The organism is Mesocryomonas lacus, assembly GCF_055730135.2.
On the sequence record NZ_JBUZWE020000016.1, the window covers coordinates 55,545 to 153,750 of the forward strand.

Annotated in this window: 88 protein-coding genes, 1 tRNA gene, 2 pseudogenes and 1 riboswitch (1 of these 92 running past the window's edge); of the genes and pseudogenes, 42 read left to right on the forward strand and 49 right to left on the reverse strand. The window is 66.1% G+C overall.

What is annotated here, in order from left to right; all coding sequences use genetic code 11:
• On the reverse strand, window positions 1-623 hold the start of the coding sequence (locus ACZLZY_RS21645) for an NAD(P)-dependent oxidoreductase (RefSeq protein WP_472936131.1). Its footprint begins 787 nt before the window's first position; 623 of the gene's 1,410 nt are visible here — the first part of the coding sequence; it begins with the start codon at window positions 621-623; the stop codon falls past the left edge of the window.
• Window positions 624-881: 258 nt separating this feature from the next.
• On the opposite strand from ACZLZY_RS21645, the gene ACZLZY_RS21650 reads away from it, so the two are divergent.
• The 3 genes from ACZLZY_RS21650 to ACZLZY_RS21660 all read left to right on the forward strand — a co-directional run bounded on the left by ACZLZY_RS21650 (window position 882) and on the right by ACZLZY_RS21660 (window position 3,647).
• Window positions 882-1,925: an aldo/keto reductase gene (locus ACZLZY_RS21650; RefSeq protein WP_472936132.1), complete on the forward strand. Its 1,044-nt coding sequence runs from the start codon at window positions 882-884 to the stop codon at window positions 1,923-1,925.
• Between the two features lie 149 nt (window positions 1,926-2,074).
• A complete protein-coding gene (locus ACZLZY_RS21655) occupies window positions 2,075-3,073 on the forward strand; it encodes a L,D-transpeptidase family protein (RefSeq protein ID WP_472936133.1) in 999 nt (332 codons plus the stop codon).
• Between the two features lie 238 nt (window positions 3,074-3,311).
• Window positions 3,312-3,647: a DUF2147 domain-containing protein gene (locus ACZLZY_RS21660; protein ID WP_472936134.1), complete on the forward strand. Its 336-nt coding sequence runs from the start codon at window positions 3,312-3,314 to the stop codon at window positions 3,645-3,647.
• 176 nt (window positions 3,648-3,823) lie between these two features.
• On the opposite strand, the gene ACZLZY_RS21665 is transcribed toward ACZLZY_RS21660, so the two are convergent.
• The 3 genes from ACZLZY_RS21665 to ACZLZY_RS21675 all read right to left on the reverse strand — a co-directional run bounded on the left by ACZLZY_RS21665 (window position 3,824) and on the right by ACZLZY_RS21675 (window position 7,708).
• Entirely contained in the window at window positions 3,824-5,056 is a 1,233-nt protein-coding gene (locus ACZLZY_RS21665; RefSeq protein WP_472936135.1) for an NAD(P)/FAD-dependent oxidoreductase, read from the reverse strand.
• 178 nt (window positions 5,057-5,234) lie between these two features.
• Window positions 5,235-7,157 carry a putative bifunctional diguanylate cyclase/phosphodiesterase gene (locus tag ACZLZY_RS21670; RefSeq protein ID WP_472936136.1) on the reverse strand — a complete coding sequence of 641 codons (1,923 nt, stop codon included), beginning with the start codon at window positions 7,155-7,157 and terminating at the stop codon, window positions 5,235-5,237.
• Window positions 7,158-7,183: 26 nt separating this feature from the next.
• Complete coding sequence (locus ACZLZY_RS21675) at window positions 7,184-7,708, reverse strand: putative pterin-binding protein (protein ID WP_472936137.1); 525 nt, start codon at window positions 7,706-7,708, stop codon at window positions 7,184-7,186.
• A gap of 531 nt (window positions 7,709-8,239) precedes the next feature.
• Between ACZLZY_RS21675 and ACZLZY_RS21680 the strand changes: the two genes are divergently transcribed.
• On the forward strand, window positions 8,240-8,584 hold the full coding sequence (locus tag ACZLZY_RS21680) for a RidA family protein (protein WP_472936138.1): 345 nt from the start codon (window positions 8,240-8,242) through the stop codon (window positions 8,582-8,584).
• 60 nt (window positions 8,585-8,644) lie between these two features.
• On the opposite strand, the gene ACZLZY_RS21685 is transcribed toward ACZLZY_RS21680, so the two are convergent.
• Both ACZLZY_RS21685 and ACZLZY_RS21690 read right to left on the reverse strand, forming a co-directional pair.
• Entirely contained in the window at window positions 8,645-9,424 is a 780-nt protein-coding gene (locus ACZLZY_RS21685) for an SDR family NAD(P)-dependent oxidoreductase (RefSeq protein WP_472936139.1), read from the reverse strand.
• On the reverse strand, window positions 9,411-9,821 hold the full coding sequence (locus ACZLZY_RS21690) for a DUF423 domain-containing protein (protein ID WP_472936140.1): 411 nt from the start codon (window positions 9,819-9,821) through the stop codon (window positions 9,411-9,413). The genes ACZLZY_RS21685 and ACZLZY_RS21690 overlap by 14 nt, the downstream gene beginning before the upstream one ends.
• 136 nt (window positions 9,822-9,957) lie before the next feature.
• Between ACZLZY_RS21690 and cysQ the strand changes: the two genes are divergently transcribed.
• Together cysQ and ACZLZY_RS21700 are read left to right on the forward strand one after the other, a co-directional pair.
• A complete protein-coding gene (gene cysQ / locus ACZLZY_RS21695) occupies window positions 9,958-10,779 on the forward strand; it encodes a 3'(2'),5'-bisphosphate nucleotidase CysQ (protein WP_472936141.1) in 822 nt (273 codons plus the stop codon).
• Between the two features lie 219 nt (window positions 10,780-10,998).
• On the forward strand, window positions 10,999-13,077 hold the full coding sequence (locus tag ACZLZY_RS21700; protein WP_472936216.1) for a S9 family peptidase: 2,079 nt from the start codon (window positions 10,999-11,001) through the stop codon (window positions 13,075-13,077).
• 392 nt (window positions 13,078-13,469) lie between these two features.
• Here ACZLZY_RS21700 and ACZLZY_RS21705 read toward each other — a convergent pair whose 3' ends face one another.
• The 4 genes from ACZLZY_RS21705 to ACZLZY_RS21720 form a co-directional block, all read right to left on the reverse strand.
• Window positions 13,470-14,384 carry a cytochrome c gene (locus tag ACZLZY_RS21705; RefSeq protein WP_472936142.1) on the reverse strand — a complete coding sequence of 305 codons (915 nt, stop codon included), beginning with the start codon at window positions 14,382-14,384 and terminating at the stop codon, window positions 13,470-13,472.
• Between the two features lie 192 nt (window positions 14,385-14,576).
• On the reverse strand, window positions 14,577-15,032 hold the full coding sequence (locus ACZLZY_RS21710) for a c-type cytochrome (protein ID WP_472936143.1): 456 nt from the start codon (window positions 15,030-15,032) through the stop codon (window positions 14,577-14,579).
• A 185-nt stretch (window positions 15,033-15,217) separates the two neighbouring features.
• On the reverse strand, window positions 15,218-15,820 hold the full coding sequence (locus ACZLZY_RS21715) for a superoxide dismutase (protein WP_472936144.1): 603 nt from the start codon (window positions 15,818-15,820) through the stop codon (window positions 15,218-15,220).
• A 140-nt stretch (window positions 15,821-15,960) separates the two neighbouring features.
• Window positions 15,961-16,836, reverse strand: coding sequence for a branched-chain amino acid aminotransferase (locus ACZLZY_RS21720; RefSeq protein ID WP_472936145.1), 876 nt, complete (start codon window positions 16,834-16,836; stop codon window positions 15,961-15,963).
• A 156-nt stretch (window positions 16,837-16,992) separates the two neighbouring features.
• Here ACZLZY_RS21720 and ACZLZY_RS21725 point away from each other — a divergent pair, with 156 nt between their 5' ends.
• The gene (locus ACZLZY_RS21725) at window positions 16,993-17,658 is read left to right on the forward strand and encodes a haloacid dehalogenase type II (RefSeq protein ID WP_472936217.1); all 666 of its coding nucleotides are present in this window, start codon (window positions 16,993-16,995) and stop codon (window positions 17,656-17,658) included.
• A gap of 154 nt (window positions 17,659-17,812) precedes the next feature.
• Window positions 17,813-18,520: a L,D-transpeptidase gene (locus ACZLZY_RS21730; RefSeq protein ID WP_472936146.1), complete on the forward strand. Its 708-nt coding sequence runs from the start codon at window positions 17,813-17,815 to the stop codon at window positions 18,518-18,520.
• A 110-nt stretch (window positions 18,521-18,630) separates the two neighbouring features.
• Here the strand turns inward: ACZLZY_RS21730 and ACZLZY_RS21735 are convergent, their stop codons facing one another.
• Together ACZLZY_RS21735 and ACZLZY_RS21740 are read right to left on the reverse strand one after the other, a co-directional pair.
• Complete coding sequence (locus ACZLZY_RS21735) at window positions 18,631-18,861, reverse strand: NINE protein (protein ID WP_472936147.1); 231 nt, start codon at window positions 18,859-18,861, stop codon at window positions 18,631-18,633.
• Between the two features lie 81 nt (window positions 18,862-18,942).
• The gene (locus ACZLZY_RS21740; RefSeq protein WP_472936148.1) at window positions 18,943-20,649 is read right to left on the reverse strand and encodes a helicase HerA-like domain-containing protein; all 1,707 of its coding nucleotides are present in this window, start codon (window positions 20,647-20,649) and stop codon (window positions 18,943-18,945) included.
• A 184-nt stretch (window positions 20,650-20,833) separates the two neighbouring features.
• Here ACZLZY_RS21740 and ACZLZY_RS21745 point away from each other — a divergent pair, with 184 nt between their 5' ends.
• Window positions 20,834-21,214, forward strand: a complete 381-nt coding sequence (locus tag ACZLZY_RS21745) for a hypothetical protein (RefSeq protein ID WP_472936149.1) — start codon at window positions 20,834-20,836, stop codon at window positions 21,212-21,214.
• A 213-nt stretch (window positions 21,215-21,427) separates the two neighbouring features.
• A complete protein-coding gene (locus tag ACZLZY_RS21750) occupies window positions 21,428-23,107 on the forward strand; it encodes a sensor histidine kinase (protein WP_472936150.1) in 1,680 nt (559 codons plus the stop codon).
• A gap of 120 nt (window positions 23,108-23,227) precedes the next feature.
• Here the strand turns inward: ACZLZY_RS21750 and ACZLZY_RS21755 are convergent, their stop codons facing one another.
• Window positions 23,228-24,529, reverse strand: coding sequence for a PQQ-dependent sugar dehydrogenase (locus ACZLZY_RS21755; RefSeq protein WP_472936151.1), 1,302 nt, complete (start codon window positions 24,527-24,529; stop codon window positions 23,228-23,230).
• A gap of 262 nt (window positions 24,530-24,791) precedes the next feature.
• Here ACZLZY_RS21755 and ACZLZY_RS21760 point away from each other — a divergent pair, with 262 nt between their 5' ends.
• From ACZLZY_RS21760 to ACZLZY_RS21780, 5 genes are all read left to right on the forward strand, one after another.
• The gene (locus tag ACZLZY_RS21760; RefSeq protein WP_472936152.1) at window positions 24,792-26,201 is read left to right on the forward strand and encodes a methylmalonyl-CoA mutase family protein; all 1,410 of its coding nucleotides are present in this window, start codon (window positions 24,792-24,794) and stop codon (window positions 26,199-26,201) included.
• Window positions 26,198-28,354 carry a methylmalonyl-CoA mutase gene (gene scpA, locus ACZLZY_RS21765; protein ID WP_472936153.1) on the forward strand — a complete coding sequence of 719 codons (2,157 nt, stop codon included), beginning with the start codon at window positions 26,198-26,200 and terminating at the stop codon, window positions 28,352-28,354. Before ACZLZY_RS21760 ends, scpA begins: the two co-directional genes overlap by 4 nt.
• A 107-nt stretch (window positions 28,355-28,461) precedes the next feature.
• A complete protein-coding gene (locus tag ACZLZY_RS21770) occupies window positions 28,462-29,514 on the forward strand; it encodes a magnesium transporter CorA family protein (protein WP_472936154.1) in 1,053 nt (350 codons plus the stop codon).
• A 210-nt stretch (window positions 29,515-29,724) separates the two neighbouring features.
• The gene (locus ACZLZY_RS21775; RefSeq protein WP_472936155.1) at window positions 29,725-31,587 is read left to right on the forward strand and encodes a putative bifunctional diguanylate cyclase/phosphodiesterase; all 1,863 of its coding nucleotides are present in this window, start codon (window positions 29,725-29,727) and stop codon (window positions 31,585-31,587) included.
• 122 nt (window positions 31,588-31,709) lie between these two features.
• Entirely contained in the window at window positions 31,710-32,447 is a 738-nt protein-coding gene (locus tag ACZLZY_RS21780) for an N-acyl amino acid synthase FeeM domain-containing protein (protein ID WP_472936156.1), read from the forward strand.
• 22 nt (window positions 32,448-32,469) lie between these two features.
• On the opposite strand, the gene pqqE is transcribed toward ACZLZY_RS21780, so the two are convergent.
• From pqqE to pqqA, 4 genes and pseudogenes are all read right to left on the reverse strand, one after another.
• Window positions 32,470-33,609, reverse strand: coding sequence for a pyrroloquinoline quinone biosynthesis protein PqqE (gene pqqE / locus ACZLZY_RS21785; protein WP_472936157.1), 1,140 nt, complete (start codon window positions 33,607-33,609; stop codon window positions 32,470-32,472).
• Window positions 33,606-34,621: pseudogene (gene pqqC, locus ACZLZY_RS21790) on the reverse strand (pyrroloquinoline-quinone synthase PqqC). The gene pqqE and the pseudogene pqqC overlap by 4 nt, the downstream one beginning before the upstream one ends.
• A gap of 2 nt (window positions 34,622-34,623) precedes the next feature.
• A complete protein-coding gene (gene pqqB / locus ACZLZY_RS21795; protein WP_472936218.1) occupies window positions 34,624-35,538 on the reverse strand; it encodes a pyrroloquinoline quinone biosynthesis protein PqqB in 915 nt (304 codons plus the stop codon).
• Window positions 35,539-35,581: 43 nt separating this feature from the next.
• A complete protein-coding gene (gene pqqA / locus ACZLZY_RS21800; protein ID WP_156381978.1) occupies window positions 35,582-35,659 on the reverse strand; it encodes a pyrroloquinoline quinone precursor peptide PqqA in 78 nt (25 codons plus the stop codon).
• A gap of 220 nt (window positions 35,660-35,879) precedes the next feature.
• On the opposite strand from pqqA, the gene meaB reads away from it, so the two are divergent.
• From meaB to ACZLZY_RS21815, 3 genes and pseudogenes are all read left to right on the forward strand, one after another.
• Window positions 35,880-36,863, forward strand: coding sequence for a methylmalonyl Co-A mutase-associated GTPase MeaB (gene meaB, locus ACZLZY_RS21805; protein WP_472936158.1), 984 nt, complete (start codon window positions 35,880-35,882; stop codon window positions 36,861-36,863).
• Between the two features lie 84 nt (window positions 36,864-36,947).
• Window positions 36,948-38,306: a TIGR03808 family TAT-translocated repetitive protein gene (locus ACZLZY_RS21810; protein ID WP_472936159.1), complete on the forward strand. Its 1,359-nt coding sequence runs from the start codon at window positions 36,948-36,950 to the stop codon at window positions 38,304-38,306.
• 107 nt (window positions 38,307-38,413) lie between these two features.
• A pseudogene (locus ACZLZY_RS21815) lies at window positions 38,414-39,139 on the forward strand (NYN domain-containing protein); the annotation flags it as partial.
• A gap of 662 nt (window positions 39,140-39,801) precedes the next feature.
• On the opposite strand, the gene ACZLZY_RS21820 reads toward ACZLZY_RS21815, so the two are convergent.
• Window positions 39,802-40,803, reverse strand: coding sequence for an asparaginase (locus ACZLZY_RS21820; protein ID WP_472936160.1), 1,002 nt, complete (start codon window positions 40,801-40,803; stop codon window positions 39,802-39,804).
• 96 nt (window positions 40,804-40,899) lie between these two features.
• On the opposite strand from ACZLZY_RS21820, the gene ACZLZY_RS21825 reads away from it, so the two are divergent.
• Window positions 40,900-41,652 (forward strand): DUF3750 domain-containing protein, encoded by a 753-nt coding sequence (locus ACZLZY_RS21825; RefSeq protein ID WP_472936161.1) that lies wholly within the window; start codon window positions 40,900-40,902, stop codon window positions 41,650-41,652.
• Between the two features lie 89 nt (window positions 41,653-41,741).
• Window positions 41,742-42,692: a carbohydrate kinase family protein gene (locus tag ACZLZY_RS21830; RefSeq protein WP_472936162.1), complete on the forward strand. Its 951-nt coding sequence runs from the start codon at window positions 41,742-41,744 to the stop codon at window positions 42,690-42,692.
• A 91-nt stretch (window positions 42,693-42,783) separates the two neighbouring features.
• On the opposite strand, the gene ACZLZY_RS21835 is transcribed toward ACZLZY_RS21830, so the two are convergent.
• Both ACZLZY_RS21835 and ACZLZY_RS21840 read right to left on the reverse strand, forming a co-directional pair.
• Complete coding sequence (locus ACZLZY_RS21835; protein ID WP_472936163.1) at window positions 42,784-43,566, reverse strand: outer membrane protein; 783 nt, start codon at window positions 43,564-43,566, stop codon at window positions 42,784-42,786.
• Between the two features lie 318 nt (window positions 43,567-43,884).
• The gene (locus ACZLZY_RS21840; RefSeq protein WP_472936164.1) at window positions 43,885-44,685 is read right to left on the reverse strand and encodes an outer membrane protein; all 801 of its coding nucleotides are present in this window, start codon (window positions 44,683-44,685) and stop codon (window positions 43,885-43,887) included.
• Window positions 44,686-45,184: 499 nt separating this feature from the next.
• Between ACZLZY_RS21840 and ACZLZY_RS21845 the strand changes: the two genes are divergently transcribed.
• Window positions 45,185-45,601, forward strand: a complete 417-nt coding sequence (locus ACZLZY_RS21845; protein ID WP_472936165.1) for a c-type cytochrome — start codon at window positions 45,185-45,187, stop codon at window positions 45,599-45,601.
• Between the two features lie 33 nt (window positions 45,602-45,634).
• Here ACZLZY_RS21845 and ACZLZY_RS21850 read toward each other — a convergent pair whose 3' ends face one another.
• A complete protein-coding gene (locus ACZLZY_RS21850; protein WP_472936166.1) occupies window positions 45,635-45,919 on the reverse strand; it encodes a thioredoxin family protein in 285 nt (94 codons plus the stop codon).
• Between the two features lie 231 nt (window positions 45,920-46,150).
• Window positions 46,151-47,062: a class I fructose-bisphosphate aldolase gene (locus tag ACZLZY_RS21855; RefSeq protein ID WP_472936167.1), complete on the reverse strand. Its 912-nt coding sequence runs from the start codon at window positions 47,060-47,062 to the stop codon at window positions 46,151-46,153.
• 525 nt (window positions 47,063-47,587) lie between these two features.
• On the opposite strand from ACZLZY_RS21855, the gene ACZLZY_RS21860 reads away from it, so the two are divergent.
• From ACZLZY_RS21860 to ACZLZY_RS21880, 5 genes are all read left to right on the forward strand, one after another.
• A complete protein-coding gene (locus ACZLZY_RS21860; protein WP_472936168.1) occupies window positions 47,588-48,880 on the forward strand; it encodes an imelysin family protein in 1,293 nt (430 codons plus the stop codon).
• A 116-nt stretch (window positions 48,881-48,996) separates the two neighbouring features.
• Window positions 48,997-50,526, forward strand: coding sequence for a di-heme oxidoreductase family protein (locus ACZLZY_RS21865; RefSeq protein ID WP_472936169.1), 1,530 nt, complete (start codon window positions 48,997-48,999; stop codon window positions 50,524-50,526).
• A complete protein-coding gene (locus ACZLZY_RS21870) occupies window positions 50,526-51,626 on the forward strand; it encodes an imelysin family protein (protein ID WP_472936170.1) in 1,101 nt (366 codons plus the stop codon). Before ACZLZY_RS21865 ends, ACZLZY_RS21870 begins: the two co-directional genes overlap by 1 nt.
• A 1-nt stretch (window position 51,627) precedes the next feature.
• Window positions 51,628-52,734: a DUF1513 domain-containing protein gene (locus ACZLZY_RS21875; RefSeq protein ID WP_472936171.1), complete on the forward strand. Its 1,107-nt coding sequence runs from the start codon at window positions 51,628-51,630 to the stop codon at window positions 52,732-52,734.
• Window positions 52,735-52,860: 126 nt separating this feature from the next.
• The gene (locus tag ACZLZY_RS21880) at window positions 52,861-53,784 is read left to right on the forward strand and encodes a cyclase family protein (RefSeq protein WP_472936172.1); all 924 of its coding nucleotides are present in this window, start codon (window positions 52,861-52,863) and stop codon (window positions 53,782-53,784) included.
• 476 nt (window positions 53,785-54,260) lie between these two features.
• Here ACZLZY_RS21880 and ACZLZY_RS21885 read toward each other — a convergent pair whose 3' ends face one another.
• The 5 genes from ACZLZY_RS21885 to ACZLZY_RS21905 form a co-directional block, all read right to left on the reverse strand.
• Complete coding sequence (locus tag ACZLZY_RS21885) at window positions 54,261-54,842, reverse strand: sarcosine oxidase subunit gamma (RefSeq protein ID WP_472936173.1); 582 nt, start codon at window positions 54,840-54,842, stop codon at window positions 54,261-54,263.
• On the reverse strand, window positions 54,835-57,816 hold the full coding sequence (locus ACZLZY_RS21890; RefSeq protein WP_472936174.1) for a sarcosine oxidase subunit alpha family protein: 2,982 nt from the start codon (window positions 57,814-57,816) through the stop codon (window positions 54,835-54,837). The genes ACZLZY_RS21885 and ACZLZY_RS21890 overlap by 8 nt, the downstream gene beginning before the upstream one ends.
• A complete protein-coding gene (locus ACZLZY_RS21895) occupies window positions 57,813-58,199 on the reverse strand; it encodes a sarcosine oxidase subunit delta (protein WP_472936175.1) in 387 nt (128 codons plus the stop codon). The genes ACZLZY_RS21890 and ACZLZY_RS21895 overlap by 4 nt, the downstream gene beginning before the upstream one ends.
• A gap of 10 nt (window positions 58,200-58,209) precedes the next feature.
• Window positions 58,210-59,463 carry a sarcosine oxidase subunit beta family protein gene (locus ACZLZY_RS21900; protein WP_472936176.1) on the reverse strand — a complete coding sequence of 418 codons (1,254 nt, stop codon included), beginning with the start codon at window positions 59,461-59,463 and terminating at the stop codon, window positions 58,210-58,212.
• A 218-nt stretch (window positions 59,464-59,681) separates the two neighbouring features.
• A complete protein-coding gene (locus tag ACZLZY_RS21905; RefSeq protein WP_472936177.1) occupies window positions 59,682-60,602 on the reverse strand; it encodes a hypothetical protein in 921 nt (306 codons plus the stop codon).
• A gap of 230 nt (window positions 60,603-60,832) precedes the next feature.
• Here ACZLZY_RS21905 and ACZLZY_RS21910 point away from each other — a divergent pair, with 230 nt between their 5' ends.
• The 4 genes from ACZLZY_RS21910 to ACZLZY_RS21925 all read left to right on the forward strand — a co-directional run bounded on the left by ACZLZY_RS21910 (window position 60,833) and on the right by ACZLZY_RS21925 (window position 65,392).
• Window positions 60,833-62,962 carry an FUSC family protein gene (locus ACZLZY_RS21910; protein WP_472936178.1) on the forward strand — a complete coding sequence of 710 codons (2,130 nt, stop codon included), beginning with the start codon at window positions 60,833-60,835 and terminating at the stop codon, window positions 62,960-62,962.
• 221 nt (window positions 62,963-63,183) lie between these two features.
• Window positions 63,184-64,044, forward strand: a complete 861-nt coding sequence (locus tag ACZLZY_RS21915) for a tetratricopeptide repeat protein (RefSeq protein WP_472936179.1) — start codon at window positions 63,184-63,186, stop codon at window positions 64,042-64,044.
• Window positions 64,045-64,226: 182 nt separating this feature from the next.
• Window positions 64,227-64,733 (forward strand): DUF992 domain-containing protein, encoded by a 507-nt coding sequence (locus ACZLZY_RS21920; protein WP_472936180.1) that lies wholly within the window; start codon window positions 64,227-64,229, stop codon window positions 64,731-64,733.
• A 155-nt stretch (window positions 64,734-64,888) separates the two neighbouring features.
• Window positions 64,889-65,392, forward strand: a complete 504-nt coding sequence (locus tag ACZLZY_RS21925; RefSeq protein ID WP_472936181.1) for a DUF992 domain-containing protein — start codon at window positions 64,889-64,891, stop codon at window positions 65,390-65,392.
• A gap of 326 nt (window positions 65,393-65,718) precedes the next feature.
• On the opposite strand, the gene ACZLZY_RS21930 is transcribed toward ACZLZY_RS21925, so the two are convergent.
• The 7 genes from ACZLZY_RS21930 to ACZLZY_RS21960 form a co-directional block, all read right to left on the reverse strand.
• A complete protein-coding gene (locus ACZLZY_RS21930) occupies window positions 65,719-67,119 on the reverse strand; it encodes an NAD(P)(+) transhydrogenase (Re/Si-specific) subunit beta (RefSeq protein ID WP_472936182.1) in 1,401 nt (466 codons plus the stop codon).
• 11 nt (window positions 67,120-67,130) lie between these two features.
• Window positions 67,131-67,541: an NAD(P) transhydrogenase subunit alpha part 2 gene (locus tag ACZLZY_RS21935; RefSeq protein ID WP_472936183.1), complete on the reverse strand. Its 411-nt coding sequence runs from the start codon at window positions 67,539-67,541 to the stop codon at window positions 67,131-67,133.
• Window positions 67,541-68,767 (reverse strand): Re/Si-specific NAD(P)(+) transhydrogenase subunit alpha, encoded by a 1,227-nt coding sequence (locus ACZLZY_RS21940; protein ID WP_472936184.1) that lies wholly within the window; start codon window positions 68,765-68,767, stop codon window positions 67,541-67,543. Before ACZLZY_RS21940 ends, ACZLZY_RS21935 begins: the two co-directional genes overlap by 1 nt.
• Window positions 68,768-68,838: 71 nt before the next feature.
• A complete protein-coding gene (locus tag ACZLZY_RS21945) occupies window positions 68,839-69,066 on the reverse strand; it encodes an aa3-type cytochrome c oxidase subunit IV (RefSeq protein ID WP_472936185.1) in 228 nt (75 codons plus the stop codon).
• Between the two features lie 244 nt (window positions 69,067-69,310).
• Entirely contained in the window at window positions 69,311-69,904 is a 594-nt protein-coding gene (locus tag ACZLZY_RS21950; protein ID WP_472936186.1) for a regulatory protein RecX, read from the reverse strand.
• 93 nt (window positions 69,905-69,997) lie between these two features.
• Window positions 69,998-70,699, reverse strand: a complete 702-nt coding sequence (locus ACZLZY_RS21955; protein WP_472936187.1) for a P-loop NTPase family protein — start codon at window positions 70,697-70,699, stop codon at window positions 69,998-70,000.
• Window positions 70,700-71,034: 335 nt separating this feature from the next.
• Window positions 71,035-72,162: a TRAP transporter substrate-binding protein gene (locus ACZLZY_RS21960; RefSeq protein WP_472936188.1), complete on the reverse strand. Its 1,128-nt coding sequence runs from the start codon at window positions 72,160-72,162 to the stop codon at window positions 71,035-71,037.
• 211 nt (window positions 72,163-72,373) lie between these two features.
• On the opposite strand from ACZLZY_RS21960, the gene ACZLZY_RS21965 reads away from it, so the two are divergent.
• The gene (locus ACZLZY_RS21965) at window positions 72,374-73,141 is read left to right on the forward strand and encodes a gamma-glutamyl-gamma-aminobutyrate hydrolase family protein (protein WP_472936189.1); all 768 of its coding nucleotides are present in this window, start codon (window positions 72,374-72,376) and stop codon (window positions 73,139-73,141) included.
• A 51-nt stretch (window positions 73,142-73,192) separates the two neighbouring features.
• On the opposite strand, the gene ACZLZY_RS21970 is transcribed toward ACZLZY_RS21965, so the two are convergent.
• Both ACZLZY_RS21970 and ACZLZY_RS21975 read right to left on the reverse strand, forming a co-directional pair.
• Window positions 73,193-74,347: a nickel/cobalt transporter gene (locus tag ACZLZY_RS21970; protein WP_472936190.1), complete on the reverse strand. Its 1,155-nt coding sequence runs from the start codon at window positions 74,345-74,347 to the stop codon at window positions 73,193-73,195.
• Between the two features lie 5 nt (window positions 74,348-74,352).
• Window positions 74,353-75,021: a DUF1007 family protein gene (locus ACZLZY_RS21975; RefSeq protein ID WP_472936191.1), complete on the reverse strand. Its 669-nt coding sequence runs from the start codon at window positions 75,019-75,021 to the stop codon at window positions 74,353-74,355.
• A gap of 276 nt (window positions 75,022-75,297) precedes the next feature.
• Here ACZLZY_RS21975 and ACZLZY_RS21980 point away from each other — a divergent pair, with 276 nt between their 5' ends.
• The gene (locus ACZLZY_RS21980; protein ID WP_472936192.1) at window positions 75,298-75,585 is read left to right on the forward strand and encodes an ElaB/YgaM/YqjD family protein; all 288 of its coding nucleotides are present in this window, start codon (window positions 75,298-75,300) and stop codon (window positions 75,583-75,585) included.
• Window positions 75,586-75,631: 46 nt separating this feature from the next.
• Here the strand turns inward: ACZLZY_RS21980 and ACZLZY_RS21985 are convergent, their stop codons facing one another.
• Entirely contained in the window at window positions 75,632-76,546 is a 915-nt protein-coding gene (locus tag ACZLZY_RS21985) for a LysR family transcriptional regulator (RefSeq protein ID WP_472936193.1), read from the reverse strand.
• Window positions 76,547-77,057: 511 nt separating this feature from the next.
• Between ACZLZY_RS21985 and ACZLZY_RS21990 the strand changes: the two genes are divergently transcribed.
• Together ACZLZY_RS21990 and ACZLZY_RS21995 are read left to right on the forward strand one after the other, a co-directional pair.
• A complete protein-coding gene (locus ACZLZY_RS21990) occupies window positions 77,058-78,191 on the forward strand; it encodes a type III PLP-dependent enzyme (protein ID WP_472936194.1) in 1,134 nt (377 codons plus the stop codon).
• A gap of 97 nt (window positions 78,192-78,288) precedes the next feature.
• Window positions 78,289-78,912, forward strand: a complete 624-nt coding sequence (locus tag ACZLZY_RS21995) for a GNAT family N-acetyltransferase (RefSeq protein ID WP_472936195.1) — start codon at window positions 78,289-78,291, stop codon at window positions 78,910-78,912.
• Window positions 78,913-78,999: 87 nt separating this feature from the next.
• Here ACZLZY_RS21995 and ACZLZY_RS22000 read toward each other — a convergent pair whose 3' ends face one another.
• Window positions 79,000-79,977, reverse strand: a complete 978-nt coding sequence (locus ACZLZY_RS22000) for a WD40 repeat domain-containing protein (protein ID WP_472936196.1) — start codon at window positions 79,975-79,977, stop codon at window positions 79,000-79,002.
• A complete protein-coding gene (locus ACZLZY_RS22005) occupies window positions 79,977-81,104 on the reverse strand; it encodes a CobW family GTP-binding protein (RefSeq protein ID WP_472936197.1) in 1,128 nt (375 codons plus the stop codon). Before ACZLZY_RS22005 ends, ACZLZY_RS22000 begins: the two co-directional genes overlap by 1 nt.
• Window positions 81,105-81,257: 153 nt before the next feature.
• On the opposite strand from ACZLZY_RS22005, the gene ACZLZY_RS22010 reads away from it, so the two are divergent.
• Both ACZLZY_RS22010 and ACZLZY_RS22015 read left to right on the forward strand, forming a co-directional pair.
• Entirely contained in the window at window positions 81,258-81,536 is a 279-nt protein-coding gene (locus ACZLZY_RS22010; protein WP_472936198.1) for a BrnT family toxin, read from the forward strand.
• Between the two features lie 10 nt (window positions 81,537-81,546).
• Window positions 81,547-81,783, forward strand: a complete 237-nt coding sequence (locus tag ACZLZY_RS22015) for a hypothetical protein (RefSeq protein WP_472936199.1) — start codon at window positions 81,547-81,549, stop codon at window positions 81,781-81,783.
• A gap of 3 nt (window positions 81,784-81,786) precedes the next feature.
• Here the strand turns inward: ACZLZY_RS22015 and ACZLZY_RS22020 are convergent, their stop codons facing one another.
• The gene (locus ACZLZY_RS22020; protein ID WP_472936200.1) at window positions 81,787-82,575 is read right to left on the reverse strand and encodes a creatininase family protein; all 789 of its coding nucleotides are present in this window, start codon (window positions 82,573-82,575) and stop codon (window positions 81,787-81,789) included.
• Between the two features lie 165 nt (window positions 82,576-82,740).
• Here ACZLZY_RS22020 and ACZLZY_RS22025 point away from each other — a divergent pair, with 165 nt between their 5' ends.
• From ACZLZY_RS22025 to ACZLZY_RS22040, 4 genes are all read left to right on the forward strand, one after another.
• Window positions 82,741-83,175 carry a MarR family winged helix-turn-helix transcriptional regulator gene (locus ACZLZY_RS22025; RefSeq protein WP_472936201.1) on the forward strand — a complete coding sequence of 145 codons (435 nt, stop codon included), beginning with the start codon at window positions 82,741-82,743 and terminating at the stop codon, window positions 83,173-83,175.
• Window positions 83,176-83,290: 115 nt separating this feature from the next.
• Window positions 83,291-84,319, forward strand: coding sequence for a LacI family DNA-binding transcriptional regulator (locus ACZLZY_RS22030; RefSeq protein WP_472936202.1), 1,029 nt, complete (start codon window positions 83,291-83,293; stop codon window positions 84,317-84,319).
• A gap of 9 nt (window positions 84,320-84,328) precedes the next feature.
• Complete coding sequence (locus ACZLZY_RS22035) at window positions 84,329-85,309, forward strand: 2-hydroxyacid dehydrogenase (protein ID WP_472936203.1); 981 nt, start codon at window positions 84,329-84,331, stop codon at window positions 85,307-85,309.
• A 181-nt stretch (window positions 85,310-85,490) separates the two neighbouring features.
• Window positions 85,491-85,934 carry a hypothetical protein gene (locus ACZLZY_RS22040; protein ID WP_472936204.1) on the forward strand — a complete coding sequence of 148 codons (444 nt, stop codon included), beginning with the start codon at window positions 85,491-85,493 and terminating at the stop codon, window positions 85,932-85,934.
• A gap of 62 nt (window positions 85,935-85,996) precedes the next feature.
• Here the strand turns inward: ACZLZY_RS22040 and ACZLZY_RS22045 are convergent, their stop codons facing one another.
• From ACZLZY_RS22045 to otsB, 5 genes are all read right to left on the reverse strand, one after another.
• Window positions 85,997-86,683: a GNAT family N-acetyltransferase gene (locus tag ACZLZY_RS22045; protein ID WP_472936205.1), complete on the reverse strand. Its 687-nt coding sequence runs from the start codon at window positions 86,681-86,683 to the stop codon at window positions 85,997-85,999.
• Window positions 86,680-87,552, reverse strand: a complete 873-nt coding sequence (locus tag ACZLZY_RS22050) for an alpha/beta hydrolase (RefSeq protein ID WP_472936206.1) — start codon at window positions 87,550-87,552, stop codon at window positions 86,680-86,682. The genes ACZLZY_RS22045 and ACZLZY_RS22050 overlap by 4 nt, the downstream gene beginning before the upstream one ends.
• Window positions 87,553-87,703: 151 nt before the next feature.
• Window positions 87,704-88,342: a 2-dehydro-3-deoxy-phosphogluconate aldolase gene (locus ACZLZY_RS22055; RefSeq protein ID WP_472936207.1), complete on the reverse strand. Its 639-nt coding sequence runs from the start codon at window positions 88,340-88,342 to the stop codon at window positions 87,704-87,706.
• Window positions 88,343-88,435: 93 nt separating this feature from the next.
• Window positions 88,436-89,872: an alpha,alpha-trehalose-phosphate synthase (UDP-forming) gene (locus ACZLZY_RS22060; protein ID WP_472936208.1), complete on the reverse strand. Its 1,437-nt coding sequence runs from the start codon at window positions 89,870-89,872 to the stop codon at window positions 88,436-88,438.
• A 25-nt stretch (window positions 89,873-89,897) separates the two neighbouring features.
• Entirely contained in the window at window positions 89,898-90,626 is a 729-nt protein-coding gene (otsB, locus tag ACZLZY_RS22065; protein ID WP_472936209.1) for a trehalose-phosphatase, read from the reverse strand.
• A gap of 179 nt (window positions 90,627-90,805) precedes the next feature.
• On the opposite strand from otsB, the gene ACZLZY_RS22070 reads away from it, so the two are divergent.
• Window positions 90,806-91,528: an NlpC/P60 family protein gene (locus ACZLZY_RS22070; protein ID WP_472936210.1), complete on the forward strand. Its 723-nt coding sequence runs from the start codon at window positions 90,806-90,808 to the stop codon at window positions 91,526-91,528.
• A gap of 25 nt (window positions 91,529-91,553) precedes the next feature.
• On the opposite strand, the gene ACZLZY_RS22075 is transcribed toward ACZLZY_RS22070, so the two are convergent.
• On the reverse strand, window positions 91,554-92,831 hold the full coding sequence (locus tag ACZLZY_RS22075) for a D-amino acid dehydrogenase (protein ID WP_472936211.1): 1,278 nt from the start codon (window positions 92,829-92,831) through the stop codon (window positions 91,554-91,556).
• Window positions 92,832-92,981: 150 nt separating this feature from the next.
• A riboswitch (glycine riboswitch) is annotated at window positions 92,982-93,070 on the reverse strand.
• A gap of 85 nt (window positions 93,071-93,155) precedes the next feature.
• The gene (betC, locus tag ACZLZY_RS22080) at window positions 93,156-94,667 is read right to left on the reverse strand and encodes a choline-sulfatase (RefSeq protein ID WP_472936212.1); all 1,512 of its coding nucleotides are present in this window, start codon (window positions 94,665-94,667) and stop codon (window positions 93,156-93,158) included.
• Window positions 94,668-95,010: 343 nt separating this feature from the next.
• On the opposite strand from betC, the gene ACZLZY_RS22085 reads away from it, so the two are divergent.
• Window positions 95,011-95,904 (forward strand): dihydrodipicolinate synthase family protein, encoded by an 894-nt coding sequence (locus ACZLZY_RS22085; RefSeq protein WP_472936213.1) that lies wholly within the window; start codon window positions 95,011-95,013, stop codon window positions 95,902-95,904.
• Window positions 95,905-96,036: 132 nt separating this feature from the next.
• Here the strand turns inward: ACZLZY_RS22085 and ACZLZY_RS22090 are convergent.
• Both ACZLZY_RS22090 and ACZLZY_RS22095 read right to left on the reverse strand, forming a co-directional pair.
• A tRNA-Met gene (locus ACZLZY_RS22090) sits at window positions 96,037-96,113 on the reverse strand.
• 253 nt (window positions 96,114-96,366) lie between these two features.
• Window positions 96,367-98,037: an AMP-binding protein gene (locus ACZLZY_RS22095; RefSeq protein WP_472936214.1), complete on the reverse strand. Its 1,671-nt coding sequence runs from the start codon at window positions 98,035-98,037 to the stop codon at window positions 96,367-96,369.
• Window positions 98,038-98,206 lie beyond the last annotated feature (169 nt).

Here is a 98,206-nt window from a genome sequence, read left to right on the forward strand (position 1 = left end):
ATCCCGCCGATCCCGAGGATGAACTCGACCTCGCGCTGGGCGAAGTCGTCGACGGCCTTATAGGCCGCGATGCCGAACTCGTTGAGGCCGCCAGCTTTCGGACGGGCGTCGAAGAGGGTGACGTCGTGCCCGAGGAGAGCCAGCCGGTGGGCGCAGGAGAGGCCCGCAGGCCCCGCCCCGACAACCGCCACCCGCTTGCCGGTCGGCGCGGCGCGGCTGAAGGGATGCCCTTCGCGCGCCATCAGATGGTCGGTCGCGTGGCGCTGCAGGAGGCCGATCCGCACCGGCTTGCCCTCGGCCACCTCGCGCACGCAGACCTCCTCGCACAGCGTCTCGGTCGGGCAGACGCGGGCGCACATGCCGCCGAGGATGTTGGACTGGAGGATGGTTTTTGCGGCGCCCGTCGGGTTGCCGGCCTGGATCTCGCGGATGAAGAGCGGGATGTCGATCGAGGTCGGGCAGGCCGTCATGCACGGCGCGTCGTAGCAGAAATAGCAGCGGTCAGCCTCGACCAGTGCCTCGTGCCGGTCGAGCGGCGGGTGCACGTCCGCGAAGTTGGCGGAGAGCTGCTCCGGCGAAAGCCGGGCACAGGCAATATCGGGAACGGCAGGCGCTTCATTCATGCGAAACCAGCCTCATCTGCAGCCGTCCGGTCAGTGCGCCGGACTGATCCAGTTTAGAATGGTCCGAAATTTTAGAACGGTCAAATTTTTTATCATCTGGTCAAAGATTTCGCTGGGGCGTCGGCAAGGCCTCGCTTTACGGGCAACGCGACGTACTGAAGCGCGCGCTGCCGGACATCAGACTGGATCGCCGTTCGATCCTTCCGTATGAAGCGGCGAAGCCGCGAAATCCTCCCTTCCCATCATCGGAAAAAGCCCATGAAAACCCGCCCGCTCGGCCGTACCGGCCTGGACGTCAGCGAGATCTGCCTCGGCACCATGACCTGGGGTAGCCAGAACAGCGAGGCCGAGGGCCATGCTCAGATGGACTATGCCGTGGCGCACGGCGTCAATTTCTTCGACACCGCCGAAATGTACCCGACGACGCCGCTGGCGAAAGAGACCGTCGGACGGACCGAGGAGATCGTCGGCAGCTGGCTGAAGGCCTCCGGCAAACGGCAGGACATCATCGTCGCGACCAAGATCATCGGCGCCGGCAATGACAAGGTTCGCGACGGCGGGCCGATTACGCCGGAGAGCCTGAAGATCGCCGTCGACGGCAGCCTCGCCCGCCTGCAGACCGACGTGATCGACCTCTACCAGCTGCACTGGCCGAACCGCGGCTCCTACCATTTCCGCAAGTCCTGGACCTATGATCCGTCGGGTCAAGATCCCGTCGCCATCCGCGACAACATGCAGGCCGTCCTCGAGACGCTCGCGGAGCTGATCGCCGCCGGCAAGATCCGCCACGTCGGACTGTCCAACGAGACCGCCTGGGGCACGGCGCAGTTCCTCGAGCTGTCGCGGGCCCATGGCCTGCCGCGCATGGCCTCGCTGCAAAACGAGTACAGCCTGATGCACCGCATCTACGACCTCGATCTGGCGGAGCTCTCGCTGAACGAGGATGTCGGGCTGCTCGCCTATTCGCCGCTCGCCGCCGGCCTCCTCACCGGCAAATACGCCGAGGGCGCCAAGCCCGAGGGGTCGCGCGCGACCATCAACACCGATCTCGGCGGCCGGTTCACGCCCTCGGCGCTGTCGGTGGCCGACGAATACACCGCGATCGCCCGCCGGCATGGGCTCGACCCCAGCCAGATGGCTTTGGCCTTCTGCCTGACACGGCCCTTCATGGCCTCGGTCATCATCGGCGCGACGACGATGGAGCAGCTCGCCACCGACATCGGCGCGGCCGATCTCGAGCTCGGCGCCGACGTGATGGAAGAGATCGCGGCCGTCTACCGCCGTTATCCCCTCCCCCTCTGACGCCGCCGGGGGTGAAGCGGTTGTAAAGACGCCGTTTACCATGACGGCCTATCCTGCCCGGCGACCGTCAAATCGCCGGCTTTGCGTGCGATCGGCATCGTGGTCGCACGCAACCTGCCGATGCTGGCCCCATGGGCTCTGGAGAAACGATGCTATCTGGCTTGCGCATCCTCGCGATATCGGCGGCCCTCGCTTTGACGGGCTGCGTCTCCGTGACGGAAGACGCCTACAAGGGCATTGCCGAGATCGCCGCCCTGCAGCAGCGACCGCAAGGCTCGGTGCTCGTGCGGATCTTCAAGGAAGAAAGCGAGCTCGAAGTCTGGAAGCTCGGCGCCGACGGGCGCTACGCGCTGGCCAAGAGCTTTCCGCTTTGCCGCTGGTCCGGCAAGCTCGGCCCGAAGACCAAGATCGGCGACCGGCAGGCGCCGGAAGGGTTCTACCGCGTCACCAGGGCCAATCTGAACCCGAACTCGAAATACTACCGCTCTTTCAATCTCGGCTATCCCAATCCGCTCGAGGCGTCGCTCGGCTACACCGGTGACGCGCTGATGGTGCACGGCGCTTGCTCGTCGGCCGGATGCTTTGCGATGACCGACGAGGGCGTCGGCGAGGTCTATGCCATGGTCGAGGCTGCGCTCGCCTCGGGCCAGACCGATTTCCAGGTCCAGGCCTTTCCGTTCCGCATGACGCCCACCGAAATGGCCAAGCACCGCTTCGATCCGAACATGGCGTTCTGGAAAAATTTGAAGCTCGGCTACGATGTTTTCGAGGCGACCCGGCGCGAGCCGAAGGTCGACGCCTGTGGCGGTCGCTATGTTTTCGATGCCGAGCCCGCCGTTCCCGGCGCGGTGATCAACCCGGCGGCCGCCTGTCCGCCGATGAAGAGCCGGATCGACCAGCGTGTGGCCGCCCAGAGAGCCCGCGACAGCGTACAGTTGCAGGCATTGCTGGAGTCCGGAAAGGCCGGCAGCGCCTCCGCCTATGCCGATGGCGGGATGCATCCGCGGTTCCGCGACATGCTGGCGCAACTCGGCGCCGACGGCCTTGCCAAGCAGACCTCGGGCACCTCCGTCCAGATCAGCCGGCCGGATGCAGCGCTCGCCGATCCCTACGTCGCCCCCGCTCCCGCAAAATCGCCTACGCCCTGAACGCGTCGTCGCCTTCTTTAATGGGGAGCGCGCCCGACCGAGTTTGGCCTGCGTTCTGAACTGGTCTTCTCAAGCGTGCGCCCTCGGGGCGGCTACGCAGGCTCACTCGGAAGTGACGATTTCGCGCCCCTGCAAAGCCTGAGTTTGCGAGCGGGTGCGCCATTGGCACGGACTGGAATCGGAACGTCAGACGCGCCACGTGCGTATTGCTGGAACGAAACATTGACGTGAGATATCCATGCTGAAGTCCCTCATCGCCGCGACGCTGATCCTGTCCTCGACTGCTGCCTTCGCGGCAGAGCCTATCGTCGGCAAGTGGAAGGCGCCCGGCGGCGGCATCGTGAATATTGCCCCCTGCTCGAGCGGCTTCTGCGCGACGGTCATTTCCGGCCAGCACAAAGGCAAGGATGCCGGGACGATGAACGGCTCCGGCGCGAAGTACGAGGGCATCGTCACCGACCCGCGCGACAACAATACCTATAGCGGCAGCGCCGACGTGCAGGGCGACAAGCTAAACCTGACGGGCTGCGCTCTCAAAATCCTCTGCAAGACGCAGGTCTGGGTCCGCGTCTAGGACGATCAAAGACAATTTGAACGTGCAGGGCGCACTTCCTTTTCTCGTCTAGAGAAGGTGCGCCCTGCGGTTTTTAACTCATTCGACAAGCTGGCTGCAGCCAGCTCAAAAGCCATTCGACTTTGACTGCCAGGCATTGAATGCCGTTCTTAACGTATCAAACGTTGGTGCGCGTTTCAGGCTATCGCAGCTGAAAGCCTTCCGAGATGGCTCTTGAGATCGAAGTCAGCGCTCGCGATTTCGGCTTTTGCCAGCGCGAAATCACCTGACAGAAATTTGCGGCCTGCCATGTGGTCGCCGGGACGATTGACCGTCTCGATCCCGAGGAGACGGTCGCCGCGGAAGCAGTAGGTGATGAGGCGGCCCTCGGTGAATGAACCGGCGACATGGACATGATCGGCTGACGCGGTAATGCCGGCGATCTGTAGCTTGTAGCTCCCCTGATCGCTCCAGAACCACGGCACGCTGTCGTAGGCCGTGTCGCCCCCGATGATGCGTGCCGCAACGCATTTCGCCTGATCGACCGCGTTCTGGACCGATTCCAGCCGAACCCATCCCGCCGCATGCCGGCTGTGAAAGACCGCACAGTCCCCGATCGCGAAGATCCGCGGATCGCTGGTGGTCATGAACCGGTCGACGGTGATTCCGCCCGCCGTCTCGAGGCCGGCATGGGCCGCGACCTCGTCATTCGGCACGACGCCGGCGGCCATCAGCACCAGGTCCGCCGGATCGAACCCTCGGTCCGTCTCGACCCCGCGCACCGCCGTCTCGCCGGCAATGCCGATGATCGCAGCACCCAGCACCACCGTCGTCCCCATGGCGCGGTGCGCTTCCAGAAAGAAGTCGGAGATCGCCGGCGACACGACGCGACCCATCAGCCGGTCCGTCGCCTCGTAGACGGTGACGGCAAGGCCTTTCAACCGCGCCGAGGCGGCGACCTCGAGGCCGATGAATCCGCCACCGATCACCGCAAGACGCTCAGCCGTCCCGAGAGCGAGGCGCAGTTGTTCCGCCTCGGCTGCGCTGCGCAGCAGGTGAACGCCGGGAAGCCCCGCTCCCGGCAAGGCAAGCACCCGGTTACGGGCGCCCAAAGCGAGGATGAGGTGGTCGAAGGCGACGGTCGTGCCGGAGGCGAGTTGGACCCGGCCAGCCTCCCGGTGGATCTGCCGCAGCCCATCGGACAGGCGGAGTTCAATGCGGTTCTGCTCGTAGAAGTTTTCGGGACGCAAGGGCAGGCGATCGAAGCCGAAGTCGTCTTTTAGATAGGCTTTCGACAGCGGGGGGCGTTGATAGGGCAACCGGCCCTCGTCACCGACAAGCATGATCTCGCCGTCAAAGCCCGCCAGCCGCAGGCTATGTGCCGCCTGGAATCCCGCCTGACCGGCACCGGCGATGACGACGCGCGTCATCGCGAAGTTCTAGTGGCGACGAACCGCAAGTGCGTGGTTTGCCTGAGGGGGAAAAGAGACGACGACTGCATCCGGAACCTTCATGCAAGAGCGCGTCGGTCTACAGCGGTTTCGAGCGCCGATCCAGCGCCCGAGTCTCCATGGCGGAGCAGATACCTTATCAAAAAACTGGCCTTATTCAGACAGGCAGGCACTTCAGCAATCTCGGCGCCAACGGCTGCGCCTCGCGCGCGAGGCGTTCGGCAGCCTGGGCCGCGTTCATGGGCCGGTCGAACAGGTAGCCTTGCCCCTCGCTGCACCCGGCGGCGCGAACCATGGCGAGCTGTTCGGCGGTCTCGATGCCTTCCGCCACCGTCGCCATGCCGAGCTTGCTGGCGAGATCGCAGATGGCGTGGATGATGACGGCCTCGTTCGATCGATGCGAGGCGCCGCGGACGAAGGACTGATCGATCTTGATGACGTCGAAGGGAAAGCGCGTGAGATAGCTTAGCGAGGCATAGCCCGTCCCAAAGTCGTCGAGTGCGATCTGCACGCCGACCTCGCGCAGTGCGTTAAGCGTGACCAGCACGGACTGGTCGTTCTGCAAAAGCGCCGACTCGGTGATTTCCAGCGTCAGCCGTTTCGGCGTCAGCGCATGACGGGTCAGGGCATCGAGCACACAGGATCGAAGATCGGGATCAACGAACTGCCGCGCCGACAGATTGACCGCGACGCCGACATCATCGGGCCAACCGGAAGCCACCGCGCAGGCCCGGTCGATGATCCACCGTCCGACCGGCAGAATGAAGCCGGTCTCCTCGGCGATCTCGATGAACTCGCCCGGCAGCACCCAGCCTCTCGAGGGGTGATTCCAGCGTAGCAGAGCCTCGAAGCCGCTGGTGCGTCGGTTGTCCAGAACGATGATCGGCTGGAAATAGACCTCGAACTGACCTTCCGCCAGCGCGACGTCAAAATCGCTGATCAGCGTCTGGCGCGCCAGATAGGCAGCTTTCAGCCCCGGCTCGTAGACATGGTATCCCCCGCGCCGTGCACCCTTGGTGGCGTAAAGCGCAAGATCGGCATTCCGCAGCAACTCGTCGGGGTCCCGGTCGTCCGGGCTGGCCACCGCGATCCCGATGCTGCCACCGGTGACCAGCATCTTCTGCGCCACCGCGAAGGGGGTCTCGAAGGCCTCTCCGATCCGCTGTGCCGACGCTTCCGCGGCCGCCAACGCGTCTGGGCAACGATAAATCGCCGCGAACTCGTCTCCTCCCAGCCGCGCGAACAGCACGGCGTCGGACAGGACCGGCCGCAGCCGTGCGGCCACCATCGTCAGCAGCTGGTCGCCGGCGGCATGGCCTTGCGTGTCGTTCACGTCCTTGAAGAAATCGAGGTCGAACGTCAGCACGGCCAGCGTCTCGCGTGGCTTTGCGGCCTGGAATTCGGCGGCCAGCACGGTGTTGAACGCCAGTCGGTTCGGCAACCGCGTCAGCACGTCGATGCCGGCACTCTTGTGGGCCCGCCGCCGCGCCCGCCGCAGCAGCGCGATCACGGTGATGCCACAGGCAAGCAAGCCGAGAATGTTCCCCAGCAACAGCCAGAGGATGTAGGCGAGCTTGTGCTCGTTGTCGGCGATGCGGGTTGCCGCCGACGATGTCGTCAGCGCCGCCAGCCGTGTCGCTTGCCGGTTCAGGGGCTCGAAGATCGCCAAGACATCGACCGCGTCCTCCGCGCTGCGAAGCTGTGCGACCTTCGGCGCAGCGGCCGCGACAGCTGACCGCAAGCGCCGGATGAGGTCGCTGGCCTCCTCGCTGTCCTGGCGAACCTTACGGGACTCAGCGGTCGCCAGCACGAGCATGCGGTTCTCGAGGATCGAGAACCGCAGCGCGACATCGTCGTCGGTGATCGTCGATCCCGGAAGAAACCGGGCGGCGACGGTCGACTGAAGACGGGCAAGTTCCGGCGACGTCGCCATGACCTCGTAGATGACGTTGTTCTCGGACGAGGTGGCAATGCGCTGGATGTACCGGGTGCTCGACAGGAGCATCGCCGCAGCGACAATACCGAGCCCCGCCGTTACCACCAGCAGCGGCAGTTCCCACCTGTCTTCGATCCGGGTCATGCCGCACCTTGTTCCGGACGATCAGGCTAAAGAATGTCCATCCGAGCGATCTGCCAAACGCAGCGCATGTAGAAGCTCTGTCGCTGGAGTTCGGTGGCGTCGTCGAAAGGATAGACGATGAAGAGCGGCCCCTTATTGCTGACCGGCATCAATTCTCCATCGCGGCGAATGGCCAGGATCGAGCCCTCGTCCGCAAGGCCGGCCATCGGCATGTCCGCAACGTAGTCGTTCAACGCCGTCGTGCGAATGGTGGAGCCGGAGGCTTCGACCGCCTTCATCAGAACGCTCATCGGCACGCCTTCCCAGGTGACGACGCCATCGGTCCACGGTGTCTTCGTCTTGAAGCTGCGGGTGCCCAGAGCGTCCAGCATCGCGACGTCGAAGACGGCCTCGTCATCCACGTTGTGCAGGCCGATCTTTCCGCCGATGCGCAGCACCGGCTTTCCCGTCGGCTTGCCGAGTTCGGCAGCCTGTGCGCGAGGGCCAAGGCCGCAAAGCGCCGCGCCGGTGGCCATCGCCAGGAGATGCCGGCGCGTGAGAGAAACAGTCATCGTCTCGGATCTTTCCTGTTGGACCAAGGCTGCCCCGGATACCGGGATCAGCCGGGATCTGTTGTCGTTGGTGTCCGCCGACGACCCGCCGGAGTTACTAACAACCGCGGACGGCGGATGCGCTCATCTCGAGGACAAAGCAGAACCGCCCGAAATGACCAGGAATCTTATAGCGATCGCTCATTAACAACCTACCAATTCATTCTCTTTAACATTAGCAGCATGAAACGAGTAAAGATTTGTAGATTGATTAACGATTAGCCTGACAATCAGCAGAGCAACCTATGGAACGCTTTCGGTGAGGCGGAACACGACTCTCCTAACGGCTGAAATAGTTCACCATCCGCAACTTACACCATTGGCGAAGCTACGCCTTGGTTGAAGCCGGGCAGCCGCGCCAACCAGAACGACAGCGGGAGCAACGGTCGGTGTGCGCCCCGAACCGCCTTGGCCGGTGCGCCCCATTCCGGCTTCACCGTCACGCGCTCCCCTGTTAAGGAGGCGCGTCCCCCTTCCAGAAGGATTATCCGAATGACCATTCGCCGCATCGAGCCGGGCACGCGCATGTCCGGCGCTGTCGTCCACGGTGACACCGTCTACCTCGCCGGCCAGGTCGGAAACGCCGGCGACGACGTCACGGCGCAGACCAAGACCGCGCTTGCAGAAGTCGACCGGCTGCTCGCTGCCGCTGGCACGGACAAGTCGAAGATCCTGAACGCCACCATCTGGCTCGCGGACATCGCTGATTTCGGCAAGATGAACGCCGTCTGGGATGCCTGGGTGGACCCGGCCAACCCGCCGGCGCGCGCCACCGGCGAGTCCAAGCTGGCAACGCCGGACTACCTCGTCGAAGTGATCGTCATCGCCGCCGTCTGATCCGGCGCCGCGCTTAACCTCAGATACAAGACCTTGCGCCGGCGGCCGATGCCGCCGGCTTCAGCCCATGAACTGGCCGCCATTCACCTCGATCACCTGCCCGGTTACGTAGCCGGACAGAAGGCTGGAGGCGAGGTAGAGATAGGCCGGCGCGCAATCCTCGGCCGTGCCGAGGCGCTGCAGCGGGATCGCCTTTGCCGTGGCCTGCAGTTTCTCCTCCGACGAATAGCGGCGGTGGAAGTCGGTCATGATGGTGCCCGGCGAGACGGCGTTTACCCTGATGCCGTCCGGCGCAAGTTCCCGCGCCAGCGCACGGCTCCAGGTCGACACGAAGGCTTTCGCGCCGGAATAGAGCGAGGAGCCGGCGCTGCCGCCGGTGCGCGCGGAAATCGACACCGTGTTGACGATCGATGCCGCCTCGGCATCCCGCAGGCGAGGAATGAGCGCCGCCGTCAACGCGACCGTGGCGCGGATGTTGAGATCGAGAATGGCATCATAAGCCGCAGGCGTTTCTTCGGCCGGCACCCGGCCGCCCATCGTCCCGGCATTGTTGACGAGGACGTGGATCGGGCCGCCTTCCGACAGCACCGCGGCAGCTAGTCCCTCGCCGCCACCGGGGACGGAAAGGTCCGCCGCCAGCACGCGCAGCCGGCCGAGCGCCTCGGCCGTCAGGCCTGGCGTCAGGTCACGCGCAACATATTCCTCCGTACGGCCGACATGCGCGACGACCTCCGCCCCGCAGGCGAGGAAGCCCCGCGCGACCGCCGCGCCAATGCCGCGTCCCGCCCCGGTGATCACCACCCGCTGGCCTCCGAACAGGCTCTGGTCAAATCCTTGCATCGTCACGCTCCCCCGCCTGCCTCTGCCCTTTGTGTCCGGCCGCTGCCAGCACCGCGCCGATCACCACCAGCAGCCATCCACCGATCAGGATCATCCCGCCCGCCGGCGCCGCATTCTCGAACAGCCGGTCGCCGAGAAAGCGACGGGCGGCAAGGTCGCCGGAGAACAGCAGTGTCCCGACGATCAGAACGAGGCCGGAGGCCGCGCGCCACCGGAGGAGATCGCGCGGCAGCGCCGCCAGCGCCAGGAGAACCGGCGCGTGCACCAAGGCGATCGCGGCGGCGATGGCCACGAAGCGATCGTCGCCGCCATGCGCGGCAACGGCGGCACCGCCGACGCCCAGCATGCCGAGAAGGCCGGCGGCGATGATCAGGACGGATCGGAGGGCTTTCTGCATCCTGCCTGTCTAGCGCAAGCCCGCGCGCCGGCACAGCCTTTCCGGCACTGCCCGAGGACAGCGGAAAAGTTGCACGACCGCCGGTCACTTTACCTTTGCCGCCCGATTTGCGACCAACGGGGACACGGAGAACTCCATGCCCCCTCGTCATTTCGATCCCGACAGCGACCTGCCCATCCTGGTGGCGGCCACCAAGGCGGCTGCCGAAATCGTCCTGTCGGGATTTGGCGGGGAGCTCGATCATGAGACGAAACGCGATGCCTCGCCCGTGACGGAGTGGGACCGGGCGGCCGAGCGGCTGATCGTCGACGCGCTAACCAACGCATTTCCCGACATCCCGATCGTCGCGGAGGAACAGATCGCGGAGGGACATCTCCCCCCCGATCTCGGCTACCGCTTCTTTCTAGTCGATCCGCTCGACGGCACGCGTGAATTCGTAGCGGGCCTCCCCGACTTCACCGTCAACATTGGCCTAGTGGAGGATGGGGTCCCCGTTTGCGGTGTCATTCTCGCGCCCGCCTTCGACGAGCTCTACGTCGGTAGTGCCAGAGGCGCGTTCAAGTCGCGGCGCCTGCGCAACGGCGACTGGACCGATCCCGAGATCATCGGCACGCGGCGGGGACCGGACCGGTTGCTGGCCCTTGCCAGCCGGTCGCACCGCACGCAGGAGACCAACAGCTACCTCGCAGGCCTCTCGCTGGAAGCGGTCATCCCGGTCGGTTCGTCGCTGAAGTTCTGCCGTATCGCCGAAGGAGCAGCGGACCTATACCCTTGTTTCGGCCGCACCATGGAATGGGACATCGCCGCCGGCCACGCTCTGCTGAACGCGGCCGGAGGAAGCGTCAGGCAAATCGACGGCAGCGAGATGCGCTACGGCCAGCGCGGCCGGCCCGATCTGGCGGACTTTGCCAACCCGCATTTCATCGCGACCGGTCAGACAAGCTTGCCCACACCCTAGACCGTTGGCTTCACCTCATTGCGAGGCTCGCCCGGCGCGCTTAACTACGCGGGCAGAACTCGGCGCCGGTGCCCTTTCTGTGGGCAACGTCGCCGACGGCCTCTTCTCTCAGAGCTTCATCCCGGTTCGTTGACATACGGGCCCCTTGTCAGGATTATCGCCTTGCTCCGTAAGATCGAAACCGCCGCCACCCCGGCTTCCGCCGTATCGCCTCCGGCAATGCCCGCGCCAAAGGCCGACAAGCGGCCTGAGCGGTTCGAACAGCACGGCCGCACGCGCGAGGACGACTATGCCTGGCTGCGGGCCGGCAACTGGCAGGATGTGTTCAAGGACACCTCGGTGCTCGACCCGTCCATCCGCGCCTATCTCGAGGCCGAGAACGCCTATCAGGACGCGGCGATGGCACCGACTGCGGCGCTGCGCGAGGCGCTGATCGCCGAGATGCGCGCGCGGATCAAGGAGGACGACAGTTCCGTCCCCGCGCCCGACGGCGCGTTCGAATACGGCGTCGCCTACCGCGAGGGCGCCGAATATCCGCGCTACATCCGCCGTCCGCGCGGCGGCAGCCTTGGCGACGAGACGGTGATCTTCGATGCCGAGAAGGAAGCGGCGGAGCGCAGCTACTTCTCGCTCGGCGGCGTCGATCATTCGAGCGACCACAAATGGCTTGCCTGGTCGGCCGACGACAAGGGCTCCGAATTCTACGCCATCGCGCTCCGCGATCTCGCCACCGGCGAGGACCAGCCGCTGCGGATCGAGGATACCAGCGGCGGCGTCGTCTGGTCGGCGAAGTCGCGCGGCTTCTACTACACCCGCCTCGACAGCAACCATCGCCCGAGCCGGGTCCACTACCACAGGCTTGGCGACGATCCCTCTGACGACGCGCTGATCTACGAAGAGACCGATACTGGATTCTTCATGGGCGTCGGCAAGACCCAGTCGGGCGAGTACGTGGTCATCCACATCCACGACCACGAGACCTCCGAGGCCTGGCTGATCCCCGCGCTTAATCCGGCGGCCGAGCCACGGCTTCTCGCCGAGCGGGAGACCGGCGTCGAATACGATGTCGACGAGGCCAACGGCACCCTCTACATCCTCACCAATGCCGACGGCGCGCGCGACTTCAAGATCGTCACCGCCCCCGTCGACGCCTCCCGCCGCGCCGAGTGGACCGACTATGTCGCGCACGAGGATGGCCGGCTGATCCTGAGCCACATGGTGCTGAAGGAGCACTTGATCTGGCTGGAGCGCCGCGACGGCCTGCCGCGGATCGTCGTCAAGCGCCTGTCGGATGGCGAGGAACACGCGGTCGCCTTCGACGAGGAGGCCTATTCGCTCGGCCTGTCCGGCACCTACGAGTTCGACACAACGGTGATCCGCTTCACCTATTCCTCCATGACGACGCCGTCGCAGACCTTCGACTACGACGTCGCGACGCGCGAGCGCACGCTTCTGAAGACGCAGGAAGTGCCGTCCGGCCATGATGCCGGCGACTACGTGACCCGCCGCATCTTCGCCACCGCCGCCGACGGCGAGCGCGTCCCGGTCTCGCTGCTCTACCGCAAGGACACGGCGCTCGACGGCACGGCGCCGCTGATGCTCTACGGCTACGGCGCCTACGGCATCTCGATCCCCGCCTCGTTCTCGACCAATGCGCTGAGCCTCGTCGACCGCGGCTTCGTCTGGGCCACCGCCCACATACGCGGCGGCAAGGACAAGGGTTTCGCCTGGTATGCCGCCGGACGGCGCGAGCACAAGGAGAACACCTTCTCCGATTTCATCGCCGTCGCCGACCATCTGGTCGCCGAGAAGTTCACGTCGCACGACCGGATCGTCGCGCAAGGCGGCTCGGCCGGCGGCATGCTGATGGGCGCGATCGCCAACATCGCGCCGGAAAAGTTCGGCGCCGTGGTGGCGGTGGTGCCCTTCGTCGACGTGCTCTCGACCATGCTCGACGACACGCTGCCGCTGACCCCGCCGGAATGGCCGGAATGGGGCAACCCGCTGGCCTCTGAAGCCGACTACGACCGCATCACCGGCTACAGCCCCTATGACAATGTCACGGCGAAAGCCTATCCGCCGATGCTGGTGCTGGCCGGCCTGACCGACCCGCGCGTCACCTATTGGGAGCCGGCGAAATGGGTGGCGAAGCTGCGGGCGCTGAAGACCGACGACCACCTCCTCCTTCTGCGCACCAACATGGACGCCGGCCATGGCGGCGCCTCCGGCCGCTTCGCGAGGCTGGAGGAGATCGCCTACATCTACGCCTTCTCGCTGCTGGTGATGGGCAAGAGCTGAGGGTCCGTCGCCCGCTTTCCGCCTACCTGGCCAAATGCCCGCCGGCCCACCTCTCCGATTGTCATCCCGGCCTTGAGCCGGGATCCATTCCTCTGCGCTTCGTCAATCGGTCCAGTGCAGAAGGGAAGGTCGACCGGAGTGGTGTTGTTCGGCGATTTCGAATGGATCCCGGCTCATGGCCGGGATGACGAACCGGAGAGGATTGCGTTCTTCAGTCGTCGTCGGAGCGGGCTGCGCCCTTCGTTCGATATCGGCAAGAGCTGTGCCCTTCCTTCGACGTCGGAAAGGGCTGCGCCCTTCACTCGATGTTGGGAAAAGCTGTGGACCTCAAATGATGATGGAGGCTCGCTCGTCCGCGCCGAACGTGCCACGTGCCGCCATCTTCCCAGCCCTCACCCTCCGATCGCCGGCACCGCCTTCAGATAAGCAGCGATCGCTTCGCGGTCCGCCGCTGGTAGCTTGGCAAGGTTCGCCTGAACCTCGACCATGGCCCCGCCAACGGAATCGTAGTCCGGCGTGAAGCCCGTCTCGAAATAGCTGACGAGATCCTCCTCAGACCAGTCCTTGGTGCTGCCGCCGGGGGTGATGTTCGGCACCCGGCCCTTGCCGGCCGGGTTCGGTGCTCCGCCGAGCCAGTTCGCCGTGTCGAGCCCGCCCGCGCCGCCGAACTGCCGCGGCGTGTGGCACTCGCCGCAATGGCCGGGGCCCTCGACGAGGTACTGCCCGCGCTTCACCGCCGCCGGGGCATCCGAGGCCAGCGTCACCACCGGTGCGGGATCGAGGAAAACGCGCTGCCACAGCGCAACGCCGCGCCGGATGTTGAACGGGAAGGTCAGCTCGTTCGACGGCGCAGCGCCGGAGACCGGCGGCACGGTCTTCAGGAACGCCCAGAGGTCGGCGACATCCTGCGGTGCCATGCGGACATAGGACGGGTAGGGAAAGGCCGGATAAAGCGCGCTGCCGTCGCGGGCGATGCCGCGCTGCATGGCATTGGCGAAATCGGCATAGGTCCAGTCGCCGAGGCCGTCGGCCTTGTCGGGCGAGATGTTCGGCGCGTGAAAGGTGCCGAAAGGCGTGACCAGCGGTTCGCCGCCGCCCAGCTGCAGTTTGGCCTCGCCCTCTGCCTTCGGCGCTGCATGGCACGACGTACAGCCCCCGGCCCAGAAGACAGCCTGTCCCCTGCCCGCGTCCCCCGTCGCCTCTTCGACGAGCGATGCCGCCTCCAGCCGTTGCGGCATGGTGAGAGCATAGAAGCCGGCGCCGGCCAGAAGGAGGATGCCGGCCGAGACCAGAAGAAGACGCTTCACCCTGTCGACGCTCCCCTGCCTGCCCCGTCACTGACCCGGCCACCGGGCACAGCGCCCGTTCAGCCCGCCGTCGCCATCCGCCTGCGACCCATAACGCCAGCAAATGACGTCGCCTGCCAGCGCGGGCAAAGCCAGCTCTGCCATCCGATCGGCCTTGGCTGACGAAGCCCTCTCTCCTGCGGGGCGTCCGACCTACTTGTCGACGCGGAATTCCTGGTGGCAGCTCTTGCAGTTGGCGGACACCGTCTGGAACGACGCCTCGAAGCTGTCGAGGTCGGCTGGCTTGGCGGCGATGGCGGCGGCGATGTCACCTTGGAACTTCGTCAGCTTGGCCTTGAACTCTTCCGGCTTCTGCCAGATCGCCGGCGCGGCCTCGGTGTCGCCGCCGGTCTTGCTGTCCTCGGGGAACAGGCCGCCGAATTTTTCGGCCGAGGCCTGCATGTCGGTGAACACGGCGGCAGCGGTTGCCGCGTCGAAGGGCTTCTCGCCTTTCAGCATCTGCCCGCTGGCCTTGGCCGCCTTGCCGATGGTCTTCATGGCGGTCTGGCGCTCTTTGATGACGTCGAGGTTCTGGGCCGAAGCCGGAAGCACGAGCGGCGCGACGGCCAGCATGCCGAGGCAGGCGAAGGCGAGAGAATTCATCTTCATCGTCGTTCTCCATTGCACGCGCGCACCGGCGGCGCTTCCCGCCATTGGACGGGAGATCGCCGTCATCCGCAATCTGGAATCTTTCTCAACTCGGCGTGACTAACGATTTCTCCGCACACCAAAACGAAAACCCCGTCGCGCAAGAATGCGCGACGGGGTCATAGACTAGCTCAGGGAATAGGTGATCAGGCGCCGGTGGCCTCGTAGCGCTCGAGCACGTAGTCCCAGTTGATGAGGTTGTCGACGAACGCTTCCAGGTACTTCGGCCGCGCGTTCCGGTAGTCGATGTAGTAGGAATGCTCCCAGACGTCGACGCCGAGGATAGGCTCGGCGCCGTGCACCAGCGGGTTCTCGCCGTTCGGGGTCTTCATGATCGACAGCTTGCCGTCCTTGACCGCGAGCCAGGCCCAGCCCGAGCCGAACTGGCCCTTGCCGGCATCCATGAAATCGTTCTTGAACTTGTCGTAGCCGCCGAGGTCGCTATCGATCGCGGTCTGCAGCTTGCCCGGCAGGCTCTTGCCGCCGCCGTCCTTCTTCATCCACTTCCAGAAATGGATGTGGTTGTAGTGCTGCGCGGCATTGTTGAAGAGCGGCTGGTTCTTGCCGAACGAGGCTTTCACGACTTCCTCGACCGAAGCGTCCGCCATGCCGGCTTCGGCGGCGAGCTTGTTGCCCATTTCGACATAGGCGTTGTGGTGCTTGTCGTGATGGTACTCGAGGGTCTCCTTCGACATGTAAGGCTGCAGGGCCTCGTAGTCGTACGGCAGCTCGGGAAGCGTGAAAGCCATGATGGTCTCCTTAAGGGGTCAGACGGCGGACGTGGCCCGTGTCAGGGACCGTCCGCGCCAATCACGTGGGCATAGTTAGCGTGTTGCGGCCGGAAGGCCATGCGCATTCGCGCGTGAGCGCCGAAGTTCCGGTCGCGCTATCAGGCTGCGAGCGACGCCGTCGCGCGGGCGAATTGCCAGTACAGCTCCCGGGCGCGCTCGTAGAAAGGCCCGACCTGCAAGGCCCTGCCCTCGATCCGGGTCACCGGCACGACCTTGGAATGATTGCCGGTCGAGAAGATCTCGTCGGCACTGAGGAAATCTTCCACCGTCAGGCTGCGCTGGACCACCCCGACCCCATCCGCGTCGAACAGGCTGATGATGCGCTGGCGCGTGATCCCGTTCAGGAACGTGCCGTTCGGGATCGGCGTGAAGAGCACGCCGTCCTTCGCCATGAAGACGTTCGAGGTGCCGGTCTCCGCGACATTGCCGATCATGTCGCGCAGCAGCGCGTTGTCGAAACCCCGACCGCGCGCCTCCATGATCGCGCGACCATTGTTGGGATAGAGGCAGCCGGACTTCGCGGCGGTCGGCATCGTCTCCGGCGTCGGCCGGCGGAAGGGCGAGACCGTCAGAGAGAATCCTTCAGGCGAGATCATCGGTGATTCGTAGAGGCACAGGCAGAACCGGGTCGATTCCGGCGCCGCCGGAACGCCCATGTAGCCGCCCTCCTCCGCCCAGTACATCGGGCGGATGTAGACCGCGGTGTTGCCGTCGAAACGCTGCAGCCCCTCGGCGACGAGGCCGACGATCTCTGCGCCCGTCATTGTCGGCTGCAGCCCTAAGGCGGTCGCGGAATAGTTGACGCGGTCAGCATGGAGATCGAGGTCGGGCGCCAGCCCGTCGAACCAGCGGCCGCCGTCGAACACCGAGCTGCCGAGCCACATGGCGTGGCTGCGCGGGCCGATGATTGACGGATTGCCTTCCAGCCATTCGCCGTCGAGAAAGGTGAAGGTGCGGCTGAGGGGCGAGGCCATGGTCTTCCTTTCGGGCTGCGGCCAGAAAGCCGCGCAGAAATCACCGGTCCGACCCGGCGCCGTGCCGTCATGCCACGCCGTGCCGGACAGGCAAAGCCTTCCCCTCGGCGCGCACCGGCCTATGACAATCGCCAGGGCATGCTGTTCGGGAGTAGCATTGTGCATTCGATTTTCGTCTTCGACGCCTACGGCACACTGTTCGACACCGGCGCCGCCGTCGCCCGCCATGCGGCCGAGCTCGGCGCGGCAAGCGACAAGCTCGCCGAAGTCTGGCGCCGCAAGCAGCTGGAATATTCCTGGGTCCGCACGCTGATGGGTGACGGCGCCCGGGACTTCTGGACGCTGACCGAAGAGGCGCTCGACCATGCCCTCGCCACCTTGCCGGCGGCCAATCCGGCCTTGCGTGCGCGGCTTCTCGAAGCCTATCGCGACCTCGACGCGTTTGCCGAAGTGCCGGAGGCGCTGCGCAAGCTGAAGGAGCGCGGGACGCGGCTCGCCATCCTGTCGAACGGCTCGCACGAGATGCTGGTGCGGGCGGCGCGGGCGGCCCGCATCGACCATCTCCTCGACGACATCTTCTCGGCCGAAGATGTCCGGCGCTACAAGACCGCCACCGAGGTCTACGAACTGGTGACCACTGCCTACCGGGTCTATCCCGATGCCGTCTCGTTCCAGTCTTCCAATCGCTGGGACATTGCGGGCGCCACCAGCTTTGGCTTCCGCACGGTCTGGATCAACCGCAACGAGGCGCCGGACGAGTATCAGGACCTTCCGCCGGCACTTGTCCTTCCCGATCTTGCCGGCCTTGCCTCCCGGGCCTGACCCAGAGGTGTTGCCTCTCGACCACAATCCCGGCAAAGCGTTCGGACAGCGCAACCTTCAGCTTCACTGCCTTGTTCAGGCTGCAAAATCGGGCGACGTCGGTTGCCTGTGATTCTCCCGGCCGGGAGGACAATCTTCCCACGACAGGCAGGCCATGAACGACAAGCTCCTCGACCGCGGCATCTCGCGCCGCCATCTCCTGCTCGGCCTCGGGCTTGGCGCGACGGCCTTGGCGGCCGGCTGCACCACCGGCCCGCGCGCCCGGATCCTCGGCAGCTATGATGGCGCGGTCCAGCCGGAATACGGCGGCTCGCTTGCCATGTACGGACCAATCGACGACGGCGGCTACCTCATTCCCGGCATCAATCCGCAGCGCGTCGATCCGCGGTTCTTCCGCCAAGAAGTTGCCGATCCAACCGGCGAGGCCCCCGGTACGGTGGTCATCGACACCAACAACTTCTACGCCTACTTCACCGAGCCGGGCGGCCGCGCGATGCGCTACGGGATCGGCGTCGGCCGCGATGGCTTCTCCTGGAGCGGCCGCGCCGTGATGCAGTGGAAGCGCAAGTGGCCCCGCTGGACCCCGCCGAACGAGATGATCGACCGCCAGCCGGAACTCGAGCCCTACCGCAATGTCGGCATGGACCCGGGCCTGATGAACCCGCTCGGCGCGCGCGCGCTCTACCTCTTCCAGAACGGCAAGGACACGCTGTACCGCTTGCATGGGACGCCACAGTACTGGACGATCGGCACGGCTGTCTCGTCAGGCTGCGTTCGTTTCATGAACCATGACATCATCGACCTCTACGAGCGTGTGCCGAACGGCGCACCGGTCGTCGTCGTCCAGAACGGCATGGTCTAAACACGAGTTCCGCGCCGCCCGAGAAGGGTGGTGGAATTAAAAACGGCGGGATCCTCGGATCCCGCCGTTTTCGTTCGACTGCTGTTGTCCGCAGATCGGGAGAACCAAGCCTATCCTGCCCGCCGCTCCCGCTCGATCGTCGACAGCCGGTGCTCGACCTCGCCTTGCCGGACCATGCCCGGGACCAGGAAGAGATCGACAATCTGGCCGATGCCCAGAAGACCGAAGGTCAGCAGCCACAAAAGCCCGGTCCAAGGCCGGCCGAGGTAGAAGCGGTGCAGCCCGCAGAAGCCGATCAGGCAGCCGAGCCAGAGGAGGTAGGCGGTGGGCGTCGATCTCATGCAGGCGTTTTCCTTCTTTCCATAGACCCTCAATATGGGATCTGCGGACGCGCTACGGCAGAGGTCAGTGCCAACGGCCGGTTATTTTCCGCGTTTCAGGCTTCCGAGCACCCCGCGCAGGATGGCGCTGGTAACGGTCGAGGCGACCGTGCGCCCGACCTGCTTCATCACCGTCTCCGTCAGTGTCTGGCGCTGGTAGCCGGAAGACTGCCGCCGCGGCGCCGAGCGGCGCGCGACGGGTGCGTCCCGCTCTTCCTCGACCTCCTGCGCGTCGTCGCGCCCGCCGCCGCCGAGGCCGAAGTCCGGCAGCTGGAAACCGGTGCGCGTGCGGGCCGGCGGTAGGTCACGCGCCTCGGCCGCCCGCGCCTCAGCCTCTTCGGCGCGCTGCCGTGCGCCTTCGGCGCGGCGCTCCGAGACGTCGCGGCTCGCGGCAGCTTTCGCCTCGGCCTCGGCCCGGCGCTGATCCTCTTCCTTCTTCAGGTCAGCGGCCGCCCGGCCGACCAGCATCTCGTAGGCGGACTCAGCGTCGATGGTGACGTCGTAGAGCCCGGCGACGGGGCTCTGGCGCATCACCTCGGCCCGTTCGTCATCGCTGATCGGCCCGACGCGCCCGGCCGGCGGACGGATCAGCGTCCGCTCCACCATCGAGGGCACGCCGCCCTTGGTCAGCGTAGACACCAGCGCCTCGCCGACGCCGAGTTGGGTGATCGCGGCGAAGCAGTCAAATTCCGGGTTCGGGCGGAAGGTTTCGGCAGCGGTCTTCACCGCCTTCTGCTCGCGCGGCGTATAGGCGCGCAGCGCGTGCTGCACCCGGTTGCCGAGCTGTGCTAGCACCGATTCCGGTAAGTCCAGCGGGTTCTGCGTGACGAAGTAGACGCCGACACCCTTGGAGCGGATCAGCTTCACCACCTGCTCGATCCGGTCGGTCAGGATCTTCGGCGCGCCGTCGAACAGGAGATGCGCCTCGTCGAAGAAGAAGACGAGCTTCGGCTTTTCGGGATCGCCGATCTCAGGCAGCTCCTCGAACAGTTCGGACAGCAACCAGAGCAGGAAGGTCGCGTAGAGCCGAGGATTGAGCATCAGCCGGTCGGCGGCCAACACGTTGACGTAGCCGCGGCCGTCGCGGTCGGTGCGCATGAGGTCGGAAATCTTCACCGCCGGCTCGCCGAAGAAATCAGCGGCGCCTTGCTGCTCCAGTACCAGGAGCGAACGCTGGATGGCGCCGACGGACTGCTTGGCGACATTGCCGTAGAGCCGCGAGATTTCCTCGGCATTCTCCGCGACGTGGCCGAGCATGGCCTGCAGATCCTTGAGGTCAAGCAGCAGCAGCCCTTCCTCGTCGGCGATCTTGAAGGCGATGTTGAGAACGCCCTCCTGCGCGTCGGTGAGGTTCATCAGCCGCGCCAGCAAAAGCGGCCCCATTTCCGCGACGGTCGCGCGGATCCGGTGCCCCTTCTCGCCGAAGATGTCCCAGAACATCGTGGGATAGGCGTCGTGGTAGTAGGGATCGAGCCCGATCGCCGCCGCGCGGGCGACCAAATAGTCCTTGTCCTCGCCGCGCACCGCGATGCCGGAAAGGTCGCCCTTGATGTCGGCGCAGAACACCGGCACGCCCGCCTCGGAAAACCCTTCGGCCAAAATCTGCAGCGTGACCGTCTTCCCCGTCCCGGTGGCGCCGGTGACGAGGCCGTGCCGGTTCGCGAGCTTCAGGTCGAGATATTCGCCTTGCTTGATCGCACCATTGGGAGCTTGACTGGATCCCAGGAAAATCTTGCCGTCTTCGAGCATCCGCCCCTCCCATGTCATCGCGCCTACTATGCCCTGCGCCCGCACGGACACAATGCGGAGGCCCTATCGGGGTGCCAGGCAAGGCGGTTTTGCCGATTGCCTCTTTCTCGGCGCTTTGCAATGGTCCGCCCATGCCGAACGGGCCGCAGATCAGCGGTGGCGCGGGACCAAGGAGGGTTTACCGATGGAAGAAGTATTAAACCGCATCGCGGCGGAAACGGGCCTGACACATGACAAGGCGAAGGAAGCCGTCGGGCATATCCTCGCCTACATGAAGGCGGAAGGCACGGACCCCGCGGTCGAGACGATGATCGCCGAGACGCCCGGCGCCAACGAGGCGATCGCTGCAGCCGGCGGTGGCGGCGGCGGCATGCTCGGCAGCGTGATGGGGGCGTTCGGCGGCGGGATCATGGCGCTCGGCGCCAAGCTGATGGGCCTCGGCCTCGACATGGGGCAAATCCGGATGATCGCATCCGAGCTGATCACCTACGCCAAGGCGAATGCCGGCGATGAAACCGTCGACCGTGTCATCGCCACCACGCCGGGCCTCGCGCAGTTCGCCTGACGCCTCCGCCCATCGGGGTGGGACACGAGGAGGGCGGTTTTGGCCGACCCTCCTCGCAGCAGGCACACCGTCTCGTGACCGGCCCCGGGACTGAGGCGGGCCGCTGAGCTTGGAAGCCACGCGGCGAACGGGTATGACGACCTGATGCCCGCGACAAACGACGTGAAATTGGAGCGCCCGGACGGTAAAGCCGTTTCGGCGGCTGACCTGGATATGACGATAGAGATCAACACGGCACGGCCGCGGGTTGCCAGGACCTGGTCCTACCGCCTTTCCCGGCTTCTGCGCCGGCCGCCGCTGCTCGTGCATCTCGCCGGTTTCGCGCTGATCGTGCTGATCCCCGCGTTGGTGTTCAGCGCCTTCCTGATCCTGCAGTTCTCGTCGCAGCAGAAGGAGATCGCCGCCGGCCAGGTCTCCGATACCGCCGAAATTATCTCCGACGCGGTCGACCGCGAGATCTACGGCCTCATGACGGCCGCCAAGGTGCTGGCGGCATCGGCCTTCGTCAACGAGGACGACCTGACGGAGATGCACCGGCGCGCGGCCGCCGCCCTCGCCACGACCAAGACCGACGCAGTGCTGATCGACCCGGCACTGCGCGTCGTCGTCGACACGCGGGTGCCGCTCTCCGAGCCGCTGACCGGCACCACCGATGCCCGCGCCGCGGAAATGGTGTTCCGGACCCGCCTCCCCTACATCTCCGACATCATTGGCGCAGCTGCCGACCAGCAGGCGTTCCACATCGCGGTTCCGGTGATCCGCGGCGACCGGGTGATCTACGTCCTGGCGATCGCCAAGCGCGCCAAGGATCTGCGCTCCGTCATCGCCGACCGGAACCTGCCGCAGACATGGACGGCGATGATCACCGACCGCCAGGGCAACCGGGTCATCGCGGCTCTCGCCACCGAGGGCCGCATGCGCGAAAGCCAGACGCCGTTCGAAAATCCGTCGATCGTCGGGTCGCTCGGCGATGCGCTCGGTCCCGACCTGATCGAGGCGTCCTACGGCTCGATCCTAACGGGATGGACGACCCGCGTCGCCGTCCCCGACTCGGTTATCGGGCGGCCGATCATGCGCTCCTGGCTCATGCTGGTCGGCACCGGCGTGGTGCTGCTGCTGTTCTGCGTCGGCCTTGCCGTCTTCTTCGGCCGCCGCGTCGCCTCGCCTATCCGCCATCTCGCCAGCCAGGCACGGGCGATCGGCAAAGGCGAGCCGGCTTTGCCGGTGCAAACCAACATCGAGGAAATTGCCGAGGTCTCGAAGATCCTGGCGCATTCTTCGCGCGAGCGGCGAGAGGCGGAAGAGCAGAACCGCTTTCTGATGCGCGAGATGACCCACCGCGCCAAGAACCAGTACGCTCTCATCGCCGCCATCGCGCGGCGGGCCGCCAAGGAAAGCGCGAGCACCAACGAGTTCCTGGACACGCTGTCGGAAGCCTTGAGCTCGCTCGCCCGTTCGGCGGACCTCCTCTCCGACGGCGGCTGGGAGAGCGCTGCGCTGGACGGTTTGGTGGAAACCCAGTTGAAGGCTTTCGGTGCCGGCAAGGGCGGGCAGATCGAGACGCACGGACCAAACGTCCGCCTTAGCCCCACGGCCGCGCAAACCATCGGCCTTGCCTTGCACGAGCTCGCGACGAATGCCGCTAAATATGGCGCGCTGTCCGTCAACGAGGGCTATGTGCGCATCGACTGGACGCTCGACCCCGTCTTCAGCCTCACCTGGCGCGAGATCGGCGGGCCTGTGGTGGTGCCGCCGAAACGCTCCGGTTTCGGCACGCTGGTGACGCAGAAGATGACGGCGCGCGCCCTCGGCGGCGAGGTCGAGATGGCCTATGCGCCGTCGGGGGTGGTCTGGAAGCTAACCGCGCCGCCGGAGATGATCATCGCCAGCTGATGCGGCGACGGCCCCGGCCGCCCAGCGTGTCATCTCTCCGCGCCGAACCGCGGACGGCGCTTGTGCGTCGTCGGTCAGCCACGGCCTGACGGATCGTGCTGACCCGTCAGGCCGTGCCCATCATGCCTGGCCGGTTACCCGCCAGATAACGTTGCCGACATCGTCCGCCACCAGCAGCGAACCGTCCGGGCCGATCGCGACGCCCACCGGGCGGCCATAGGATGCCTTCTCGTCCGGGGCGAGGAAGCCCGAGAGGATGTCGCGCGGCGGGCCGGAGGGCTTGCCGTTCTCGAACGGAATGAAGATGACCTTGTAGCCGCTGAGCGTCGAGCGGTTCCAGGAGCCGTGCTGACCGATGACCATGCCGTCGGGAAAGCCTGGAAGCGTGCCGGCCGGCATCCAGCAGAGGCCGAGCGAAGCGGTATGGCCGCCGAGCGCGTAGTCGGGCGTCAGAGCGCTCGCGACCTTCGCCTTGTCCTGCGGCACCCGGCCGTCGACGGTCTGGCCCCAGTAGCAATAGGGCCAGCCGTAGAAGCCGCCATCCTTCACCGACGTCAGGTAGTCCGGCGGCGTCTCGTCGCCGAGGCCGTCGCGCTCGTTGACGACGGTCCACAGCGCCCCGGTCGTCGGCTCGAAGGCAAGACCCACGGCATTGCGCAGGCCGCCAGCGAAGATGCGGTTGGTGCCGGCGGCCAGATCCAGCTCGTAGATCGCCGCCCGGCCCTCCTCGGCTTCCATGCCGCTGTCCCCGATATTGCTGAGCGAGCCGACGCCGGCATAGAGCTTTTGGCCGTCGGGGCTCAGCAGCAGGCTGCGCGTCCAGTGGCCGCCCGGCTTGAAGGTCGAGAGACGCTTGCCTGTCCCGGTGATCTTGCTGGCGCCCGCGGTGTAGGGAAACGCCATGACGCCATCGGTATTGCCGACATAGAAGGTGTCGCCGGCCAGCGCCATGCCGAAGGGACGGTTCAGGTTTTCGAGGAAGACGTTGGAGCTCTCCGCCACGCCGTCGCCATCGGCGTCGCGAAAGGCGAGGATGCGGTTCATGCTGACGCCGACGGCCGCCGCGCGCTTCATCGTGGCATACATCGCGTAGTCGAAGGCGGTCTTGATCGGGCCGTTGTCGCCCATCGCCTCGGCCACCAGCACCTCGCCGGTCGGCAGGACATGGATCCAGCGCGGATGCTTCAGGCCGGTGGCGAAGGCATTGACCTTCAGGCCGGGCGCGGCGACCGGCGTCTGGTTGCCGGTCCAGCCCTTGGCCGTCGGCATCTTCAGCGTCGGAATGCCCTGGGGCTTGGCCGCCGGGATCGACGGCGCGGTTCCCATGGCCTGTGCATGGTCGCTTCCCTCGAACTTGCGCAAGCGGATCGCCGCGGCGCCGACCAGCGCGACGACGTGTCCGAAGATATTGGTGATGCTCATTCTGTGCCCCCTCATGTTGCCGCGCAAACTAGCGGATGCGGACGTGGCTGGAAACCTGCGCCAGCGGCGATTTGCAGGCATTGGCGGGCATTACAGAGGACGCATACTGACGCAGGGACGGAGCCAATGCGGCGCCCCCTGCGATTGGCGAATTCACGATCTCTGTGAAAGATGCTCTGGTCCCGGAAAACAGGAAAACGCGCTGTGCGCGCCCCGCCAAGCGAAAATCTCTCTATGTATGTCGCCGGGAGGAACCGCGATGATGGCTGACGACTGCAGCGAGGCCGACTGGCGGCAGCTGGCCGAGAAGGCGCTGGCCGGTGCTCCGTTTTCCACTCTCGTCTCGCACAGCGAGGACGGCATCGCCTACGGACCGGTTTACGCCGAATCGGCCGTGCGCCCGATCCTGCGCGGTACGCTGGCGCCCTGGTCGATCGCGCAGCGGCTCGACGATCCCGATCCCGCGCGCGCCAACCATCAGGCCCTCGCCGACCTCGACGGCGGTGCGGATGCGCTGGTGCTGGTGCTGGAGGGCGCGCCCTCGGCTTACGGCTTCGGCTTGCCCGCCGCGGCGCTGGAAACCGCGCTCGCCGGGGTGATGCTGGACATCGTCCATCTGCGGCTCGAGGGTGGGGAGGATGCGCTTGCCGCCGCCGAAGGAACTGCCGCGATCGCCTTGGCGCAAGGCGTTCCAACGGATGCGCTCGATCTCGACCTCTGCCAGGATCCGCTCGGTGCCATGGCGGTTGCGGGACGCTTTCCGCCGGACGACCATGACCTCCAGCGAGCGTTTGCAACCGGCTTCGATCGGTATCTCGCCCGCGGCTTTACCGGCCGCTTTGCCGAGGCGGACGGCCGGATTTACCACGAGGCCGGCGCGACCGAGGCGCAGGAACTCGGCGCCGTGCTGGCGGGCGCGGTTTACGCCCTGCGGAGCCTCGACGGTCACGGCGTCGACCTTTCGCAGCTGCCGCGCCGGATCGGTTTCACCCTCGCCGCGGACCAGAAGCAGTGGCTGGTGACGGCGAAGCTGCGGGCGCTGCGCTTGCTGTGGCAGCGGGTCCAGCTTCTCTCCGGCATTGCCGACCCGGCCCCTGCCCGGCTGCACGTCGAAACATCGATGCGGATGATGACGGCCGTCGACCCGCACGGCAACATCCTGCGCACGACCATCGCCGCCTTCGCCGCGGCCACCGGCGGCGCCGACCGGATTTCGGTGCTGCCGTTCACCGCGGCCAACGGCCTGCCGGAGGCCAAGGCGCGCCGGCTCGCCCGCAACACTCAGCTGATCCTGCGGGACGAGGCGGGGCTCGGCCATGTCGGCGATCCCGCCGCCGGCTCGGGCGGCATCGAGGCACTGACCGCGAGCCTTGCCGCCGCCGCTTGGCAGGAATTCCGGCAGATCGAAAGCGAAGGCGGCCTGTTCTCCAGCCTCCGCCAGGGCCATCTGCAGCGCCGGATCGCGGCGAGCCGGGCGGACCGCGCGGCAGCCATCGCCGACCGGAGCGCGCCGATCGTCGGCGTGACGCTCTACCCGCTCGCCACCCCGCGCGATATCGCCGTGGCCTTGCCCCGACCGGCTGAGCCAGCGGTGCCAGACGGCGCCCCGGAGCCGACGGTATCGCCGCTCGCCCCGATCCGTCTCAGCCAGCAGCTGGAGACCGCCACATGAGCCGCATCCCCGATTTCACCGATATCGAATGGCAGTCGCCTGTCCTGCCGACGCCGGGCCCAACGACGGAGACGGTGCAGACGCCGGAGGCCATTCCGCTCGCGGCCTTCTACACTGAGGCCGACCGATCGGCGCTGCCGAACCGGCAGACATGGCCGGGCGCCTTGCCCTATCTGCGCGGCCCCTACCCGACGATGTACGTGCAGAAGCCCTGGACGATTCGGCAATATGCCGGCTTCTCCACCGCCTCGGCGTCCAATGAATTCTACCGCGCCAACCTTGCGGCCGGACAGAAAGGCCTGTCGGTCGCCTTCGATCTCGCCACCCACCGCGGCTATGATTCGGATCACCCGCGCGTCGCCGGCGATGTCGGCATGGCCGGCGTCGCCATCGATTCCATCCTCGACATGCGCGAGCTGTTCGACGGCATCCCGCTCGGCGAGATGAGCGTCTCGATGACGATGAACGGCGCCGTCCTGCCGGTCCTGGCGCTCTACATCGTCGCCGCCGAAGAGCAAGGCGTGCCGCAGAAGGCACTGTCCGGGACCATCCAGAACGACATCCTCAAGGAGTTCATGGTCCGCAACACCTACATCTACCCGCCAGCCGCTTCGATGCGGATCGTCTCCGACATCTTTGCCCACACCGCGGCGCACATGCCGAAATACAACTCGATCTCGATTTCCGGCTACCACATGCAGGAGGCAGGAGCGACGGCGGATCTCGAGCTCGCCTACACCCTCGCCGACGGCATCGAATACGCCAGAGCCGGCGTCGCCGCCGGGATGGACATCGACAGACTCGCGCCGCGCCTCTCCTTCTTCTGGGCGATCGGCATGAACTTCTTCATGGAAGTCGCCAAGCTGCGGGCGGCACGGCTCGTCTGGGCCGAGCTCATGCAAGCGAACTTCGCCCCGAAGGACCCGCGCTCGCTGTCGCTGCGCACGCATTCGCAGACCTCCGGCTGGTCGCTGACCGCCCAGGACGTCATGAACAACGTCGTGCGCACTGCCGTAGAGGCGATGGCGGCGACGCAAGGCGGCACCCAGTCGCTGCACACCAACTCCTTCGACGAGGCTCTCGCCTTGCCGACCGACTTCTCCGCCCGCATCGCCCGCAACACCCAGCACGTGCTGGCTCGCGAGACCGGTGCCAACCGCATCATCGATCCCTGGGGCGGCTCGGCCTATGTCGATAGCCTGACGCACCAACTGGCGGCGAAAGCCCGCGCCCACATCGTCGAGGTCGAGGCGCTGGGCGGCATGGCCCGGGCGATCGAGCGCGGCTTGCCGAAGACCCGCATCGAGGAGGCCGCAGCCAAGACCCAGGCCCGCATCGACAGCGGCGCGCAGGTGGTGGTCGGCATCAACCGATACCGCAGTGAGGCCGCCGACGACATCGACGTGCGCCGCGTCGACAATGCCGACGTCCGCCGCCAGCAGCTGGAGAAGCTCGCGCGGTTGAAGGCGGAGCGCGATCCGGCGGCGGTCGCCAACGCGCTCGATGCCCTGACCGAGGCCGCCGCCCGCAACAGCGGCAACCTCCTCGCCCTCTCGATCGATGCCGCCCGCGCGCGCGCCACCGTCGGGGAAATGGCGTCGGCGCTGGAAAAGGTGTTCGGTCGGCACGTGGCGAGCGGTCAGGTGATTTCGGGCGTCTACATGCGGGAGGCCGGCACCATGCGGGGCAAGATCGACGCGGTGCTGGCAAAGACAAAGGCTTTCGCTGTCGCAGAGGGACGGCGGCCGCGTATTCTGGTGGTCAAGATGGGCCAGGACGGCCACGATCGTGGGCAGAAAGTGATCGCCTCCGCCTTTGCCGATCTCGGCTTCGACGTCGACATCGGCCCGCTGTTCCAGACGCCGGAGGAAGCGGCACGGCAAGCGGTCGAGAACGACGTCCACATCGTCGGCGCCTCCTCGCTCGCCGCCGGCCATCTCACCCTCGTGCCGGCGCTGAAGGCGGCGCTCGAAAAGGACGGCCGCGGCGACATCATGATCGTCGTCGGCGGGGTCATTCCGCCGCAGGATTTCGAGGCGCTGACGGCCGCGGGCGCCGCGGCGATCTTTCCCCCCGGCACGGTCATCGCCGAGGCGGCGGAGGATCTGCTCGCCACGCTCTCGGCCCGGCTCGGCCACACGGCGGCGGGATAAGCCCCGCTGCCGCCTCGCCCTTTTGGTCAGGGACTTGCGCGCCCGGGCCAAACGGGTGCATGCAGCCGCGAGCCACCTGACCGTCTCCCAGGCGAGGGAAATCCACCATGATCGAAGTCTACCGCGCCGACGCGATGGCGCAGATGCATGCCGAGCGCGTGAACCCCGGTGAGAGCATTCCGCCTGATGCGATCTGGATCGACCTGATCAGCCCGACCAAGGCCGAGGAGCGCATGGTCGAGACGATGTGCGCCATCGAGGTTCCGACACGCGAGGAAATGCGCGAGATCGAGGTCTCCAGCCGCCTCTACTCCGAGGACAATGCGGACTTCATGACCGCGTCGGTGGTCTTCGGCCTCGACAGCGGCTCGCCGGGCTTTGCGCCGGTGACCTTCATCCTCACCGGCAAACGCCTGGTGACGCTGCGCTACACCGAGCCGAAATCCTTCGTCATCTTTGCCGGCAAGCTCTGCCGCGATCCGTCCGACGCCACCGTCCGCCAGGCGTTGACGCTGGAAGGCGAGCCGGTTCCGCTCGGCAGCACTAAGAGCCCCAAGGTGCCGTCGGCCGATGGAATCATGATCGGCCTCGTCGAGACCGTCATCGACCGCGTCGCCGACATGATGGAGGCAATCGCCGCCGATCTCGACCGTATCGCCAGCGACATCTTCAGCGCCTCGACCCGCAAGACGCCGACCGCCAATGCCGACTTCAAGTCGCTGCTGCAGCGCATTGGCAGCGCGGGCGACCTCATCTCGCGCACGCGCGAGAGCCTTGCCACCCTCGATCGGATGATGCCTTACCTGCAGTTCGTGCTGGACCGCCGCAAGGGACCGAAAGAAGCCAAGGCGCGGGTCAAAGCGATGTCGCGCGACATCACCTCGCTGAACGATTTTGTTGCCTTCCTGTCGAACAAGACGACGTTCCTCCTCGACACCACCGTCGGCATGATCTCGATCGAGCAGAACGCCATCATCAAGATCTTCTCGGTCGCCGCCGTCGGCTTCATGCCCCCGACGCTGGTCGCCTCCATTTATGGCATGAACTTCAAAATCATGCCGGAGCTCGACTGGCAGTTCGGTTATCCCATGGCGATCGGCCTGATGCTGATCTCCGCTGTTTTGCCGCTCATCTTTTTTCGCCACAAGAACTGGCTCTAGCCAACAGGCGGCCCGGTATTGCGTCCGGTTGCGTTCGTTCGCCTACTCTTGCTGATAAATCATAGATAGAATCTTAGGTCTTGCAGAGCAATGTTCGCGTCTTAGAGCTCCCGAAAAGTGACCATGCAGACCGCAAAACTACAGGCCTCTGACGACAGAAACGATCGCGGATACGCAGAGCGTGTTCCCGGCCTGCTGTATACGGATGCAGTGAGCTTCAGCGTGGGCTGCATTTGCACGCTGCTGGCCTGCGTCGTCACCTGTTTTCAGACCAACACGGTACTGGCCTGGACGGTCTGCTACGCGCTCGGCATCGTCACATTCCTCAGGGTCATTGCTGTCTCGGTCTACGGCCGGTTCGACGCTCTTTCGCGCATCTCCAATTCCATCTGGTCCAAGTTCTATTCGATTTCGGGCCTCTTTCACGTCTTCCTCGTGGGGCTCTGGCCGCTGGCGATCTTCGCCGCGCCGCAGAACACGTCCTCGCAGCTCTTCTCCTTCGCCACCGCCATCTGTTTCCTTGTCGGACTGATTGCCCGCAATTTCGCCTCGCCGGTCCTGGTGCGCCGGCAGTTGCTGCTGGGCGCCATCCCCATGGTGACCGCGCTGATCATTCCCGGCGAGATCTGGCACGCGGCCTTCGCCTTCTTCTTCGCCGTGTTCTGCGGGACGCTGCTGCGGATCTCGGACCGGATGCGAGAGACCTTCTCGCAGGCGATGCAGGCGGCGGAGGAAAATCGGCGCCTCGCCTACAGCGACACTTTGACCGAGCTGCCAAACCGCGTCGCCATGACCCGCTTGATCGAGACCGCTGCCAAGGCCGAGACGCCCTTTGCGCTGCACTTCATCGATCTCGACCGGTTCAAGCGCCTGAACGATTCCTATGGCCATGCCTTTGGCGATCGGGTGCTAATCGAGGCGGCGGCGCGTATCGGCGGCGTTGCGGGCGCTGGAAGCACGCTGTCGCGCTTTGCGGGCGATGAGTTCGTGCTGCTGCAGATGAACGTGCGTACAAGGGCAGAGGCCAGCGAAATGGCCGCCGCGGTGATCGCCGCGATGACCGATCCGATGCGGATCGAGGGCATATCGCTGACCGTCGCCTGCAGTCTTGGAACGGCGCTCTTCCCGTCCGACGGAAGGGCGTTGAGCGAGGTCATCCAGCGGGCCGATACCGCGCTCTACGCCGCCAAGGCGGCCGGCCGTGGCCAGCACATGTTCTTCGACAAGTCGATGGAGCACCGCGAGAAGGAGCGGGTGCGGATCGAGGCGGACCTGCGCGAGGCGATCAACGAGGACCAGCTTCACCTCGTCTTCCAGCCGATCGTCGACTGCGCCACCCACAAGGTGGCCTGCTGCGAGGCGCTGCTCCGCTGGGATCACCCGTTGCGGGGCCGGTTGTCACCAGGGGTTTTCCTGCCGATCGCCGAGGAATGCGGGTTGATGAAGGCGATCACCGACATCACGCTGCGCAAGGCCTGCGAGGCCGCCGTCACCTGGCCCGCCGATGTCGGCGTGGCGATCAACCTGTCGCCGAGCCAACTCGACCGGCCGGACATCGTCGAGACCGTGCTCGCCAGCGCCCGAAATGCTGGCTTGCCGGCGGAACGCGTCGAAATCGAGATCACCGAGAACCTCTTCCTCGACCAGGACAGTTGCGTGCTCGACAAGTTGCTCAAGCTGAGAGCCGCCGGCATCCGCTTCTCGCTCGACGACTTCGGAACGGGCTATTCCAATCTCGGCTACATCTCTCGGCTGCCGCTGGACAAGATCAAGATCGACCGGTCTTTCGTCGTTCAGGCGATGCAGCACGACAATGATCGGGCCCTGCTGCGCGGCATGATTCGGCTGATCCATTCCCTGAACCTCAAGATCGTCGTCGAGGGCATCGAGAACGACGCCCAGCTGCGGATGGTGATGGCCGAAGAGCTGGTCGGGGAACTGCAGGGGTTCATTTTCGGGCAACCGCTGCCATCTCCGGCGATCGGCGAGCTTCTCGGAGCCCTCGATGGCGGTGCCATGGCAGGAGCGCTACCGCACGGCGGCAGCCCGCTCCACGCGGCCTGCACAGCATAGATTGCTGCACTGCAGCAGAAAATTAACCAAGCCCGCGAAAATTTCCGCAAATTTTAATTAAATGCTTCGAATATTATTATGGCTCGCGTACGTTTTCCCCAAAGCGCCAGGGGATATATGGAATGCAGCCCAAGACCCAAGCATCGCAGTCCCATTTCGAACAAGAGCTCAATGCCACTCTTGCGCGAACCAGCTACTTCCGTGTCGAAAGTGACCGGGACAAGGACATCATCTACCGGTTGCGCTACGAAGCCTATCGGCTGGAGAACGCCATCGTGTCACGGGACGACCGGCGGTTCCACGATCACTACGACCGCGACCCCAATACTACAGTCTTTGGCGTCAACATTGACGGTCAACTGGCCGGCACCATCCGTCTTCACGTCGTGACACCCGAGCACCCGGTCGGCCCCGCCATGGACACTTATGGCGACGTGCTGGGCCCGCTGGTGGATGCCGGCGAGAGCTTCATCGATCCCAGTCGCTTTGTTACCAACCCCGTGGCGCGTCCGGGTGCCAAGCTGCTGCCCTTCGCGGTCACCCGTCTCGCCTGCATGGCCGCTGAACACTACGAGGCGGACTGGATGCTGGCGACGGTGCGTCTGGAGCATGCGGCGTTCTACCGTCGCTTCTGCAGCCTGAAGCCGCTGACCGAGCCGAGGGCCTATCCCGGCCTCACCAAGCCGCTGATGCTGCTGGGCGAGCGCAACGAGGATATCAGCGACAGCGTCTTCACCAAGTACCCGGTGTTCTCGTCGACCCTCGGCGAACGGCTGGCCCTCTTCAGCGGCATCAGCAACGATCAGGCAAGCGCGCCTTTCAACGACAACGCCAGGGGCAAGCCCTTCGACGCGGCGTGACCGGCGCCAACGAAGGCTGGCGCTACCTTATGCCGAAAGCGCGATAGACGGGCACGCCGCTGCTGGCGCTTGGGATAGCCGATTCGGTGACGGCGATGTCGCCGAGCGCCACATGGAAGTCGGACTTGATGCAGGCGGGGTCGGTGTTGCTGGCATCCCCCGTCAGCGCCAGCGCCTGGCAGCGGCAGCCGCCGAAGTCGATGTGCTTGCGCTCGCAGGAACGGCAAGGCTCCGGCATCCAGTCGGTGCCGCGATAAGCCTCGAAGGCCGGTGACGCCGCCCAGATGTCGGCGATCGAGTGGTCGCGCACCGACCAGAAGTCGAGGTGCGGGATCGTCTGCGCGGCATGGCAGGGCAGCGCCAGACCGGCCGGGGTCACGCTCAGCGTGCGCTGGCCCCATCCGCCATTGCAGGTCTTGGGATAGCGCGCGTAATAGTCGGGGAATACCGCGTCGATGACCAGCACACCCGCCAGCCGCGCCCGCGCCTCCTCAACCTCGACGATCGTGCGGTCGACATCGGCACGCGCCGGCATCAGCTGGGCGCGGTTCTTCAGCGCCCAGCCGTAATACTGGGTATGCGCGATCTCCAGCCGCTTGGCGCCGAAGGCGACGGCCTTGTCGATCATCGCCGGCACCTGGTGAATGTTGGTGCGGTGGATCACGGCGTTCAGCGTCAGCGGAAAACCGCGCTTCACCACCTCTGCGGCAAAGGCCTCCTTGCGCTCGAACCCGCCTTTGTAGCCGCCGACCGCCTCGGTGATGGCGGCATCCGCGCCTTGCAGCGACAGCTGGATATGGTCGAGCCCGGCCTCGTAGAGAGCGTCGAGCGTCGCGAGGCTGACGCCGATGCCGGAGGTGATGAGGTTGGTGTAAAGCCCGACCTCGGCCGCATGCCGCGTCAGTTCGACGATGTCCTTGCGTGCCGTCGGCTCGCCGCCGGAAAGGTGGATGTGGATGACGCCGAGTTCAGCCGCCTCGGTAAACACCCGCTTCCAGGTCTCGGTGTCGAGTTCGGTCGAACGCGTATCGAGTTCGATCGGATTGGAACAATAGGTGCAGCGGAGCGGGCAGCGGTGCGTCAGTTCCGCCAGCAGACCGATCGGCGGCGGCGGCACGGCACGGCCGGTCTGGACGGTGGCCGGTGCGACAAGCTCGTTCATAGCGTCACCATCTGCTTGGACTGCAGATCCAGAAGAAAGCTCTCGACGTCCGGCCGGATGACCGCCAGATCGGCGGCGAAGATCAGGCTGAGCGACTCGAGGATCTCGCCAAGGCTCGCCTTGCCGTCGATCCGTTTCAGGATCTCGACCGAGACCTCGTCGGCATTGAAGATCCGCTCGGGCGCAACGAGGATAAAGGCGCCGCGCGCCTTGTCCTCGCGAAACCGGACGCCATGCGGAAAGCGCGGCACGATGTTGTCAGCAATTCCCGCCATCAGAACGTCTTCCCATCAGCACCCGGCTGCCACACGTCCGGCGGCGGCAGCTTCGGGGCGACATAGGCATGCTCCAGCGCGTCGAGCTGCGCCCACAGCACCGAGCACTTGAAGCGCAGCGCGTTCAGCACCGCGCGCTGCTCGTCCGGTCGGCGGGCATGGCGGATGCAGTAGTCGAGCGCAAAATCGGAATCGCGTTTAGCCTGCACCGGGCGCTTGTCGAAATAGGCGAGCGTTTCCGGCGAGATGAAGTCGTAGTGCTCGAGCATGCCGCGAACGCGCACGCCGATCACGCCGGGCGAGAAAAGTTCGGTCAGCGAGGAGGCGATCGCCTCGAGCAGCGTGCGCTCGCGCACGAAGGTGACGTAGGCGTCCACCGCAAAGCGGGTACCGGGCAAGATGCCCTCCCCCGCCAGCACGTAGTCGCGATCAAGCCCGACACCGTCGGTGAGGGCGATCCATTTCTCGATGCCGCCGCGGTTTTCGGCGTCGCCGTCATGGTCGATGATCCGCTCGCGCCATTCGCGCCGAAGCTCGGTCGTGCCGAGGCGGGCAAGGATGTAGCTGTCCTTTATCGGGATCTGCGACTGGTAGTAATAGCGGTTCAGCGCCCAGGCCTGCACCTGCGTCTTGTTCAACTCGCCCGCCTGCAGCTTCAGCTGGAAGGGATGCAGGTGATGGTAGCGGGTCGCGCCGATTTCGCGCAGGGCCGACACGAAATCATCCGGGCTCAGCATCGTCACAGCGAAATCTCCATCCCGTCAAAGGCAATCCGCCAACCCGCCGCCTCCGCCACCGCCCGCTCGGGCGAGCCGTCGATCAGGACCGGGTTGGTGTTGTTGATATGGATATAGATGCGGTCCTTTACACTGGCATCCGCGAAGGCGTGCAGGCTGCCCCCATCGCCGGAGATCGGCATGTGGCCCATCCGCCGGCCGGTCTTGATCCCGACACCGGCGCGCTGCATCTCGTCGTCGACAAAGACCGTCCCATCGAACAGGAGCACGTCGGCATCGGCCACTCGCTCCACGAGGTGATCGGGCACATAGGCGCAGCCGGGGATGTAATACGCCACCTTGCCGCCCGCCGAGAGGCGAACGCCCACCGTCATCTCGCCCTCGGCGCCGACGTCGACCTCGGCGGTCTCGAGATAGAGCGGCACCTTGCCGGGGACCGAAAAGATCTCGACGGCTAAGCCCGGCACGGGTTCGAATCTCTCGCCGACCCGCACGGGACGGCGCGCGACAAAGTCGGGATCGAGCACGGAGAAGATCGGGTTGTCGGCGATGATGCCGAGCACGCCATCGGTTCCGTAGAGCGTGTAGGCCTGCTTTTCCCGGAGGGTCAGCAGACCGGCGACATGGTCGACGTCGCCATTGGTGACCAGCACGGCGGAGAAGGGCGACGCGCGCCTGGCGTCCAGTGATGCACCGGCCATCGGCGACATCGGCGGCGAGACCTGGATCTGCTGGCGAAGGTCGGGCGAGGCGTTGAGGAGCAGCCAATGCTCTCCGTCCACCGTCGCCGCGATCGACGACTGCGTCCGGGACGAGACACGCGGGTCTCCCTCCCAGGCGAGGCGGCAAACCCCGCAAAGGCAGTTCCACTGCGGGAACCCACCACCCGCAGCCGAACCCAAAACAAAAAGCCGCAGATGGGGTTCATCCCGTCCGCGGCTTTTCTCAGTTGTCACCGATTTAGAATTCGATCGGCATGTAGCCGTTGATTTCCATCGCGACGCAAACTTCAACGAGTACGGGTTTCTTCCAGGCCATGGTGGTCGCTCCAAACTGTGACGGCGGACATGTCCGTCTGCCAATGATGATCGGTGCCCTAGGCTCCAGATATAGACGAAGACGGGCCCGTCTTAAAGTGGGAGGCGAATTAAAAAGCCGTAATATGCGGGTTGGCTCAAGCGGTTAGCCGCGGATTCGATGCTGCAGCGCACGCAGCGACATACCTCGACAGCGCGCCTGTCCTCGCCTAGAGCGGGGCATGGCCCAGATCGACGTACAGAAGCTCGCAGATGGCGTCCTCGCGGGCGAACGCGCCCCTCTTTCGCGCGCCATCACCCTCGTCGAGTCGACCCGCAGCGACCACCGCACCGCAGCGGACGCCCTGCTGGACCTCCTCGTCCGCCACACCGGCGGCGCCATCCGGATCGGCTTGACCGGCATACCGGGCGCCGGAAAGTCCACCTTGATCGACCATCTGGGCGCAACGCTCACCGCCGAGGGCCGCTGCGTGGCCGTCCTCGCGGTCGATCCGAGCTCGCAGCGCTCCGGCGGATCGATCCTTGGCGACAAGACGCGCATGGCGCGGCTGGCGGTCGATCCCCGCGCCTTCGTCCGCCCCTCTCCGACCTCCGGCACGCTCGGGGGCGTTGCGTCCCGGACGCGGGAGACCGTGCTGCTCTGCGAGGCCGCCGGTTTCGATGTGGTGATCGTCGAAACCGTCGGCGTCGGCCAGTCCGAGATTGTCGTCGCCGACATGGTCGACCTCTTTGTCCTCCTGATGCTGCCGGGCGGCGGCGACGAATTGCAGGGCATCAAGAAAGGCATCGTCGAGATTGCCGACATCATCGCGGTCAACAAGGCCGATGGCGACCGCAGGGAAGCCGCCCGCCGGGCAGCCGCCGAAATTCGCGCCGCGCTCGACATCGTCGGCCCGCGCGACCCCGCCTGGACGCCGCCGGTGCTGACGCTGTCGGGCGAGACCGGCGAGGGCCTTGCGGAACTCTGGGCCGCCGTCGGGCGGTTCCGCGCGGTTCAGGTCGCGTCCGGCGCCTTCGCCGAGCGGCGTGCGGCGCAGAACGTGCAATGGCTCTGGTCTGAGCTCGGCGATGGCCTGCGGCGAGCGCTGCTCGCCTTTCCCGGCCTTGCGGAGGCCATGGCCACAGGCGAAGCCGACGCCCGCGCCGGCCGCCGGGCCCCGCCGGCGATTGCCGCCGGCGTGCTGGCCGCTTTCATGGAGCGTTAAGCCTGTCGGACGAAATCTGCCGGGAGGGCCGAGGGCCGCCCGCATCATACGACGCCTTAAGCCGCGGCATGCCACCCTCACAGCATGGCCAATCCCTTGCTTCCCCGGCGCCGATTGCTCGCGGGCCTTATGGCAACTGCCGGAACGCTGGCCGTTCCCGCCAGCGCGCGCACCCGCCCACCGGGGAACGCTGGCCTTCTCGATGCGTCGACGCGCGGGCTGACGTCCGGCACCAACCAGACGAAACTTCTGCAGAAGCTGCTCGATGAGACGGCCCGCAGCGGCGAGGTGCTGTTCCTGCCGCCCGGCGAGTATATCTGCGACACCCTGCAGCTGCCCGCGGTCACCCGGCTCGCCGGTATTCGCGGCGCCTCGCGTCTTATCGGCCCCCGCCTTTCCCTGCAGGCGAGCGGCGCAACTCACATCACGCTCACGGGCCTGTCGCTCGACGGGCTCGCCCGACGGGGGGAAGACCTCGGACGTCACCTCGTCGAGATTGCCGGCTGCCTCGATCTCGTGCTGGAAAACTGCGACCTCATCGGCGCCGGCGGCCATGCCCTGGCGCTGACCTCCGTCGGCGGACGGATCGCAACCTCGCACATCGCCGGGACGGGGCTGACCGCCCTGTTGTCGCGCGATGCCACGGGACTCGCGGTCATCGACAACACCATGGAGGACTGCGGCAATGGCGGCATCCTCATCCACCGCAGCACGCCCGGCCAGGATGGCTCGATCGTGCGCGGCAACCGGATCCGGAGAACCCGCGCCGATGCCGGCGGCACCGGCCAGAACGGCAATGCCGTCAACGTCTACAAGGCCCACGGCGTCAGCATTTCCGGCAACCAGATCGAGGACAGCGCCTTCTCCGCCATTCGCTGCAATGGCGGCTCGAATGCTTTGGTCTCGGGCAATTCCTGCCTCAATTCCGGCGAAACCGCCGTCTATGCCGAGTTCAGGTTCGAAGGCGCCGTGATTTCCGGCAACCTCATCGACGGTGCCGCGATCGGCATTTCCATCGCCAATTTCAACGAAGGCGGCCGTCTCGCCGTCTGCACCGGCAATCTCATCCGCAACCTTCGCACCCGTGGCCCCTACCCGGCGGACGCCCCCGGCTTCGGCATGGGCATCTCGGTCGAGGCGGATACCGTGGTGTCCGACAACGTCGTTGAAGGGGCTCCGCTGTTCGGGCTGAAGCTCGGCTGGGGGCCATATCTGCGCGACGTCTCGGCGACAGGCAATGTGCTGCGCGATTGCGGCGTGGGGATCGGCGTCACCGTCGTCGAGGGCGCCGGCCGGGCCGTGATCGCCTCGAACCTCATTTCCTACGCGGCCGCCGGCGCCATCATCGGCTATCGCTGGACCGAGAAAGCCACGGTCGATCTCGCCGATCACCCCGGCAGCGCCCCGGCCCATCTCACCCTGACCGCCAATACGGCGGCGTAATACCCCGTCCCCGCTTTGCCCGGGACATGCTAGACCTCACCCGACGCATCTGGCCGCACAGCGGCCCCGAAAGGCCCGAGCGGCCTTGAAACGTGAAAGCAAACGACATGAACGACAGCAGATCCGCACGCCTTGCGGTCCTGATCGACGCCGACAACGCCTCCGCCCGCATCGCGGACGGCCTGTTCGAGGAAATCGCCAAGATCGGCGAAGCCAGCGTCCGCCGCATCTACGGCGACTTCTCCACCCAGCGCATGAAGGGCTGGACCGACATCCTCGCCCGCCACGCCATCATCCCGCACCAGCAGTTCGCCTACACCACCGGCAAGAACGCTTCCGACATCACCCTCGTCATCGACGCGATGGACCTTCTCCATTCCGGTCGCTTCGACGGCTTCTGCCTCGTTTCCTCCGACAGTGACTTCACCCGCCTCGCCTCGCGCATCCGCGAGCAAGGCGTCGCCGTCTACGGCTTCGGCGAGCAGAAGACGCCGGAAAGCTTCCGCCAGGCCTGCCGCCGCTTCATCTACACCGAGAACCTGCTGCCGCAGCGCGGCACGCCGAACCGCGATTCGGTCGAGCCGGAAACCGAGATCGTCGCGCCGCTGCGCCAGAAGGCGGACGCATTGCCGATGCTAACGCGCGTCATCGACCAGATGGAGAGCGAGGACGGCTGGGTGAACCTTGGCACCTTCGGCAAGCAGCTGCAGGCGCTCTACACCGACTTCGACCCGCGCACCTATGGCGAACGCAAGCTCAGCGACCTCGTGCGCAAGACCAACGCCTTCGAGGTTCGCCATCCCGAGGGCGGCAGCCTGCTGATCCGCATCAAGGCGGGAACGAAACCGGCCGCAGCAGCTGCCGCGCCGACACCGGCGCGTCCTGCCGCAGGCCTTGCCCCGGCACCCATCGTCGCCCCGATGCCGACGGCAGCCGAACTGTCGGAAGCGGTTGCCGCCCCCGTCAAGCGGACGCGCGCCTCTGGCCGCAGTGCGACGCCAAAGGCCGCCGGCACCGCCGCTGCGCCCTCCCGCCGGGCCCCGACACGGGCGGCTGCGAGCCCCAAGGAGACCTCGGCCAAGCCGGCGCCGGTCAAGACCGAGACCGTCGTCGCCCCGGCATCGGAGGTTCCCGCCGCCGCACCGAAACTGCAGCAGGTCGTTTCGCAGGCCCCGGCAGCTGCTCCGGCTACGCCCGCTCCGATCACGCCGGCACCCGTCAAACCGGCGGCTGCGGCACCTGTGCCTGTCGCACCGGTGCCGACCACCCCGGCTGCTGCCGCTCCGGACAGCCCAGCTCCGGCGAAACCGGCGACCCGCCGGACGCACCGCCCGCTCGGCACGCCGCGGTCCTGAGCGCCGGGGGCCGGCGCATCCGGTGGATTATGATGCACTTGCCGCCGCCCGCGCCGGGCGACGGCTACGAACGGCGGACGCTGGCGGCATGACGTCCTGCCGCCGCTTGGCCTCCACGCCGTGAAGAGGGGAGTTACCGCTTAGGCGGGCACCGCCCTCACCTCGCCGACGACCGTCTTTTCCCAGTTGCGCAAGGTCGTGCGGGAGAGATCGGCATAGGTGTCGGCCATCACCGGATCATGGCCGCGGAACATCTGCGCGAGCGTCGCGGCGGCCGCGGCTTCCGAGGCACGGGTCGCGCCGTCGTCGATCTTCAAGGCAAAGCCGAGACCGAGTTCCGGCACCGCGCCGCAGAACACGCCCTCGGCGCCGGTCTTGACGAACACACGCCCCTTGCCCGCCTCGATCAGCGAGACGCAGGCGCGCCCGGTGCCCGCCATGTACCAGGGCTCGGCGATGCAGGCGGCGATCAGGCGCTGGCCGGCTTGCGCGCGCTCGGCCGCCACATTCTGGCTGGAGACGAGCTTGGCAAAGGCGGTCGCAAATGCGGCAACAGGCGCGGCATAGGTCGGGATCGAGCAGCCGTCGGTGCCTTCGACGTCCTCTCTCAAGGTGACGCCGGTGAGATCCTCGATCGCCGCGCGCGCACGCTGCTGCACCGGGTGCGCCGAACGGACATAGCCCGCTGTCGCCTCGCCGAGATGCACGGCAGTGCAGAGGAAGCCGGAATGCTTGCCGGAGCAGTTGTTGTGCAGCGGCGTCGGCGTCTCGCCGTCGCGCGCCATGGCCAAGGCCCGCTCGAGCGCGAAAGGCCAGTGGCAGCCACATTCCAGTGCCGTCTGGCCGAGTCCGGCGCGGCCGAGCATGTCGGTGGCCAGCGCGACATGGCCGGCCTCGCCCGCGTGCGACGCGCAGGAGAGCGATAGTTCCCGGTCACCGAAGCCGAACGCATCCGCCGCCCCCGTTTCGATCAGCGGGATCGCCTGCAGCACTTTGATCGCCGAGCGCGGGAAGACCGGCACAGAGACGTCGCCGGTCTGGTGAACCATACGCCCCATCGCGTCGGACACGGCGACCGCGCCGCGGTGCCGGCTCTCGACCAGGGACCCGCGTGTCACTTCTACCAGGATGGGATTGCTCATGCTGCCAACTTTCGCCGTTGTGGGTCTCTGCCGAGCTCTAGCAGCGCCACCCATCCGTTGCCATGTTTCGGGAGAACCACAGTTCCCGGAGCACGGATGCGCCCCTTGAAATTCCTCCTTCTTTTCGTCCTCCTCGTCTACATCGCCCCGGTCGCCTTGGCCGCCTTATTGTGGTGGGGCGGCAGCCATCCGGCGTCCTGGCGCGACGCCGACTGGACGAGCGCCGGCGTCCTGCCGGTCGCGGACGCGTCCGAGGATGCCGCGGTCTACGTGCTTTCCGCCCGCACCGGCGGGTTGAAGGGTGCCGTGTCCGAACATTCCTGGATCGTCGTTAAGGATCCCGGCAAGGCGTCCTATGAACGATGGGACAAGGTCGGCTGGGGCTCGCCGATCCGCCGCAACGCCTACCCCGCCGATGGCCGCTGGTACTCCAACGCGCCGCGCGTCATCCTTGCGCGCAACGGTCCGGCTGCCGAGGCTCTGATCCCCGGCATCCGCGCCGCCATTGCCGCCTACCCGTTCGCCAAGGCCGGCGGCTATCACATCTTCCCCGGACCGAACTCCAACACCTTCATTGCCCATGTGCTGCGCCACGTGCCGGGCCTAACCGCCACCCTGTCGCCCCTGGCCGTCGGCCGCGATTACCCCAGCGAAGGGCAGTTCGCCTATTATGATGCCGATCGCGGCGACCTCCGCCTGTCGCTCCTCGGTTATGCCGGCGTGACCGTCGGACGCTCGGCGGGTCTCGAGCTCAACTTCCTCGGCCTTGTCGCGGGCATCGACCCCAGCCGGCTCGGCATCAAGATCCCGGCCTTCGGCACCTTCGCCTTTCTGCCCGATACGGCGTGAACCCGGACGTCGGCGGTTTTCGTCGCCGAAATTTCCTGCTAGCGCGGTGACATCAGGGCGACCCCCGGGCGCCCGCGGAGGAGAGCACCATGTTCCTGAGCTGTGGCGATGCCCTGTTCGATGTCTTTGCCGATCCCGATGCCGACGTTGCCCGCATCGGTCTCAATGCCGTGGTCGGCGGTTCGGCCCTCAACGTCGCGCTCGGGCTGTCGCGCCTCGGCCACCCGGCAGCGCATTTCACCAAGATGTCCGGGGACCTTTTCGGCCGGCGGCTGCGCGCCTTCATGGAGCGCGAGGCGATCGACCAGCGCTTCCTGATCCCGACCGAGCGCAACACCACGCTCGCCATCGTCGCTCTCTCGCCAGCGGGGTCGGCGACCTACTCCTTCTACACAGAGGGAACCGCCGATCGTTCCATCGAGCCCGCCGAGGTGCCCGCGGACTTTCCAAGCGAACTCGAGGCGATCCACATCGCCGGCTCCTACTCCACCGTCAGCGAACCCACCGCCTCTGCGCTGTCACAGCTTGTCGCACAGGAGAAGGACCGCCGCTTTATCTCGTATGACCCGAACATCCGCGCCTCCGTGGTGCCCGAACTCGACCAGTGGCGCGCCAAGGTCGCCGAACTTGGCCCCTCGGCGGCGCTGATCAAGGCGAGCGATGAGGACCTGTCGCAGCTTTATCCCGGCCAGTCGCTGGAGAACGTCATGGCGGACTGGGTATCAGCCGGCGCGAGTCTCGCGGTGATCACCCGCGGCGAAAAGGGCGCGATCGCGCTGTCGGCGAAGGGCGCCTCGGCCGAGGTGCCGGGCCTCAAGGTGCACGTGGTCGACACCGTCGGCGCCGGCGACACCTTCCAGGCGGCGACCCTTGCCATGCTGAAGGAGAACGGCGCGCTGAACCGAGAGGCATTGGAGGCGATGGACCAGGCGGGGCTGCAGGCGCTCCTGGGCTTTGCCATCCGCGCGGCTGCCGTCACCTGCGCCCGCCGCGGCGCCGACCTTCCCCGCCGCAGCGATCTCGGCCTGCCGCCGCTCTGAACCGACAACGAAAAACCCGCCGGATCAAACGATCCGACGGGTTCTTGCAGTCCAGGCTGAGCCGGGGGACGAGCCCCCGGCAAGCCGTATCTTAGTTGAAGTGGTAGGAAGCCTTGGCCATCACCGAGTGATAGTCGAGGTCCGACTTCGAGGTGGCCGAGAAGCTGTTCGCCGGATCGTTGATCGCGTCGAAGTCAACCGTGGTCTTGGCCTTGCCGAGGTCGGTGTAGAGGTACTCGAGGCCGAACGAAACGTTCTGGGTCGCCAGGACGTCGAAGCCGGCGCCAACCGCGTAACCGACGTCGTCGGTCTTGCTGCGAGCCGAAACGGCGTAGCTGTCGTTCGCGCCGTTGAAGGCATTGCCGCCACGGACCTTGCTGTCGATGTCGGCGTAGGCGAGACCACCGGTCGCGTAGACCATGAAGCGGTCCATGGCGTAACCAGCCTTGGCGCGGACGGTACCGACGTAGTTGATGTCGGTCTCAACGCCGAAGCGGCTGTCGCCGCCCTGGAGCGGGTTGTTGGCGATCGAGAACGACGAGTCGGCGTTCGCGTCGATGTAGTTCAGGTCGGCAACGGCGCCGAGGACGAAGTTGCCCATCTGGTAGTCATAGCCGACATGGCCACCACCGATGAAGCCGGTCTCGCCGCCATCATTGCCGCCGTTGAAAGCCGAATTCTCCGAGGAGAACGCGCCCGAGTCGCGGTTGAAGGCAACGCCAGCCTGACCACCGACGTAGAAGCCGGACCAGTTGTACATCGGGGCGGCTTCAACCATCGGCGCCGGTGCCGGCGGCTCTTCGTAGATCACGTCGGCGGCGAGAGCCGGGGTGACGAAAGCGACGGATGCGAGAAGCAGAGCGAAACGTTTCATGATTATTACTCCAAACTGTATGTGCCGCAGGTTGCGACGTTCGATCGGTGGGCATTTCCCTCGTAAGGCCAACCGAAGTTCTGACCAGGGCGAGATGCACCCGTCTTGTGGCCAAATGTGGTTCCGCGGGAAACGTTGCTACAGGTCCCTTTGATAACCTCGCTGCCGTTGCTGAAGTGTCACACTTCGATTTCGCTAAGGCAGCGTTGGTAAACCTTTCCTAAGCCGGGACCGTTGATTTTGAATTAAAAAACCCGCCGGGCGCTGCGCCCGGCGGGTAACGAAGTGTTGAGGAAAGGCGCCGCTTCGGCGGGGAACTTAGTTGAAGCGGTAGGAGACCTTGGCCGTCACGGTGTGGAAGTCGAAGTCTTCCTTGGTGTCGAACCGGGTGGTGCCGGTGCCGGCGGCGCCAGCGAACGGGCCGGTGGTGAAGGTCGCCGAGGAGTCGCCCTCGCCGAGGTTGGTGTAGAGATACTCCGCGCCGAACGAGACGTTGTCGGTGATCTTCACTTCCATGCCGCCGCCGACGCTGTAGCCGAAATCGTCCTCGTCGCTGCGGGTGCGAACGCCCGCGGCCGAGCCGGAATTGGTTTCGAAATTGTAGTCCATGTCGGCGTAGGCGAGACCGCCCGTGGCGTAGGCCAGCGCCATCGGCGTGACCAGGTAACCGGCGCGCAGGCGGGCAGTCGCGAGGTAATCAATGCTGCGCTCTTCGTTGTAGAAGGCGCCGGCGGTACGGGAAACGACGCCTGCCTTGCGGGAGAAGTCGACCGCGTTGATGTCGATCACGGCGCCGAGGACGAACTGGTCCATCTGGTAGTCGTAGCCGGCGTGACCGCCACCGATGAAGCTCGAATCGGAGGACGAGGAGTAGTTCGAGGTGAACTGGTCAACGCCGCCGACGACGACCGGGGTGCCGAACGAGGTGTCGACGTTGATGTTGTCCGGGTTGTTCGGGTTGAAGGCACCGCCGCCCTGAACACCGATGTAGAAGCCGGTCCAGGTCGGGACGGGGGCCATGGCGACGGGCGCCGGCGGCTCTTCGTAGATCACGTCGGCAGCGAGAGCGGGCGAAACGAAAGCGGTTCCGGCGGCCAGCAAAAGGGCAAAGCGCTTCATGTTTATTCTCCTAGGGCCGCAGCGCGGCAACTCGATGCGGCGGCCCGGTCATCAGCCAGGACCGCAAAACGGCGTTGACTAATCTCGAACATCCTGTCGCCACAAAGCCGCCCCGCTTACCCTTATCAATCCCCCTCCGGGCGCTCGCCTGAGACGTGTGGCTTGCCTGCCACGCTGCGACTTCTCAGGGCAACCCTCCGGCTTTCCGAAGTAAAATTCTAAGCTTCTGAAATAAATAGAATTTTTTGGCAGAGTTGCAGGATGGCGCGCGAAGCGGATGACTGAAGTCTCACAGACTTGTCATGACCTCCGTAACCGAGACGAGCTCTTTTGCGGAGCGGAATAAGAGATCTCAGCGTCCGCAGAGGTGAACTCTGCGATTCGATGAGGGCGCTTGTGACGACCGTGGACGTCGTCCGTGAGGTCCCCGGATTGCCAAGTTTGGAATGGCTCTCATATGCTCGTGTCGGGTGGCACCAGCAAACATTCGGGAGGAAGCATGCGTTTCACGACAATCATGGCCGGCGCTCTTTTGGTGGTCGGCCTTTCCGCGCCGGTGATGGCGCAATCGGCCGACGTCGAGGCCGGGAAGAAGGTCTTCAACAAATGCCGCGCCTGTCACGCGGTGGGTCCCGGCGCAACCAACAAGGTCGGCCCGACGCTGAACGGCGTCACGACCGAGCCTGTGGGCTCGGCGGAGGGCTACAATTTCTCGCCGGCCTTCAAGAAATTCGCGGAGGCGCATCCCGCCTGGGACGATGCGCTGTTCACGGAATGGTTGACGGACCCCAAGAAGCTGGTGCCGGGCACCAAGATGGCGTTTCCGGGCCTGAAGAAGCCGGAGGAGATCACCGCGGTGATCGCTTACCTCAAGAGCTTCGACAAGACAGGGGCCACAGTCGCGCCCGCGAACTGACCTTGGCGGCGCCAAAACACCTTCGGGGGCGCCTTAATTCGAGACCTGCGGCAATTTGTCCAGCAGGCCCTGAATCTCTGGATAGAAGTAACGTCGGCCGGGATAGCCCATCATCCGGCCGACTTCTTTTCCATGGTCGACCAGCACGAAGGTCGGCGTGAAGATGGCGGGGTCGAGGCCCTCGACGCCACCGGTTCTGCTCTCGTGAATGTCGACATGGCGCAGCGGCGCCAAGCTCCCAGCCTTGCTCTGCGGATAGTCCGGCGCGATCTCGCGGTTAAAGGCCGCGCAGAATGGACAAGCCGCCTGCTCGAACATGAGAAGCTCAGCCGCCGTCGCCGTCCCGTTCGCACCACAGATGACGGTGGTCGTAAGAGCTACGGCCAGCCAATGTCGAGCAGGAATGCGAGATCTGTTCATCGGGTCAGTCTAGGCTGATGTCGCCAGGGATTTCCTCTCACATCGGCGGCAACTCTTTCCCAATATCTAACCGTCAACGAAAAGGCCCGCCGACGATGTCGACGGGCCCTCTCGCGTAGTCAGACTGGTTCAGGCGTAGACGCTCATCACCTGGTCGAGCAGCTTCAGCGCCTCGTCTTTCGGGCGCTGGAAGGAGTTGCGGCCGATGATCGAGCCGTTGCCGCCGCCGTCGCGGATCCCCTGCACTTCCGCCATCAGTTCCTCGGTCGTCTTGGCAGCACCGCCGGAGAAGACCACCAGGCGCTTGCCAGCGAACGAAGCCTGCATGATATGGCGGACGCGGTCGGCCGCGGTCTTGGCGATCGGGGACTTGTCGTAGGTCGATTTCGCTGCGGCGAGGTCGATGACGTCCGTCGGCAGCTTCACCTTGATGATCGTCGCGCCCATCAGCGCCGCCATGTGCGCGGCATAGGCGATGATGTCGAGGCCGGTCTCGCCGTCCTTCGACACCTGCCCGCCCCGCGGATAGGACCAGACCACGGTCATCAGGCCGCGCGACTTGGCCTTCAGGCTGATCTCGCGCAGCTCCTCCAGCATGTCGTAGGCGCTGTCGGAGCCGGGATAGATGGTGAAGCCGACGCCGACGCAGCCGAGCCGCAGCGCGTCCTCGACCGTGCCGGTCAGCGCCTGGTCGTTGGATCCGGCGGCGAGCGAATTGCCGCTGTTGAGCTTCAGGATCGTCGGCACCTCGCCGGCGAAGGTGTCGGCGCCTTGCTCGAGCAGGCCGAGCGGCGCGGCATAGCCAGACACGCCGGACTCGATCGCCAGCTCGTAGAGGTAGTGCGGGTCGTAGGCGGCAGGGTTCGGCGCGAAGCTGCGGGCAGGACCATGCTCGAAGCCCTGGTCGACCGGCAGGATGACGACCCGTCCGGTGCCCGCCAGCCGGCCGTGCATCAGGAGACGCGACAGGTTGCTCTTCAGGCCGGGGGTCTCGCCCTCGTACCAGGACAGGATTTTGCGGACGGTATCGGTTCTAAGCATGGTGCCTCTTTCGGTGGACGCAAAGACCTCGCCAGCGGCGAAGACGGTAATGGGCCCTCTTTTGGGTGGCGCACACCGTCGCGTAAAGGTGTGGCCACCGTGGTCGCCATATTAAAATCGGTTGAATGCCGAACTTCGGTTCTCAGCGCACGCTATCGCGCCCAAGGGATGCGACAAAGATCTGTCCGGCGCCAGCACATCTGCGCTGACATTGTCCTGAAACCATCGTCTTCTCTGGACGTCAGCGGCCGACACCCTCGAAAGCTTTGCGGACTTCGGCCAATGATCGTGCGGTGTGGCGATGGCGATCGCAGCTTACGCCATGACCGTTTGCCAGCGATCGGCGCGCCGGCAGCAAAGTCCAAAGTAGAACGGCTCTAAACTGAAGCTCAGGCGGCTGCCACAACTAATCTTGACAATAACGGTCAACAATTCTAGCGAATTCTATCACGAACGGTCGAACCTGCGGCCGTGAAGGCCGATCTCGGATACGCACGCCGGGGCCTTGCCCTGATGGAGGATGGAATGCGCCACCGTTCGAACCACGCCAGACGGCTGGCTTTTGTCTGCCTGGCCACGATCAGCCTCGGGTCCGGTGGCGCCGCCGCCGAGACCAAGGCGCCGGATATGCCAGCCGTCCTTGCCCACTACGCCGACATCGCGCTGGCGGGCTATGGCGATGCGCTGACCTCGGCCGAAACGCTTGATCAGGCCGTTGATGCGTTGATCGCGGCGCCCACCGAGGCGACCTTGGCGGCGGCCCGCAACGCCTGGCGCGCCGCGCGACCCTCCTACCAGCAGACGGAAGCGTTCCGCTTCGGCAACCCCATCGTCGACGACTGGGAGGGCCGCGTGAACGCCTGGCCGCTCGACGAAGGCCTGATTGATTACGTCGCGCCGGCCTACGGCAAGGAGTCCGACTCCAACCCGCTCTACGTCGCCGACATCATCGCCAACCCGAAAGCCGAGATCGCCGGCGAGGCCGTCGACTTCACCACGATCACCCCGGAACTCCTGCAGGATAAGCTGCAGGAGGCCGGCGGCGTCGAAGCGAACGTCGCCACTGGCTACCACGCGATCGAGTTCCTGCTCTGGGGCCAGGATCTCAACGGGACGGGCCCAGGCGCCGGCGACCGCAAGGCCACCGACTATTCCACCACCGACTGCACGAACGGCCATTGCGATCGCCGCGGCGCCTTCCTGAAAGCGGCGACCGATCTCCTCGTCGCCGATCTCAAGGAAATGGTCGACCACTGGAAGGATGACGGGGACGCCCGCAAGGCGCTTCTGGACAACCCGGAAGCCGGCATCTCGGCGGTCCTCACCGGCATGGGCTCGCTCTCCTATGGCGAACTCGCGGGCGAGCGGATGAAGCTCGGCCTCCTGCTGCACGACCCGGAGGAAGAGCATGACTGCTTCTCCGACAACACCCACGTCTCGCACCTCTACGACGCCATCGGCATCCGCAACGTCTATCTCGGCAGCTACACCCGGCTCGACGGCACGACGATGACCGGCCCCTCGGTCTCCGATCTCGTCGCCGCCAAGGCATCGGAAATCGACACCGAACTGAAGGGCAAGCTCGACGCCACCGTCGCCGCCATGCAGGCGATCGCCAAGGCCGCCGAGGGCGGCGAAACCTACGATCAGCAGATCGCCGAGGGCAACGAGGCCGGCAACGAACGTGTCCAGGCCGGCATCGACGGCCTCGTCGCGCAGACGCGGACGATCGAGCGGGCCGTCGCGGCGCTCGACATCAAGGACGTCAAGATCGAGGGCTCCGACAGCCTCGACAATGAAAGCGCCGTCTTTCAGTAGGCTGGGGCGGGTAGGACAAGAGGCGGTGCGACAATTGCCCGGCTCCCCTGCCCGCACCAACACGCTAAGACCACCCAGCCGCCGCGGTCGCGGCGCGTTCGAAACGGCGTGCGTCCATGTCCACCTTGCGCAAGATCCTGATGCTGGCGGCGCTTTCGGCCGCATCCGCGTCGCTTCCCGTCATCGCGGCGCTGGGTGAGAGCCCGGCGGTGCGCGATGACCTGACGCCGGCCGACCTCAAGCGCGTCGCCGCCGTCACCCGGCCTGCCACCGACTTCACCAAGCCCGAGCCGTTCGAGGCCCTCCCCGGCGGCGCTGGCACGACGAAGAAGATCGTCAACCGCGACATCTTCAGCCAGATCGCCGCCAACCAGCCCTTCGAGGGCGAGGACACGTTCAAGCTCGGCAATGCGCTGTTCCGAAAGTTCTGGGTGTCGTCGCCCTCCTCGACCGAGGCTTCGGACGGCCTTGGCCCGCTGTTCAACGCGCGCTCCTGCCAGAGCTGCCATCTGAAGGACGGCCGCGGCCAGCCGCCGCTTGGCGACGAGCCGGCGGTGTCGATGTTCCTGCGCCTCTCCGTGCCCCCGCACACCTCTGCAGAAAAGGCGTCCCTCGCCGACAAGTCGATGCTGCGCATTCCCGAGCAGACCTATGGCGGGCAGCTGCAGAACTTCGCCATTCCCGGGCTGAGGCCCGAGGGCCGGATGCGCATTGCCTATGCCGAGACGCCGGTGACGCTCAGCGACGGAAGCGTCGTCAGCCTGCGCCACCCCACCTACAGCGTCAGCGACCTCAGCTACGGCCCGATGGCCCCGGACGTCATTCTCTCGCCGCGGATCGCGCCCCCGATGATCGGGCTCGGGTTGGTCGAGGAGATACCGGCCGCCGACATCCTGGCGCATGCCGACCCGGAGGACGCCGACGGCGATGGCATTTCCGGCAAGGCCAGCACGGTGCGCGATCCCGAGACCGGCGCGCCGGTGCTCGGCCGCTTCGGCTGGAAGGCCAGTGCCCCGACGATCAAGGCGCAGACCGCCGAGGCGTTCTCCGGCGACATCGGCATCTCGACACCGCTGGTGACGGACAGTTTCGGCGAGTGCTCGATTGCCCAGGCAGTCTGCCGCGATGCCCCGAACGGCGTGCAGGCGCGGCTCGGCGAGGTCGAGGCGCCCGATCCCGTGCTCGATCTCGTCACGTTCTACTCCAAGAACCTTGCCGTTCCCGCCCGCCGCGACATCGCCCGGCCCGAGGTGCTAAAGGGCAAGGCGTTGTTCTATGCCAGTGGCTGCGCCGCCTGCCACACCCCGAAGTTCGTGACCAGCCGTGCCGCACTCGACCCGCCGCAACGCTTCCAGCTGATCTGGCCCTATTCCGACTTCCTCGTCCACGACATGGGCGAGGGCCTTGCCGACGGCGCCACCAACGGCGATGCCGGGCCGCGGGAATGGCGCACGGCGCCGCTCTGGGGCGTCGGGCTGACCAAGACCGTCAACGGCCACACCCTTTTCCTGCACGATGGCCGCGCCCGCAATCTTACCGAGGCGATCCTTTGGCATGGCGGCGAGGCTCAGGCGGCCCGCGACCGTTTCGCCGGCGCCGCCGAGGCTGATCGCGACGCCCTCCTCGCCTTTCTGGAATCTCTGTGATGCCCCTTCGCCCACCCCTGCTGCTGGCCATCCTTCTCTGGGCCGCAGTCACTAGTCCGGTCGCCGCACAAGTCGCGCCATCAACCCATGCCATCGGCAAGATCGACGTCGTCCGCGGCGCGATCGACGGGTATATCCGGCCGGCCTATGCCGATCTCGCCGCCACGGCGGCAAAGATCGAGGCAGATCAGGCCGCCCTCTGCGACACGCCCTCGGCCGCGGCGCTCGACCGGTCGCGCGCCGACTTCGCCGCGCTGATCGGCAGCTTCTCGCGCATTGAGTTCGTCCGTTTCGGCCCGATCATGGTCGAGAGCCGCATCGACCGCATTCTGTTCTGGCCGGACCGGCGCGGCGTCGCGCTGCGCCAAGTCCAGGCCCTGCTGGCGCAGAAAGATCCTGCGGCCATTGATCCCAAGGGATTGCGGGCGAAGAGCGTCGCCGTCCAGGGCCTCAACGCGCTGGAATTCGTGCTGTTCGGCAGCGATGCGGGGCAACTCGCGACGGCCGAGGGCGGCTATGCCTGCCGCTTCGGCGCGGCGATCACCGCCAACATTGCCGCGGAGACCGGCGCCATCGCCGCAGGCTGGCAGGTGCCCGACGGCATCGCCAGCGCGATGCTCGATCCGAAGCCCACCAACCCGGCCTATCGCAGCCTCGACGATTCGCTGCAGGAGATCGCCGGCATCTTCATTCACGGCCTCGAGGCGACGCGCGACCTGCGCCTCAACCCGGCGCTCGGGGAATCGATCGAGAAGGCCAATCCGAAGACGCTGATCTATCCCCGCGCCGGCCTCGCCAAGGCCAGCCTCCAGGCCAATGTCGCCGGTCTCGAAGCGCTCTATGACGCTTCCAGGATCGCCGGGCTGCTGCCTGCGAAACAAAGCGCCGTCGGTGCGGAAATCTCGGCCGAGTTCGAGAAAGCCGACGGGCTCTTCGCCGGGCTCGTCGTGTCGCTGCCGGATGCCGTCGGCAATCCGGCAGAGCGGCCGCGTGTCGAGGAGATCCTTGCGCTGACCCACAGCCTGCAACGCCGGTTCGCCGAGCAACTGGCCCCGGCCCTCGGCCTCAGCGCCGGCTTCTCCTCGCTCGACGGAGACTGAAATGCAGCTCATCGACCGCCGCAGTTTTCTGGGCAGCGCCGGCGCAGCCTTCCTCGCCGGATTGGCGCCTCAAGCCGCCGAGGCTTTTGACCGCACCAGCGCCGTCTTCGGCGCCGCTTGCCAGAAGCCCGACGGGAGTTTCGGCTGCGCGGTGTTTTCCGAGCGCGGCGAGATCCTGTCGATGGTCGACTTGCCCGACCGCGGCCACGACGTCACCTTCGACCTGCGCTCGCAGCGCGCGGTCGCCTTTGCGCGGCGCCCGCGCACCTTTGCCGTGGTGTTCGATCCCCAGAGCGGCAAGACGCTGCAGACCATCACCTCGGTCGAGGGCCGCCACTTCTTCGGCCACGGCTTCTTCTCGCCGGACGGCAGGCTGCTCTATGCCACGGAGAACGAGATCGAAACCGCCGCCGGCCTCATCGGGGTCTACGACGTCGCGGACGGCTTCCGGCGCGTGGGCGAATATCCGACGCATGGCATGGACCCACACGAGGCGCTGCTGATGCAGGACGGCGAGACCATCGTCGTCGCCAATGGCGGCATCGAGACCTATCCCGACTACGGCCGGCAGAAGCTGAACATCGCCACGATGGAACCCTCGCTCGTCTTCATCGACCGCCGCTCCGGCGCGCTCCTCGAGCAGCACCGCCTGCCGGCCGCGCAGCACCAGCTGTCGATCCGGCATCTCGCGATCGATGCCGGCAGCCGCGTCTGGTTCGGCTGCCAGTACGAGGGCAGCCCGACCGATACGCCGCCGCTCGTCGGCTTCGCCGCGCGGGGCGCCGACTTGAAGATGATCGACATCGCGCCCGAGCCGCTGGCGGCACTGTCGAACTATGTTGGCTCGGTCGCCGCCAATGCCGACGGCAGCCGGATCGCCTTTGCCTCGCCGGTCGGCGGCACCATCCTCACCGTCGACGCCGCGACCGGGGCGGCCGCCGGTCGCTTCACGCTGACCGACGGCTGCGGGCTTGCCGCGACCAGCGCCGGCTTCATCGCCACCAGCGGCCGCGGCGACGTCCTGGACCTCGCCTCCGGCGCCGACCGGAAGCCGTCAAAGCCCGTGCTCTGGGACAACCATATTCTCGCCATCGGCAGCGAGGCCTGAGGGCTTCCCGGAACCTCACACGGCCCGATGGCATCGCGCCCGGGCGTTGAGCGCGCGGCCCCTCGACAACCCTCGGATTTTCCGCCTCACTGGGTCTGTGAGACGAAGGTCAGGGGAGAATACCGAATGAAAATTTCAGCCAATCTGATGGCGGCGGCGGCGATCTTCCTGGCGGCAGTGCCCGCTGCCACGGCGGCCGATGGGCTGTGGGGCGTCTACGACAGCGCGCTGAAGGGCGCGAAATACGTCGACCTAACGCACACAATCACCCCCACCATCCCCGTCTGGTCCGGCTTCTCCGATGCGACGTTCGCACCCGCCAAGGCCGGCTCGGACATCGACAACTACGCCAAGAAGGGCGACGTCTACACCTATGAAAAGCACGGTTTCGAGGCGACCGAGTACAGCCTGAAGACGGATCAGCTCGGTACCCAGCTTGATCCGCCCGGCCACTGGGCACCGGAATATCCCGCCATCGACGAGCTGCCGCCGACCTATGCGGTGCGCCCGCTCGCCGTCATCTCAATCGTCGAGCAGTTGAAGACCGATCCGAACTATCACCTGAAGGTTGCCGACATCGAGGCCTGGGAGAAGGCGCACGGGCGGATACCGGAGGGGTCGGTGGTGTTCGTGCGCTCGGACTGGTCGAAGATTTGGCCCGACCCGGCACTCGCCAAGCTGAAGCAGTTTCCCGGCGTCTCGCTTGACGCCCTGAAATTCCTGCACGAGCAGCGCAAGATCCTGTTCCACGGCCACGAGCCGCTGGACACCGATTCGACGCCGACGCTCGAGGGCGAATACTGGCTGATGCACAACGGCTACGCCCAGGCGGAAGGCGTCGCCCACCTCGACGAGGTGCCGGAAACCGGCGCGCTGGTGGCAATCGGCTATCCGAAATTCCAGGGCGGTCTCGGCGGCTACGCCCGCTACGTCGCCATCTGCCCGCCCGACTGGCAGTTCGGCGCCAGCATCGGCCCGGCGGACGCGCCGTTGCCGACGTCGGACAAGCCGCTGCACTTCGACGCTGCGCAGGGCATGCGGGTGCGGTAGGCGGCTGCGGCGTAGATGCCCCAGAACGCTGGAATGCGGGCTGCGGACTTCAGACTTGTTCGCGGCGCTTGGTTGCCGTTCTGAACTGAAGCCGCGAGCCCCCTCCATAATGGGGCCGCTTGCTCCGTTATCACCATCCCGCCGTCTACCTCCTTCGTCATCCCGGACTTGATCCGGGATCCATTCCTCTCCGGGTCCTTCACGGTCCGGTTCAGAAAAGCGGGAATGTCGACCAGAGCAATTTCGTTCGGCGACTTGGCATGGATCCCGGGTCAAGCCCGGGATGACGATTCTGAAAGGTCCGCGACAGCGACGCGCAAAGTCTGGAACGACGCGGAAAGCCTAGGATGCCAATACTGCCCCTCACCAGATGCCAATAACGCCCCTCACCAGCATCCTGCCGGCCCCCTTCATCGTCTCTCCGGCCTTCAGCCATGCAACGAGCGTCGAGGCGGAATCAAAGCTGCAGCCCGGCTTTAGACCGCCGGCGCGCGCGCGGCTTCGACGAGCAGCGCCCAGAGGTAGTCCGCGAAAGACCGGCCGCAATAGACCTCGAAGCCGGTCTCGCTGCGGCGCCAGATGATCACATCGATCTTCTGCATCAGCGAGCGGCTGGCGGCGCCGACCGGGAAGGAGCGCAGCCGCAGGTCCTGCGGGCAGCCGGCCGACAGCACGGCTTCGGCCGCCGGCCCCTCGACCGCGATGGCGATGAAGCGGTCGGACACATCGACGGCCGAAACGTCCGGCGTCGGCGCCGCCCCGAGGGCATCGATCATCGCTGCCGCCTCGTCCGGGTCTTCGGACGCGCCAACGATCAGCCAGTCCTCGGGGCCGAGCCAGAGCGCAGCGAGCGTTTCGGTCTCGGCGACGGTCTTCGGCCGGGTCGGCAGCGACAGGCCGAGCGCTTCGGCCAGCAATGCGGTGGCCTCGGGGTGGCCGTGCAGGCTGACCTTCGGCCGGGCCGGCACCGGCAAGAGCGAAACGCCGGGGCCAGCGGCGTAGTGGCCGGCGAGCGGGTCGAGGCTGCGAAGGCTGGCGGTCATGACGGTCTCAACCATGGAGGCGCTCCCCCTCGGGATCGTAGAACATCGGCGCGGTCACCTCGGCGGCGAGCGTTTCGTCCGGCATCGGCACGAACAGCGTCTGGCCCTTCAGCGCAGTGCCGTCCGCCACCAGCGCCAGCGCAATCGAGCGCCCGAGCGTTTCCGACCAGTAGCTCGAGGTGACGTGGCCGATCATTGTCATCGGCACCTTCTGGTGGGGATCGGCGACAATCTGCGCGCCCTCCTCCAGCACCGTCAAAGGATTGCGGGTGAGAAGCCCGACCAACTGCTTGCGGCCGGACCGGACGAGGTCGGGGCGGGTCAGGCCGCGCTTGCCGACGAAGTCCGCCTTCTTCTTCGATACCGCCCAGTTCAGCGCGGCGTCCGCCGGCGTCACCGTGCCGTCGGTCTCCTGGCCGATGATGATGTAGCCCTTCTCGGCGCGCAGCACGTGCATCGCCTCGGTGCCGTAAGGCTCGAGCCCGAGCGGCCGTCCGATCTCGCGCAGCCGGTCCCAGACCGCACGGCCGTAGCGCGAGGGCACGTTGATCTCGAAGCCGGTCTCGCCGGTGAAGGACACGCGGAAGAAGCGCGTGGGCACGCCGAGGAACGTCCCCTCGGCCACCGACATGTGCGGGAAGGCGTCGGGCGAGATGTCGATGCCGCCGACCAAGGGCGTCACGATCTCGCGGGCGCGCGGGCCCTGGATGGCGATGGTGGCGTATTCCTCGGTGATCGAGGTCGTCCACACCCGAAGATGCGGGAACTCGGTCTGCCGGTAGTCTTCCATGTGGTTCAGCACCCGCGGCGCGCCGCCGGTGGTCGTCGTCACGTGGTAGCGATGCTCGCCAATGCGGGCGACGATGCCGTCGTCCATCACATATCCCGCCTCGCTCAGCATGATCGCGTAGCGGCAGCGGCCGACGGCAAGGCTGGCGATCGGCGTCGCATAGATGAGGTCGAGGAACTCGGCCGCATCCGGGCCGCAGACCTCGATCTTGCCGAGCGTCGAAGCGTCGAACATGCCGGCGGCATCGCGCACCGCGCGGCATTCGCGCTTGACCGCCGCGTGCATCGAGGCGCCGCGCGGAAAATACCAGGCCCGTTTCCAGGTGCCGACATCCTCGAAAGCCGCCCCCTCGGCCTCGGCGCTGTCGTGGATCGGCGTCGTGCGGATCGGGTCGAACAGGTCGCCGCGGGAGAAGCCGGCGATCGCGCCGAAGGTCACCGGCGTAAACGGCGCGCGGAAGGTGGTGAGGCCGACCTGCGGCATGGTCACGCCCAGCGCCTCGGCGGCGACGCCGATGCCATGGATGTTCGACGTCTTGCCCTGGTCGGTCGCCATGCCGTTGGTGGTGAAGCGCTTGATGTGCTCGACCGAGCGGAAGCCTTCGCGCGTGGCGAGACGGATGTCCTTGGCGGTGACGTCGTTCTGAAAATCGACGAAGGCCTTGCCGTAGGTGTCGGGGCCAGCCGCCGGCGTCGCACCGGCCGAGCCGCCCCGGAAATGCGAGGCACCCTCGACAGTGACGCCCGCGCCTGACGAAGCATCGGCGTCAGCGGCCGCGCGGCCGGCGGCACGTGCCTTGTCGATCGCCGAGGCAAGGTCGAAATCGCCGGCACAAGCGCCAACGCTGACATTGTCCTGCGCCGCCTCGCCTGGAACATAGGCCATGACATCGGCGTCGAAGGCGACCTTCCCGCGCGACTGCGAGAACAGATGGACGGAGGGCGTGAAGCCGCCGGACATCAGCAGCGCGTCGCAGTCGAAGCCGCGACGGTCCTGGCCGGACCGGGTCTCAGACACGGTGATGCCGCGGATGCGCTTGACACCACGCACCGCGGCGACGCCATAGCCCGTCAGCACCTCGATGCTGAGGCTACGTGCCTCGCGGGTCAGCGCCGCATCCGGCTCGTCGCGAAGGTCGATGATGGCGGGCACCTCGACACCAGCGCGCTTCAGGTCGAAGGCGGCGGCATAGGCGGCGTCATGCGTGGTGAACACCGCGACGCGGTTGCCGGGCTTGACGCCGTAGTGGTTGAGGAAGGTCCGCCCTGCCCCCGCCAGCATGATGCCCGGCCGATCATTGTCAGGGAAGATCAGCGGCCGCTCAATCGCACCGGTCGCCAGCACCACCTTCGCCGCCCGCACCTGCCACAGCCGCTCGCGTGGGCTCGCCGGATCGGGCTCGGACAGATGGTCGGTCAGTTCCTCGGTCAGGCCGACGAAGTTCTGGACGTAATAGCCGAAAGCCGTGGTGCGCGGCATCAGCCGGACGTTCGGCAGCGCCTTCAGCCGGGCGACGGCATCCGCCACGAAGGCCATGCCGTCGACGCCGTCGATGGTGACGGTGCTCTCGGCCTTCAGCCAGCCGCCGAAACTCGATCCCTCGTCGCAAAGAATGACGCTCGCACCGCTCTCGCCGGCGGCGAGCGCCGCGGAAAGGCCGGCCGGTCCGCCGCCGACGACGAGGACGTCGACGTGCTCGAAGCGGTTGGCGTAGTGATCCGGATCGGGCTCGGTCGGCGATTTGCCGAGGCCCGCGGCCGCGCGGATGTTGGGCTCATAGACGTTCGCCCAGAACGACTTCGGCCACATGAAGGTCTTGTAGTAGAAGCCGGCCGGCAGGAAGCGCGACAGGAGGCCGTTCACAGCGCCGATGTCGAAGGCGAGCGAGGGAAAGCGGTTCTGACTGAACGAGGTCAGCCCGTGATAGAGCGGCTGCATCGTCGCGCGGATGTTCGGCTGCCGGCGCGCCTTGTCGCGGCGGATCTCGATCAGCGCATTCGGCTCCTCCGAGCCGGCGCCGAGGATGCCGCGCGGCCGGTGATACTTGAACGATCGGCCGGTCAGATGCACGCCGTTGGCGAGAAGTGCCGAGGCGAGCGTGTCGCCGTCGAGGCCATCATAGCGGTTGCCGTCGAAGCTGAAGGCGATGCGGCCGGCATTCTTCAACCGGCCACGGCCGGGAACGCGATAGGACGTCACTGCTGTGCCTCCGTGCGGGCCGCCGGCGTATGCTCGGCGTCTCCCATGACATCGGGCTCGACATTGGCGTCGAAGCCCGCCGCCGCGACGAGACGTCCCTCGGCATCAATCTCGGGCTTTGGCTCGCCGGCCTTGTAGGTGGTGATGAACTTGTCGGTGACCGAGTGCCGGGCGGCGTTGAAGAAGCGGCCGCAGCCGTGCACGTGGCGCCAGCGCTCGAACACAAGGCCCCGCTCGTTCGAGCGGAAGTACAGGAGTTCGGCGGTCGCCTGGTCGCTGAGGCCGGCCGAGCCCTCGGGGCGCTGCAGGTGCGCCTCGCCGGAGTGGCGGAACTCCGTCTCTGGACGGGCCTCTTCGCAATAGGGGCAATGGATGAGAAGCATCGGTTCCCCCTTAATGCGCGACGGCGGCAGCCGCCGCCTCGTCGATGAAGCGCCCGGTGACGAAGCGGTCGAGGCTGAAGGCGGCGTTGATCCGGTGCGGCTCGTCGCGCGCAATGGTGTGGGCGAAGACATTGCCGGAGCCCGGCGTCGCCTTGAAGCCGCCGGTGCCCCAGCCGCAATTGACGTAGAGCCCCTTCACCGGGGTCTTCGACAGGATCGGCGAGCGGTCGGGCGTCACGTCGACGATACCGCCCCACGACCGCAGCATCTTCAGCCGGCGGAACATCGGAAACATGTCGGTTATGGCGTCGAGCGTGTGGTTGAGGATGTGGAGGCTGCCGGCCTGCGAGTAGGACGGGTACTGGTCCGTCCCCGCGCCGATGACCAACTCGCCCTTGTCGGACTGGCTGACATAGGCATGCACGGTGTTCGACATGACGACGCACGGAAAGATCGGCTTGATCGGCTCGGAGACCAGCGCCTGCAGCGGAAAACTCTCCAGCGGCATGCGGATGTCCGCCATTTCCATCACGGTGGAGGTCGAGCCGGCGGCGACGACGCCGACCTTCTTCGAGCCGATGAAGCCGCGCGAGGTCTCGACGCCCTTGACTGCACCATCAGTGCCGCGGCGGATGCCGGTGACCGCGCAGTTCTGGACGATGTGGACGCCCATCGCCGAGGCCGCGCGCGCGTAGCCCCAGGCGACGGCGTCGTGCCGGGCCGTGCCGCCACGGCGCTGCAGGGCGGCGCCGATGATGGGATAGCGCGCATCGGGCGAGATGTTCAGCGGCGGGCAGAAGGCCTGCGCCTCCTCGCGCGTCAGCCATTCATTGTCGACGCCGTTCAGCCGGTTGGCATGAATGTGGCGCTTGAAGACCTGCTGGTCGTGCACATTGTGCGCCAGCATCATCACGCCACGCGGCGAGTACATGACGTTGTAGTTCAGCTCATGGGAGAGCCCCTCCCACAGGTTCAGCGCGTGGTTATAAAGCCCGGCCGATTCGTCGTAAAGGTAGTTGGAGCGGATGATGGTGGTGTTGCGGCCGGTATTGCCGCCGCCAAGCCAGCCCTTCTCGATCACCGCAATGTCGGTGATGCCGTGCTCCTTGGCGAGGTAGTAGGCGGTGGCGAGGCCATGACCGCCGGCGCCGACGATGATGACGTCGTAATGCTTGCGCAGTTCGGGCGAGGCCCACTGCTCGCCCCAGCCCGTATGGTTCCGGAAGGCTTCCCTGGCCAGCGCAAAGGCTGAAAAACGACGCATCCGATAATCCTTGAAAGGCGAGAGCCGGGAGCGCGAGACGGGCGCGGGGACCCGATCGACCATGCGGGGCACGCTAGCCTTTTCAGCCTCAGATCATGCTCATTTTGCGACGGCGGGTGACGCTTTGCCGGAAACGGCCGCGAAACGAGCCGCCGCCAAACGAAAACGGCGGAGCGCTTGGCGCTCCGCCGTTCGGTGTTCAGGGTGTTGAAGGCTGCTTAGACGCGAGCGACGACGACACGCGGCTTCGGACGACCGGCGAGGCCGCCGACGGCACCGACGATAAGGCCGAGCAGCAATGCGACGAAGGTCGCGAAGGCAGCGGTGGACAGTCCGGCAGCCGCCTTGTCGGCAGTAACCTTGGCCTGCTCAACGGCCTGGTCGTAGGTTGCCTGGAACTCGGTCAGGCGACGCTCGGCTTCGGCCTGCGGAATGCCGGCCTGCTGCGAGATGACCGTGACGGCGGCCTGGCGCTGCTCAGGCGTCGCGTCCTTGGCGAGACCGGCGGCGATTTCCGGAATGGCCTTGGAAAGGTCGGCCTCGCCGGTCGCCTGGCGAGCGGTGTTCGCCGCCTGCTGGCCCTGCTGCTGGGCGTCAGTCGCGGCCTGATCGACCTGCTGCTCGCCGCGCTGCAGGAGGCCACGCACCTGAGACTCAATGCCGTCCGGAAGAACCGAAAGCGAGTTCGGGGTCAGCGAGGTCGCCGCGCTGGTCAGGCCCGAGATCGAGCTGCCGAGAGCACCGAACGTGCCGCCGATGACGGCCGAGACGCCCGATGTCAGGAGGTAGACGATGACGAGCGTCGAGGTCGCCCAGGTGACGATGCCGTGCAGCACGCCGTCCGTCTTCTCGCCGACGCCGGAGAGGCGAGCAGCAGCGTAGGCGCCGATGAAGGTCGCGATCAGCACGGTGACGATCGTCCAGATGCCGCCGGCCGAGCCGAGGGTCGCAGCGTCCGGCGAGCCGTTGCCGGCGGGATCGAGCGTGGCGAGGCCGATGCCGACGCCGAGCAGCGACAGCATGATCTGGATGACGAGAGTCAGGATCGCACCAGCGAAAATGGCGCCCCAGGAGACGCGGCGCAGGCCGGTCGGCACCGCCGGTGCGACGACCGAACGATCGTAGATCGCTTCAGACATGAGATTACTCCAGATAGGCCATCGGCGCGGCAAGACCGGCGATGGAAGACAAAAAGCGGGGACGTCATGTCTGGCCGCGACGCAGGCGTGTCGGGCCCTTGAACTGAGAGGGCACGGAAAGCGTTCCGTAAGCCGACCTCCTAAATAATCGACACCCTCCCGCCATATGCCGGAACCAAACCGGACGCCGCTCATCGACGAGGGAACGGCTTCGTTTCACGGCGCCGAAGATGCTAGCCGTGAAGCTCTCGGCAGCCGCCGACTTGCCCTGGAACCCCATGCAGATCGCCCTCGCCCGAAGCCTCGTCGACCTTCGCACCGTGCTGCTCGCCTCCGACCCCGCACTGTCGCGGCTGCGGATGGGGGCACGCGTGACGCTGACATTAATGGCCGTCGGCCTGGCGTTGATCGGCCTGCACCGTCTGATCCCGCTGCCGATCGCCGCCTACAGCGTCATGGTGATCACCGCGATGCAAGGAACGCTCGTGGTGCGCGACGCGACCTCGCGGGCCCGCGCCGTCACCCGCCTCTATTCCGGCCTGACCGGTTTTGCCGCGGTCGCCGTGGCGACGCTGCTCTCGCCCTGGCCAATCGTCTCGGACGCCGTCTTCGTGCTCTTCGTTTTCGGCGCGGTCTATGCGCGAAAATACGGCGCCCGCGGCAACGCCATCGGCATGTTCGCCTTCATGTGCTATTTCGCGGGTGCCTACCTCCACCCTTCAATCGCTGATCTCGCGAGCATCGCTCTGACCATCATGCTGTCGGGCATCATCGCCCATGGCATTCGCAACTACGTCCTGCCGGAGCGGCGGGAACAGGATTTTCGCCACACCATCGTCGCCATCGGCCAGCGGCTCGCCACCCAGTCGGCACTGCTGAAAGCGGGTGCCGCCCGCGGCTGGACGGCGGCGTCGCGCCGAGAGGTGCTGCGCCAGCAGGAGCGGATCGGCGACGCCATCCTCACCGCCGAGGGTTTCCTGCCGCCGATACCGTCCGACACCGATAGGGAAGCCGCGGTCCGGGAACTGGCCATCGCTTTGTTCGACCTTCACCTCGCCAGCGAGACGGCTGTGATGACCGCCTTGCGCGCAGAGGAGACGTCGCCCGAGGCCAAGAGCGCGCCACGGCTCGGCACCGCCCTCGAGCATCTCGACACCGCCCGCCGCATTGCCTTCGAACAGGCCGCTGCCATGCCTCCCGCTTGGTTCGAGGGGGTCGGCGCTGCCCCCCCGGCCCCGCCCGAAACAACGCCTGCCACGGGATGGATCCGCGACCCGGCCCTCAGGCTCGCCATCCAGGTGACGCTCGCCTCGGCCATCGCGATGGCCGGCGGACTGATGCTCTCGGAGGCCCGCGGCCTTTGGGCGATCCTCACCGCCTTTCTGGTCTTCATCAACACCCAGTCGCGCGGCGACGCCGCGCTGCGGGCGCTACAGCGGGCGGCAGGAACCCTGGCCGGTATCGTCGTCGGCATCGGCCTCGCAACACTCCTGCATGGTCAGTTGCTGGTGTCGGTGACGCTCGCCTTCGCCTTTGTCTTCACCGGCTTCTACCTGCTGCAGATCTCCTATGCCGCGATGACCTTCTTCGTGACGCTGGTGTTGGCCCTGCTGTACGGCCTGACCGGTCAGTTTACGCCCGACCTTCTGGTGCTGCGGCTGGAGGAGACGCTGATCGGTGCCGCGTCCGGCATCTTCATCGCCTTCATTGTGCTGCCGAGGTCGACGAGCGCAGCTGCGGGGGAAGCTGCCGACAGTTTCTTCGCCGCGCTCGACACGCTGCTCGCCGCCGCCGGCCGGCAGGTCGAGGGCGAAATGCCCCAACCGAGCCTCGTCACACTGTCGCGCCGGCTCGACCGACGCTATGCCGCCCTCGCGACGGCCGCCCGTCCGCTCGGCAGCCAGTGGCAGCTGGTGCAGAAGCCCGGCCGGGTCCGGCAGGCGCTGACGCATTTCATGGCCCTGTCGCACTGGGCAAGGATCCTATCGCGCGGCGTTGCGGCAGCACCGATCGCGGCAGCGGACCGACCGGCGGTCTGCGCGTCAATCGCCGCGCTGCGCGCCCAGATCGACGAGGCCAAGGGCGGCGAAGCCGGGTTTTTCGGCGCCCAGCCAACGCTGAAAGCGGCCTCGACCCGTCCCGAGCCCCGCCCCGCCGACTTCTCCGCCCGCTCTAGCGATCCGCGTTTTGCGCTCGACGTGCTCTCCCACATCATCGACCGCGCCGCTCATGGCGGCACCCGCGTCGGCCGTGCTGCAGCGATCGACGACGCGCCGCAGCCGCGGGGAGAGGACGCCACAGCTACCGCCACGGCGCCGTCCATCACCGCAAACCGACGCGAAAATGATTCCGAATTCTAGTTCGATGCTGTAGGCAGACGAGATCGGCAGGATAGGCATGGTCCGGCCAGCGTAGACATTGGCGGCATTGTTGCCGTGTCTGGGGAGCTGCAGTGTTGTGCCGCCGGGCAGGAAGAGTTTACGCCCGGTTGTTGCCCGGATGCTCTGGCCCGCGCTTCTGCGTTGGGGCAAGCCACTTCAAACGTGAAGACGAACAAAGACATACGAAGAGGACTACCGGTTTGACCCCTGATCTGAAGCGCGCGGAGCGTCCGGCCGGGACCCTCGACAAGACGGCCTTGCGCCTTGCCGCAGGCCTTGGCCTCGCGCTGATGCTCGGCGCCTGCCAGTCGGCGATCCCCGATGCCAACGGCATCCGTCTCGACCAGGCGCAAGGCTCGAGCCAGAATATCTCCTCGCTCACCGCGACGATCAACGCCAATCCGCGCGACCCCGAAGCCTACAACGTGCGCGGCACCGCCTACGGCAAGGCCGGGCAAAACCGCGACGCGGTCCAGGATTTCACCACCGCCCTGCAGCTGAACCCGAACTTCTACCAGGCCTATGCCAACCGCGCTCTGGTCTACCGGCAGATGGGCGACAGCGCGAAGGCCGTCGCCGACTACAACGCCGCGCTGCAGATCAATCCGCGCTATGACAGCGCCTATATCGGCCGCGGCAACATCTACCGCATCGCCGGCCGCAACCGCGAGGCGCTCGGCGATTTCCAGAAGGCGATCGACCTCAACACCACCGATCCCCGCGCCTTCCATAACCGCGGACTGCTCTACCAGATCGATGGCCAGCACAAGCTGGCGATCGAGGATTTCTCGACCGCGATCTCGCTGCAGGCCGATGCGCCGGAGCCCTATTCCGGCCGCGGCGTCTCCTACCTTGCCCTTGGCGACGAGGAGAACGCGTTCACGGATTTTAACACGGCCCTGAAGCTCGACGACAAGTCGGCGGAGTACTGGACCAACCAGGCGCTGATCTTCGAGCGCCGCAACGAGAAGTCCCGCGCCTTCAAGTCCTATGCACGCGCCGCACAGCTCGATCCGAACTACCGCCCGGCGAAGGACGGGATGAGCCGCACGCGGAGCTAACCATAGGTCTGCAACGAACCAGGCCGACTCATCGATGTAAAGATTATTTATATCGAAATATTTCAGGCCTAGCCCGGATGTGGAGGACTTGGAATTTCTCATGTTTTCGCACTCAGCGGGAACTTTGTAGCCGCCGACGACTTTCTGTGCCGAACGATTATTCAGGCACAGAAAGTTAACCCATGAAAATCCTCCTCGCTTCGACGATTGCTCTTGCAGCCCTTACCGCGGCACCGCTGGCGGCGCAGGCCGAGACCACCCTTGGCCAGCTGACATGCAAGAGCGACGGTTCCACCGGCTACATTATCGGCTCGTCCGAGAACGTCATCTGCGACTTCTCGCCAGCCAATTCCGCAGCGCCGATGGAGGTTTATGCGGGCACGCTCAACACCATCGGCCTCGATGTCGGCGTCACAGGGCAGACGATCATGACCTGGTCGGTGCTCGCCGAGAGCGACAAATACGAGCCGTCCTCGCTGGCAGGCGAATACATCGGCGCCAGTGCCGATGCCTCGGTAGCCGCAGGCGTCGGCGTTAAGGTGCTAACCGGCGGCCCGAACGGCGGCTTCAGCTTGCAGCCGCTCAGCGTCCAAGCCCAGGAAGGCCTGAACGCAGCCATCGGCGTGACCAAGTTCACGCTGAAAGCTGCAGCGCCCGTGGTTCCGATCGTCGTGGTCCCCGCCAACTAAACCTGCGAAACAACCTTTCCTACGATAGCCCGCGCCGTAGCGCGGGCTATCGCGTTTCTGGGATTGTTGCAGCTCGATCCAAGCCGTGATCGGGCCGGCTGAAACTTTCCTGCGACGTCAGGGTTACTGCGGCACATCATTCAAGGAGTACAGCCATGAAGACCCGTTCCCTGCTCGCCGCCGCCGCCCTCGTTGCTGCCACCGCTCTGCCGATGTCGGCTGCCAATGCCGGCACCAAGCTCGGCCTCCTGTCCTGCCAGAGCGACGGCACGCTGTCTTACATCGTCGGCTCCAGCAAGGAATACCTGTGCGTCTTCAAGCCGGCCGACGGCTCGGGTCGTGAAGCCTATATCGGCACGCTCGATACGGTCGGCGTCGATGTCGGGATCACCGGCCGCCAGGACCTCAGCTGGATCGTCTACGCCGCTTCCTTCCAGGACGGCGAGCCGCGCTCGCTCGATGGCAACTACTACGGCGCGACGGTGGATGCCTCGGTCGCCGTCGGCGGCGGTGCCAAGGCGCTGGTTGGCGGACCGAACAACGGCTTCACCCTGCAGTCAGTGAGCCTCCAGGCGCAGTTCGGCCTGAACGCCACCGCCGGCCTCTCGCGCTTCTCGCTCCAAGCCGCCCCGACCGAGCCGGCCGTCTACAAGCCCTGAGCTTCGACGCTATCGCATCGAAAAGGCCCGCGAACCGGAAGGTTCGCGGGCCTTTTCGTTTGAGATTCGCGCCGAAGCCTCGGAACGAAAAACGGCGTAGATCGCTGAAAAGTCGTCATCCTCGGCCGCAGGCCGGGGACCCATGCCGCAGCGAGAACGCGCTGGTTCGGATCAGGATAGCGCCGACACCCCACCCGAACGGTACTCGCTCAACCGACTTGGCATGGGTCCCCGGGGCTACGGCCCCAAGGATGACGACGTCGGAGGATAGCGCTCTTCCAGTAGCGGTCACGGACTGTGCACCGCTGGACGGCCTACCCGCTCCCTCAGTGCGCCATCGCCTTGACGATCGCTTCCACCATCTTCTTGGCGTCGGCGAACAGCATCATCGTGTTGTCCTTGTAGAACAGCGTGTTGTCGATGCCGGCATAGCCCGAGCCCATCGAGCGCTTGACGAAGAGGCAAGTGGCGGCCTGGTCGACGTTGAGGATCGGCATGCCGTAGATCGGCGAGGTCTTATCGTCGCGCGCGGCGGGGTTGGTGACGTCGTTTGCGCCGATGACGAAGGCGACGTCGGTCTGCGCGAACTCCGAATTGATATCCTCGAGCTCGAAGACCTCGTCATAGGGCACGTTCGCTTCGGCCAGAAGCACGTTCATGTGGCCGGGCATGCGGCCGGCGACCGGGTGGATCGCGTACTTCACCTCGACGCCGTGCTTCTTCAGCGTGTCCGCCATCTCGCGCAGCGCATGCTGGGCCTGCGCAACGGCCATGCCGTAGCCCGGCACGATGATCACCCGCGAGGCGTTCATCATGAGATAGGCCGCATCATCTGCCGAGCCTTGCTTGACCGGCCGCTCGAGGCCGTCGCCGCTGGCGGCAGGCCCACTCTCGCCGCCGAAACCGCCGAGGATCACCGAGATGAAGGAGCGGTTCATGCCCTTGCACATGATGTAGGAGAGGATCGCCCCGGACGAGCCGACCAGCGCGCCGGTGATGATGAGCGCGAGGTTCTGCAAGGTAAAGCCGATGCCGGCCGCGGCCCAGCCGGAATAGGAGTTCAGCATCGAGACGACGACCGGCATGTCGGCGCCGCCGATCGGCACGATCAAGAGGACGCCGAGCGCCAGCGCGATCGCCACCACCGCCCAGAACGCCAGATGGCTTTCCGTCGCCGCGAAGACCACGAGGAAGACGACGAGCGCTGCGGCGAGGCCGATGTTGATGAGGTGGCGCGAGGGCAACATGATCGGCTTGCCGCCCATCCGCCCGTCGAGCTTCAGGAAGGCGATGATCGAGCCGGTGAAGGTGATCGCGCCGATGGCGACGCCGATCGCCATTTCCACCAGCGCCTGGGTGTGGATGTGGCCGGGGGTGCCGATGTTGATCGACTCCGGCGCGTAGAGCGCGGCGGCCGCGACCATGACGGCGGCCAAGCCGACGAGGCTGTGGAAGCCGGCGACGAGCTGCGGCATGGCCGTCATCGGGATGCGCTTGGCGATGACCGCGCCGACACCGCCGCCGAGCGCGATGCCGACGATGATGAGCAGCAGCGCCCCCATGGACGGCCCGGCGAAGAGCAAGGTGGTGAGGACGGCAATGCCCATGCCGACCATGCCGAAAATGTTGCCCTGGCGGCTTGAGGTCGGGTGCGACAGGCCGCGCAGCGCGAGGATGAACAGCACACCGGAGACGAGGTAGAAGAAGGCGGCGACGTTCTCTGACATCTCTCGTCTCCCTACTTTTCTTTTTTCTTGTACATCGCCAGCATCCGGTGCGTGACGAGGAAGCCGCCGAAGATGTTGACGCTTGCCAGCACCAGCGCGACGAAGCCGAAACCGGTGGCGATGCCCGATGCGGACAGGCCGACGGCAAGGATGGCGCCGACGATGATCACCGATGAGATCGCGTTGGTCACCGCCATCAGCGGGGTGTGGAGCGCAGGGGTGACGGACCAGACGACGTAGTAGCCGACGAAGATCGCCAGCACGAAGATCGCGAGGTGGAAAACGAAGGGATTGGCGCCGGCGACCACGTGGTCGACCGCGGGCGAGGTCATCATCTGCTCGACGCCGAGGCGCGCGTCGCGGATGGCGGCGCCGGCATCGTTGAGGTGCTGGATGGTCTTCTGGGCCAGATCGTTTTCCATCAGGCGTCTCCCGTCTGTGCCGGCGCGGCGCCGGCGGCGAACATGGTCTCGGGCTGGGCGGGCTCGGCCGGCGCAACCGGGGCGGCGGGTTCGACCGAGGCAGGCTTGGCAAAGCCCGGATGGACGACCGCGCCATCGCGCGTCAGCAGCGTCGCCTTGACCAGTTCGTCGTCGGTGTCGACCTTCAGCGACTTGGTCTCCTTGTCGATCAGCGTCTCCAGGAAGGCGCTGACGTTCTTCGCGTAGAGCAGCGAGGCTGTTGCAGCGATGCGGCCGGGCACGTTGAGGTGGCCGACGATCCTGGCCGGGCCGACGTCGACGACCTTGCCCGCCTCCGCACCCTCGACATTGCCGCCGCGCTCGACCGCGAGGTCGACGAGGACGGAGCCGGACTTCATCGACTCGACCATGGCCCGCGAGACGAGACGCGGCGCCGGCCGGCCGGGGATCAGCGCGGTGGTGATGACGATGTCCTGCTTGGCGATGTGGGCAGCGACCAGTTCGGCCTGCTTCGCTTGGTATTCCTTCGACATTTCCTTGGCGTAGCCACCGGAGGTCTCGGCCGCCTTGAACTCGTCGTCCTCGACCGCGACGAACTTCGCGCCGAGGGATTCGACCTGTTCCTTGGTGGCCGGCCGCACGTCGGTGGCGGTGACCACGGCGCCGAGGCGCCGGGCGGTGGCGATCGCCTGCAGGCCGGCGACGCCGACGCCCATGACGAAGACGCGGGCGGCCGGCACGGTGCCGGCGGCGGTCATCATCATCGGAAAGGCGCGGTCGTATTCGGCAGCGGCGTCGAGCACCGCCTGGTAGCCAGCGAGATTGGCCTGGCTGGACAGGACGTCCATCACTTGGGCGCGGGTGATGCGCGGCATGAACTCCATGGCGAAGGCCATGATCCCGGCCTCGGCCATGGCGGCGACGTCCTCGTCGCGGCCGTAGGGGTCCATGATGGCGATCACCGCGGCGCCGCGCTTGTAATGCGCGAGTTCGGCGCGGCCCGGCCGGCGGACCTTCAGGACGACGTCGGCGGTCTCTGCATCGGCAGCGCTGCCGATCGTCGCGCCAGCGGCGGCGAAGGCGGCATCGGGAATGCGGGACTTCAGCCCAGCGCCGGTCTCGACAACGATGTCGAGGCCGAGCCCCTTCAGCTTCTTGACGGTATCAGGAGAGGCGGCGACGCGCGGCTCTCCACCATCGTGCTCCAGCGGCACGAAGATCTTCATCTATTCTCTCCCAGTCGCCCCGTCCACACTTCGGGGCGGATCAGGGGAGTTTCAGTCCCGGCGCGCGGCCGTTACTTCATCAGGTACGTGGCAGCAATTCCGGAAATCAGGAAGGCGAGAATGCCGGCGAAGAAACCAGCCGAGGTGATCAGGCCGACCAGCATGCCGATGAGGATCGCGACGACCCAGATCGAGCCGAACTTCACGAGCTTCAGGAAGAGCGCGTAGGTCCGGTCGTGCTCGGGATAGTCCATCTTATCGGCGAAGCTCAGCTCGCTATTCCCATGATGTTCAGCCATGCCAACCTCCTCAGCCGCGGCGCCCCTCACCGCTCTCGCCGCCGACCGCTACCGGAAACAGCCGGTTGCGTCCTGCCGGAGCGCCTCATCCCTCGGCCTTACACGAAGTCGCCACAAACTGGCAATGCGGCACGCACGATCAAATGCGAGGCGTCCCTGTGAACGCTGGCCTGGCGATCCTTGGCCGCATCTTGTGCCGACGCGGGAGAATCGGATGCAAGGACGCGGGGCCTGACGACGTTCGTCAGAATTGATCGTCTTCGTCGGGGTCATGATCGATTGCGGCGCGGGCATCGCCGAGCGAGAAGCCGGCGCGCATCATGGCGGCGATGTCGCGGTCGCGGCGCTCGGTGCGGTCGCGCAGGCGGTGCGGGCCGAGCCGCCTGCGGCGGGCAAAAGCCATGGCCGCAGCACGGTCGTCGGTCTCGTCGCCGCCGACCACCTCGGCGATCAGCTCGCGGTCGACGCCCTTCTGCGACAGCTTCGCCTCGACCTGGCGGATCGAAGTGCCGCGGCGGCGAAGGCTGGCGAGCCGCGCCTCGGCGAAGGCGCGATCGTCGAGCAGCTTCAGCTCAAGGAAATGCGCGACCGTCGCCTCGACCATGAGGGCCGCTTCGCCGGGATCGGGCGCCTTCGGATCGTCGCCCCAGTCGCGGATCCGGCTCGCCACCTTGCGCTCCAGCACGCGGCGCAGGTTCTCCGCCGTGCTGGCATAGCGGCCGAGATAGTAGGCCGCCGCCCGGAACAGCCATTCGCGGCTGACGGGACGTGGCTTGCGGGGCTGGTCGCGCGGAGATGCCATGGCGCCGGTATAGATCGGCGGCGCGCGCGCCACCATGCAGCGCGTGCAGTGAAAAGGAAAAAGGCCCGCGGCAGAGCCCGGGCCTTTCTGGAGATCGACCTGTGCCGATCGGGGTGTGGCAAAAGCGCGTCAGGCGGCCTTGCTGAACTCCACGGCTTCCGGCGCGACCTTGGTCGCGGAGCCCCCGAGGATACCGGACTCGTAGGCAAGCGTCGCGGCTTCCGCACGGGCCCGGTCGAGGCCCGGCGCGATGTTGTCGGAGAGGCTGAAGATCGTGCCGCCGTGCAGGAACGGCGCCTCGTAGGCGGCGCGCAGCACGAGGCCGATGTCGAGCCTTGCGATCTCGCTCTCCTGGATGATGGTCTCGACCAGCCGCGCGACCCGGCTCGGAATGTTGGTGATGGCGGTGGCGGCCAGCGCCCAGTCGCGGCTGCGGCGGCCCTTGCCGGCATCGGCGGCCAGCATGCGCTCGGTGGCGATCGCGGCATGCGCCGAGAGCGGCGAGAAGCGCACCGGGATCAGCGTGCGATCGGCGAGCTTGGCGGCGGTGCGGATGGTCTCGGCATCGTCGCCAGCGTCGATGATGGCCAGATCGCCGCGGCGGCGGGCGGCCCGCACCAGGCGCTCCATCGTCGCCTCGTCGTCGGCGACTTCCACGGTGATCTTGGCGGGGCACTGGCCCTTGGCCGCCCAGGCGACGAGGTCCTTGTCGCGGGCGGCGTCGATCAGCACGACCGGAATGTCGGCGGCCGCAGCAACGCCCGCGAGCGTCAGGGCAAGGGTGGTGGTGCCGGAGGTCTTCAGGGAGCCGATGGAGATGACGGGGATCATGCGGAGCGCCTAACCTTGGGTTGCGGGAAGCCTCGGCGGCCTATTCCGCAGATGGCTCGATGGCGTGATGTCTGCCGCTGTTCTGGAACCCGAAGATGTCGCGAAGCTGGAAAGACGAACAATTGGTTAAAGCGCGCCGGCGCCTTCCTCCCAACGCGGTAGCGCTCACCCGCTTTTCCCTGAACCCCTTTGCCGGCAAGGGATTGCGCCGTGTCGCGCGGGAACGGTCACGGCAGTGCAATGCGGACGGCTGCGCTTTGGAACGGGCGCTAACTCACGTTTGAAGAGCGAGATCCGGCTACCCGGCGACTGACAACTCTGCGTGAAGTCGTCGTTCACTGGTTGTCGGCGGCAACCGACAACGCGCCCTCGCGCTGCTTAATCATCATAAAGGTGTCGAAGGTGTATTCGGCCACCTGCTGGTAGAGATAGGTTTCGTTCCGGAACGCCATCAGGCTGTCGTGGATCTTCTTAAACGCAGCACTGCCGCCAGAAATCTCGCCGTACAGCGTCGTCGCCGCATCGAAGCAGGCATTCAGAACGTCCTGCGGGAACGGCCGCAACTGGGCCCCGGCCTCGACCAGCCGCTTCAGCGCCGGCGGGTTCTTGAAGTCGTATTCCGCCAGCATCTCCAAGGAAACCGCCCTCGCCGCGGTCGAGAGCACGCTCTTCCAGGCGGGCGGCAAGGCGTCGTGTTTCGGCTTGCCGATCAGGAAAGCCAGCGACAGGCTGCCCTCCCACCAGCCGGGGTAATAGTAGTAGGGCGCGACCTTCACCAAGCCGAGCGCCTCGTCGTCCTGAGGCCCCATCCACTCCGCCGCATCGAGGGCGCCGCGCTCCAGCGCGGCGTAGATGGCGGAAGGCGGCAGATCCTGTGGCACGACGCCAAGCTTCTTCAACACCTCGCCACCCAACCCGCCAATGCGCATGTTCAGGCCGCTGAGATCCTGCACGCCCTTGACCTCGCGGCGGTACCAGCCGCCCATCTGCGTTCCCGTGGAGCCGCCCGGCAGGAAGGCGAGTTGATGCTCGGCAAAGAAGTCTTGTAGCAGGCCGAGGCCCTCGCCTTGGTACAGCCAGGCATGGAGACCGCGCACGTTTAGCGTGAAAGGCGCAGCACCGGCCAGGCCGAAGACCGGATCCTTGGCGAAGGAGTAGCTGGCCGCCGTATGCGCCATGTCCACGGTGCCGGCGGTGACCGCGTCCATCGCGGCGGTCAGCGGCGCCGTCTCGTCGGGGGCGAGAACCTCGATCTCGAAGCCGCCGTCGGTCGCCGCCCGCACCATGGCGGCCAGCCTGACGGCGCCGCCGTGCAGCGCGCCGAGCCGCGGCGGAAAGGCCGACTGGCAGCGCCAGCGCACTTTCGGCGGCGTCTGCGCGAGGGCCGGCATTGCCAACCCGGCCGCCGACACCACGCCCAGCGTGCCGAGCCCACCCGCGCGCATGAAATCCCGGCGATCCATCCTTGCTTTCCCCACTTACGCGTTCCGGCGCCAAGAGCATGGAGCCCGCCCGAGAGGCAAGGCCAGCGGCATGATCGCGTCGGAAATGCGGCGCGGCACTGAAAGCCGTCCTCTGCGCAAGGGACACGCGTCCGTCCGGCGGCGATAGCGGTTGACCTGCCCGCGGTTTCCGTGATGGGTCGGCGGATCTCCTGCCGTTGGAAACCCTGCCATGTCCGCGCCTGCCATTCTCGTCGCCGTTCCCGCCGATATCCGCACCATTGGAAACCACCGCTGGCACTGTGCGCCGGAAAGCTATCTGACGGCAGCGCTCCGCGTCGCGGGGGCGATCCCGGTGATCATTCCCGCGCTCGCCAGCGAGATCGACGTCGCCAGCATTCTCGAGCGGGTCGACGGCGTGCTGGTCACCGGCTCGGTCACCAACGTCCATCCCGAGCGCTACGGCGTTTCGCCCTCCGCCGCCTACGAACCGTATGATACCGACCGCGACGCAATGACGGACAAGATGATGAAGGCGGCGATCGACGCCGGCATGCCGCTCCTCGCCATCTGCCGCGGCCTGCAGGAACTCAACGTCGCGATGGGCGGCTCGCTCGCCACCGAGATCCAGGACATCGAGGGGCGCTCCGATCACCGGGCGAAGGATCATCCCGAACAGAAAGAGCGCTACGCGATCCACCAGAGCGTCCTGGCGAAATCCGGCAGCCAGATCGACCGCATCGTCGGGCGCACCGAGTTCAAGGTGAACTCGTTGCACCGCCAGGCGATCGACCGGCTGGGCGACGGGCTCGTCGTCGAGGCGACAGCGCCCGACGGCACGATCGAGGCGGTGTCGGTCGAAGCGGCCAAGGGTTTCACCCTCGGCGTCCAGTGGCATCCCGAATACTGGGCCGAAAGCGACGCTCCCTCGGCCTCGATCTTCACCGCCTTCGGCGATGCGTGCCGCGCCTATCGCAAGAGCCGCGCCACCGCGCGGTAACGACCAGAGAAGCCGCGCCCAACCCTTGCCGGGCAAGCTTCGTCGGCGCCGTCAGACGATGGCGCCGCCGAGCAGCGCAAGGCCAAGCAGCAGCACTAGGATGGCGCCGAGGATCTCCACGGCGTCGAGCACGCCCTGGCGAGCCCCGCCGGCCGCCCCGAAACGCAAGGCGACGTCCTTGGCGTAGACGGCAAGGGCCGCAATCGCCGAGACGGTGATGGCCGTGCCGAGGGCCATGGCAAAGACCGACAGCACGCCGCCGAGATAGAGACCGTTCAGGAGGCCGAAGGTCAGCACCACGATCGCGCCCGAGCACGGGCGCAAGCCGACGGCGATGACGGCCGAGGCGGCCGAGCCGAGCGTCAGCCGCGCCGCGCCGAGCACTGCGGGATCTGGCATATGCGCCCGGCCGCAGTCGCAATCGTCCGCATCGTCGGTGCAGACGTCGGCAGCGAACCCGCCGGCCGGCCGCATGATCGGTCCAGCGCCCAGGCTCCGCGGCATCGCCCCGGTCCGCAGCATCGCCGGCATCCGGCCGACCGTTGTCGTCGCCGGCTCCGGCGCGAAGCCAAACCCTTGCCCCCCGGCGGCGGTGTCGGCCTTGGTGCCGCGAAGGGCCGTGCCGGACGCGGCGAAGGCAAGACCGGCCCCGCGCCGCGGCCGACGGATCATCCGCCAGATCTTGCGAACCAGGAGAGTGGCCCCGAAGCCTGCGATCATCACGAAAGAGGCGATCTCGAGCCAGTTGGTGGCGTCGGTCATCGACACCGCCGTCCCCCGCAGAAAGTACCAGCCGACGCCAACGACCACGAGCGCCGTCACGCCCTGCAGCAGCGCCGAGATGAACGAGAGCGCGATGCCACGGCGCAGCTGGACCTCGTTGGCCAGCACATAGGACGAGATCACCGCCTTGCCGTGCCCGGGGCCCGCGGCATGGAAGATGCCGTAGACGAAGGAGACGCCGACGAGAAAGACCACGCCGCCGGCGCCGTTCTTTATGCCGACGAGCGCCTGCCGGAGCTCGGTGAAGAACTCCCGCTGCACCCGGTTGATCTCGACGAAGACGGAGGCGAAAGGCCCGCTCGGCGCCGATGTCGACTCCGCCGTCCCAATGCCGAGCGAAGATTTGGCAAGACTCGGCTCGGCGACGACCAGCACCAGGACACACGCCAGCACAACTAGCGCGACAGCCTCGTTTCTGCTCATCCGCGCTATCCGCATTTGATCTCGACCTTGGTCGCCAGCGCCTGCGCAAAATCGGTACCGGTCGCCGGCACCGTCTCGTCGGGTGCAAGATCGGCGATCGAGGCCATCCACTGCTGTGCCGCCTCGTCCTCGTCCGGCACGTTCATGGTCTTGGTGCAGCCGGCCGGCATGTCGACGAGGTCGAAACTCGTTTCGTCAGCGAAGTCGAAGGCGACGTAGAAGGTCTCGTCGAAATTGGCGACCGTCAGCGCCTGGGTCTTCAGATCGATCGGCTCGCCGGCCTTCAGCTCGAAGAACAACAGCAGCTGTCCATCCTGATACAGCGCCCGGATGGACTCCGGCGGCAGCATCTTCACCGGTTTTCCCGCCGTCGTGACGAAGGTGTAGAAGTCCCATTCGGCGATGGACTCCTTCACCGTGTCACCCACCGCCTGCAGTTCATCGTCGTCGAGGATCCCGTTCGCATTCTTGTCGAAGTCAACAACGACACTCGAGGAGAACAGATCGTCCATGCGCCAGATGTTGCGCACGGCGGCGAGCTTGGCGGCGGGATCACCGACGATCTCCATCCGAGCCTCCGCGAAGACATGCGGATGCGCCTCGGCCCGCTGGGCGTGCCAGGAGAATGCCGCCAGGCAGAGGGTCACCGCAAGGCAGCGCTTGATCGAGGGCATGGCCTCTCCCGGATGGAGGATGATGCCACCTCCTGACAGGAGAAGGATGGCCGAAATTTGGAGCGGAGCGGATGGCATGCCTGAGATGGGCATACCGCACCAGCGGCAAGATGCCGCCGGCCCGCACTCTCACCCCGCCGCAAGGCCGTAAGATGCAGCGGGTTAGCAGCGTGATCCATGCCAGCGACCCGAGATCGAGCCGGCCGGGCCGGAACGATAACAGGCCAAACCGGTTTACGGACCGAACAGACATCCCCCAGCCTTGAGGAGACAGCCATGCACACCCCGACCCAAGCCGAGATCGAAGACCAGATCGCCGCGCTGCGCAACGAGGTCGCGTCGCTGACGAAGTCGCTGTCGAAGACCGGGGCATCCGCCTTCAACACAATCGAGGACCGTGCTTCAGATCTGTATGGTTACGTCCAGGATCGCAGCCCGGAAGTCGTGCGCGAACTGCGCAAGCAGGCTCGCTACATCGAGAACAGCGCCCGCGAGAACCCGGTCGCATCGATCGCCCTCGCCGCCGTGGCGCTCCTGGTGATCGGTGCCATCGCTCGCCGTTGAGCCGACAGCATTTTGAATGAAAAAACGCTCCTTCGGGGGCGTTTTTTTATGGCTCGTCTCTTTGGGCGTCGAACTTCCGGAACCAGGCGGCGAGATAGTCGACGAAGAGGCGCACGCGCATCGGCAGATGCCGACGATGCGGGAACACCGCATAAACGCCGGCCTCCTGCGGCATGTAGGCATCGAGGACGGTTACCAGCCGGCCCGCAGCAATGTCCGCTCGGACAACGAATTCCGGAATCAGTGCAAGGCCAAGACCCGCCATGACCGCCGCGCGGACGGCGACCGGGCTGTTTACCGTGAACTGTCCGGAGACGGGGACGGGAAACGGCTCGCCCTTCTCAGGGTCGGTGAACTGCCAGTTCGAGAACATGCGCGAGTTGGAATCGATGACGGCCGGATAGTTCGACAGTTCCAGCGGATGCGTCGGGGTGCCCAGCCGCTGCAGCAGCGTCGGACTGGCGCAGAGCGAGAGGTCGAGCGATGTCAGCTTGCGGGCGATCATCGAGGAGTCGGTGAGGCGCGTCATCCGGATGGCGACGTCGAACCCCTCCTCCACGAGATCGACGAAGTTGTCGTCGAGCTGGATGTCTAAAGAGATGTCGGGATGCGCGACGGCGAAGTCGACCAGCGAATGGCCGAGTTCGGCGTCGCCGAAAGTGCGGGCTGCCGAGATCCGTATCCTGCCCTTCGCCTCGCCTGTCGCCTCCCGGGCCTCCTCGTTGAGGCTTTCGAGATCGGCGAGGATGGCCGAGGCCCGGGCGAGATAGACCTCGCCGGCGCCGGTCAGAGCGATCTGCCGTGTGGTGCGGTTGATCAGGAGGACGCCGAGTTCGTCCTCCAGTTCCCGCACGTATTTCGACAGCAGCGCCTTGGACCGGCCGGTCTTGCGTGCAGCCGCCGAAAACCCTTCGTTCTCGATGACGGCGATGAAGGCGCGCATGCGCGTCAGCGTGTCCATGGGCGCTCCAGGCTGGCGTGAAACTTGTGTTTTGTTGCCGCAAGTCGACACTTGCTCCCTTCCTCGGCCGCATGGCCGAGAAAATCAACCGACTGCCCATTTTCCGGTTGTGTATGACGAAACACGGTCATACATAGCGCTTGCCCAAAGTCGCACGAGCCTGTGGGCGTCCCCCGATCCTCATATGCGAGGGCCATCGGGCCGGTCCTGGAGATTGCCTCCAGTCGACTGCGCAGCAAGCGCAATCGAGGACGCCTTAAAGCAACGACGGTGCGGGCTTTTTTGGTCTCCCCTGGTCTCCACAGCCGGGAATACTGAAGAGGCACACCCTCATTGCCCCATGTGCGGCGGGTTCAAGCCCTCCAAGCCAAGGCAGACAACGATCGACCCGGAGCGACAGCCCCGAGTTCGAGCCACGTCGCGGACCGACCAACCTTGTGAATCGCCTTGCCGGCGATCCAGGGAACGCTCGTGTCCGCCCTCGCCACCCTTGGTTTACGGGAATTGCCCCATGGCTACGCAGCGCATCCTCGACTTCCTCGCCACCCGACGTCCGACCGGCCCTTGCCTCGTCGTTGATCTCGATGTTGTCGAGACCAATTTCAACGCCTTCCGCAAGGCGCTGCCGGATTCGTCGATCTATTACGCCGTCAAGGCCAATCCTGCGCCGGAAGTCCTGCGCCTCCTTTCCGCGCTCGGCTCCAGCTTCGACTGCGCCTCGGTCGCCGAGATCGAGATGGCGATGGATGCCGGCGCGACCGCCGACCACATCTCCTTCGGCAACACCATCAAGAAGGAGCGCGATGTCGCGCGTGCCTTCGATCTCGGTGTCCGGCTGTTCGCCGTCGACTGCGTCGAGGAAGTCGAGAAGGTTGCCCGCGCAGCGCCCGGCGCCAAGGTGTTCTGCCGCGTCCTGACCAATGGCGAAGGCGCCGAATGGCCGCTGTCGCGCAAGTTCGGCTGCGTGCCGGCGATGGCGATCGACGTGCTGGTGCACGCCAAGAGCCTCGGCCTCGTCGCCACCGGCGTCTCGTTCCACGTCGGCTCGCAGCAGACCGATACCGAGGCCTGGGATGCGGCGATCGCCGATGCCAGCCACGTCTTCCAGACGCTGGCCGAGAAGGGCATTGTGCTGACGCTGGTCAACATGGGCGGCGGTTTCCCGACGCGCTACCTGAAGGACGTGCCGTCGGCCGAGGCCTATGGCCGCTCGATCTTCTCGTCGCTGCGCCGGCATTTCGGCAACCAGATCCCGGAGACGATCATCGAGCCAGGCCGCGGCATGGTGGGCGATGCCGGCGTGATCAAGGCCGAGGTGGTCCTCGTCTCGCGCAAGTCGGCGACCGACGAGAACCGCTGGGTCTATCTCGACATCGGCAAGTTCGGCGGCCTCGCCGAGACCATGGACGAGGCAATCCGCTATCCCATCACCACCCAGCGGGATGGCGATCGGATGGAGCCTTGCGTGCTGGCCGGCCCGACCTGCGACTCGGCCGACGTGCTCTACGAGAAGAAGCCCTACCCGCTGCCGATCACGCTGACGGTCGGCGACGAAGTGCTGATCGAGAATACCGGCGCCTACACGACGACCTATTCGGCCGTCGCCTTCAACGGCTTCGAACCGTTGCGATCCTACGTGATCTGAGTTCCGGCGCGTCCTGCGCCGGGCCCTCGCCCGCGCGCCGGACGCCCTCCAAGCTCCGGCGCACCCTCTCGGCCTCTCCTGATACGAGGTTGATCCCATGATCGCATCTGCCATTTCCGCCGTCGCTGCGATGTCGCCGCGCGTCGCCCCCTATTTCCAGATCTTGACCGAGACCGCCGGCGACGTCGCCGCGCGCGAAGCGCTGCTCGACCGCGCCATGGGTCCCGGGCGTCGCCGCAAGTCGTCGGAATCGATCCGCCGCGGCCGCCAGCCGGCCGAAGGCCTGTCGCTGGTCGCCAAGGGCGAAAACGGCGAACTCCTCGGCACCGTCCGGCTCTGGCACGTCGCCGCCGGCGCTGCGGGTGCGCCCGCCCTGATGCTCGGCCCGTTCGCGGTCGCACCGGAACTCGCCGGCTACGGCATCGGCGTTGCCTTGATGCGGCGCGCGATTGCTGAGGCGCAGTGGCGCGGCCACGGGGCCATCGTCCTTGTCGGCGACCCCGACTACTATGCGCGTTTCGGCTTTACCGCCGAACCCGCCGCAGAACTCGCCATGCCCGGTCCGTTCGAGCGGCACCGCCTGCTCGGACTGGCGTTGAAGCCGGGTGCTTTGGCGGGTGCGGCCGGCCTGATCCGGCCGACCGGCGTCCGCGCCGTGGCTGCACGCTTGTCTGCAGCTGCCTCGGCGCCGTCCGATCGCATCGGCTCGGCCGCCCGGTAGTCATTCCTTACAGGTAGAGCTCCGGACGCCGCATTTCTGCGTCCGGAGTGCCGGCATTAGAGAGCCGGCCTCCCGTGCTTTCCAGCATTAGCTGGCAATGTCGACGACTCCCGCCTCGCCTTCCTCGCTGCCGAAGACAAGCCGAGCACCCTTCGCGTCCCAGCCCATGGTTCGAACCGCACTTTTGCCGCCCCGGCGGAGCACCGCCTCGCGGTTGTCGGAGATTCGGACGGCGAGGATCATGCCGTCCTCGTAACCGATCGCCAGCATGTCCTCGACCGGATGGCAGGCGACCGCCGTGACCATGCTGTCACCGCGGGTGCCGAGTTCGAGCGGCGCCTTGCCGATCGGGCCTTCCTTGCCGGAAAAAGGCCAGAGGATCGCGGCCGGCGCGCCGGAGGTGGCGAGGTACTTGCCTTTGGCGGACCAGGACCAGTCCTTCACCTTGGCGGGATAGCCCGTCATCTTCATGTGCTTGCCGTCCTCGACCCGCCAGCCATGCAAGGCATTCTCCTGCATGCGGGTGACGAGGAAGCGTCCGTCCGGCGAGAAGGCGATGCCGATATGTGCGCCCTTCCATTCGAGAAGGGCCGGCGGGCTGTCGGTGCCGGCGAAGAACAGCGAGGTCCCGTCATAGCGCGCGGTGGCCATGCGCAAGCCCTTCGGCGCAAAGGCGATGTCCTCGACCGAGCGCTCGTGCGCAAACGCCTTCAGCGTACCGTCGGCGAGACGGACCGTTGCGGTGCGGCCATTGGCAAAGCCGACCACCCCGTTCGGGCCGCCGGCCACCGCGTCGATCCATTTCCGGCCGATCGACGCTAGCTCGATATGGCTGCCGTCGGCGGTGATGGCGAGCACGCGGCCATCCTCGCCGCCCGTCAGCAGTCTCTGGCCGAAACTGTCATAGCGGGCCGTGGTCAACCCGCCGCGATGCGCCTCGATGGTGCGCTCTCCCCCGGCGGGAAAGCGCACGGTGCCGTCGGCCAGCGCGAACACCGGCTCGTCTTTCAGAAACAGTGCCGTCTCGACGAAACCCTCGAAATCATAAGGGGCGATCGAGGGCATCAGGCATCGGCTTTCTGGCGAACCGCACATTCCTCAAAGGCGGCCGTGAGCGAGGCGCGGTCGAGATCGCGGCCGATGAACACCAGCCGGCTCTCGCGCGGCTCGTTATCGCGCCATGGCCGCTGGTGGTCGCCCTCGATGATCATGTGGACGCCTTGGACGACATAGCGATCGGGATCTCCGGCAAAGGCGATGATGCCCTTGAGGCGCAGGATGCTCGGGCCTTGCGCCTGGGTCAGCGCCTGGATCCACGGGAAGAACTTCTTCTGGTCCATCTCGCCGCCGCGCAGCGACACCGACATTACGGTGACGTCGTGGATCGGTGAGGCAGGGCCGTGATCATGTCCATGATGGTCGTGGTCGTGATGGGCATGATCGTGATCGTGGCCGTGCGCGTGATCGTGGCTGTGATCGTGGCCGCAGCTTGGGCCGCAATTCTCGTCGTGCACATGCTCGTCGTGCGAGTGCCCGGCCTCGACGAGAAACTCCGGCTCGGCATCGAGAACACGCGACAGGTCGAACGCGCCCTGGTCGAGCACCCGGTCGAGCGCGATTTCGGCGCGCTGGGTCCGGTGGATCACCGCATGCGGGTTGATCGCCCGCACCGTCGCTTCGATCTTGGCGAGTTCCTCGGGCGTCACGAGGTCGGTCTTGTTGAGAAGGACGACGTCGGCGAAGGCGATCTGGTCCTCGGCCTCGCGGCTATCCTTCAGGCGCAAGGGCAGGTGCAGCGCATCGACCAGCGCGACGACGGCGTCGAGCCGGGTCTTGGCGCGCACGTCCTCGTCCATGAAGAAGGTCTGCGCCACCGGCACGGGGTCGGCGAGGCCGGTGGTCTCGACGATGATACCGTCGAAGCGACCCTTGCGCTTCATCAGCCCCTCGACGACGCGCACCAGATCGCCGCGCACCGTGCAGCAGACGCAGCCATTGTTCATCTCGTAGATCTCTTCGTCCGATTCGACGATGAGGTCGTTGTCGATGCCGATCTCGCCGAACTCGTTGACGATGACGGCATAGCGCTTGCCGTGGTCGCCGGAGAGGATGCGGTTGAGCAAGGTGGTCTTGCCCGAGCCGAGATAGCCGGTGAGAACGGTGACGGGAATCTGTGCTGACGTGTCGGACATCTCTGCCTCCTTGATGGTCGGCCGGATATAGGCGCGTCGGGCGAGGATTGCACGGGGGTGGGTGCAAAGCCGGCCAAGGGCAAATCGCTGGGCGTTCTCAGGGGCGAAGCCTAGGCTTAGGCGCAGAGACCGATTCCAGGAGCGCTCCGTGGTATGGATGAGTTCGAATGGGACGAGGCGAAGCGTGCGGCCAACCTCGAGAAGCATTCGGTCGACATCCTGAAGGCCGCCCGCATCTTCCGTGCACCCACCATCGACGTGATTGATCGCCGGTCGGCGCACGGCAAGGAGCGCATCCGGTCTGTCGGCATTGTCGGCGATGAGTGCTATGTTGTGGTCTGGACTTGGCGGGGTCGCGCCCGCCGTCTGATTTCCGCCTGGAAGGGAGGACGACGTGACCGGAAAAAATATCAGGCGGGCAACGCTCGATGAGATTTTCGAAATGGATCGACGCGGCGAACTATACCACAACCCCGACGCCCCGGACGGCCCCGAGCTCGGCGACGATTTCTGGGAAAATGCCGTGGTCTCGCCCGCCCCGCCGCACGACACCATCGTGTTGCCGGTGCAGCGCGAGGTGATGGAGTGGTTCAAGCGGGAATACCCGGACTATCCCCACCGCATGAACGAGATTCTGCGAGACTACATGCAAGCCAGGGACATCAAGAAGGCCGGCTGACGCTCACGCCAGTCGCGCGAGATCGAAGGCCAGGACGTCGGCGACCATCTCTGCAAAGCCTGCCGCCTGGTATGCCGCGATCGCCGCGCCGATCTCGGCTGTCGCCAAGCGCGTGTCGCCAACGACGCCGGCTGCGTTGAGGTCTCCCGCCATCCAACCGAAGTTCAGACGGCCGTGCGCCCGCAGCCGCCGCATGTCGCGCGCAAGCTCGGTCTGCAGCGAGGGGAAATCGTCGATCTCTTCGCTGCGCACGAGATCCGGCCGGAAATGCAGCATCAGCGCCGTCTCCACCGCGCCGCCATGAATTCCGTCAGCGATCTCCGCATCGGGAAGAAGGCTCTCGGGGTAGCCGAAGCGCATCCAGCTGCAGGTGGCGACGAACAGGCCGAGCGAGCGGCGCAGCTCCAGCGCCGCCGTCTCCATCACCGGCGTGTTGCCGCCATGCGAGGAGACAAAGATGATCCTGCGGAAGCCGGCTTCCGAGAGGCTTTCGCCGATCCGGATGAGGCTCGTCGTCGCGGTCTGCCAGTCATGGTCGATGGTGCCGGGGAAATGCGTGTGCTCGGCCGACTTGCCGATCCGCAGTGTCGGCAGGAAGGTCGCGCGCAACTCTGCCGGCAGCAGCTGGGCGGCGGTGGAAACCATCCCGTCGGCGATGATGGCGTCGGTGCCGAGCGGCAGGTGGGCGCCATGCTGCTCGATCGCGGCGATCGGCAGGATGGCGACGGCACCGGCAAGATCTGCGTTGCCGGCAAGCTCGCTCGACGTCATTTCCTCGTAGAATCGACGCATCACGCTTTCGTCCCGCTGTCGCCGGCCTGTTGCCGCGCCCGTGCTCTCTACCCCGCGCTGCGCCGCGACGGAAGCGCGGCTAGACTTTGGCCAGTCGCTTGTCCATCTTGCGCGCCAGCGCTGGGCGGGAACCGGATGACACCCAAGAAAAAGAAAAGGTCGACGATGACCCAGCTCGTGCTCTCCGCCCGTGCGGGCCGGACTGCGCTGTCGGCTCGGCTGTCGGCGATGGGCCTTTATCCCGGCCAGGATGCGGTGCTGCTGGCGCTTGGCGCCGAGGACGGGATGTCGCTGCGCGACCTTGCCGACCGGCTGACGGTGCGGCCGCCGACCATCACCAAGACCGTCGCCCGGTTGGCTGGGCAGGACCTCGTGGAAAAGCGCGCCTCGGGCACCGATGCCCGCCAGAGCCACGCCTTCCTGACCGAAAAGGGCCGCGCGCTGGTGGCGGAAGTGCGCGAGACCCAGCGGGCGGTCGAGCGCCATGCCCTGCGCGGCCTGTCGGAAAAGGAGCGCAAGACGCTGCGCAAGCTGCTGCAGCGGGTGGAACGCAATCTCGTACCCGAAACCGAAACGGACGAGGCGCCCCTTGACGCGTGAGGCCGTGAAATGGGTCTGGCGCCAGCGCGCCGGGTCCACCCGCAATTATTTTCTTCCCGCACCCGCCGGTCTTTGCCATACGTCCAGAATGACGAGCGAGATGGACCGGACATAGGTGGCGCAGAAGGTCAAACTCTCGACGATCGCCGATGCGCTCGGCCTGTCGACCGCCACCGTATCGCTGGCCCTGCGCGACAGCCCGCTGGTCGCCGAGGTGACGCGGGAGCGCATCAAGGAGGAGGCCCGCACCTCCGGCTACATTTACAACCGCCGCGCAGCGAGCCTTCGAACCTCGAAGTCCGGCATCGTCGGCGTCTGCGTGCACGACATCATGAACCCGTTTTTTGGCGAGATCCTCAAATCGATCGAGGATGAGCTCGATCGCCACCGCCAGACCTTCATCCTCTGCAACCATTATGACGAGCTGTCGAAGCAGCGTTCCTTCGTCGACACCATGTTGCAGCTGGGTGCCGACGGCATGATCCTGTCGCCGGCGATCGGCACGCCACCCTCCGACATTCATCTGGCCGAAGAGAACGACCTGCCTTGCGTGCTGATCGCCCGTACCGTCGAGGGCTCGGGCGTCACCAGCTTTCGCGGCGACGACAGTTTCGGCATGGGTCTCGCCGTCCAACACCTCATCGGCCGCGGCCATCGGCGCATTGCCATGATCGGCGGCACAGAGATGACCTCGACCGGGCGCGAACGCGAACGCGGCTACCTTCGTGCGCTTTCCGAGGCCGGCATCGACTTCCAGCCGGAATGGCGGATCAGCGGGCCGCGCAGCCGTCATTCCGGCTTCGACGCGACGGGGCAGTTCCTGGCGCTCGAGGACCGACCGACGGCCGCCTGCTGCTTCTCCGACCTCGTGGCGCTCGGCTTCATGTCCGGCCTCAGCCGCGCGGGCCTGCGCCCGGGCGTCGATGTCGCCGTCATGGGCTATGACGACATCGACGAGGCGGCGATCGCCATGCCGTCGTTGTCGACCGTCGCCAATGGCCAGAGCGAGGTTGGCCGCCGCGCCGCCGCCGCCCTCCTCGCCCGCCTGCAAGGCGAGCCCGGCTCCGGCAAGGTCGAGCTCATCACACCCCAACTCAAGATCCGACAATCCTGCGACTATGCCTGGCCGGACCAGACGGCCTGAGGAGACGACATGACCGATCTGAAGTCCGTCCGCGTGCTGGTGTCCGGCAAGCTGCACGCGCCGACCCTCGAGCGGCTGCGCGGCGTGTTCGATGTCCACTATCTCTCCGACGGCGCCATCGACGCGATGAGCGAAACCGAACGCGCCGCCGTCCGGGGCGTCGCGCTACGCGGCGGCATGACGCCGGCAAAGCTGGCGCTGCTGCCGAACGCCGAGATCGTCGCGAGCTTCGGCGTCGGCTATGACGGGATCGACGCGGCAAATGCCGCCGAACAAGGCGTCGCTGTTTCCAACACGCCCGACGTCCTGAACGACGAAGTGGCCGATACCGCCGTCGCCTTGCTCCTCAACACCGTGCGCGAGCTGCCGAAAGCCGAGGCCTATCTGCGCGCTGGCAATTGGGTGTCGAAGGGCGACTATCCCCTCACCCGCATGACGCTGCGCGGCCGCCGCATCGGCATCATGGGCCTTGGCCGGGTCGGCCTTGCCGTCGCCAAGCGTCTCGAGGCTTTCGGTGTCAGCATCGCCTACCACAACCGCACGCAGCGCAACGACGTGCCCTATGCTTACCATCCGACCCTCACCGCGCTGGCGGAGGCGGTGGATACGCTGGTGATCGTGGCGCCCGGTGGCAGCAGCACCGACAAGGCGGTGAACGACACCGTTCTGAAGGCGCTCGGACCCGATGGCGTGCTGATCAATGTCGGGCGCGGCACGGTGGTTGACGAGGCCGCGTTGATCTCGGCCCTGCAGGACGGCACCATCCGCGCCGCCGGCCTCGACGTCTTCGCAAACGAGCCGAAGGTGCCGCAGGCGCTGCTCGACGCGGACAATGCCGTGCTATTGCCGCATGTCGGCTCGGCCTCGGTGCACACGCGCGATGCGATGGGCGATCTCTTGGCGGACAACCTCGTCGCCTGGTTCGAGGGACGCCATCCGCCGACTCTGGTGCCCGAAAGCGAGAAGGCCGGCCTCTCGCCCCGGCGCTAAATCTGTCTACCCGGCAGTCACAGCCCGCCATCACATGCCCTCCATCACGGCGGAGACAGGCGGACGTGCGCGCTGCTCCCGCGAGCGTCATGAAGAAAGCGTTTGCTTCGACAGTTTCGGTTAACCTTTGGTTCATAGTATGCGGACGATAAGTTCGGTCAATCCGACGAGGAGAGCCGTGATGAGATTTGTCGCCATAGCCATGGCCATCGGTGTGCTCGGCACCTTTCTGGCCTCCAACCTGCAGGGCGCAGTCCTGTCGGGAGACGTCCGTCCCGCGACGCTCCTGACCGACGACACGATCACCGGAAGCGTCGTGCCGCTGAACCGACAGGAGGTGCCCGACGCGGTGCGCCTGATCGATCTGCGCACCGGTGCCACCTGCAAGCTCGCCAAGCCCGATCCCGAGGCAAGGACGTTCCAGCTGATGCTGTTCGGGCCCGACTGCAGCCGGTCGCCAGGCATGTCGCGCGCCGCCTACTGGCGCTCGACCGACAATGGCGCGCTGATCATCGCCGACAGCGGCGGCGGCACGGTGCTGGAATTCGCACCGGGCGACGGCGTGCTCTACGAGAGCATCTATCCCGACAACGAGCTGATCACCATCGTCCCTGCCAAAAGCTGAAGCGGGAGGTCCTGGAAAGCCAGGCAGCGCAAAGTATTTCCAGGACCGCACATCCGGGAGCTCTATGCCGCTGAGCGCGTCCTGATCTCGCTGAGGGACAGTCGCTGGCGGCCCGTACCATCGTCGTTTGACGGATCGAGCCACGCCGCGAAGGCGACTCTCAGCTGCGGCCAGTCGCCATCCAGGATGGCGTACCAGGCGGTATCCCGGTTCCGGCCCTTGACGATCAGGTGCTGGCGAAAGAGCCCCTCCCAAGTAAAACCCAGCCTCTCGGCCGCGCGCTTCGATGGAGCGTTGGCGTCGTTGCATTTCCACTCGAAGCGGCGGTAGCCGAGCGTGTCGAAGACGTAGGCCATGAATAGGGAGAACGCCTCGGTCGCCGCCGCCGTCCGCTGCAGCGCCGGCGACAGGCAGACATGCCCGATCTCCGTGACGCCGTTTTGGATATCGGTGCGCATCAGCGCAGCGACGCCGGCGGCCGTGCCGGTGGCTTTCTGGATGATGGCGTAGAAGACCGGCTCGCCGCCGAGATAGGTCGTGCGCGCAAAGGTCTCGAACGCAGCGCGGTCGGCGAAGGGGCCGTAAGGCAGCCAGGCCCAGATCGCGCCCTCCGCGTCGGCCGCAAAAGCTTCGTAGAGCTCGCCAAAGCGCGTTTCGTCGACGATCTTCTCCAGCCGGACATGCCGTCCGTTTGCCGCAAGGCTGTCCGGGCGCGCACGTGGCGCGAAGGTCGACAGGTCTGCGGTCATGAATGGCTCCGGATGAAGGCGAGGACTTTCGGGCGTATCGTCTTGTCGCCGAACGGCAGAGCCGTCGCCAGCGCGCTGATCGCACCAACATGATCGACGCCCTCGACGATGTCGACATCCGCCACGCCGCCGGCGGCCTTGACCTTCGAGCCGAGCGACCGCGTGTTCTTCGGATCAACGGTCGTGTCGTCGGATCCCGCGATCAGCAGCATCGGCGGCGTGCCCGACCGAACGAAGTTCACCGGCTGGCTGGCGGCAAGGAGGTTCTTCGGGAAGATGCGGATGTATCGCTCTTCGGTCAGCGGCAGGAAGTCGTAGGGGCCGGCGAGCCCGATGAAGCCGGCAAAGCGCCGGTTCGGCGCACCGGCGTCTCTGAGATAGTGCAGGTCGAGCGCCAGGAGCGATGCGATCTGGGCGCCGGCGGAATGTCCCATCATGAACACCGGACGCTCGCCGCCGGGAAGCGCGTCGGTGCCACGCCGTGCGAGAGTCTCGATCGCCGCAACCGCCTTGGCGCCATCCTCGACGAAACCCGGAAACTTCACCTCGGGATAGACCCGGTAGTCGGGAATGGCCACGGCAATGCCCTCGCTCGCCAGCGACTGGCCGACGAAGCCATAGATCGCCTTTTCGCCTGAATCCCAGGCGCCGCCATAGATGAAGACAACCAGCGGCGTCTGCGCCGTCGCCCCATCCGGCACGTAGAGATCGAAGGTGCCACGCTCACCTTCGGCATAGCGCAGCCCGTGCTGGACGGAATAGCCGGACTTGCTGGTGATGGCGTTGAGGACGGCGGGGCCGGCGCAGGCGACGAGACCGGCGGTCAAGCCGCAGACAGCGGCGAGAACGAGAAAGAGGCGGAGCAACATGAAAACCTGCGGGAGACGAAACGGGAGGCCATAGCGTCACCGAGTTCAGCCGCGATCAAGCCGTCCGGTGACCGGCTGCGATCACTCTCTCGTGCCGGCCCGGCCGCGGCCTGTCACCGGTACAACCGGCGCGGGCGGCCGGGCTTTGCGCTCAGGCGCGCAGCGCCGCGGCTTCGGCGGCAAGGCGGGTGATCTCGGCGAAATCGCCGGCGGCGAGCGCTCCTTTCGGCGCGACCCAAGACCCGCCGACGCAGACGACGTTCGGCAGCGCCAGGTAGTCGGCGACGTTCTTCATCGACACGCCGCCGGTCGGGCAGAAGCGGATCTGCTGGAAGACCGGCGCGAGCGACTTGAGATAGGCGATGCCGCCGGACTGCTCGGCGGGGAAGAACTTGAGGAGGTCGTAGCCTTCCTCGAGCATCGCCATCAGCTCACTCGGCGTCGTCGCCCCCGGCAGCAGCGGCACGGACGAACCCTTGGCGGCGTCGAGCAGTTCGACGGTGGTGCCCGGCGAGACAATGAACTTTGCCCCCGCCTCCTGCGCCTGGTCAAACTGCTTGGGATTGAGGATGGTGCCGGCGCCGCAGACGCATTCCGGCACTTCGGCCGAGACGGCGCGGATGGCATCGAGCGCCGCCGGGGTGCGCAGCGTGATCTCGATCGCCTTCAGCCCGCCCCTCGCCAGCGCCCGCGCCAGTTCGACAGCCTCGGCAGCGCTCGACACGGCGACGACCGGCATGACCGGCTGCGCCGTCAGGATGCTCATCAGGAGGTCTTTGTTCTGCGCCATCGTCATCTTCCGCTCTGCATGTCCTCTCGGACGGTGGAAAAGCTCTAGCGCAACTGGCGCCCGAACCGAAACCTCATCCGATGCTTTTCGCCGTCAGGTCCGCCGCCGCGGCGAGAATGGATCCTCGACCGTCGGATGCCCTTCGGTCTCGGCGGTCTCCAGCGCGGCGATGAAGCTGTCGCACCAGTGTGCTGCCGTGCCCTCGAACACCCGCGCGCGCATCGCCTGATAGCGCCGCTGGCGCTCTTCCAGCGGCATGGTCAGCGCTTCCTGCAGCTTGCGCGCCATGTCGTCGGAGGAATACGGATTGACCACCAGCGCATCCATCAGCTCGGCCCGCGCGCCGGCAAAGCGCGAAAGGATGAGGACGCCGGGATCATCGGGATCCTGGGCCGCGACGAACTCCTTGGCGACAAGGTTCATGCCGTCGCGCAGCGGCGTGACCATGCAGACCCGCGCTGCCCGGTAGATCCCCGCCAGCGCGCGCCGTGTGAAGCCGGTCGTCATGATCTTGACTGGCGTCCAGTCGAGCGTCGAGAAACGGCCGTTCAGATTGCCGGCTAGGCCCTCGAGCTCGGCGCGCAGGTCCATGTAGGCGTCGAGTTCGGATCGCGACAGCGGCGCGATCTGAAGGAAGTTCACGTTGCCGCGGTTGTCCGGGTAGTCCTCCAGCAGCCGTTCGAAACCGTGCAGCCGCTCGACAAGGCCTTTGGAATAGTCGAGGCGATCGACGCCGACGATCTGCAGCCGGTCGCGGCCGATGTCGCGCAGCATTTCCTCGTGCTCGCTTGCCTCGGGGGACATCGCGAATCGGGCGAACCCTTCCGCGTCGATGCCGATCGGAAACGCCGAGGCCTGCACGACGCGGTCCCCGACCCGGATTCTATCGCCCGGTAGCTTTTCGCCGCCCAGCTCGTGAACGCAGAAGTTCGCGAAGTTGCGCCGGTCCTGCGGGGTCTGGAAGCCGATGAGGTCGTAGGCGAGCATCGCCCGCACCATGTCGTGCGAGCCTGGCAGAGCGGTGAAGATCTCCGGCGGGGCGAAGGGAATGTGCAGGAAATAGCCGAGCCGGCCATCGAAGCCCGCTTGCCGCAGCTCCAGCCCCAGATAGAAGAAATGATAGTCGTGTACCCAGACGATGTCGTCGTCGCTGACGAGTTCGGCCAGCGCCAGTGCGAAGCGCTTGTTGACGGAGCGATAGATCCGGTCGGATTCGCGGTCGAACTGCACGAGGTCGAGCCGGTAATGCAGCAGCGGCCAAAGCGAGCGGTTGGCATAGCCGAGATAGAAGCCGTTCTGCTCCTCCTCGGTTAGATCGATCGTCGTCAGCGCCGTCGAGCCGAACACCTCGGTCTTCGGCGTCGCGGTCTCGGCGTCTTCGGCGGTCTCGCCGCTCCAGCCGAACCACAGCCCGCCGCGACGCCGCAGCGCGTCAGCCAGACCCACGGCCAGACCGCCGGCCTTCCCCTCGTCGCTGAGCGGGCCGACCCGGTTGGAAACGACGACGAGCCTTTTCTGGGCATCCTTCATCGGATTGCTCTCCTGTTGGCGCCGCTCACGCCGCATCCGCCCCGAGCCAGCGGTGCACCGCGGCGACGTCCTCCAGCCGGAACTCGGCAACGGTCGGAGCGGCTCCGACCTTGATCGAAATGCCGCCGGCTTCCCGCACGAAGGCGAGCGCGAATTCGTCGGTCACGTCGTCGCCGGCATAGACCGGCACGCGACTGGCAAAGGCTGGCTCGAGCAGGAGGTCGGCCAGCGCCTTGCCCTTGTCCATGCCCGCCGGATGCACCTCCACCACCCCGTCGCCCGCCATCACCGCAAGGTCGACTCGCCCGGCGGTGACCTCGGCCATGATCGCCTGTGCGGTCGGCCCCAGAGCCGGCACGGTGCGGTAGTGCAGCACCAGCGCGGTGCCCTTGTCCTCAAGGTGAAGGCCGGGAAAAGCCGCAAGGCGCGCGGTCAGGGCGGAACGGAGGTCGTCGAGATCGGCAGGCTCGGCCAGCCGCAGCGTCGGCCCGGCCGGATGCAGGCGCCGTTCGAGCCCGTGCACGCCGGCGGCCGCGAACTCGAGCGGCGCCAGGAACTGGTCGAGATCGGCGATCTGGCGACCGCTGACGATGCCGAGCGCACCGGAGAGTTCGGACTTCAGGGCGGTGAGCCGGTCGAGCACGGCGGGCTCGATCCTGACGCCCGCAGGGTCGTCGCAGAAGCCGACGAGGGTGCCGTCGAAATCGAGAAAGAGCGCGTGCGTCGGGGCATGCAGAGAAGGGGGTAACGTCATGCGCCGGTAGATAGCATGAAGGGCCGGCAAAGCCACCTTCCGCACGGCAACAGCCCGACCGTGCGATGAACCGCAAGTCAGCCAACAAAAGAAGCCGAATACGACCTCGCTTTAACAATATACATCAGCAATCTCCCTCCTCTATACAATATATATATCTCAGAGGCGGGAGGCTTTGAATGCTGACAACCCGTGATATCCAGAAGAGACTGATCGATCTTGGCTACAATCCCGGTGTAGTGGACGGGGTCCGTGGCCGGCAGACGATTGCCGCCATCCGTGAGTATCAGACCAACCAGGGCCTGTTGGCGGATGGCATTGTTGGTCCGGTGACCCGCAGCAAGCTGTTCGGAACATCGCCAGGCCTTCTGGTAATGACCACCGGGGCACCGCTGGGCGCCGAGCCGGACCTGCCCTGGTATGAGGAAGCCCGCCGCCTGCTGGGTGTGCGGGAAGTATCCGGCGGCGGCAGCAATCGGCAAATCCTCGACTGGGCAAAGGACCTCGACGTCGCCTATTCCGGAGACGACGTACCATGGTGCGGGCTGTTCGTCGGCCACTGCATCGGATCGACGCTTCCCGACGAGAACCTTCCCTCGTCTCTTCTCAGCGCGCGGAGCTGGCTCAAGTTCGGCCGCCCCTGTGCCCCGACCAAAGGCTGCATCCTCGTTTTCTGGCGGGGCGAGCCGCAAGGCAGCAAAGGCCATGTCGGCTTCTACGCCGGTGAAGACGAAGACAGTTTCTACGTCCTGGGTGGCAACCAGTCCGACCGTGTCAGCATCGCCCGTGTCGCGAAAGCGCGCCTCCTGGACACGCGCTTTCCGACAACCGCCGTCTTCGGTGAACGGCGAACCGTGCTGCTGACGCCCGGCTCGGATCCTTTTTCGACAGACGAAGCCTGACGGAAGGGAAGCGAGCCCGGCGCTATCAGGCGGCCTGTTGGCTGGACAGAACGGGTTCCGGCAGTCTCACTGCCTTCGGCGCCGTCTTCATGGCGCCTGCCACCGTGCCGGCCACCATGTCGGCGGTGATGCCGCACAGCGTCCAGCCGAGATGACCGTGGCCGGTATTGTAGAAGACGCCCGGCAGCTTGCCGGCGCCGACGCGCGGGATCATGTTCGGCATCATCGGGCGCAAGCCCGCCCAGGGGACCGACGACACGGTCGAGACGCCGGGGAAGCGCTTCTGCACCCACTCGGCCATTGGCGTGATCCGGGACATTCGGATGTCGCGGTTCTCGCCGGCGAACTCCGCCGTGCCAGCGACGCGCAGTCGGTCGAGGCCGAGCCGGCTGGTGACGATCTTCGCCTTGTCGTCGAGGAGGCTCACCCAAGGGGCGGCCGCCTGGCTCGCCTCGTCGCGAAGGTTTACCGTCAGCGAGTAACCCTTCACCGGATAGATGTTGACACGGTCGCCGAGCATGGCGGCAAAGCGCCGGCTCTGGGTGCCGGCGCAGACGACGATACCGTCGAAATGCCGGAGATCGGCCTGTCCGGCGACGCTGTAGGCGACGTCGACGCCCGCGCCGGTATGCTTCAGCGTCGCGACCACGGCGTCGTAGCAGAAGCTGACGCCCTTTCTGGCAGCGGCTGCCGCGAGGCCGTGGGTGTATTTGTGGATGTCGCCGGTGAAATCGCTCTCGGTGAAGAAGCCGCCGTGGAAGGTGCCGGCAATGTTCGGCTCGATCGCGGCGATCTCGGCCGGGGTCACCGCGCGGCGGTCGAGCCCGCCCTCGGCGAGCATGGCGTTGACGGCTAGGCCATGGTCGAACTCGGCCTTGGTCTCGTAGACGTGCAGGATGCCTCGCTTCTCGAGGTCGAAGGAGACGCCTTCGGCATCGGCCATGGCGATCAGATGGTCGCGGGCGGCGACAGCAAGACGAGTCGTGGCGACGGTGTTCTCACGATAGTTCTTCGCGGCCAGCACGAATTCCATCATCCAGGAGATTTTGTGCCAGGACGGCGCGGGATGGACGAGCAGCGGCGCGTCCTTCTTCAACATCCACTTCAGACCCTTGAGGAAGGTCGAAGGATGGTTCCAGACCTCGGCGTTCGAGGCGGAGAGCTGGCCGCCATTGGCGAACGAGGTCTCCATGCCGGCATGCGACTGGCGGTCGAAGACCGTCACGTCATAACCGAGGGCGTTGAGCTTATAGGCAGTCGTTACGCCGGTGATACCGGCGCCGATCACGGCAATAGAGGTCACATCGATCCTTCCGACCAAGGAGGTGCCCTCCCCGGTCCATCGTTGTGCCCCTCCGTTCCTGGCCTGAGAGTTTCACGCCGCGGGATGATCCCGCTGGACGCTTGCTCCTTCGGCGGACGGGTTTGACGCCGTCACTCTCCGGATATGTCTTGAACCGCGCGGTCCTTTGTGCCTGAGAGTTTCCGGGGCGGTTGCTCCTTCGGCGCCGGACTGAAACCGGTCTCTCCCGCTGCGGCAGGTGGTCGCAACACTACGCCCGCAGCCCCCGGCGAGCAAGTGCGAAACGCCGTTGCTGCGCCTGCGAAGACCGGCGTTTTGCGGGGTTTATTCGCCGCGTGGATAACGCTTCGATTCTTCCAGGATGTTGAGGTCCATATGGTTGCGCATGTAGCGCTCCGAGGCCTTCTGCAGGGGCTGGTAGTCCCAGGGGTAATAGGCCCCGTTGCGCAGGGCCTCGTAGGTCACGTGCCGCCGTGCCTGGCTCTCGCGCACCGCCCGGTCGAAGGCCGGCAGGTGCCAGCGGGCGGCCACCTCCGCCTTAAACCGCGCGACGGTCTCGGCCTGCGCCGGATCGGCGGCAAGGTTCGTCCGCTCATGCGGGTCGGCGCCGAGATCGAACAGCTGCGGCGGATCCATGTCGCACAGAGTGAACTTGAAGCGTTCCTCGCGCAGCGCGACCATCGGCGCGATGGATCCCTCGGCGGCGTATTCCATTGGCACCGCGGCACTCCGCCGCCCCGCCGCCCGGGTCTCGAGCAGCGAGATGCCGTCCGTCCACGGCGCGATCTCCGCGAGATCGATCCCGGCAAGATCCGCCAGCGTCGAAACGATGTCGAGCGTCGAGACAGGCGTTGCCACCCGCCCCGGCTCGATCCCCGGCCCCGCCAGCATCAGCGGCACCCGCGCGGATCCCTCGAAGAAGTTCATCTTGAACCAGAGGCCGCGCTCGCCCAGCATGTCGCCATGGTCGGAGGTGAAGAGCACGACCGTGTTCTCGTCCATCCGGCAGCGCTTGAGGATATCGAGGAGCTGGCCGATCTTCTCATCGACATAGGAGATGTTGGCGAAATAGCCGCGGCGGGCGCGCGCGGTCTCCTCGTCCGAAATGGCATAGGCGGCATCGTCGCAGGCCGTCATCAGGCGCTGCGAATGCGCGTCCTGCTCATCGAATGGAATGCGGGGGACGGTCGGCTGCAGCGCCGGGCAATCAGCGTAGAGATCCCAGTATTTTCGCCTGGCGACATAGGGGTCGTGCGGGTGGGTGAAGGACACCGTCAGGCAGAACGGCCGCGTCTCAGCGCCGCGCGACAGGTCGTAAAGCTTCTGTCCGGCGAGATGGGCGACCTCGTCGTCGTATTCGTACTGGTTGGTGATCTCCGCGACCCCCGCCCCGGTGACGGAGCCGAGGTTATGGTACCACCAGTCGATCCGCTCGCCCGGCTTGCGATAGTCCGGCGTCCAGCCGAAGTCGGCGGGATAGACGTCGGTCGTCAGCCGCTCCTCCAGCCCGTGCAGCTGGTCCGGGCCGACGAAGTGCATCTTGCCCGACAGCGCGGTGAAATAGCCAGCACGGCGCAGGTGATGCGCATAGGTCGGGATCGAGGAGGCGAACTCCGCCGCATTGTCGTAGACGCCAGTCCTCGACGGCAACTGCCCCGACATCAGCGATGCCCGAGCCGGCGCACAGAGCGGGCTCGCGGTGTAGCAGTTGGCGAACCGCACGGAGCGCTCGACCAGTTCCTTCAGGTGCGGCGCGTGCAGGAAATCGGCGGGGCCATCGGGAAACAGCGTGCCGTTCAGCTGGTCGACCATGAAAATCAGGATATTCGGGCGCATCGGGTCCTGCAGCTGGCTGGCGGTTACGGATGACGGATGACGGATGACGGATGACGGATGACGGAGCCTATGCGACGATCGGCTGGCCACCGCAAGCCGGCTGGCCACATGGGGAGGATAGGATCGCCGCGCGATAGCCAAGCGGTCCAGCAACGCCGCGACCGGCCGCAATGAGGATAACGGAGCGGCAGGTCGTCTGAGCGTGCAGACGGCAGGGACAAACCCCTATCGCGGGTGGTTCGCCGCTTCCTGCTAAAACGCGCTGCGGTTCCCCTCGCAAGCCGAACATGAAACCCTGGAGACAGTGGTCCGCGAAGGACGCCAGCGATGTCAGGATGCCCGCATGACGCTGTTTCATGGCCTTTCCGCTTTTCCGATCACGCCGACCGACGGGCATGGCGTGGTCGACCGTCCGGCACTGGCGAAACTGGTCGAACGCCTTTGCAGCGCCGGCGTCGATTCCATCGGCCTCCTCGGTAGCACCGGCGGCTATGCCTATCTCGGCCGGGCTGAGCGCCTCGGCGCGGTCGAGACGGCAGCGAGTGTCTGCCAGAACAGCGTGCCGCTGATCGTCGGCATCGGGGCGCTCGCGACGGACGAGGCGATAGGTTTGGCCCGCGACGCCGCGGGCGCTGGCGCCAGCGGATTGCTGCTGGCGCCAGTCTCCTACACTCCGCTGCTGGAGGAGGAGGTCTACCAGCACTTCGCCGCCGTCGCAGCCGCAACGCCCCTGCCGCTCTGCATCTACAACAACCCGGCGACGACGCACTTCACCTTCAGCCCGACCTTGCTCGCCCGCCTTGCAGCGCTGGCGACCATCGAGGCGGTCAAGATGCCACTGCCGTCGGACGGAGATGTTGGCGGCGAACTGGCACAGTTGCGCGCGATCACGCCAAGCGGCTTTGCCATCGGCTACAGCGGAGACTGGGGCGCTGCCGACGCAATGCTGGCAGGAGGAGACGCCTGGTACAGCGTCGTCGGCGGCTTGCTGCCGGTCTCGGCCCTCCGCCTTTTGCGCGCCGCGAAGGGCGGCGATACCGCAGAGACGCGCCGGCTCGATCAGCTCTTCCAGCCCCTCTGGCACCTCTTCAAGGAGTTCGGCAGCATCAGGGTGATCCATGCCGCCGCAGAGCACCTGCAGCTGACCACCGCTGCGCCGCCGCGGCCGATCCTCCCCCTCGACGCGCGCGCGCATCACCGCGTGGCAGAAGCCCTCGCGGCGCTCGGCGAGGGATAATGCGGGAAGTTGTTGCGGTAAATCTACCTCCGAGCGCGCGGCACTACGACATCGTGAAACGAGCCGATCTATAGGAGGGTATTTTTTGGAGGGCCGAAACAAAGGCGGCCCCACGATTGCTCGTGGGGCCGTTGGTTGCGGGGACAGGATTTGAACCTGTGACCTTCAGGTTATGAGCCTGACGAGCTACCGGGCTGCTCCACCCCGCGCCATTTCCGAGACGCTTGCGTTCGTTGCCGAACCCGTCGTCTGCGGTGAGCTCGGTATATGCGACAGCGCGATGAATGGAAAGGGCCTGGCGGAATTTTGTGACAAAAAGTTTGCCAGCGTCGAGGCATGCTCGAAACCGTCGGGCCTTGTCGGCGCAAAATAAACGTCATTGCGCCGGCAATTGCAATCCAGCGCCGGAGGACTGCCTCCTCTGGCCGGCCTGAATGCCGAATCGATGATGATGCGACTCGGCTAGTCGTCGCGTAATTTGCGTCGCAGGACTTTTCCAACGTTCGACTTCGGAAGCTCGTCGCGAAATTCGATATGCTTGGGTCGCTTGTAACCGGTCAGTGCGCTCTTGCAGTAGGCCTTCACCGTGTCGGCGGTCATGGCGGCATCGGCGGTCACCACGAAAAGCTTGACCGCCTCCCCCGAGCTTTCGTCGGGCACGCCGATCACCGCTGCCTCGATGATCCCCGGCATCTGGGTAACGATCTCCTCGATCTCGTTGGGATAGACGTTGAAGCCCGAGACGTTGATCATGTCCTTCTTCCGGTCGACGATGGCGAAGTAGCCGTCCGGCCGCATCACCCCGATGTCGCCGGTCTTGAAGTACCCGTCTTCGGTCATCGCCCGCGCCGTCTCGTCGGGGCGATTCCAGTAGCCGGCCATCACCTGCGGCCCGCGAATGGCGATCTCCCCCCGCTCCCCCGCTGCCACATCCCGGTTCTCATCGTCGAGGATCCTGAAATCGGTGGAGGGAAGCGGCAGACCGATCGTGCCGGTGTAGGAGACATCGTCGACCGGGTTGCAGCTGGCCGACGGCGAGGTCTCCGACAGTCCGTATCCCTCGCAGATCGCACTCCCCGTCAGCTCGAACCAGGCCTTCGCCGTCGCCGGCTGAACTGCCATGCCGCCACCGACCGAGAGTTTGAGGCTCGACCAATCGACGCTGCCGGCATCCTTGTGCCGGGCAAGCGCTGCAAAAAGCGTGTTGACCGCCGGGAAAGAGTGGAAGGGCTGCGCTTTCAGAGCCTTGAACACGCTCGGCAGATCCCGCGGATTGACGATCAGCACATTGCAACCACCTGTGCGCATGGCGAGCATCAGGTTCACGGTGAATCCGAAGATGTGGTAGAGCGGCAAGGCTGAGATGGTCACCACCTGCTCGCCTTGCGGAATGCGCTGCATGGCCGGCGAATGCCAGAGCTCGGATTGCAGGACATTGGCGATGATGTTGCGGTGAAGCAGCGTGGCGCCCTTTGAAACGCCGGTGGTGCCGCCGGTATACTGCAGAACCGCGACGTCCTCGAGCGTCGTGTCCACCTTCCGGAATGACGCTGCCTTGCCCTTGGCGATCGCCGCGGCCCAGCGGACGGCACCGGGCAGAGCGTAGGCCGGCACCATCTTTTTGACCCGGCGCAGCACGAAGTTCACCAACAGGCGCTTGGGCGCCGGCAGCATGTCGCCGACAGCGGTGAGGACGACATGCTCAATCGGCGTCGCGCCCCGGCACGCCTCCAGCGTATGCGCCATGTTCTCGAGAATTACGATCGCCCGCGCGCCCGAATCCGCCAGCTGGTGCTCCAGTTCGCGCGGCGTGTAGAGTGGATTGGTGTTGACCACGACCATTCCGGCCCGCAGCACACCCGCCACGGCGACGCCATACTGCGGCACGTTCGGCATCATCAGCGCGACCCGATCTCCCTTCACCAGCCCAAGCGACTGGAGATAGGACGCGAACGCTTGAGACTGCCGGTCCAATTCACCAAAGGACACCGAGCCGCCCATGAAGTGGAACGCCGGCAACGCTCGGTGTCGGGTAAAGGCTTCATCGAAGAGGTCGGTCAGCGACCGATAGGGAAATGCCGGCAGATCAGCCGGAATCGCGGCAGGGTAATGCGCCAGCCATGGTCTCTGCATGCTCGTTCCTCCCGCTCAGGAGGCTATACGAGACAAGAGCAAAACGAAATTGCTTTCCGTTTACGTCAACGGCAGCCAGACGTTCGGTACCCATGCGCCTCTCGGCGCGCCTCGTAAACGACGACAGATCACTTCGCCTAGTGATACTGTTGGCCTTCTCTTGGCATAC

What these genes read in the sequence shown, in the direction of transcription:
- ACZLZY_RS21770 (WP_472936154.1), top strand. Translation starts at nt 28,462, where the DNA reads ATGATCGAAGTCTACCGCGCCGACGCGATGGCGCAGATGCATGCCGAG.
- ACZLZY_RS21995 (WP_472936195.1), top strand. Translation starts at nt 78,289, where the DNA reads ATGATCGCATCTGCCATTTCCGCCGTCGCTGCGATGTCGCCGCGCGTC.
- ACZLZY_RS21700 (WP_472936216.1), top strand. Translation starts at nt 10,999, where the DNA reads ATGCCCGCGCCAAAGGCCGACAAGCGGCCTGAGCGGTTCGAACAGCAC.
- ACZLZY_RS21685 (WP_472936139.1), bottom strand. Translation starts at nt 9,424, where the DNA reads ATGCAAGGATTTGACCAGAGCCTGTTCGGAGGCCAGCGGGTGGTGATC.
- ACZLZY_RS22000 (WP_472936196.1), bottom strand. Translation starts at nt 79,977, where the DNA reads ATGCCCTCGATCGCCCCTTATGATTTCGAGGGTTTCGTCGAGACGGCA.
- ACZLZY_RS21970 (WP_472936190.1), bottom strand. Translation starts at nt 74,347, where the DNA reads ATGAGCAGAAACGAGGCTGTCGCGCTAGTTGTGCTGGCGTGTGTCCTG.
- ACZLZY_RS21875 (WP_472936171.1), top strand. Translation starts at nt 51,628, where the DNA reads ATGCAGCTCATCGACCGCCGCAGTTTTCTGGGCAGCGCCGGCGCAGCC.
- ACZLZY_RS21840 (WP_472936164.1), bottom strand. Translation starts at nt 44,685, where the DNA reads ATGAAGCGCTTTGCCCTTTTGCTGGCCGCCGGAACCGCTTTCGTTTCG.
- ACZLZY_RS21975 (WP_472936191.1), bottom strand. Translation starts at nt 75,021, where the DNA reads ATGCCCTCGATCAAGCGCTGCCTTGCGGTGACCCTCTGCCTGGCGGCA.
- ACZLZY_RS22045 (WP_472936205.1), bottom strand. Translation starts at nt 86,683, where the DNA reads ATGACCGCAGACCTGTCGACCTTCGCGCCACGTGCGCGCCCGGACAGC.
- ACZLZY_RS21850 (WP_472936166.1), bottom strand. Translation starts at nt 45,919, where the DNA reads ATGTTCGAGCAGGCGGCTTGTCCATTCTGCGCGGCCTTTAACCGCGAG.
- ACZLZY_RS21720 (WP_472936145.1), bottom strand. Translation starts at nt 16,836, where the DNA reads ATGGCCTCGCCCCTCAGCCGCACCTTCACCTTTCTCGACGGCGAATGG.
- ACZLZY_RS21955 (WP_472936187.1), bottom strand. Translation starts at nt 70,699, where the DNA reads ATGATCCCCGTCATCTCCATCGGCTCCCTGAAGACCTCCGGCACCACC.
- scpA (WP_472936153.1), top strand. Translation starts at nt 26,198, where the DNA reads ATGAGCCGCATCCCCGATTTCACCGATATCGAATGGCAGTCGCCTGTC.
- ACZLZY_RS21680 (WP_472936138.1), top strand. Translation starts at nt 8,240, where the DNA reads ATGACCATTCGCCGCATCGAGCCGGGCACGCGCATGTCCGGCGCTGTC.
- ACZLZY_RS21675 (WP_472936137.1), bottom strand. Translation starts at nt 7,708, where the DNA reads ATGACTGTTTCTCTCACGCGCCGGCATCTCCTGGCGATGGCCACCGGC.
- ACZLZY_RS21870 (WP_472936170.1), top strand. Translation starts at nt 50,526, where the DNA reads ATGCCCCTTCGCCCACCCCTGCTGCTGGCCATCCTTCTCTGGGCCGCA.
- ACZLZY_RS21755 (WP_472936151.1), bottom strand. Translation starts at nt 24,529, where the DNA reads ATGAGCATCACCAATATCTTCGGACACGTCGTCGCGCTGGTCGGCGCC.
- ACZLZY_RS21835 (WP_472936163.1), bottom strand. Translation starts at nt 43,566, where the DNA reads ATGAAACGTTTCGCTCTGCTTCTCGCATCCGTCGCTTTCGTCACCCCG.
- ACZLZY_RS21860 (WP_472936168.1), top strand. Translation starts at nt 47,588, where the DNA reads ATGCGCCACCGTTCGAACCACGCCAGACGGCTGGCTTTTGTCTGCCTG.
- ACZLZY_RS21825 (WP_472936161.1), top strand. Translation starts at nt 40,900, where the DNA reads ATGCGCCCCTTGAAATTCCTCCTTCTTTTCGTCCTCCTCGTCTACATC.
- ACZLZY_RS21710 (WP_472936143.1), bottom strand. Translation starts at nt 15,032, where the DNA reads ATGAAGATGAATTCTCTCGCCTTCGCCTGCCTCGGCATGCTGGCCGTC.
- ACZLZY_RS21820 (WP_472936160.1), bottom strand. Translation starts at nt 40,803, where the DNA reads ATGAGCAATCCCATCCTGGTAGAAGTGACACGCGGGTCCCTGGTCGAG.
- ACZLZY_RS21900 (WP_472936176.1), bottom strand. Translation starts at nt 59,463, where the DNA reads ATGCGTCGTTTTTCAGCCTTTGCGCTGGCCAGGGAAGCCTTCCGGAAC.
- ACZLZY_RS22095 (WP_472936214.1), bottom strand. Translation starts at nt 98,037, where the DNA reads ATGCAGAGACCATGGCTGGCGCATTACCCTGCCGCGATTCCGGCTGAT.
- ACZLZY_RS21760 (WP_472936152.1), top strand. Translation starts at nt 24,792, where the DNA reads ATGGCTGACGACTGCAGCGAGGCCGACTGGCGGCAGCTGGCCGAGAAG.
- ACZLZY_RS21780 (WP_472936156.1), top strand. Translation starts at nt 31,710, where the DNA reads ATGCAGCCCAAGACCCAAGCATCGCAGTCCCATTTCGAACAAGAGCTC.
- ACZLZY_RS21910 (WP_472936178.1), top strand. Translation starts at nt 60,833, where the DNA reads ATGCTAGCCGTGAAGCTCTCGGCAGCCGCCGACTTGCCCTGGAACCCC.
- ACZLZY_RS21930 (WP_472936182.1), bottom strand. Translation starts at nt 67,119, where the DNA reads ATGTCAGAGAACGTCGCCGCCTTCTTCTACCTCGTCTCCGGTGTGCTG.
- ACZLZY_RS22050 (WP_472936206.1), bottom strand. Translation starts at nt 87,552, where the DNA reads ATGTTGCTCCGCCTCTTTCTCGTTCTCGCCGCTGTCTGCGGCTTGACC.
- betC (WP_472936212.1), bottom strand. Translation starts at nt 94,667, where the DNA reads ATGCGCCCGAATATCCTGATTTTCATGGTCGACCAGCTGAACGGCACG.
- ACZLZY_RS21660 (WP_472936134.1), top strand. Translation starts at nt 3,312, where the DNA reads ATGCTGAAGTCCCTCATCGCCGCGACGCTGATCCTGTCCTCGACTGCT.
- ACZLZY_RS21845 (WP_472936165.1), top strand. Translation starts at nt 45,185, where the DNA reads ATGCGTTTCACGACAATCATGGCCGGCGCTCTTTTGGTGGTCGGCCTT.
- ACZLZY_RS21960 (WP_472936188.1), bottom strand. Translation starts at nt 72,162, where the DNA reads ATGGATCGCCGGGATTTCATGCGCGCGGGTGGGCTCGGCACGCTGGGC.
- ACZLZY_RS21920 (WP_472936180.1), top strand. Translation starts at nt 64,227, where the DNA reads ATGAAAATCCTCCTCGCTTCGACGATTGCTCTTGCAGCCCTTACCGCG.
- ACZLZY_RS21885 (WP_472936173.1), bottom strand. Translation starts at nt 54,842, where the DNA reads ATGGTTGAGACCGTCATGACCGCCAGCCTTCGCAGCCTCGACCCGCTC.
- ACZLZY_RS21980 (WP_472936192.1), top strand. Translation starts at nt 75,298, where the DNA reads ATGCACACCCCGACCCAAGCCGAGATCGAAGACCAGATCGCCGCGCTG.
- ACZLZY_RS21810 (WP_472936159.1), top strand. Translation starts at nt 36,948, where the DNA reads ATGGCCAATCCCTTGCTTCCCCGGCGCCGATTGCTCGCGGGCCTTATG.
- ACZLZY_RS21665 (WP_472936135.1), bottom strand. Translation starts at nt 5,056, where the DNA reads ATGACGCGCGTCGTCATCGCCGGTGCCGGTCAGGCGGGATTCCAGGCG.
- ACZLZY_RS21905 (WP_472936177.1), bottom strand. Translation starts at nt 60,602, where the DNA reads ATGTCTGAAGCGATCTACGATCGTTCGGTCGTCGCACCGGCGGTGCCG.
- ACZLZY_RS21990 (WP_472936194.1), top strand. Translation starts at nt 77,058, where the DNA reads ATGGCTACGCAGCGCATCCTCGACTTCCTCGCCACCCGACGTCCGACC.
- ACZLZY_RS21745 (WP_472936149.1), top strand. Translation starts at nt 20,834, where the DNA reads ATGGAAGAAGTATTAAACCGCATCGCGGCGGAAACGGGCCTGACACAT.
- ACZLZY_RS22020 (WP_472936200.1), bottom strand. Translation starts at nt 82,575, where the DNA reads ATGCGTCGATTCTACGAGGAAATGACGTCGAGCGAGCTTGCCGGCAAC.
- ACZLZY_RS21650 (WP_472936132.1), top strand. Translation starts at nt 882, where the DNA reads ATGAAAACCCGCCCGCTCGGCCGTACCGGCCTGGACGTCAGCGAGATC.
- ACZLZY_RS22040 (WP_472936204.1), top strand. Translation starts at nt 85,491, where the DNA reads ATGAGATTTGTCGCCATAGCCATGGCCATCGGTGTGCTCGGCACCTTT.
- ACZLZY_RS22085 (WP_472936213.1), top strand. Translation starts at nt 95,011, where the DNA reads ATGACGCTGTTTCATGGCCTTTCCGCTTTTCCGATCACGCCGACCGAC.
- ACZLZY_RS22035 (WP_472936203.1), top strand. Translation starts at nt 84,329, where the DNA reads ATGACCGATCTGAAGTCCGTCCGCGTGCTGGTGTCCGGCAAGCTGCAC.
- ACZLZY_RS22055 (WP_472936207.1), bottom strand. Translation starts at nt 88,342, where the DNA reads ATGGCGCAGAACAAAGACCTCCTGATGAGCATCCTGACGGCGCAGCCG.
- ACZLZY_RS21925 (WP_472936181.1), top strand. Translation starts at nt 64,889, where the DNA reads ATGAAGACCCGTTCCCTGCTCGCCGCCGCCGCCCTCGTTGCTGCCACC.
- meaB (WP_472936158.1), top strand. Translation starts at nt 35,880, where the DNA reads ATGGCCCAGATCGACGTACAGAAGCTCGCAGATGGCGTCCTCGCGGGC.
- cysQ (WP_472936141.1), top strand. Translation starts at nt 9,958, where the DNA reads ATGCCCCCTCGTCATTTCGATCCCGACAGCGACCTGCCCATCCTGGTG.
- ACZLZY_RS22015 (WP_472936199.1), top strand. Translation starts at nt 81,547, where the DNA reads ATGGATCGACGCGGCGAACTATACCACAACCCCGACGCCCCGGACGGC.
- ACZLZY_RS21750 (WP_472936150.1), top strand. Translation starts at nt 21,428, where the DNA reads ATGACGATAGAGATCAACACGGCACGGCCGCGGGTTGCCAGGACCTGG.
- ACZLZY_RS22060 (WP_472936208.1), bottom strand. Translation starts at nt 89,872, where the DNA reads ATGAAGGATGCCCAGAAAAGGCTCGTCGTCGTTTCCAACCGGGTCGGC.
- ACZLZY_RS21945 (WP_472936185.1), bottom strand. Translation starts at nt 69,066, where the DNA reads ATGGCTGAACATCATGGGAATAGCGAGCTGAGCTTCGCCGATAAGATG.
- ACZLZY_RS21965 (WP_472936189.1), top strand. Translation starts at nt 72,374, where the DNA reads ATGTCCGCGCCTGCCATTCTCGTCGCCGTTCCCGCCGATATCCGCACC.
- ACZLZY_RS21855 (WP_472936167.1), bottom strand. Translation starts at nt 47,062, where the DNA reads ATGCTTAGAACCGATACCGTCCGCAAAATCCTGTCCTGGTACGAGGGC.
- pqqE (WP_472936157.1), bottom strand. Translation starts at nt 33,609, where the DNA reads ATGAACGAGCTTGTCGCACCGGCCACCGTCCAGACCGGCCGTGCCGTG.
- ACZLZY_RS22005 (WP_472936197.1), bottom strand. Translation starts at nt 81,104, where the DNA reads ATGTCCGACACGTCAGCACAGATTCCCGTCACCGTTCTCACCGGCTAT.
- ACZLZY_RS21690 (WP_472936140.1), bottom strand. Translation starts at nt 9,821, where the DNA reads ATGCAGAAAGCCCTCCGATCCGTCCTGATCATCGCCGCCGGCCTTCTC.
- ACZLZY_RS21950 (WP_472936186.1), bottom strand. Translation starts at nt 69,904, where the DNA reads ATGGTGGCGCGCGCGCCGCCGATCTATACCGGCGCCATGGCATCTCCG.
- pqqA (WP_156381978.1), bottom strand. Translation starts at nt 35,659, where the DNA reads ATGGCCTGGAAGAAACCCGTACTCGTTGAAGTTTGCGTCGCGATGGAA.
- ACZLZY_RS21670 (WP_472936136.1), bottom strand. Translation starts at nt 7,157, where the DNA reads ATGACCCGGATCGAAGACAGGTGGGAACTGCCGCTGCTGGTGGTAACG.
- ACZLZY_RS22010 (WP_472936198.1), top strand. Translation starts at nt 81,258, where the DNA reads ATGGATGAGTTCGAATGGGACGAGGCGAAGCGTGCGGCCAACCTCGAG.
- ACZLZY_RS21830 (WP_472936162.1), top strand. Translation starts at nt 41,742, where the DNA reads ATGTTCCTGAGCTGTGGCGATGCCCTGTTCGATGTCTTTGCCGATCCC.
- ACZLZY_RS22025 (WP_472936201.1), top strand. Translation starts at nt 82,741, where the DNA reads ATGACCCAGCTCGTGCTCTCCGCCCGTGCGGGCCGGACTGCGCTGTCG.
- ACZLZY_RS21880 (WP_472936172.1), top strand. Translation starts at nt 52,861, where the DNA reads ATGAAAATTTCAGCCAATCTGATGGCGGCGGCGGCGATCTTCCTGGCG.
- ACZLZY_RS21865 (WP_472936169.1), top strand. Translation starts at nt 48,997, where the DNA reads ATGTCCACCTTGCGCAAGATCCTGATGCTGGCGGCGCTTTCGGCCGCA.
- ACZLZY_RS21730 (WP_472936146.1), top strand. Translation starts at nt 17,813, where the DNA reads ATGAACGACAAGCTCCTCGACCGCGGCATCTCGCGCCGCCATCTCCTG.
- ACZLZY_RS21935 (WP_472936183.1), bottom strand. Translation starts at nt 67,541, where the DNA reads ATGGAAAACGATCTGGCCCAGAAGACCATCCAGCACCTCAACGATGCC.
- otsB (WP_472936209.1), bottom strand. Translation starts at nt 90,626, where the DNA reads ATGACGTTACCCCCTTCTCTGCATGCCCCGACGCACGCGCTCTTTCTC.
- ACZLZY_RS22070 (WP_472936210.1), top strand. Translation starts at nt 90,806, where the DNA reads ATGCTGACAACCCGTGATATCCAGAAGAGACTGATCGATCTTGGCTAC.
- ACZLZY_RS21895 (WP_472936175.1), bottom strand. Translation starts at nt 58,199, where the DNA reads ATGCTTCTCATCCATTGCCCCTATTGCGAAGAGGCCCGTCCAGAGACG.
- ACZLZY_RS21740 (WP_472936148.1), bottom strand. Translation starts at nt 20,649, where the DNA reads ATGCTCGAAGACGGCAAGATTTTCCTGGGATCCAGTCAAGCTCCCAAT.
- ACZLZY_RS21655 (WP_472936133.1), top strand. Translation starts at nt 2,075, where the DNA reads ATGCTATCTGGCTTGCGCATCCTCGCGATATCGGCGGCCCTCGCTTTG.
- ACZLZY_RS21715 (WP_472936144.1), bottom strand. Translation starts at nt 15,820, where the DNA reads ATGGCTTTCACGCTTCCCGAGCTGCCGTACGACTACGAGGCCCTGCAG.
- ACZLZY_RS21985 (WP_472936193.1), bottom strand. Translation starts at nt 76,546, where the DNA reads ATGGACACGCTGACGCGCATGCGCGCCTTCATCGCCGTCATCGAGAAC.
- ACZLZY_RS21735 (WP_472936147.1), bottom strand. Translation starts at nt 18,861, where the DNA reads ATGAGATCGACGCCCACCGCCTACCTCCTCTGGCTCGGCTGCCTGATC.
- ACZLZY_RS21940 (WP_472936184.1), bottom strand. Translation starts at nt 68,767, where the DNA reads ATGAAGATCTTCGTGCCGCTGGAGCACGATGGTGGAGAGCCGCGCGTC.